103 protein-coding genes (2 of these 103 only partly in view) are annotated in these 115,343 nt (G+C 64.7%); 49 read left to right on the plus strand and 54 right to left on the minus strand.

What is annotated here, in order from left to right:
* Positions 1-118, plus strand: the final stretch of a protein-coding gene (nagE, locus tag LU671_RS13820) for an N-acetylglucosamine-specific PTS transporter subunit IIBC (RefSeq protein WP_232855945.1). Its footprint begins 1,544 nt before the window's first position; 118 of the gene's 1,662 nt are visible here — the last part of the coding sequence; its start codon lies beyond the left edge, outside the window; it ends in the stop codon at positions 116-118.
* A 127-nt stretch (positions 119-245) separates the two neighbouring features.
* Here nagE and LU671_RS13825 read toward each other — a convergent pair whose 3' ends face one another.
* Complete coding sequence (locus LU671_RS13825; RefSeq protein WP_232855946.1) at positions 246-557, minus strand: NGG1p interacting factor NIF3; 312 nt, start codon at positions 555-557, stop codon at positions 246-248.
* A gap of 2 nt (positions 558-559) precedes the next feature.
* Positions 560-4,459, minus strand: coding sequence for a phosphoribosylformylglycinamidine synthase (purL, locus tag LU671_RS13830; protein ID WP_232855947.1), 3,900 nt, complete (start codon positions 4,457-4,459; stop codon positions 560-562).
* Positions 4,460-4,818: 359 nt separating this feature from the next.
* Here purL and mltF point away from each other — a divergent pair, with 359 nt between their 5' ends.
* The gene (gene mltF / locus LU671_RS13835) at positions 4,819-6,276 is read left to right on the plus strand and encodes a membrane-bound lytic murein transglycosylase MltF (RefSeq protein WP_232855948.1); all 1,458 of its coding nucleotides are present in this window, start codon (positions 4,819-4,821) and stop codon (positions 6,274-6,276) included.
* A gap of 144 nt (positions 6,277-6,420) precedes the next feature.
* On the opposite strand, the gene tadA is transcribed toward mltF, so the two are convergent.
* Together tadA and LU671_RS13845 are read right to left on the minus strand one after the other, a co-directional pair.
* On the minus strand, positions 6,421-6,900 hold the full coding sequence (gene tadA, locus LU671_RS13840) for a tRNA adenosine(34) deaminase TadA (RefSeq protein ID WP_050704163.1): 480 nt from the start codon (positions 6,898-6,900) through the stop codon (positions 6,421-6,423).
* The gene (locus LU671_RS13845; protein ID WP_232855949.1) at positions 6,900-8,282 is read right to left on the minus strand and encodes a multicopper oxidase family protein; all 1,383 of its coding nucleotides are present in this window, start codon (positions 8,280-8,282) and stop codon (positions 6,900-6,902) included. The genes tadA and LU671_RS13845 overlap by 1 nt, the downstream gene beginning before the upstream one ends.
* A 367-nt stretch (positions 8,283-8,649) precedes the next feature.
* Here LU671_RS13845 and LU671_RS13850 point away from each other — a divergent pair, with 367 nt between their 5' ends.
* The 3 genes from LU671_RS13850 to LU671_RS13860 all read left to right on the plus strand — a co-directional run bounded on the left by LU671_RS13850 (position 8,650) and on the right by LU671_RS13860 (position 15,092).
* The gene (locus LU671_RS13850) at positions 8,650-9,435 is read left to right on the plus strand and encodes an alpha/beta hydrolase (protein ID WP_232855950.1); all 786 of its coding nucleotides are present in this window, start codon (positions 8,650-8,652) and stop codon (positions 9,433-9,435) included.
* 260 nt (positions 9,436-9,695) lie between these two features.
* Positions 9,696-11,993, plus strand: coding sequence for an autotransporter family protein (locus LU671_RS13855; protein WP_232855951.1), 2,298 nt, complete (start codon positions 9,696-9,698; stop codon positions 11,991-11,993).
* Between the two features lie 147 nt (positions 11,994-12,140).
* Complete coding sequence (locus LU671_RS13860) at positions 12,141-15,092, plus strand: membrane-targeted effector domain-containing toxin (protein WP_232855952.1); 2,952 nt, start codon at positions 12,141-12,143, stop codon at positions 15,090-15,092.
* 50 nt (positions 15,093-15,142) lie between these two features.
* Here the strand turns inward: LU671_RS13860 and guaA are convergent, their stop codons facing one another.
* From guaA to LU671_RS13880, 4 genes are all read right to left on the minus strand, one after another.
* Positions 15,143-16,720: a glutamine-hydrolyzing GMP synthase gene (gene guaA, locus LU671_RS13865; RefSeq protein WP_050704158.1), complete on the minus strand. Its 1,578-nt coding sequence runs from the start codon at positions 16,718-16,720 to the stop codon at positions 15,143-15,145.
* A 75-nt stretch (positions 16,721-16,795) separates the two neighbouring features.
* On the minus strand, positions 16,796-18,265 hold the full coding sequence (guaB, locus tag LU671_RS13870; RefSeq protein WP_050704157.1) for an IMP dehydrogenase: 1,470 nt from the start codon (positions 18,263-18,265) through the stop codon (positions 16,796-16,798).
* A gap of 87 nt (positions 18,266-18,352) precedes the next feature.
* The gene (locus LU671_RS13875) at positions 18,353-18,910 is read right to left on the minus strand and encodes a sugar ABC transporter ATPase (RefSeq protein WP_110738328.1); all 558 of its coding nucleotides are present in this window, start codon (positions 18,908-18,910) and stop codon (positions 18,353-18,355) included.
* Between the two features lie 50 nt (positions 18,911-18,960).
* Complete coding sequence (locus LU671_RS13880) at positions 18,961-19,716, minus strand: sulfite exporter TauE/SafE family protein (protein WP_232855953.1); 756 nt, start codon at positions 19,714-19,716, stop codon at positions 18,961-18,963.
* 97 nt (positions 19,717-19,813) lie between these two features.
* Between LU671_RS13880 and LU671_RS13885 the strand changes: the two genes are divergently transcribed.
* The 4 genes from LU671_RS13885 (at position 19,814) to leuA (ending at position 25,117) form a co-directional block, all read left to right on the plus strand.
* A complete protein-coding gene (locus LU671_RS13885) occupies positions 19,814-20,692 on the plus strand; it encodes a LysR family transcriptional regulator (protein WP_232855954.1) in 879 nt (292 codons plus the stop codon).
* Positions 20,693-20,814: 122 nt separating this feature from the next.
* A complete protein-coding gene (gene xseA / locus LU671_RS13890) occupies positions 20,815-22,194 on the plus strand; it encodes an exodeoxyribonuclease VII large subunit (RefSeq protein WP_232855955.1) in 1,380 nt (459 codons plus the stop codon).
* Positions 22,195-22,197: 3 nt separating this feature from the next.
* On the plus strand, positions 22,198-23,025 hold the full coding sequence (locus LU671_RS13895; protein WP_232855956.1) for a M23 family metallopeptidase: 828 nt from the start codon (positions 22,198-22,200) through the stop codon (positions 23,023-23,025).
* A gap of 418 nt (positions 23,026-23,443) precedes the next feature.
* Entirely contained in the window at positions 23,444-25,117 is a 1,674-nt protein-coding gene (leuA, locus tag LU671_RS13900; protein ID WP_198744080.1) for a 2-isopropylmalate synthase, read from the plus strand.
* Positions 25,118-25,400: 283 nt separating this feature from the next.
* On the opposite strand, the gene LU671_RS13905 is transcribed toward leuA, so the two are convergent.
* The 3 genes from LU671_RS13905 to zwf are packed head-to-tail and all read right to left on the minus strand — an operon-like array spanning position 25,401 to position 28,262.
* Entirely contained in the window at positions 25,401-26,075 is a 675-nt protein-coding gene (locus LU671_RS13905) for a bifunctional 4-hydroxy-2-oxoglutarate aldolase/2-dehydro-3-deoxy-phosphogluconate aldolase (RefSeq protein ID WP_050704151.1), read from the minus strand.
* Between the two features lie 17 nt (positions 26,076-26,092).
* Positions 26,093-26,806: a 6-phosphogluconolactonase gene (gene pgl, locus LU671_RS13910; protein ID WP_232855957.1), complete on the minus strand. Its 714-nt coding sequence runs from the start codon at positions 26,804-26,806 to the stop codon at positions 26,093-26,095.
* Positions 26,793-28,262, minus strand: a complete 1,470-nt coding sequence (gene zwf, locus LU671_RS13915) for a glucose-6-phosphate dehydrogenase (RefSeq protein ID WP_203650944.1) — start codon at positions 28,260-28,262, stop codon at positions 26,793-26,795. Before zwf ends, pgl begins: the two co-directional genes overlap by 14 nt.
* A 191-nt stretch (positions 28,263-28,453) precedes the next feature.
* Between zwf and hexR the strand changes: the two genes are divergently transcribed.
* Complete coding sequence (gene hexR, locus LU671_RS13920) at positions 28,454-29,317, plus strand: DNA-binding transcriptional regulator HexR (protein ID WP_172402443.1); 864 nt, start codon at positions 28,454-28,456, stop codon at positions 29,315-29,317.
* Here the strand turns inward: hexR and LU671_RS13925 are convergent.
* The 11 genes from LU671_RS13925 to edd all read right to left on the minus strand — a co-directional run bounded on the left by LU671_RS13925 (position 29,310) and on the right by edd (position 42,808).
* The gene (locus tag LU671_RS13925) at positions 29,310-30,164 is read right to left on the minus strand and encodes a D-hexose-6-phosphate mutarotase (RefSeq protein WP_203650942.1); all 855 of its coding nucleotides are present in this window, start codon (positions 30,162-30,164) and stop codon (positions 29,310-29,312) included. The genes hexR and LU671_RS13925 overlap by 8 nt on opposite strands.
* A gap of 118 nt (positions 30,165-30,282) precedes the next feature.
* Entirely contained in the window at positions 30,283-31,626 is a 1,344-nt protein-coding gene (locus LU671_RS13930) for a carbohydrate porin (RefSeq protein WP_203650940.1), read from the minus strand.
* Between the two features lie 188 nt (positions 31,627-31,814).
* Positions 31,815-32,963: an ABC transporter ATP-binding protein gene (locus LU671_RS13935; protein ID WP_232855958.1), complete on the minus strand. Its 1,149-nt coding sequence runs from the start codon at positions 32,961-32,963 to the stop codon at positions 31,815-31,817.
* Positions 32,964-32,966: 3 nt separating this feature from the next.
* Positions 32,967-33,812 carry a carbohydrate ABC transporter permease gene (locus LU671_RS13940; RefSeq protein WP_203650935.1) on the minus strand — a complete coding sequence of 282 codons (846 nt, stop codon included), beginning with the start codon at positions 33,810-33,812 and terminating at the stop codon, positions 32,967-32,969.
* Positions 33,805-34,713 (minus strand): carbohydrate ABC transporter permease, encoded by a 909-nt coding sequence (locus LU671_RS13945; protein ID WP_050704143.1) that lies wholly within the window; start codon positions 34,711-34,713, stop codon positions 33,805-33,807. The genes LU671_RS13940 and LU671_RS13945 overlap by 8 nt, the downstream gene beginning before the upstream one ends.
* A 163-nt stretch (positions 34,714-34,876) precedes the next feature.
* Positions 34,877-36,163: an ABC transporter substrate-binding protein gene (locus LU671_RS13950; RefSeq protein ID WP_232855959.1), complete on the minus strand. Its 1,287-nt coding sequence runs from the start codon at positions 36,161-36,163 to the stop codon at positions 34,877-34,879.
* A 115-nt stretch (positions 36,164-36,278) separates the two neighbouring features.
* Entirely contained in the window at positions 36,279-37,496 is a 1,218-nt protein-coding gene (locus LU671_RS13955) for a D-mannose isomerase (RefSeq protein ID WP_232855960.1), read from the minus strand.
* Positions 37,497-37,714: 218 nt separating this feature from the next.
* On the minus strand, positions 37,715-39,169 hold the full coding sequence (locus LU671_RS13960) for an ATP-binding protein (RefSeq protein ID WP_232855961.1): 1,455 nt from the start codon (positions 39,167-39,169) through the stop codon (positions 37,715-37,717).
* Positions 39,153-39,848 carry a response regulator gene (locus tag LU671_RS13965; RefSeq protein ID WP_267967174.1) on the minus strand — a complete coding sequence of 232 codons (696 nt, stop codon included), beginning with the start codon at positions 39,846-39,848 and terminating at the stop codon, positions 39,153-39,155. The genes LU671_RS13960 and LU671_RS13965 overlap by 17 nt, the downstream gene beginning before the upstream one ends.
* A gap of 180 nt (positions 39,849-40,028) precedes the next feature.
* Complete coding sequence (locus LU671_RS13970; RefSeq protein ID WP_232855962.1) at positions 40,029-40,985, minus strand: glucokinase; 957 nt, start codon at positions 40,983-40,985, stop codon at positions 40,029-40,031.
* Positions 40,982-42,808, minus strand: coding sequence for a phosphogluconate dehydratase (gene edd / locus LU671_RS13975; RefSeq protein WP_203650925.1), 1,827 nt, complete (start codon positions 42,806-42,808; stop codon positions 40,982-40,984). Before edd ends, LU671_RS13970 begins: the two co-directional genes overlap by 4 nt.
* 264 nt (positions 42,809-43,072) lie before the next feature.
* On the opposite strand from edd, the gene gap reads away from it, so the two are divergent.
* The 7 genes from gap (at position 43,073) to LU671_RS14010 (ending at position 50,280) form a co-directional block, all read left to right on the plus strand.
* Complete coding sequence (gene gap / locus LU671_RS13980; RefSeq protein ID WP_232855963.1) at positions 43,073-44,074, plus strand: type I glyceraldehyde-3-phosphate dehydrogenase; 1,002 nt, start codon at positions 43,073-43,075, stop codon at positions 44,072-44,074.
* Positions 44,075-44,315: 241 nt separating this feature from the next.
* Entirely contained in the window at positions 44,316-44,828 is a 513-nt protein-coding gene (locus LU671_RS13985; protein ID WP_232855964.1) for an RNA polymerase sigma factor, read from the plus strand.
* A gap of 93 nt (positions 44,829-44,921) precedes the next feature.
* Positions 44,922-45,884 carry a FecR family protein gene (locus LU671_RS13990; protein WP_203650917.1) on the plus strand — a complete coding sequence of 321 codons (963 nt, stop codon included), beginning with the start codon at positions 44,922-44,924 and terminating at the stop codon, positions 45,882-45,884.
* A 125-nt stretch (positions 45,885-46,009) separates the two neighbouring features.
* On the plus strand, positions 46,010-48,616 hold the full coding sequence (locus LU671_RS13995; protein ID WP_232855965.1) for a TonB-dependent receptor: 2,607 nt from the start codon (positions 46,010-46,012) through the stop codon (positions 48,614-48,616).
* Positions 48,617-48,830: 214 nt separating this feature from the next.
* Complete coding sequence (locus tag LU671_RS14000) at positions 48,831-49,436, plus strand: biliverdin-producing heme oxygenase (protein WP_062360424.1); 606 nt, start codon at positions 48,831-48,833, stop codon at positions 49,434-49,436.
* A 49-nt stretch (positions 49,437-49,485) separates the two neighbouring features.
* Positions 49,486-49,899: a YbaN family protein gene (locus tag LU671_RS14005; RefSeq protein ID WP_028691980.1), complete on the plus strand. Its 414-nt coding sequence runs from the start codon at positions 49,486-49,488 to the stop codon at positions 49,897-49,899.
* A gap of 186 nt (positions 49,900-50,085) precedes the next feature.
* A complete protein-coding gene (locus LU671_RS14010; RefSeq protein ID WP_203650908.1) occupies positions 50,086-50,280 on the plus strand; it encodes a hypothetical protein in 195 nt (64 codons plus the stop codon).
* A gap of 148 nt (positions 50,281-50,428) precedes the next feature.
* On the opposite strand, the gene arcD (LU671_RS14015) is transcribed toward LU671_RS14010, so the two are convergent.
* On the minus strand, positions 50,429-51,856 hold the full coding sequence (gene arcD / locus LU671_RS14015; protein ID WP_232855966.1) for an arginine-ornithine antiporter: 1,428 nt from the start codon (positions 51,854-51,856) through the stop codon (positions 50,429-50,431).
* A gap of 425 nt (positions 51,857-52,281) precedes the next feature.
* Between arcD (LU671_RS14015) and arcD (LU671_RS14020) the strand changes: the two genes are divergently transcribed.
* From arcD (LU671_RS14020) to LU671_RS14075, 12 genes are all read left to right on the plus strand, one after another.
* Positions 52,282-53,709, plus strand: coding sequence for an arginine-ornithine antiporter (arcD, locus tag LU671_RS14020; RefSeq protein ID WP_203650898.1), 1,428 nt, complete (start codon positions 52,282-52,284; stop codon positions 53,707-53,709).
* A 33-nt stretch (positions 53,710-53,742) separates the two neighbouring features.
* Positions 53,743-54,999, plus strand: a complete 1,257-nt coding sequence (gene arcA / locus LU671_RS14025; protein WP_232855967.1) for an arginine deiminase — start codon at positions 53,743-53,745, stop codon at positions 54,997-54,999.
* Between the two features lie 69 nt (positions 55,000-55,068).
* Positions 55,069-56,079, plus strand: a complete 1,011-nt coding sequence (locus LU671_RS14030; RefSeq protein ID WP_110738301.1) for an ornithine carbamoyltransferase — start codon at positions 55,069-55,071, stop codon at positions 56,077-56,079.
* A 136-nt stretch (positions 56,080-56,215) separates the two neighbouring features.
* Entirely contained in the window at positions 56,216-57,145 is a 930-nt protein-coding gene (arcC, locus tag LU671_RS14035) for a carbamate kinase (RefSeq protein WP_203650896.1), read from the plus strand.
* A gap of 55 nt (positions 57,146-57,200) precedes the next feature.
* Complete coding sequence (locus tag LU671_RS14040) at positions 57,201-57,569, plus strand: DUF5064 family protein (protein ID WP_203650888.1); 369 nt, start codon at positions 57,201-57,203, stop codon at positions 57,567-57,569.
* Positions 57,570-57,745: 176 nt separating this feature from the next.
* Positions 57,746-59,254, plus strand: coding sequence for a sigma-54-dependent transcriptional regulator (locus LU671_RS14045; protein ID WP_232855968.1), 1,509 nt, complete (start codon positions 57,746-57,748; stop codon positions 59,252-59,254).
* A 283-nt stretch (positions 59,255-59,537) separates the two neighbouring features.
* Positions 59,538-59,921 (plus strand): glycine cleavage system protein GcvH, encoded by a 384-nt coding sequence (gene gcvH, locus LU671_RS14050; RefSeq protein WP_232855969.1) that lies wholly within the window; start codon positions 59,538-59,540, stop codon positions 59,919-59,921.
* Between the two features lie 10 nt (positions 59,922-59,931).
* Entirely contained in the window at positions 59,932-62,787 is a 2,856-nt protein-coding gene (gcvP, locus tag LU671_RS14055; protein ID WP_232855970.1) for an aminomethyl-transferring glycine dehydrogenase, read from the plus strand.
* Positions 62,788-62,936: 149 nt separating this feature from the next.
* Positions 62,937-64,313 (plus strand): L-serine ammonia-lyase, encoded by a 1,377-nt coding sequence (locus LU671_RS14060; protein ID WP_203650879.1) that lies wholly within the window; start codon positions 62,937-62,939, stop codon positions 64,311-64,313.
* A 26-nt stretch (positions 64,314-64,339) separates the two neighbouring features.
* Positions 64,340-65,461: a glycine cleavage system aminomethyltransferase GcvT gene (gene gcvT, locus LU671_RS14065; protein WP_232855971.1), complete on the plus strand. Its 1,122-nt coding sequence runs from the start codon at positions 64,340-64,342 to the stop codon at positions 65,459-65,461.
* Between the two features lie 347 nt (positions 65,462-65,808).
* Positions 65,809-66,021, plus strand: a complete 213-nt coding sequence (locus tag LU671_RS14070) for a cold-shock protein (protein WP_050704121.1) — start codon at positions 65,809-65,811, stop codon at positions 66,019-66,021.
* 90 nt (positions 66,022-66,111) lie between these two features.
* Positions 66,112-66,600, plus strand: coding sequence for an RDD family protein (locus LU671_RS14075; RefSeq protein ID WP_232855972.1), 489 nt, complete (start codon positions 66,112-66,114; stop codon positions 66,598-66,600).
* 214 nt (positions 66,601-66,814) lie between these two features.
* Here the strand turns inward: LU671_RS14075 and lptG are convergent, their stop codons facing one another.
* Positions 66,815-67,876 carry an LPS export ABC transporter permease LptG gene (lptG, locus tag LU671_RS14080; protein ID WP_110738291.1) on the minus strand — a complete coding sequence of 354 codons (1,062 nt, stop codon included), beginning with the start codon at positions 67,874-67,876 and terminating at the stop codon, positions 66,815-66,817.
* A complete protein-coding gene (gene lptF / locus LU671_RS14085) occupies positions 67,869-68,984 on the minus strand; it encodes an LPS export ABC transporter permease LptF (RefSeq protein WP_232855973.1) in 1,116 nt (371 codons plus the stop codon). The genes lptG and lptF overlap by 8 nt, the downstream gene beginning before the upstream one ends.
* Before the next feature lie 294 nt (positions 68,985-69,278).
* Between lptF and LU671_RS14090 the strand changes: the two genes are divergently transcribed.
* The 5 genes from LU671_RS14090 to rlmF all read left to right on the plus strand — a co-directional run bounded on the left by LU671_RS14090 (position 69,279) and on the right by rlmF (position 75,790).
* On the plus strand, positions 69,279-70,772 hold the full coding sequence (locus tag LU671_RS14090; RefSeq protein ID WP_232855974.1) for a leucyl aminopeptidase: 1,494 nt from the start codon (positions 69,279-69,281) through the stop codon (positions 70,770-70,772).
* 50 nt (positions 70,773-70,822) lie between these two features.
* Positions 70,823-71,251, plus strand: coding sequence for a DNA polymerase III subunit chi (locus LU671_RS14095; RefSeq protein ID WP_232855975.1), 429 nt, complete (start codon positions 70,823-70,825; stop codon positions 71,249-71,251).
* Between the two features lie 5 nt (positions 71,252-71,256).
* The gene (locus LU671_RS14100; protein WP_232855976.1) at positions 71,257-71,631 is read left to right on the plus strand and encodes a DNA polymerase III subunit chi; all 375 of its coding nucleotides are present in this window, start codon (positions 71,257-71,259) and stop codon (positions 71,629-71,631) included.
* Between the two features lie 188 nt (positions 71,632-71,819).
* Positions 71,820-74,666 carry a valine--tRNA ligase gene (locus tag LU671_RS14105; protein WP_232855977.1) on the plus strand — a complete coding sequence of 949 codons (2,847 nt, stop codon included), beginning with the start codon at positions 71,820-71,822 and terminating at the stop codon, positions 74,664-74,666.
* Positions 74,667-74,839: 173 nt separating this feature from the next.
* Positions 74,840-75,790 carry a 23S rRNA (adenine(1618)-N(6))-methyltransferase RlmF gene (rlmF, locus tag LU671_RS14110; RefSeq protein WP_232855978.1) on the plus strand — a complete coding sequence of 317 codons (951 nt, stop codon included), beginning with the start codon at positions 74,840-74,842 and terminating at the stop codon, positions 75,788-75,790.
* 50 nt (positions 75,791-75,840) lie between these two features.
* On the opposite strand, the gene LU671_RS14115 is transcribed toward rlmF, so the two are convergent.
* Complete coding sequence (locus tag LU671_RS14115) at positions 75,841-76,122, minus strand: HU family DNA-binding protein (RefSeq protein WP_110738284.1); 282 nt, start codon at positions 76,120-76,122, stop codon at positions 75,841-75,843.
* Between the two features lie 391 nt (positions 76,123-76,513).
* Here LU671_RS14115 and yejK point away from each other — a divergent pair, with 391 nt between their 5' ends.
* Positions 76,514-77,521: a nucleoid-associated protein YejK gene (gene yejK / locus LU671_RS14120; RefSeq protein ID WP_203650860.1), complete on the plus strand. Its 1,008-nt coding sequence runs from the start codon at positions 76,514-76,516 to the stop codon at positions 77,519-77,521.
* Positions 77,522-77,683: 162 nt separating this feature from the next.
* On the opposite strand, the gene LU671_RS14125 is transcribed toward yejK, so the two are convergent.
* From LU671_RS14125 to LU671_RS14140, 4 genes are all read right to left on the minus strand, one after another.
* Positions 77,684-77,974, minus strand: a complete 291-nt coding sequence (locus LU671_RS14125; RefSeq protein ID WP_232855979.1) for a GIY-YIG nuclease family protein — start codon at positions 77,972-77,974, stop codon at positions 77,684-77,686.
* A gap of 43 nt (positions 77,975-78,017) precedes the next feature.
* Positions 78,018-78,476, minus strand: coding sequence for a nuclear transport factor 2 family protein (locus LU671_RS14130; RefSeq protein WP_232855980.1), 459 nt, complete (start codon positions 78,474-78,476; stop codon positions 78,018-78,020).
* 105 nt (positions 78,477-78,581) lie between these two features.
* Positions 78,582-79,862 (minus strand): CynX/NimT family MFS transporter, encoded by a 1,281-nt coding sequence (locus LU671_RS14135; protein ID WP_232855981.1) that lies wholly within the window; start codon positions 79,860-79,862, stop codon positions 78,582-78,584.
* 13 nt (positions 79,863-79,875) lie between these two features.
* Positions 79,876-80,544, minus strand: a complete 669-nt coding sequence (locus LU671_RS14140) for a FadR/GntR family transcriptional regulator (protein WP_232855982.1) — start codon at positions 80,542-80,544, stop codon at positions 79,876-79,878.
* 909 nt (positions 80,545-81,453) lie between these two features.
* On the opposite strand from LU671_RS14140, the gene LU671_RS14145 reads away from it, so the two are divergent.
* Positions 81,454-81,606 (plus strand): hypothetical protein, encoded by a 153-nt coding sequence (locus tag LU671_RS14145; protein ID WP_232855983.1) that lies wholly within the window; start codon positions 81,454-81,456, stop codon positions 81,604-81,606.
* A 2-nt stretch (positions 81,607-81,608) separates the two neighbouring features.
* Here LU671_RS14145 and hisC read toward each other — a convergent pair whose 3' ends face one another.
* From hisC to LU671_RS14195, 10 genes are all read right to left on the minus strand, one after another.
* Positions 81,609-82,658 carry a histidinol-phosphate transaminase gene (gene hisC / locus LU671_RS14150; RefSeq protein ID WP_232855984.1) on the minus strand — a complete coding sequence of 350 codons (1,050 nt, stop codon included), beginning with the start codon at positions 82,656-82,658 and terminating at the stop codon, positions 81,609-81,611.
* Between the two features lie 2 nt (positions 82,659-82,660).
* On the minus strand, positions 82,661-83,983 hold the full coding sequence (gene hisD, locus LU671_RS14155; RefSeq protein ID WP_203650847.1) for a histidinol dehydrogenase: 1,323 nt from the start codon (positions 83,981-83,983) through the stop codon (positions 82,661-82,663).
* 126 nt (positions 83,984-84,109) lie between these two features.
* Positions 84,110-84,745, minus strand: a complete 636-nt coding sequence (hisG, locus tag LU671_RS14160; protein WP_011532429.1) for an ATP phosphoribosyltransferase — start codon at positions 84,743-84,745, stop codon at positions 84,110-84,112.
* A gap of 93 nt (positions 84,746-84,838) precedes the next feature.
* Positions 84,839-86,104 (minus strand): UDP-N-acetylglucosamine 1-carboxyvinyltransferase, encoded by a 1,266-nt coding sequence (gene murA, locus LU671_RS14165; protein WP_050704103.1) that lies wholly within the window; start codon positions 86,102-86,104, stop codon positions 84,839-84,841.
* A gap of 23 nt (positions 86,105-86,127) precedes the next feature.
* Positions 86,128-86,367, minus strand: coding sequence for a BolA family protein (locus LU671_RS14170; protein WP_028689666.1), 240 nt, complete (start codon positions 86,365-86,367; stop codon positions 86,128-86,130).
* A gap of 118 nt (positions 86,368-86,485) precedes the next feature.
* Complete coding sequence (locus LU671_RS14175; protein WP_203650845.1) at positions 86,486-86,788, minus strand: STAS domain-containing protein; 303 nt, start codon at positions 86,786-86,788, stop codon at positions 86,486-86,488.
* Positions 86,785-87,438, minus strand: coding sequence for an MlaC/ttg2D family ABC transporter substrate-binding protein (locus LU671_RS14180; RefSeq protein ID WP_203650843.1), 654 nt, complete (start codon positions 87,436-87,438; stop codon positions 86,785-86,787). The genes LU671_RS14175 and LU671_RS14180 overlap by 4 nt, the downstream gene beginning before the upstream one ends.
* Positions 87,439-87,447: 9 nt before the next feature.
* Positions 87,448-87,933, minus strand: coding sequence for an outer membrane lipid asymmetry maintenance protein MlaD (mlaD, locus tag LU671_RS14185; protein ID WP_028689663.1), 486 nt, complete (start codon positions 87,931-87,933; stop codon positions 87,448-87,450).
* Positions 87,933-88,727 carry a lipid asymmetry maintenance ABC transporter permease subunit MlaE gene (gene mlaE, locus LU671_RS14190; RefSeq protein ID WP_110735650.1) on the minus strand — a complete coding sequence of 265 codons (795 nt, stop codon included), beginning with the start codon at positions 88,725-88,727 and terminating at the stop codon, positions 87,933-87,935. The genes mlaD and mlaE overlap by 1 nt, the downstream gene beginning before the upstream one ends.
* Positions 88,727-89,536: an ATP-binding cassette domain-containing protein gene (locus LU671_RS14195; protein ID WP_028689661.1), complete on the minus strand. Its 810-nt coding sequence runs from the start codon at positions 89,534-89,536 to the stop codon at positions 88,727-88,729. The genes mlaE and LU671_RS14195 overlap by 1 nt, the downstream gene beginning before the upstream one ends.
* A gap of 244 nt (positions 89,537-89,780) precedes the next feature.
* On the opposite strand from LU671_RS14195, the gene LU671_RS14200 reads away from it, so the two are divergent.
* From LU671_RS14200 to LU671_RS14245, 10 genes are all read left to right on the plus strand, one after another.
* Positions 89,781-90,755: a KpsF/GutQ family sugar-phosphate isomerase gene (locus LU671_RS14200; protein ID WP_232855985.1), complete on the plus strand. Its 975-nt coding sequence runs from the start codon at positions 89,781-89,783 to the stop codon at positions 90,753-90,755.
* On the plus strand, positions 90,756-91,280 hold the full coding sequence (locus LU671_RS14205) for a KdsC family phosphatase (protein WP_203650839.1): 525 nt from the start codon (positions 90,756-90,758) through the stop codon (positions 91,278-91,280).
* An 8-nt stretch (positions 91,281-91,288) separates the two neighbouring features.
* Positions 91,289-91,861 (plus strand): LPS export ABC transporter periplasmic protein LptC, encoded by a 573-nt coding sequence (gene lptC, locus LU671_RS14210; protein WP_203650837.1) that lies wholly within the window; start codon positions 91,289-91,291, stop codon positions 91,859-91,861.
* On the plus strand, positions 91,848-92,372 hold the full coding sequence (gene lptA, locus LU671_RS14215) for a lipopolysaccharide transport periplasmic protein LptA (protein ID WP_203650835.1): 525 nt from the start codon (positions 91,848-91,850) through the stop codon (positions 92,370-92,372). Before lptC ends, lptA begins: the two co-directional genes overlap by 14 nt.
* A complete protein-coding gene (gene lptB, locus LU671_RS14220) occupies positions 92,373-93,098 on the plus strand; it encodes an LPS export ABC transporter ATP-binding protein (protein WP_011532417.1) in 726 nt (241 codons plus the stop codon).
* A gap of 173 nt (positions 93,099-93,271) precedes the next feature.
* Positions 93,272-94,771 carry an RNA polymerase factor sigma-54 gene (locus LU671_RS14225; RefSeq protein ID WP_203650827.1) on the plus strand — a complete coding sequence of 500 codons (1,500 nt, stop codon included), beginning with the start codon at positions 93,272-93,274 and terminating at the stop codon, positions 94,769-94,771.
* A 78-nt stretch (positions 94,772-94,849) separates the two neighbouring features.
* Complete coding sequence (gene hpf / locus LU671_RS14230; protein WP_011532415.1) at positions 94,850-95,158, plus strand: ribosome hibernation-promoting factor, HPF/YfiA family; 309 nt, start codon at positions 94,850-94,852, stop codon at positions 95,156-95,158.
* A gap of 12 nt (positions 95,159-95,170) precedes the next feature.
* Positions 95,171-95,635 carry a PTS IIA-like nitrogen regulatory protein PtsN gene (gene ptsN / locus LU671_RS14235; RefSeq protein ID WP_232855986.1) on the plus strand — a complete coding sequence of 155 codons (465 nt, stop codon included), beginning with the start codon at positions 95,171-95,173 and terminating at the stop codon, positions 95,633-95,635.
* Between the two features lie 2 nt (positions 95,636-95,637).
* Positions 95,638-96,492, plus strand: coding sequence for an RNase adapter RapZ (gene rapZ, locus LU671_RS14240; protein WP_203650823.1), 855 nt, complete (start codon positions 95,638-95,640; stop codon positions 96,490-96,492).
* Positions 96,493-96,512: 20 nt separating this feature from the next.
* Positions 96,513-96,785 carry an HPr family phosphocarrier protein gene (locus LU671_RS14245; RefSeq protein WP_203650821.1) on the plus strand — a complete coding sequence of 91 codons (273 nt, stop codon included), beginning with the start codon at positions 96,513-96,515 and terminating at the stop codon, positions 96,783-96,785.
* Between the two features lie 158 nt (positions 96,786-96,943).
* Here LU671_RS14245 and LU671_RS14250 read toward each other — a convergent pair whose 3' ends face one another.
* The 6 genes from LU671_RS14250 to pmbA all read right to left on the minus strand — a co-directional run bounded on the left by LU671_RS14250 (position 96,944) and on the right by pmbA (position 102,285).
* Positions 96,944-97,837 carry a ZIP family metal transporter gene (locus tag LU671_RS14250; protein WP_232855987.1) on the minus strand — a complete coding sequence of 298 codons (894 nt, stop codon included), beginning with the start codon at positions 97,835-97,837 and terminating at the stop codon, positions 96,944-96,946.
* A gap of 5 nt (positions 97,838-97,842) precedes the next feature.
* Complete coding sequence (locus LU671_RS14255) at positions 97,843-98,460, minus strand: superoxide dismutase (protein ID WP_232855988.1); 618 nt, start codon at positions 98,458-98,460, stop codon at positions 97,843-97,845.
* A 1-nt stretch (position 98,461) separates the two neighbouring features.
* Entirely contained in the window at positions 98,462-98,923 is a 462-nt protein-coding gene (locus LU671_RS14260) for a DUF2753 domain-containing protein (protein ID WP_232855989.1), read from the minus strand.
* A gap of 25 nt (positions 98,924-98,948) precedes the next feature.
* Positions 98,949-100,325 (minus strand): class II fumarate hydratase, encoded by a 1,377-nt coding sequence (locus tag LU671_RS14265; RefSeq protein WP_232855990.1) that lies wholly within the window; start codon positions 100,323-100,325, stop codon positions 98,949-98,951.
* On the minus strand, positions 100,318-100,719 hold the full coding sequence (locus LU671_RS14270; protein ID WP_062572905.1) for a hypothetical protein: 402 nt from the start codon (positions 100,717-100,719) through the stop codon (positions 100,318-100,320). The genes LU671_RS14265 and LU671_RS14270 overlap by 8 nt, the downstream gene beginning before the upstream one ends.
* Before the next feature lie 219 nt (positions 100,720-100,938).
* On the minus strand, positions 100,939-102,285 hold the full coding sequence (pmbA, locus tag LU671_RS14275; RefSeq protein WP_203650813.1) for a metalloprotease PmbA: 1,347 nt from the start codon (positions 102,283-102,285) through the stop codon (positions 100,939-100,941).
* 109 nt (positions 102,286-102,394) lie between these two features.
* Between pmbA and yjgA the strand changes: the two genes are divergently transcribed.
* Positions 102,395-102,916, plus strand: coding sequence for a ribosome biogenesis factor YjgA (gene yjgA / locus LU671_RS14280; RefSeq protein ID WP_110735683.1), 522 nt, complete (start codon positions 102,395-102,397; stop codon positions 102,914-102,916).
* Positions 102,917-103,038: 122 nt separating this feature from the next.
* Here yjgA and tldD read toward each other — a convergent pair whose 3' ends face one another.
* From tldD to mreB, 8 genes are all read right to left on the minus strand, one after another.
* Positions 103,039-104,478 (minus strand): metalloprotease TldD, encoded by a 1,440-nt coding sequence (gene tldD / locus LU671_RS14285; protein ID WP_232855991.1) that lies wholly within the window; start codon positions 104,476-104,478, stop codon positions 103,039-103,041.
* A 2-nt stretch (positions 104,479-104,480) separates the two neighbouring features.
* Positions 104,481-105,332, minus strand: coding sequence for a carbon-nitrogen hydrolase family protein (locus tag LU671_RS14290; RefSeq protein ID WP_203650800.1), 852 nt, complete (start codon positions 105,330-105,332; stop codon positions 104,481-104,483).
* Between the two features lie 12 nt (positions 105,333-105,344).
* The gene (locus LU671_RS14295) at positions 105,345-109,160 is read right to left on the minus strand and encodes a YhdP family protein (RefSeq protein ID WP_232855992.1); all 3,816 of its coding nucleotides are present in this window, start codon (positions 109,158-109,160) and stop codon (positions 105,345-105,347) included.
* An 82-nt stretch (positions 109,161-109,242) separates the two neighbouring features.
* Complete coding sequence (gene rng / locus LU671_RS14300) at positions 109,243-110,700, minus strand: ribonuclease G (protein ID WP_050704083.1); 1,458 nt, start codon at positions 110,698-110,700, stop codon at positions 109,243-109,245.
* A gap of 81 nt (positions 110,701-110,781) precedes the next feature.
* On the minus strand, positions 110,782-111,381 hold the full coding sequence (locus tag LU671_RS14305) for a Maf family protein (RefSeq protein WP_028689642.1): 600 nt from the start codon (positions 111,379-111,381) through the stop codon (positions 110,782-110,784).
* 32 nt (positions 111,382-111,413) lie between these two features.
* On the minus strand, positions 111,414-111,902 hold the full coding sequence (gene mreD / locus LU671_RS14310) for a rod shape-determining protein MreD (protein WP_028689641.1): 489 nt from the start codon (positions 111,900-111,902) through the stop codon (positions 111,414-111,416).
* Positions 111,902-112,930, minus strand: coding sequence for a rod shape-determining protein MreC (mreC, locus tag LU671_RS14315; protein WP_203652596.1), 1,029 nt, complete (start codon positions 112,928-112,930; stop codon positions 111,902-111,904). The genes mreD and mreC overlap by 1 nt, the downstream gene beginning before the upstream one ends.
* A gap of 161 nt (positions 112,931-113,091) precedes the next feature.
* Positions 113,092-114,129: a rod shape-determining protein MreB gene (gene mreB / locus LU671_RS14320; RefSeq protein WP_003255163.1), complete on the minus strand. Its 1,038-nt coding sequence runs from the start codon at positions 114,127-114,129 to the stop codon at positions 113,092-113,094.
* 203 nt (positions 114,130-114,332) lie between these two features.
* On the opposite strand from mreB, the gene gatC reads away from it, so the two are divergent.
* Together gatC and gatA are read left to right on the plus strand one after the other, a co-directional pair.
* On the plus strand, positions 114,333-114,620 hold the full coding sequence (gene gatC, locus LU671_RS14325) for an Asp-tRNA(Asn)/Glu-tRNA(Gln) amidotransferase subunit GatC (protein WP_028689639.1): 288 nt from the start codon (positions 114,333-114,335) through the stop codon (positions 114,618-114,620).
* A 15-nt stretch (positions 114,621-114,635) separates the two neighbouring features.
* Positions 114,636-115,343: the start of an Asp-tRNA(Asn)/Glu-tRNA(Gln) amidotransferase subunit GatA gene (gene gatA, locus LU671_RS14330; RefSeq protein ID WP_203650796.1), read on the plus strand. 744 nt of this gene lie beyond the right edge of the window; the window shows 708 of its 1,452 coding nt (coding positions 1-708); its start codon is at positions 114,636-114,638; the stop codon falls past the right edge of the window.

Raw genomic sequence — 115,343 nt, forward strand, 5'->3', positions numbered from 1 at the left:
GCAGGAACGCTTGATCGCGCTGGGGTGCCTGGGGGTGAGTCCGCAGGCGGGTGGGGTGTGGCATCTGTTGGTGGGAGCGCGAGCGCCTGGATTGAGCCAGGCGCTGCAAGACATGTAGGAGCGGCCTTGTGCCGCGAAAGGGCCGCAAAGCGGCCCCAGAATTCCGGCGTTTTCGTCAAGATTGCCGGGGCTGCTGCGCAGCCCTTTCGCGGCACAAGGCCGCTCCTACAGCGATGGCACTAGCCTTAGAAATCGGCCAGCGGCCAGACCTCATAAGCCGGCGTTTCATACGGGTGGCTTTGCTTGAGCGCAGCAACCACCTGGCCGATCAGCGCATCAGCCACCACCAGCTCCACCCTCCACTCCTCGACCACCTCGACCTGGCCGGTCTGCCCGAGGTACGGCTGGCTGCCGTCCAACGGGCGGAACTGGCCCTGGCCGAGGGTCTGCCAGGCGCAGTGGTCGTAGTCGCCGATGCGTCCGCCACCGGCGGCGAACACGGCGGCCTTGACCACCTCGACATGGCTGTCGGGGACGAAGAAGGCGAGCTTGTACACCCTCAGTTCACCCACACCCGCGCATTGCGGAACATGCGCATCAGCGCCGCGTCTTCCTGCCACTCATCCGGGCGCCAGGAGTTCTGCACCGCGCGGAACATACGCTCCGGGTGCGGCATCATGATGGTCACGCGGCCGTCGCGGCTGGTCAGGCCGGTGATGCCACGCGGCGAGCCGTTCGGGTTGGCCGGGTAGGCTTCGGTGACCTTGCCGTGGTTGTCGACGTAGCGCAGGGCCACGCAACCGGACAGGTCGGCTTCCAGCAGTGCTTCCTCGCTGGCGAACTCGGCATGGCCTTCGCCGTGGGCGATGGCGATCGGCATGCGCGAACCGGCCATGCCCTGGAGGAAGATCGAGTTGGATTTCTGCACCTCGACCATGGCCACGCGGGCCTCGAACTGCTCCGAGCGGTTGCGCACGAAGTGCGGCCAGTACTCGGTGCCCGGGATCAGCTCGTGCAGGTTGGACATCATCTGGCAACCGTTGCACACGCCCAGGGCGAAGCTGTCGGTACGCTCGAAGAAGGCCTGGAAGGCATCGCGGGCACGGGCGTTGAACAGCGCCGACTTGGCCCAGCCTTCACCGGCACCCAGCACGTCGCCGTAGGAGAAGCCGCCGCAGGCCACCAGGCCCTTGAACGCTTCAAAGTCGACACGGCCGGCGAGGATGTCGCTCATGTGCACGTCGATGGCAGCAAAGCCTGCGCGGTCGAAGGCCGCAGCCATCTCGACCTGGCCATTGACGCCCTGCTCACGCAGGATCGCCACTTGCGGGCGCACACCCTTCTTGATGTACGGCGCGGCGATGTCTTGGTTGACGTCGTAGCCCAGCTTGACCGACAGGCCCGGGTTGTCTTCTTCGAGCAGGGCGTTGAATTCCTGGTCGGCGCAGTCGGCGTTGTCGCGCAGGCGCTGGACCTGGTAGCTGGTCTCGGCCCACTGGCGCTGCAGCAGGCGACGGTCGCCGTTGAACAGTTCTTCGCCTTCGAAGTTGATCAGGACTTCACCGTTGTTGATCGGCTGGCCGATCACGGCGACGCAATCCTCGCCCAGGCCAGCGGCGCTGAACTGCGCCAGCACATCCGGCGTGGCGTCCTGACGGACCTGGATCACCGCGCCCAGCTCTTCGTTGAAGAGGATGGCCGCGACTTTCTCGCGCTTGCTAGTCAGGTTGCCCAGTTCCAGCTCCAGGCCACAGTGGCCGGCGAAGGCCATTTCCAGCACGGTGGTCAGCAGGCCACCGTCGGAACGGTCGTGGTAGGCCAGCAGGTGGCCGTCTTCGTTCAGCCCCTGGATCACGGCGAAGAACGCCTTGAGGTCTTCGGCGTCATCGACGTCCGGCGCCTGGGCGGCCAGCTTGCCGTGGGTCTGCGCCAGGATCGAGGCGCCCATGCGGTTCTTGCCACGGCCCAGGTCGATCAGGATCAGGTCGGTTTCGCCCTTGTCCATGCGCAGCTGCGGGGTCAGGGTCTTGCGGATGTCGGTGACCGGGGCGAAGCCGGTGATGATCAGCGACATTGGCGAGGTGACGCTCTTCTGCTCGCCCGCTTCGCTCCACTGGGTCTTCATCGACATCGAGTCTTTGCCGACCGGGATGGTGATGCCCAGCTCCGGGCACAGCTCCATGCCGACGGCCTTGACGGTGTCGTACAGGCGGGCGTCTTCACCCGGGTGACCGGCGGCGGACATCCAGTTGGCCGACAGCTTGATGTCGGACAGCTTCTCGATGCGCGAGGCGGCCAGGTTGGTCAGGGTCTCGCCGATCGCCATACGGCCAGAGGCAGGGGCGTCGAGCAGGGCCAGCGGCGTACGCTCACCCATGGCCATGGCTTCACCGGTGTAGACGTCGAAGCTGGTGGCGGTGACGGCGCAGTCGGCCACCGGTACCTGCCACGGGCCGACCATCTGGTCGCGGGCCACGAGGCCGGTGATGGTACGGTCGCCGATGGTGATCAGGAAGCTCTTGCTGGCCACGGCCGGGTGGCGCAGGACGCGCTCGACCGAGTCATTCAGGTCCAGGGTGCTCGGGTCGAACTCATCGCCCAGCTCCGCTTCGCGGGTGACCGAGCGGTGCATGCGCGGCGGCTTGCCCAGCAGCACGTCCAGCGGCATGTCCACCGGCGTGTTGGCGAAGTGGCTGTCGGTAACGGTCAGGTGCGGTTCTTCGGTGGCCTCACCGACCACGGCGAACGGGCAGCGCTCGCGCTCGCAGATAGCCTGGAAGCGCTCGAAATCTTCGGCGCTGACCGCCAGCACGTAGCGCTCCTGCGATTCGTTGGACCAGATTTCGTGCGGGGCCATGCCCGGCTCGTCGTTGGGCACGTTGCGCAGTTCGAAACGGCCACCGCGGCCACCGTCGTTGACCAGTTCCGGGAAGGCGTTGGAAATACCACCGGCGCCGACGTCGTGGATGAAGGCAATCGGGTTCTTGTCGCCCAGCTGCCAGCAGCGGTCGATGACCTCCTGGCAACGGCGCTCCATTTCCGGGTTTTCGCGCTGCACCGAAGCGAAGTCCAGGTCGGCGGAGCTGGCACCGGTGGCCACCGACGAAGCGGCGCCGCCACCCAGGCCGATCAGCATGGCCGGGCCGCCGAGCACGATCAGCTTGGCGCCGACGGTGATCTCGCCCTTCTGCACGTGGTCTTCACGGATGTTGCCCATGCCGCCGGCGAGCATGATCGGCTTGTGGTAGCCACGGACTTCTTCACCGTGCGGGGTGTTGATGCCCTGCTCGAAGGTGCGGAAGTAGCCGGTCAGCGCCGGGCGGCCGAATTCGTTGTTGAACGCGGCGCCGCCCAGTGGGCCTTCGATCATGATGTCGAGGGCGTCGACGATACGCTCAGGCTTGCCGTAAGGCTTCTCCCATGGCTGCTCGAAGCCCGGGATACGCAGGTTGGACACGGTGAAGCCAGTCAGGCCAGCCTTGGGCTTGGCGCCACGGCCGGTGGCGCCTTCGTCGCGGATTTCGCCGCCGGAGCCGGTGGAGGCGCCGGAGAACGGGGCGATGGCGGTCGGGTGGTTGTGCGTCTCGACCTTCATCAGGATATGCACCGGTTCCTGCACCGCGCCGTACTGGCGGGTCTCAGGGTTCGGGAAAAAGCGGCCGGCGACGCTGCCGACGATCACCGAGGCGTTGTCCTTGTACGCAGACAGCACGCCTTCGCTGTGCATCTGGTAGGTGTTCTTGATCATGCCGAACAGGCTCTTCTCCTGCGCCTGGCCGTCGATGTCCCAGCTGGCGTTGAAGATCTTGTGGCGGCAGTGCTCGGAGTTGGCCTGGGCGAACATCATCAGTTCGATGTCGTTCGGGTTGCGCTTGAGCCCCTGGAAAGCATTGACCAGGTAGTCGATCTCGTCTTCGGCCAGGGCCAGGCCCAGGTCGATGTTGGCCTGCGCCAGGGCGGCGCGGCCACCGGCGAGGATGTCCACCGAGGTCATCGGCTTGGGCTGGGCATAACTGAACAGGTCGCCTGCGTCTTCCAGCCTGGCCAGCACGCGCTGGGTCATGCGGTCGTGCAGCTCGGCGGCAAGCACCTGGGCGTCGGCGTCGGAGATGCTACCGGCGACGTAGTAGGCGATGCCGCGCTCCAGGCGCTGGATCGACTGCAGGCCGCAGTTGTGGGCGATGTCGCTGGCCTTGGATGCCCAGGGCGAGATGGTGCCCAGGCGCGGCACGACCAGGAACAGGCGGCCGGCTGGCTCCTGCACCGGCACGCTCGGGCCGTACTTGAGCAGACGGCCCAGCACCTGCTGCTGGTCGGCGGTCAGCTCGCCGTCGACGTCGGCGAAGTGGGCGAATTCGGCATACAAACCAGTAACAGCGGGGACTTTCTGGCTCAGTTGCTCGAGTAATTTACCGTGGCGAAAGGCAGAAAGGGCAGGAGCGCCGCGCAGGATCAACATCGTCGGGACAGCCTCAGGAAGGGGTGTGCTTAGAGGCCGTGCATTCTAGCCTAATTCGCAGGCTTTCGGCACCCGCTCAAAGCCAATGCTGCCGGGCGGTGGAACCGGACCCAGGGGTCAAAAAAACCACCGGCTTCGCGCGATCCCTGTAGGAGCGGCCTTGTGCCGCGATGGGCTGCGCAGCAGCCCCAAATTCACTGCTGTGCTGGGAAAACCCTTGGGGGCCGCTGACGCAGCCCATCGCGGCACAAGGCCGCTCCTACAAAGGAATCGAGCCGCTTCTGCACAGAACCCGCTAGCAGACCTGCCAACCATTGTCGAGATATGGCGCCGCCGGTCCTTTGCGTATACTGCACCCTATGTTCGCCCACACTGCTTTGCGCCAGCGATGCGCCAAATGGCTCCTCGCAACCGGACTCTTCCTGATGCTCGGTGCCTGCGTTGAAAAACCCAGCACCCTCGAACGCGTCAAGGAGGATGGCGTATTGCGCGTGATTACCCGTAACAGCCCGGCCACCTATTTCCAGGACCGCAACGGCGAAACCGGTTTCGAATACGAACTGGTCAAGCGTTTCGCCGACGACCTGGGCGTGAAGCTGGAGATCGAGACCGCCGACAACCTCGACGAGCTGTTCGACCAGTTGGGCAAGCCGTCCGGCCCGGTACTGGCCGCCGCCGGCCTGGTCAGCAGCGAGCGCCGCGCCGCCCAGGCGAAGTTCTCCCACCCCTACCTGGAAGTGACCCCGCAGGTCATCTATCGCAATGGCCGCTCGCGGCCGACCAGCGCCAAAGGGCTGGTGGGCAAGAAGATCATGGTGCTCAAGGGCAGCAGCCACGCCGATCAGCTCGCCGAGATGAAAAAGCAGAACCCGGGGCTGGAGTACGAGGAGTCCGACGCCGTCGAGGTGGTCGACCTGCTACGCATGGTCGACGAGGGCCAGATCGACCTGACCCTGGTCGATTCCAACGAGCTGGCCATGAACCAGGTGTACTTCCCCAATGTGCGCGTGGCCTTCGACCTGGGCGACACCCGCGACCAGCGCTGGGCGGTGGCTGCCGGCGAAGACAACAGCCTGCTCAACGAGATCAACGAGTTTCTCGACAAGTCGCAGAAGAACGGCACCCTGCAGCGCCTGAAGGACCGTTACTACGGCCATGTCGATGTCCTCGGCTACGTCGGCGCCTACACCTTCGCCCAGCACCTGCAGCAGCGCCTGCCCAAGTACGAGAAGCACTTCAAGACCAGCTCCAAGGTCGAGCAGGTCGACTGGCGCCTGCTCGCCGCGATCGGCTACCAGGAATCGATGTGGCAGCCCGAGGTCACCTCCAAGACCGGCGTGCGCGGCCTGATGATGCTGACCCAGCGCACCGCCCAGGCCATGGGCGTGTCCAACCGCCTGGACCCCAAGCAGAGCATCCAGGGTGGCGCCAAGTACTTCATGCTGGTCAAGGACCAGCTCGACGACAGCATCAAGGAGCCGGACCGCACCTGGTTCGCCCTGGCCGCCTACAACGTCGGCAGCGGCCACCTGGAAGACGCCCGCACCCTGGCCAGGCGCGAAGGCCTGAACCCGAACAAGTGGCTGGACGTGAAGAAGATGCTGCCGCGCCTGTCGCAGAAGCAGTGGTACAGCAAGACCAAGTACGGCTACGCCCGCGGCGGCGAGCCGGTGCACTTCGTGGCCAACATCCGCCGCTACTACGACATTCTCACCTGGGTCACGCAGCCGCAGCTCGAAGGCCAGGTGGCCGAGGGCAACCTGCATGTGCCGGCGGTGAACAAGGACAAGCCGGCGGAACAATCGCCGCCGATGTGACACGCCACCGTCCTTTGTAGGAGCGGCCTTGTGCCGCGAAAGGGCTGCGCAGCGGCCCCAGGATTTCAGAGTTGAGCAAAGATCGCTGGGGCCGCTTTGCGGCCCTTTCGCGGCACGAGACCGCTCCTACAGGGATCGTGTCAGCTAGGCTTTCGCCCGCCGCGCCTTGAAGAACTCACTCAAGATCGTTCCGCACTCCTCTGCCAGCACCCCACCCTCGAACATCACCCGATGGTTGAGGAACCCCTGGCTGAAGAACTGCCCCTGGCTCTGCACGATCCCCGCCTTGGGCTCCAGTGCCCCATAGACCACCCGCGCCACCCGCGAATGGACGATCAGCCCCGCGCACATGCTGCATGGCTCCAGGGTCACGTACAGGGTGCTGCCCGGCAGCCGGTAGTTGCTGGCCGACTTGGCCGCGGCGCGAATCGCCACCATTTCGGCGTGGGCGCTGGGGTCGCTGTCGATGATCGGCCGGTTGAAGCCCTGGCCGATCACCTGGCCATGCTGCACCAGCACTGCCCCCACCGGCACCTCGCCCAGGGCCGCGCCCTGGGCCGCCAGATCGAGGGCCAGGCGCATGAACTCCTGGTCGCGGCTGCGATCGATGATCTGCGGTCGCATCAGACCACCGCGATCGCGGCCATCAGGCCGGTTTCCATGTGGTCGATGACGTGGCAGTGGAACATCCAGGTGCCCGGGTTATCCGCCACCAGCGCCACCTGCGCCCGCTCGTTCTTGCCCAGCAGGTAGGTGTCGGTGAACCACGGCTCGACGATCTTGCGCCGATTGGAGGCGATTACCTTGAAACTCATGCCATGCAGGTGGATCGGGTGCTGGTACTGGGTCATGTTCTTCAGCTCGAGGATGTAGCTCTTGCCTTTCTGCAGCGTGGCGATCGGCCGGTCGGCGCAGGTCTTGTCGGTGATGTCCCAGGCCTGGCCGTTGATCTGCCACAGGCTCGGCGGTTTGCCGTTCTCGGTGTTCACCGAGACCTTGCCGACCCATTCGAAATTGAAGTTGAGCTTCTCGGCGTTCTCCAGGTCCGGCTCGGCGACCGGATTCGGCGGCAGGGCCTCGGGCCAGTCGCCGGGCGCCTCGCTGCTGGCCACCGAGCGCAGGGTGCCCAGGCGCACGAATCCATCTCGCAGGGAAACCTCCTCGCCCGCCTCGGGAATGCGGATCGCCAGGCAAATGCGCATGCCCGGCCCGAGCCAATACTCGTCGTCCAGTGGCCGCGGGGTCACCGGGTTGCCATCGAGGGCATAGATCATTGCCTCGCAGTTGCCCTTGAGGTTCAAGCGGTAGGTCCAGGTGTTGTCCAGGTTCAGCAGGCGCACCCGCACCACCTGCCCGGCCGGCAGCTCCGTAACCGACTCGGCCTGGCCGTTGATGGTGATCAGGCGCCCGGCGGTGCCATTGCGGGCCGCCTCGCGGGGGATGCTGAACGGCAGCCAGGCGCCCTGCTCGTCCACGTGCCAGTTCTTCAGGCTCAGGGTGCGTTCATGCTGGAAGCCCGTGGGTTCGCGCTCCTCGACGATCAGCGGCCCGACCAGGCCGCGGCCCAGCTCCTCGGAACTGCTGACGTGCGGGTGATACCAGTAGCTGCCGGCATCCGGCACCTTGAACTTGTAGTCGAAGTATTCGCCCGGTTTGACCGGCAACTGCGAGACATACGGCACGCCGTCCATCTCCAGCGGCAGGCGGATGCCGTGCCAGTGGATGGTGGTCTCCACCGGCAGGCGGTTGATGAAGCGCACCCGCAGCCAGGTGCCCTGACGCACCCGCAGTTCGGTACCCGGCGCCGACGGGCCGAAGGCCCAGGCCTCGGTCTTGAAGCCCGGCACCAGCTCGACGTCCAGGGGCGCGGCGATCAGCTCGTAGTCGTGCCCGGCATTGTCGTCCTCGACCTTGCCCAGCCAGTAGCGTGCCGCGCCTCCGGCGCCCAGGCCTACCACCACCAGGCCGGTCAGGCCCTTGAGCATTTGTCGACGGGTAAAGGACATCGGTGCGGGTACCTCGTGTTTTGCACAATCAGTCTGCCAACTGCGGCTGGCGATGAAGGGCGAATACGATACACCTGCAAATAGGAAAGATTAAGTGAAGTGTTGTCGCAACGGCTGACGGGCAGGACTCCCTGGCCACCGCGGATGTGACGGGACAATGCGCCGAAAATGACTGCTCAGGCTAGTGCGGTGTTTCAGCGGTACTTCCGAGACAGGACACTAGCAATTCAACCAAGGCGCCTGCACTATCACGCACCGTCCCCGTACGCTGCGATACGAGACTTTGCATCATGTGTTGTGACCTTGGGTGAGCAGATACGCTTACTGTCGGTGGATATCGACCAGCCTCCATGGCGTCTGGATGCTAATGCTCAGCGCGCTTTTGATCGCCTGCCAATCGCCGCGCGAGGCGCTGCAACAACTGGCTGAAGAGCACGGCCGACCATTGCAGGTGCTCCCGGGCCACACCTACCCGCTCGTCATGCTAGCGCCGCACCCTGCAGAAAAGATGACCCGCCTGCGTGTCTACCTGGAAGGCGATGGTCACGCCTGGTCGACGGCCACTCAACCCAGCCTGGACCCGAGCCCGCACAATCTGCTGGTGCCACGGCTGGCGCTCAATGACCCAACCCCGAATGTGTATTTGGCACGCCCCTGCCAGTTCATCATGGCCGCAGCCTGCCAATCCTCCCTCTGGACCCATCGACGATTCTCCAGTGAGGTGGTTACCCGCCTGAGCCACGCGCTGGACCAGTTGAAGCAGCGATATGCCAACAGGGAATTCGAACTGGTGGGGTATTCAGGTGGCGCCGCCCTCGCCTTGTTGTTGGCGGCGCAGCGCAACGACGTTACCCAGGTGCAAAGCCTCGCTGGCAACCTCAGTCCACATCTGTGGGCGATGATGAAAGGCCTGTCGCCACTCGAGGGCTCATTGGAGCCTCTGGACTATCGCGATCGGCTCGCCTCGCTACCCCAGCGTCATTTCATTGGAGCAGCAGACCCGATCATCCCTGCCAGCTTGGCCGATAGTTACCAACAGGCGCTTGGCTCACCCCTCTCCCAATGTGTCCTTGTGCCACAAGCAAGCCATGATAGAGGGTGGGAGGCAACATGGAGCCAATGGGCTCAAACGCCGCTGGCACCGGTCCCCTAAGACCTGGCTTGGACGAGGCTCTTCGCCTGATCGTTGAGTTCCCTTAATACTGAAGGGGAAGCTCCAAAAAGCTGCCTCGAAGCATTCGTTGGGCTTATTCGTTCGGATTTGTCTTTTTCATGATGAATTCTCCTGCAGGCATCGTGTAGATTGCACGCGTTTAAAATCAGCACTTCACCGACACGCTGGCTGGGATGCCTATAACAAACGCTGATGCGCAGTGTTCCCTGCCGGTTTCTCCCTGTAAGGATACGACTGTCTTGAGCATCTACCTCTTGCGCCGCTCGCTGTTGGCGCTGTCTGTCGCCGCGGCTACTGCCCATGCCACACCCGCACCCGACCTCAACCATGACCTGGGTACAGGGGCCTACAACAGCTCCGGTGATGTATTCAATAACGTCACCTTCACCGGCACGTCGCAGAACGCAGGTGTAACGTTGGTTAACGTGACCCTGGCGGGCAACCTGGTCAACCAAGGCAAAATCAACCTGGCGGCGGCGAACACCAGCGACGTCCTGTCGGGTATCAGCATGACCCTCAACTCCACCGCCACTGGCGACCTGGTCAACCAGGGCGACATTACGGTAGACAGCAACAGCGCCATGGGGCTGGACCTGTACCTGGCGAAGATCGCGGGTGAAGTGAACAACAACGGCAACATCACTGTGACTGGCGAAGGTGCCAATGGCATGATGATCACCTCGACCCAGGCGAACATCAACAACTCGGGCACCATCACCGCTCGCGGCATCGACTCTGCGGGTATCGAAGTAGAGAACGCCCGCTTCACCGCTCAAGTGTTGGGTGGCGACTTCAAGACCGCTATCAACAATAGCGGGACGATCTCGGCCGATGGGGTGGGCATTCACTTTGTCAGCCTCGACCCCTCGGGCGGTTTCAGCATTTTCGCCATCACGCAGACAGGTGGCCTGATCGAAGGCGGCACTGCGGCAATCCTGGCGGACGACAACACCTCGCCCTCGTATTTCTACTGGCACGCAGGGCAAGTAAAAGGTGACCTGCTGGGCTTGAACGGTGTGCTGGTGAGCGGTGAAGCGATATTCGATGGCTCGACCATCCGTGCCGGTTACGTCGATATCGACGGTGGTCGCCTGACGCTGCTCCGCCCGCAGACGACCATCGTGGGCGGCCTCGACCTGGACAGCGACACTGCGCGCCTGCGTCTGCTGCTGGATAACGACACATTGCCTGAAACGCCGATCCTCAAAGTCACAGGCAACACCTACTTCTCCGAGGGTAGCCAGGTCGAACTGCAAGCTCGCTCCGACGACTTCCGTACACCGGCCCAGGGCACTCGTTACACCCTCATCAACTCAGGCACCTGGGAAGATCCGCAGAACCTGTCCGTGGTCTCCTCCTCGGCACTGCTCGAGGTGAAAAGCTTCGGCATCGAAGGCCAGGATCTCAAAGCACTGGTCGCCACCCGCAGTGACGAGGTGATTGCGCAGGGCCTGCAGGATGCCAGTGGCTCGAACAACGCGGTGAACGCGATCAAGCCGCTCAAGAACACCGTCTTGGGCCTGATGGACGAAAGCGATCCGGTTTTCCAGCGTTTCGCCAACGCCGCCACCAACGAAGAGCTGGCCAAACTTGCCGAAACCCTGACCCCGGATGTCAGCCGTGGGGTGATTCATGCCGCCACCAGCGGCCAGAACCTGGTCACAAGCGCCATCAACCGTCGCGCCAGCAAAGCGCGCAATGGCCAGTCCTCCGGTGACGTCCTGGCAGAACAAGGCGTATGGCTGCAAGCGCTGTCCAGCGATGCCAACCAGGACAGCCGCCACGGCGTCGACGGCTACGACGCAAATACCCACGGCATCGCCGTGGGTGCTGACGGCAAGCTCGACGCCAATACCACCCTGGGCGTGGCATACAGCTACCTCACCAGCGACGTCAAATCCGACCTGGGTAGCAAGACCGACGTCAGCGGCCATGCACTGACCTTGTACGGCAACTGGGCCCGTGACAACTTCTTCGTCGACACCTCGCTGATGTATGGCTGGAACGACAACGAGTCCAAACGTTACATTGCCGGTACCCGCGCCAAGGCCGACTACGACAGTGAAATCTTCGGCGTCAACGCCCTGGCAGGCTACACCTTCCAGCTCGACAAGCAGTGGCTGCTGGAACCACAGGTCGGTGCGCGCTATGCCAAGGTGTCGATTGATTCGTACCGTGAAAAAGGCAGCTCAGCCGCCCTCAACGTCGGCAGCCAGCGCTATGAAATAGGCGAGATGGGCCTGGGCGCTCGCCTGGCGGCCGCTTTCGACGTAGGCGTGGGCACCCTGGAACCGGAAGCCAAGCTGATGGCCTGGCACGACTTCATCGCTGACAAGGCCAGCACCACCTCCACCTTCGTGCTCGGAGGCACCCCGTTCACCACCACGGGCGCGAAACCTGCGCGCGACAGCTACGAGCTGGGGCTGGGTGCAAACTACCGCGTGGGTGCGTGGAGCGTAGGAGGCACGTACAACTACCTGGCCAGCAGCGGCTTCAACGCCGACACCTTCAGTGCGAACGTGCGCTACGACTTCTGATCAACGTCTTCGCCTGAAACGACAAAGCCCGCTGATGCGGGCTTTGTCGTTTCAGGCTGCCGGGCTATGGAATAAGCAATATGCACCTCCACCCAAGCATGCGAGCGCCTGACACTGAGGTTCATTTTTCTGTACCGGACCCTCGTGATGCCCATCTTTACTCGCACCTCCAGTGATCAGCAGACCCTGCTGACAATCGCCCGGCAACTCACCGAAGACTGCCCGGACATGCGCGAGATGGCGCGAACAGTCGCGCAACAGATCCTTGACCGCAATGGCCTGAAAGCGCTGGATCCCGACAGTGTGTACCTGCACCGATTCAATACCGCCGTCAGCAGCCCCAGGACCTTCAACGGCTGGCAGCACTTCGATCAGCCGTACGAGTCGATGACTCTGCCACAACTGGTGATGCACCGTTTCGATGTCCATGACCAGGACAACGCCGACTTGCTCAGCTATCTGGTGGGTTTCTACAGCGATGGGCCAGGCAAGGACAGCTACGACGAACACAATGAAGTACGGCTCGATGCCAAGGATGTGCTGGATGACTTCTGGAAGATCGACTTCGCCGCTGATTTCAAGCGGCGGCTGGGCACCTTCTGGACGAATCATTCGGAAAACTTCCGCACGCTGGCCAAGGCCAACTTCCTGAGCAAAGTACTGGAAACCTGTGCCCATGACCCCAAGTCAGCGCTCGCCCGCCAGTGCAGTGACATCGTGCGGGCACTGGTGGGCGAAATGCCCTGGCCGCCATCAGTGCAAGCGTTGCACCAACGAATGCTGCCGGGTAACGGCGTGCGCATATGCACATTCGATATCGGCGGCCATGTCGCGACGGATATCCTGCGCCTGCAGATGCAAGACGGTAGCCAGGTCATCTACCTGCCCGGGGACATCGAAGGCCTGTATCACTTCCAGGATGTGCAGGCATTGTTCCTGTGGGTGCTCAACCACTGCAATCATGCCGAGAACCGGGCACGCTTCGTAGCGCACTTCGCCCTGAACGATCGCGACGAGGGCGACAGCCAGGTCGGGTTGAATCATTTGATCGACCTGCTCTACCACGGCTGGGGCAGGCAGGATTTCTCCGGCCTCAACACCCTGGACCAGCAGATCGACGAAGATGCCTTCGACTGGCTGCGTAACAAAGCCCACCAGCGGATGCTCGATGATGCGCACTTCGCCCTGCGCTCCAACGCCGACCTGCGCAAACAGCTGTGGATCGGTTACTTGAAGGCCGGCCTGCAAGTGTTCGGCCCCATGGCGGCCGTGGACTGGCCGGTGGCCTTGGCACTGGTGGGCGCCGGCATCGCCGAAACAGGCTTGAACATCGACCAGGCAATAACCGGGCACACGACCCGCGAACGCAAGGCAGGTGTTACGGGCGCGATTTTCGCCGCCATCGAGACCCTGTTCAATGCGACCTTTCTGCTCAGCGCTCCCGGCAACCCCCTTGCCGAGTTAGGTGAAGCAGAAGGAACAACGGATATCGGGGAGCGCCCAACCGAGACAGAGGAGCACGCAGCTTCCGGCGATAGCGAAGTCGAGGATGACTCAGCGACAAGCGTGGCGGATGCCATCAAGACCTGGGTACCCGACCCTTTCCAACCTGCGCAAAGCTGGGAGCTGCTGAACCCTTTCGAAACCAATGTAATGCTCAGCGGCGAACCGGGGTCAGGTACCCTAGAAGGGATCTACACGCAAGGCGGGCAATTCTACGCACTGGTTGAAGATATGCCTTACCAGGTGCGTTTTGTATCAGAGCTGAAAACCTGGACCATCGTCGACCCCGACAACCCGCTCTCTTTCTACAAGAACCAACCGATCCGCCTGGATGCAGAAGGACACTGGCAACCTGTGGATCGCCCAGGCCTCAAAGGGGGCATGCTCGCACGCCTGAAGGCCTGGGGTCGCCCGTCAACGTCCGCTAGCCCGCCTGCACTTGCAGAGACACCTTATGACGTCCCCGCCGACCTGCGCCAATCACTGAACGATGTTTCAGAGCATGAGATTACGGGTACGCGGGAACGATTGGAGGCACCAGAACGCAACGCCGCCCTCAAGCGTTTCCGCCAGCTACGTGATCAATTGGCGACAGACGCCAATGATTTCATGAAGACGGTGCAGCCTCCCCCACGTCCACAGATACCTGAGATCCCTCCTGGCGCCGCCTCCAAACGGGTGCTGCAAAGCATCTACGAGAACAGCAATGGCTTGGTCATCGGAGAAGCGCATAGCAGCCTTGGCAGCAAGCGGCTACTGATCGACAACATGCGCCTGCTGCGCAAGCTGAAGGTCAGGACGCTGTACATGGAGCACTACACGACCGACTTCCAGCAAGCGGACCTGGACACGTTCAATCGCAGCGGCGTGATGCCCAAAGCGCTTGATGCTTATGTCGCGGAACAGGATCTCGGCCACGGCACCGACCCGGCTGGCTGCTACACCTTCCGCCGGGTAATGGTTGAGGCGCAGAAGAACGGCGTACGGATCCAAGCCATCGACTGCATGGCCAGCTATCGCCAGGCATGGGTGAATCCGGTTGCCGATGGGACACGCCAGCAGATGATGAACTTCTATGCGCACCTGATCATCGAGGCCGACCAGGCTGCACGAGGTCCGGGAAAATGGGTTGCACTTGTGGGTAGCAGCCACGCCAACAACTTCCATGGCGTTACTGGTCTGGCTGAAACGGAAGGCGCAATTGGCCTGCGCGTCGAAGACGGCCCGATCGATGGAATCGACACCTACAGCGCCGACCCCGGCAGGGACATCGTTGACCCGAAGGCTGGTGTCAGGCATCTGGAAAGCGACCTGCTCCTGCGTGCGGCAGTGTTGCCCATACGCTCGACATCACCTGACTTCGACAGCATGCTGGTCACGCCAGGCGATTACACCATCGAACGGGTCAATGGCGAGGAATACGTGATCAACCGCAGCCGGAATTCGGCCCTGCGACGCACCCTGATCAAACGGGACGGGCGCTATTGCTACATCGAACGCCCCGACTGGCCAGACGTACATGAACGGCGCTTCGAACACCTTGCCGACCTGCATACCCGCTTGAGTCTGCGCGGCATGCGCTACATCAGCCATTGAGCGAAGCGCAGATACGACAAGGGCGCCTTGCGGCGCCCTTGTGGCTCAACTCATTCCCACTCGATAGTGGCCGGCGGCTTGCTCGACACGTCGTAGGTGACGCGGGAGATACCGTCGATTTCGTTGATGATACGGCCGCTGACGGTTTCCAGCAGCTCGTACGGCAAGTGCGCCCAGCGCGCGGTCATGAAGTCCACGGTCTCGACGGCACGCAGGGCCACGACCCAGGCGTAGCGACGGCCGTCGCCGACGACGCCGACCGACTTGACCGGCTGGAACACCACGAACGCCTGGCTGGTCTTGTGGTACCAGTCGGCCTTGCGCAGTTCTTCGATGAAGATGTGGTCGGCGCGACGCAGGATGTCGGCGTATTCCTTCTTCACTTCACCAAGGATACGCACGCCCAGGCCCGGGCCCGGGAACGGGTGGCGGTAGACCATGTCGTACGGCAGGCCCAGTTCCAGGCCGATCTTGCGCACTTCGTCCTTGAACAGCTCGCGCAGCGGCTCGACCAGCTTGAGGTTCATTTCCTCCGGCAGGCCACCGACGTTGTGGTGCGACTTGATCACGTGGGCCTTGCCGCTCTTGGCGCCAGCCGACTCGATCACGTCGGGGTAGATGGTGCCCTGGGCGAGGAACTGGATGTTGTCCAGCTTGCTGGCTTCGGCATCGAACACGTCGATGAAGGTGCGACCGATGATCTTGCGCTTTTTCTCAGGGTCCGCTTCGCCTTCCAGGTTGTCGAGGAACTGCTTCTCGGCATCGGCGCGGATCACCTTGACGCCCATGTTCTCCTTGAACATGGCCATCACCTGGTCGCCTTCGTGCAGGCGCAGCAGACCGTTGTCGACGAACACGCAGGTCAGCTGGTCGCCGATGGCGCGGTGCAGCAGCGCGGCAACCACGGAGGAGTCGACGCCGCCGGACAGACCCAGCAGGACGTTGGCCGAACCGACCTGTGCGCGCACCTGGGCGATGGCGTCCTCGACGATGTTCGAGGCGGTCCACAGGGCTTCACAGCCGCAGATGTCCTGGACGAAGCGCGACAGGATGCGACCGCCTTGCTTGGTGTGGGTCACTTCCGGGTGGAACTGCACGCCGTAGTAGCCCAGGGCGTCGTCGTACATGCCGGCGATCGGGCAGCTCGGGGTGCTGGCCAGTACGCTGAAGTTGCCCGGCATCTGGGTGACCTTGTCGCCGTGGCTCATCCACACGTCCAGGCCCAGTACGCCGTCGTCATCGACATGGTCTTCGATGCCGTCGAGCAGGCGGCTCTTGCCGACCACGTCGACACGGGCGTAGCCGAACTCGCGCAGGTCGGAACCTTCGACCTTGCCGCCCATCTGCTCGGCCATGGTCTGCATGCCGTAGCAGATGCCCAGCACCGGGACCTTCAGGTCGAACACGGCCTGCGGGGCGCGCGGGCTGTTGGCTTCGTGGACCGACTCGGGGCCACCGGCCAGGATGATGCCGCGCGGGTTGAATTCGCGGATCGCTTCATCGTCCATGTCGAACGGGTGCAGTTCGCAGTACACGCCGATCTCGCGCACGCGGCGGGCGATCAGCTGGGTGTACTGGGAACCGAAATCGAGGATCAGGATGCGGTGAGCGTGAATGTCGAGGGCCATGACTCAATCTCGTCAGTGGAAATCGGAAACGACACGGGGCTGTCATGACAGCCCCGCTTGCTATTGCTGGAAGCCTCAGCCTACGCGGTAGTTAGGGGCTTCTTTGGTGATCTGCACGTCATGCACATGGGACTCGGCCATGCCGGCACCGGTGATGCGCACGAACTCCGGCTTGGTGCGCATCTCTTCGATGGTCGCGCTGCCGGTGTAGCCCATGGACGAACGCAGGCCGCCCATCAGCTGGTGGATGATCGCGGCCAGGGCGCCCTTGTAGGGCACGCGGCCTTCGATGCCTTCCGGTACCAGCTTCTCGGCGCCGGCCGAGGAGTCCTGGAAGTAACGGTCGGACGAGCCTTGCGCCTGTGCCATGGCACCCAGCGAGCCCATGCCGCGGTAGGCCTTGTAGGAACGGCCCTGGAACAGTTCGACTTCACCCGGTGCTTCTTCGGTACCGGCGAACATCGAGCCCATCATCACGCACGAGGCGCCGGCAACGATGGCCTTGGACAGGTCACCCGAGAAACGGATGCCGCCGTCGGCGATCAGCGGCACGCCAGTGCCTTCCAGTGCGGCGGCGACGTTGGCGATGGCGCTGATCTGCGGCACGCCGACACCGGCGACGATGCGGGTGGTGCAGATCGAGCCCGGGCCGATACCGACCTTGACCGCGTCGGCGCCGGCTTCAGCCAGGGCCTTGGCGGCAGCGCCGGTGGCGATGTTGCCGCCGATCACCTGCACTTGCGGGTAGGTTTCCTTGACCCAGCGAACGCGGTCGATCACGCCCTTGGAGTGACCGTGGGCGGTGTCCACCACCACCACGTCAACGCCGGCGGCAACCAGGGCGGCTACGCGCTCGCCGGTGTCCTTGCCGGTGCCGACCGCAGCGCCGACGCGCAGGCGACCCTGGTCGTCCTTGCTGGCCAACGGATAGGCCTTGGCCTTCTCGATGTCCTTGACGGTCATCATGCCCTTGAGGGCGAACTTGTCGTCGACGATCAGGACTTTTTCCAGGCGGTGCTTGTGCAGCAGCTCGCGGACTTCGTTCTTGTCGGCGCCTTCGCGGACGGTGACCAGACGCTCTTTGGGGGTCATCACGTCGCGGACCTTGGCGTCCAGGCGGGTTTCGAAGCGCACGTCACGGGAGGTGACGATGCCGACCAGGTCGCCGTTCGCCAGTACCGGAACGCCGGAGATGTTGTTCAGGCGGGTCAGGTCGAACAGGTCGCGCACGGTGGCGTCGGCGTCGATGGTGATCGGGTCCTTGACCACGCCGGCCTCGAACTTCTTGACCTTGCGTACTTCGCCGGCCTGCTGCTCGATGGTCATGTTCTTGTGGATGATGCCGATGCCGCCTTCCTGGGCCATGGCGATGGCCAGGCGCGCTTCGGTCACGGTATCCATGGCGGCGGAGACCAGGGGAATGTTCAGCTCGATGCCACGAGTCAAACGGGTCTTGAGACTGACTTCATTGGGCAGTACCTCGGAGTAGCCAGGTACAAGGAGGATATCGTCGAAGGTCAGGGCTTCTTGGCTGATACGCAGCATCGCGGGGGCTCCCGGAAGGGGAAAAATGGAAGCGCGCCATTATACCCATCCATGGCGCGCCGCTCAATGCAAAATAAGGGCCTTCGGTCAGCCTTGCGGCAGTTTTACCTGCACCACCGCCACCGGCTGGTCCAGCCAGTCGGCGAAGCTGTCGAGGAAGGCCTGGGTGAACCCGGCCTCGCCCCAGTTGTTGAAGATGAACCCCAGGTTGGAAAAGGCACACGGCTGCAGGTAGAGGAAGCCATTGATGTCGTCCTCGAATCCGCACAGCGGGCAGGTGAAGTTGTCGCTCACCCCCGGCATCCATTCCTCCAGGCTCTCGAACAGCGGCTCGCCCACCTCCCGCCGGCATTCCGGGCAGCCGGCCTCCTCGAGAAATCCGTCGGTAGGGGTATAGATGCAGCGCTTGAGCATCACCTCAAGGCCATTGACCTGTGCGCCGAACGGCAGCTTCTCGGGGTGCAGGGCCACCTTGCGCGCCCCTTCGGCCAGGGCATGGCCCATACGATTGCCGGTGCGACCGCAGGTGCTCAGTTGCTCCTCGACGATCTTCTCGCGCACCAGCCAGCGCAGGATGGCGCGGGCACGGGCTTCGTGAACCGGCACGGTGGACAGCTTGGGGACGATGATGCTTTGGGTGTTCATGCTTGAGGCGGGCCTGCGAACTGCGGTAATCACTCAATTCTACCGTCTGCTCAGGCGCTCAGGTAGCGACCGATCAACGCCAGGCCGCTGGCCAGCACCAGCCAGGTGATCAATCGCACGAAGGCCTCGCGGGATAGCCTCAGGGTCAGCCGCCGTCCCAGCCAGGTACCGGCGAACATCACCGGCAACAGGCAGGCGGCCAGCAGCAACAGGCTGACGTCGGCATATACCCCGGCGATCAGGAACAGCGACAGGCGCACCACCGTGCTGCAACTGATCAGTGCGACCTGGGTCGCCCGCACCTGCTCCTTGGCCTCCAGCCGTGCGCTGAGGTAGATCGCGTACAAAAAACCACCACTGCCGAACAGGGCGCCGAACAACCCGCCCACCGTGCCCATGGGCACCGCCCAGGCGCCCGACAAGCTCGCCGGCCGCACCTTCACCGCCAGGCCATAGACCGCGTAGGCAGTGACGAACAGCCCCATCAGCAACAGCAGCACATCCGACTTCAGGCGCAGCAGGAACACGACGCCCAGGGTACAGCCCACGGCCATGAACGGCAGCAGCCGCAGTAACTCGCCGCGCACCACGTCACGCCGCGACGGCAGCAGGTTGCCGAAGGCGGCGACGAAGTCCAGCAACACCAGCAACGGAATGATCCGCGACAACGGCATGAAGTGGATCAGCACGGGGCCGGCGACCAGCGCGGTGCCGAAGCCGGCGATGCCGAAGACGATATAGGCCACCCCCACACCCAGCAGGATGGGCAGCCAGTCGAGCGTGGAAAACGACAATTGAGCGAGCATCGCGACAGTTCCTCGGGAGACCACTGAAGGTTAGCCAGCGACAAGCCATGCCGACTAATATGCCTTTACGCCATGAGCCATCTGGAAAAGGCATGACATGACTTCGATCCGTCAGCTGCGCTATTTCGTCGAAATTGCCGAGGCCGGCAGCTTCAGTGCCGCCGCAGAGCGGCTGTACATCGCCCAGTCGGCCCTCAGCCGTCAGATCAAGGAGCTGGAGCTGCACCTGGGGTCCGCACTGTTCGAGCGCACCGCTCGCCAGCCACGGCTGACCGCCGCCGGGCTGGCCTTCCTCGACCGCGCCCGACGCCTGCTGGCCGACCTGGACAAGGCCGAACGCCTGGCCCGCGAAGTTGGCCAAGGCCTGCGCGGCAGTTTGCGTCTGAACCACTCCAGCACCGTGCCGCTGACCGGGCAGTTGCTGCAGCGCCTCGGCACCTACCTCGAGGCTAACCCTGGCGTATCCCTAGAAATCGCCCAGCAATCGTCGGAAGCGCAGCTGGAGGACATCGCCGAGGGACGGCTGGAGATCGGCCTGTTGCGCCTGCCAGTACTGCGCCAGCACGAGGGCGTGGAACTGCATGCGCTGTTCGACGAGCCCCTGCTGCTGGCGGTGGCGGCGAGCCACCCACTGGCCACGGCGGCCAGTGTTCGGTTGGGGCAACTGCGCGAGGAACGCTTCATCTCCATCCCCCATCGTCAGCGCGGCGGGCTGAGCTACCTGTCGGCGTCGCTGTGCATGAACGAGGGATTCTATCCCCAGGCGGCGCAGGTGGTGTCGCGCAAGACCACGCAACTGCAGTTGATCCAGGCCGGGTTCGGGGTAGCATTGTTGCCGGCGAGCATGCGCGAGATCGCCCCGCCATTGGTGCGTTTCGTGCCGTTGGTCGAGGCGTGCCAAAGTACCGTGGCGCTGGCTTGCCGGCGGGATGCCGGGGAGTTGGTGCGTCAGTTCGTGGCGATCATGCAAGGCTGAAGGCCTCTATCGCGGGGCAAGCCCGCTCCCACGCCCTAGGTCGTATGTGCGTGGGAGCGGGCTTGCCCCGCGATAGAGGCCGGCACAGACAACCAGGCCTTCGCTCCTTTATGATGCCCGGCATGATCAGAGACCCTTTCGAACGACTCGGCCTGGACCGCGAGGTCCTCACCGTCAGCCAGCTCAACGGCCGCGCCCGCGTGCTGCTCGAGGACGTGTTCCGCAGCGTCTGGGTGGAAGGCGAGATTTCCAACCTCGCCCGCCCGGCCTCCGGCCACATGTACTTCACCCTCAAGGACAGCGGCGCGCAGATCCGCTGCGCGCTGTTCCGGCAGAACGCCGCCCGTGTGCGCCAGGCCCTGCGTGACGGCCTGGCGGTAAAGGTGCGCGGCAAGGTTTCGCTGTTCGAGGGCCGCGGCGACTACCAGCTGATCCTCGACACCGTCGAACCGGCCGGTGACGGCGCCCTGCGCCTGGCCTTCGAGGCACTGAAGGAAAAGCTCGGCGCCGAGGGGCTGTTCAGCACCGAATGCAAGCAGCCGCTACCGGCCCACCCGCAGCGCATCGGCATCGTCACCTCGCCCACCGGCGCGGTGATCCGCGACATCATCAGCGTGTTCCGCCGCCGCGCGCCGCAGGTCGAACTCAATCTGATCCCTACCGCAGTGCAAGGCCGCGAGGCCATCGCACAGATCGTCCGTGCCCTGCAGATGGCCGACCGGCAGGGCTTCGACGCGCTGATCCTGGCCCGTGGCGGCGGCTCGCTGGAAGACCTCTGGTGCTTCAACGAAGAGGCCGTGGCCCGTGCCGTGGCCGCCTGCGTGACGCCGATCGTCAGCGCCGTGGGCCATGAAACCGACGTGTCGATCAGCGACTTCGTCGCCGATGTGCGCGCCCCCACGCCTTCGGCCGCCGCCGAGCTGCTCGCCCCCGACAGCAGCGGCCTGCAACAACGCCTGGACAGCCTGCAGCGGCGCTTGTTGCTGCGCATGCAGAGCCGCCTGGCCCATGACCGCCTGCGCGTGGAGGGCCTGGCCCGGCGCCTGCGCCACCCGGGCGAACGCCTGCGCCAGCAGGCCCAGCGCCTGGACGATCTGGACATGCGCCTGCGCCGCGCCTTCGCGCTGACCATGAGCCAACGCCACGAACGCCTCGGCCGCCTGGACATGCGCCTGGCCGCGCAACACCCGGGACGCAACCTGAAACTGCTCAAGCAACGCCTGGACAGCCTGGCCGAACGCCTGCCACGGGCCATGCGCGAGGTGATCAAGGACCGTCGCCAGCGCTTCCAGGCGCAGTTGCAGACGCTGCAGGTGGTCAGCCCATTGGCCACCCTCGCCCGCGGTTACAGCATCCTCCTCGACGAGCGCGGCCAGGCCATCCGCAGCGCCGCGCAGACCCACAACGGCCAGCGCCTGACCGCCCGCCTAAACGAAGGCGAGCTCAAGGTGCGGGTCGAGGACAACCACCAGACTCCGGTCACCCTCTCCCTACTGGACTGACACATGCCCCGCCTGTTCGCGCCCCTGCTCGCTTTTGCCCTGCTGCTGCCACTTACCGCGGCCCAGGCCAGCTACATCACCCGCACCCTCGACAAGCCGGTGCCCGGCGGCGTGGCAGTGATCGACCTGGGCCCCTCCACCAGCGCCCCCACGGCCCGCTTCGACGGCAAGCCGGTGTTGGTGGTGAAGGAGCAGGACAAATGGCTGGCCATTGTCGGCATCCCGCTCACCCAGAAGCCCGGCAGCGCCGTGCTCAGCCAGGGTGGGCGCGACATCCGCTTCAGCGTGGGCAGCAAGAAATACCCCGAACAGCACATCACCCTGAAGAACAAGCGCCAGGTCAACCCCGAGCCCGAGGACCTCAAGCGCATCGACCGCGAGCTGGCCGAGCAGATCAAGGCCTACCGCAGTTTCAGCCCGACCCTGCCGAGCAACCTGATCCTCGACAAGCCGGTCAACGGCCCGCTGTCGAGCAAGTTCGGCGTGCGCCGCTTCTTCAACGGCGAGGAGCGCAACCCCCATGCCGGCCTGGATTTCGCCGTGCCCGCCGGCACGCCGATCAAGACCCCGGCCAATGGCAAGGTGATCCTGGTGGGCGACTACTTCTTCAATGGCCGCACGGTGTTCGTCGACCATGGCCAGGGCTTCATCAGCATGTTCTGCCACATGTCGAAGATCGACGTGAAGCCGGGGCAGGTGCTGCGCCGTGGCGAGGTGGTCGGCCGCGTGGGCTCCACCGGCCGGGCCACCGGGCCGCACATGCACTGGAACGTCAGCCTCAACGATGCGCGGGTGGATCCTGCGATCTTCATCGGCGCGTTCCAGCCCTGAGACCTGTGCCATCTGGGCCGGCCTCTTCGCGGGTAAACCCGCTCCCACAGGAATTGCGCTGTACCTGTGGGAGCGGGTTTACCCGCGAAGAGGCCGGCACGGCCAACATCAATCCCTTGTAGTTGCGCCATCGAAAAATACTGCGCAAAAACAAATAATCACTCCGTAAATATCAGCAATAAAATCTCGCCTAATAGCATTTTTTAAGCATTCCTCTCAATTTCCCCGCAATACTTGCCATCCCCCAACCCACTGGTTAGGGTTGAGCCTATGAACATCTTCAGCACCCTGCTCCGACAACACCGCAGCCTCTGCCTGGTCAGCGCCCGACTACCAGGGTGAATCGCGTCGCCTCGCCTTTTTCTCTCGTTTTCGTTTGGCAGGCCCGATCACGGCCGCACATAAAAGGATTGCTTTCATGACCATGCTCAAAGACCCATCGAAGAAGTACCGCGCGTTCCCGACCATCGACCTGCCCGACCGTACCTGGCCGTCGAAGACCATCACCCAGGCGCCGATCTGGTGCAGCTCCGACCTGCGTGATGGCAACCAGTCGCTGATCGAGCCGATGGACTCGGAGAAGAAGCTGCGGTTCTGGAAGACCCTGGTGCAGGTGGGCGTGAAGGAAATCGAAGCGTCGTTCCCGTCGGCCTCGCAGACCGACTTCGACTTTGTGCGCACCCTGATCGAAGACGGCCACATCCCGGACGACACCACCATCCAGGTGCTGACCCAGGCCCGTGAAGACCTGATCGCCCGTACCTTCGAGTCCCTGCGTGGGGCCAAGAAGGCCATCGTGCACCTGTACAACGCCACCTGCCCGTCGTTCCGCCGCATCGTCTTCAACCAGGACAAGCAGGGCGTGAAGGACATCGCGGTCAACGCCGCCAAGCTGTTCGTCAAGTACGCCGCGCAGCAGCCAAATACCCAGTGGACCTTCCAGTACTCGCCTGAAACCTTCAGCGCCACCGAACTGGAGTTCGCCAAGGAAGTGTGCGACGCGGTGATCGAGGTGTGGAACCCGACCCCCGAGCACAAGATCATCCTCAACCTGCCGGCCACCGTCGAAGTCGCCACGCCGAACGTCTACGCCGACCAGATCGAATGGTTCTGCCGCAACATCAACCGTCGCGACAGCGTGATCATCAGCCTGCACACCCACAATGACCGTGGCACCGGCATCGCCGCCACCGAGCTGGGCCTGATGGCCGGCGCAGACCGCGCCGAAGGCTGCCTGTTCGGCAACGGCGAGCGCACCGGCAACGTCGACCTGGTGACCCTGGCGCTGAACCTCTACACCCAGGGCATCGACCCGCAACTGGACTTCTCCGACATCGACGGCGTGCGCAAGGTCGTCGAAGAGTGCAACCAGCTGCCGGTACACCCGCGCCACCCGTACGTCGGCGACCTGGTCCACACCGCCTTCTCCGGCTCGCACCAGGACGCCATCCGCAAGGGCTTCGCCAAGCAGCAGGACAGCGAATTGTGGGAGGTACCGTACCTGCCGATCGACCCGGCCGACATCGGCCGCAGCTACGAGGCGGTGATCCGCGTCAACAGCCAGTCGGGCAAGGGCGGCATCACCTACCTGCTCGAGCAGGAGTACGGCATCAGCTTGCCGCGCCGCATGCAGATCGAGTTCAGCCAGGTGGTACAGGGCGAGACCGACCGTCTCGGCCTGGAAATGACCGCCGAGCAGATCTACAAGCTGCTGCAGAAGGAATACCTCCAGGCCAATGCACCGTATGCGCTGGTCAGCCACCGCCTGCAGGAAGAGAACGGCAGCAGCCACGTGCAGGTGGAAGTTTCCGGTGAAGGCGAGACCACCCTGCACTGGCACGGCAAGGGCAACGGCGCCCTGGAAGCGCTGGTGGCCGGCTTGCCGGTCAGCGTGGAGATCATGGACTACAACGAGCACGCCATCGGTGCCGGCACCAACGCCAAGGCGGCGGCCTACATCGAACTGCGCGTGGCCGGTGGGCGTCCGGTGCACGGCGTGGGCATCGACGAGAACATCACCACCGCCAGCTTCAAGGCGCTGTTCAGCGCGCTGAACCGCTCGCTGAGCCAGCAGCAGGCGAAGGCGGCGTAAGCCATCGCCGATGAACGAAGCCCGCACATGATGCGGGCTTTTTCATGCCTGTTGCTTTGGCCTGCGTCCGCCCATGTAGGAGCGGCCTTGTGCCACGAAAGGGCCGCAACGCGGCCCCAGCGATCTTTGCATGAACACTGAAACCAGGGCCGCTGCGCGCCCCTTTCGCGGCACAAGGCCGCTCCTACAGGGCGATCGGCCACCCTGCAAGGCGCAACTGCAGGCGAAAAAAAGGGGCGCCGACCAAGCGCCCCACAAGCCGTGTAGCACACAACGAAATCTGTCAGTCCAGCAGCGCCATCGCCTCGGCGCTGCATGCCTCGATCCGCGCCCAGTCGCCGTTCTTGATCCAACTGCTGTCGAGCATCCAGGTGCCGCCCACGCACATCACATTGGGCAGGGCCATGTAGTTGCGCACGTTGGCCGGGTTCACCCCGCCGGTCGGGCAGAAGCGAATGTCGCCGAACGGGCCGGCAAAGGCCTTGATCGCCGCCACGCCACCACTGATCTCCGCCGGGAACAGCTTGAAGCGACGGTAGCCGAGGGCATAGCCCATCATGATCTCCGACGGCGTGCTGATGCCCGGCAGCAGCGGAATGTCGCTGTCCACGCCCGCCTCGAGAATGTCCTGGGTGATGCCCGGGGTGACGACGAACTGCGCGCCCGCGGCCTCGACGGCGGCGAACATGCCACGGTCGAGCACGGTACCGGCGCCGACGCACAGTTCCGGACGCTGCTCGCGCAGTACCTGGATGGCCTTCAGGCCGTGCTGCGAGCGCAGGGTCACTTCCAGGGTGCGGATGCCGCCGGCGGCCAGGGCGTCGGCCAGGGGCAGGATGTCTTCCTCACGGGCGATGGTGATCACCGGCAGGATGCGCGCCTTGTCGCAGATCGCGTCGATCCGCGCGGCTTTGTCGGCCATCGAGAGCAAAGGCTGTGGGCGTTCGAGGGTGGTCATGACAATGGGTCCTTGGCTCATGGGCACCAGTAGATGTCCAGGGGGTCGTGAAGAAAGGCGCGAATCGGCATTTCGGTTGGGTCTTCCGCCGCCAGGGCGGCACACAGGGTGGCGAGCTTGCCCGCGCCTTGCACGGACAGGGCGATGAAGCCGGCGCTGGCCAGCAGCGCGCGGGTCATGCTCAGGCGCTGGTGCGGCACGCTCGGCGCCAGCATCGGCAGGCAGCGACGCTCGCCGACCTTGGCCAGGCCCTGGCGCAGGTTGGGGCTGGCCGGGAACAGCGAGGCCGTGTGGCCGTCGTCGCCCATGCCCAGCACCAGCACATCGATCGGCGGCAGGTCGGCGAGCACCTGGTCGGCCTGCTCGGCGGCGGCTTCCAGGGTCGCGGCACTCTGGTACAGGCCGATGAAACGCGCCTTGGCCGCCGGGCCCTTGAACAGGTGACGAGCCAGCAGGCCGGCGTTGCTGTCGTCGTGCGCCACCGGCACCCAGCGCTCGTCCGCCAGGCTCACGGTGACTTTCGACCAGTCCAGCACCTCTGCCGCCAGTTTCTCGAGAAACGGCACCGGGCTGCGGCCGCCGGACAGCACCACGCAGGCCTGGCCCTTGCTGGCGATGGCCTGGCGCAGGCGCTCGGCCACATCATGGGCCAGGGTCGCCGCCAGGGTTTTCGCATCAGCCAGCTGATGCGCCCTCACCGTCGCCGGCAGTTGCAGTTCAGATATCGCCATACCAGGCCCTCCCATCGCGAGTGATCAATGCAATCGAGCTCATCGGCCCCCAGGAACCGGCCGCATAGGGCTTGGGCGCGTCGCCGCTGGTCTTCCAGCCGGCGATCAGCTGATCGCACCATTTCCAGGCGTATTCGATCTCGTCCTTGCGCACGAACAGGTTCTGGTTGCCGCGCATCACTTCCAGCAGCAGACGCTCGTAGGCGTCGGGAATCCGCGCGCTGCGCCAGGTGTCGGAGAAGTTCAGCTGCAGCGGGCCGCTGCGCAGCTGCATGCCCTTGTCCAGGCCCTGCTCCTTGGTCATCACCCGCAGCGAAATGCCTTCGTCCGGTTGCAGGCGGATGATCAGCTTGTTGCCGATCTGCAAACGCTGTTCCGGGGCGAAGATGTAGTGCGGGGTTTCCTTGAAGTGGATGACGATCTGCGACAGCTTCTGCGGCATGCGCTTGCCGGTGCGCAGGTAGAACGGCACGCCCGACCAGCGCCAGTTGCGGATATCGGCGCGCAGGGCGACGAAGGTCTCGGTGTCGCTCTGGGCGTTGGCGTTGTCCTCTTCCAGGTAGCCCGGCACCGGCTTGCCGTCGCTGAAACCAGCGATGTACTGGCCGCGCACCACATGGGTGCTCAGGCCTTCGCCGGTGATCGGTGCCAGTGCCTTGAGCACCTTGACCTTCTCGTCGCGGATGCTGTCGGCCGACAGGTCGCTGGGCGGGTCCATGGCGATCAGGCAGAGCAGCTGCAACAGGTGGTTCTGGATCATGTCGCGCAGCTGGCCGGCCTTGTCGAAGTAGCCCCAGCGGCCCTCGATGCCGACCTTCTCGGCCACGGTGATCTCCACATGGGAGATGGAATTCTGGTTCCACTGGGTTTCGAACAGGCTGTTGGCAAAGCGCAGGGCGATCAGGTTCTGCACCGTTTCCTTGCCCAGGTAGTGGTCGATGCGGTAGACCCGGCTCTCGGGGAAGAACCGCGCCACGGCGTCGTTGACCCGACGCGACGACTCCAGGTCATGGCCGATGGGCTTTTCCAGCACCACCCGGGTGCGCGAGGCCAGGCCGGCCTTGTCGAGGTTCTCGCAGATCGCGCCGTAGACTGCCGCCGCCGTGGCGAAGTAGGCGATCAGCGGCTGCCCGCTCGGCGCCTGTTCGGCCAGGGCCTGGTAGCCCTCGGGCTCGACGAAGTCCAGGTGCAGGTAGCTCAGGCGCCCGAGGAAGCGCCCCAGGGAAGCGGCATCGATCTCCGCCTCCGGCACATGCCGACGCAGATGGGCTTCGATGTTGTCCAGGTGTTCCTGCACGCTGCCCGGCTCGCGGGCCAGGGCCAGCAGGCGGGTGTCCGGGTGCAGGAGGTCGGCGCGGTCGAGCTGGTAGAGCGCGGGAAACAGCTTGCGCAACGCCAGGTCGCCGAGGGCGCCAAAGAGGGCGAAGGTGCAGGGTTCGACACTGATCGCGGCCATGATGTTGGTTCTTTTATAAATGTTGGACTAGGAATACCGGTTTCAACCCTGCTTTTCAAGGGTTAATGTAGTAAAAACCACAACATCGAATACATCCATTACAGACAAGTGGTGTGACAATCTTACCGACAGTACGATACACGCCAGCGCAAAAAGCCTGCTTCCCGACCCAAGGACACACCATGGACCGCGTGCGTAACCTCCTGGAACAGATCCAGGGCCGCCTCGACGAGCTGAACAAGGCCGAACGCAAAGTCGCCGAAGTCATCCTGCTCAACCCGCAACAGGCCACCCGCTTCAGCATCGCCGCCCTGGCCCAGGCGGCCAAGGTCAGCGAACCGACGGTCAACCGCTTCTGCCGCTCGTTCGGCGTCAGCGGCTACCCCGAGCTCAAGCTGCAGCTGGCGCAGAGCCTGGCCAGCGGCGCCGCCTATGTCAGCCGCGCGGTGGAGGCCGACGATGATCCGGCCGCCTACACCCAGAAGATCTTCGGCAGCGCCATCGCCTCGCTGGACAGCGCCTGCCAGGCGCTCGACCCGCAGCAGGTCAGCCGCGCCGTGGACATGATGATCCAGGCCCGGCAGATCCACTTCTTCGGCCTTGGCGCCTCGGCCCCCGTGGCCCTCGACGCCCAGCACAAGTTCTTCCGCTTCAACCTTGCCGTGTCGGCCCACGCCGATGTGCTGATGCAGCGCATGCTGGCCTCGGTGGCCCACACCGGCGATCTGTTCGTGATCATTTCCTACACCGGGCGTACCCGCGAACTGGTCGAGGTGGCGCGCCTGGCCCGGGAAAACGGCGCCTCGGTGCTCGGCCTGACCGCCGCCGGCTCGCCCCTGGCCCAGGCTTGCAGCCTGAGCCTGCACATTCCGCTGCCGGAAGACACCGACATCTACATGCCGATGACCTCGCGGATCATCCAGCTCACCGTGCTCGACGTGCTCGCCACCGGCATGACCCTGCGCCGCGGCGTGGACTTCCAGCCGCACCTGCGCAAGATCAAGGAAAGCCTCAACGCCAGTCGCTACCCGATCGAGGACGACGACCTCAACTGAGCCGGTGCGCCTGCAGCCGCAGGTGCGCCCGCTCGCCCGGCGCCAGGCTCAAGCCCTCGCCACTGCCGCTGGCCGCCTCGACACAGACAAAGCCCTGGCATTCGCGCCCGGTCACGCCCATCAACGGGCGATTGCCTGGGTGCCAGACCACGGTGTCGTCGCTGTCGCCGGTGTCGATGCACAGCTCGCGCTGCCAGGCCGGATCCTGCAACTGCACCTTGGGTGTACCGGGGTAGACCTTCTGGCAGCCACCCTTGAGGGTCAGCGCGCCATCCTCGCGGCAGGCCTGACGATTGAGGCGATCGTAGCCTTGGATATCCTCGAGTCCGGACAGCGCTATCTTCGACACGTCGCTGATTCGCCAGTAGGCCAGCAGCGCATGGCTCAACTGGCAGGGCTCGCTGTCCTGGTGCTCGGTACTCAGGCTCAGCTCCATGCTCGCGCCGAGCCGGGCGTGCAGGTCGACCTGCCAGTCGCACAGGTCAAGGCGCCACTTCAGGGTCACGCCTTGCTCGTCCTCACGACTGTCCACCAGCTTCCAGTCAAGCAGGCGCGCCCAGCCGTGGGCCGGCCACAGGTCCTCGCTGGGATGACGGCCATACCACGGCCAACACACCGGCACGCCACCGCGGATGGCGCCCACCTGCGGCCACTGCTCGGCGCACCACAGCCAGGGCTTCTCGCCGGCCGGCTGGAAATGCAGCAGTTGCGCGCCCTGGCGGCTGAACACCGCCTGGCAGCACGGGTGGTCGATGATCAGCACATCGCGCTGCTGGTAACGCTCCCACTCGAAGGTTGGCCTGGGCCGTTGCGAAGTGAAGAAGCGATGTAGCGGATGTTCAGGCATGGTTCCAAGCTCTTTTGTTGTTCGAGATAGCGCTGTCTCGGCCCGTGCCCGCTAACCACTGCTGGCCAGTGGTTAGCGGGAGGTCGAGATGGATGGCGTAAATTTACAACAATTTTTCTCAGAATGACGACTGAATCTTCAACCCCGCGACCAGCGCGTTATCCACCTGGTCGACACCGCCCGGGCTCTTGATGTACTGCAGGTTCGGGCGCACGGTCAGCCAGTTGGTGACGTGGAAGCCGTAGTAGAGCTCGGCGTTGTACTCGGTGCGCTGCAGCGGCTTGAAGCCCGGGTTGTCGTAGTCATTGATACCGCTCTGGGCATTGAGCAGCTCGGCGCGCTTCTTCACGTCGTCGTTGACGTGGATGCGGGCGATGCCGAAGCCGATGTCGTCCTTGGGCCGAGCGTCGAAGGCGCCCTTGTAGACCAGACCGACCTGCTGGTAGTTGTCGACAACGTTGGTGGCCTTGTCATGCACGGTGAAGTTGGCGAACAGGCTCAGGCCGCGATTGACGTCGCCGGCATGGGCGGTGACCTGCTGCTGCGCCACCACCCACCAGCCGTGCTTGCTGGAGTGCGACTTGAACGCCGCGCCGGTCAGCGCCTGCGGGTTGCCGTTGATGTCGTCATACACATCGTCGGCCTTGGCGGTGCTGTAGTAGTAGCCCAGGCGGTACTCGCCCGGCAGGCCGTTGACCTTCGGCGACCACACCGCCTCGACCGGCAGGATCGCGCCCTTGGTGCCGCTGCCGCTGAGCTTGAAGCCGTTGCCGGTCTCCAGGTTCGACGGGTTCTGCTCGTAGGCGCCGACCTGGACGAAGAATTCCGGGGTGATGTTGTACTTGACCCGCAGCGCCCACTGGCTGACCGGCCAGTTGTACCAGATGCCGCCGACCCAGTTGCCCACCTGCGAGCCACAGAAGGCCAGGTTCTGGAAGTCGCAAGGGAAGCTGTTGAAGTCCTCGCCCTCGCCGAAGCGGCCGAATTTCACGTCCAATGCGCCGTCGAAGTACTTCTGCTTGATCCACATCTGGGTCAGGCGCCAGGTCTGGCCCCGGCCCCAGACTTCCTGCACCGAGCTGAACTGCCCGGCGCGCGGGTCGCTGATGCGGTCGTTGGACAGGTTGCGGCCGCTACGCTCGGTGATCGCCAGTTTGAACTCGGTGTCCTTCCAGCCGAAGATCTTCTCCAGGTCCAGGTGCGCGCCGAGGGCGAACTGGTCGCTGTAGCGCGCGGTCTTGTCGTCGTTGTAACCGCCGTTAAGGTTGCCGGCCACCTCGCCGACGTAGTCGAGGGTGAAGTCGTAGCCCTTCTCCAGCAACTCGGTGCGGGTGCCGCCCCAGTCGCCGGTCATCCATTTCGATTCCGACGAGAAAGCCTCGGCGGCCTGGGCCCCGCTGCTGCCGACCACGGCCAGCAGTGCCAGTGAACCCAGCGTCCTGATGCGATTGCGATGTTCCATCCCTTTGCGTCCTCTTTTCTTGTTATTAACAGAACGAATTAACGGCCAGGTCTTTTCTGTAGGAGCGGCCTTGTGCCGCGAAAGGGCTGCGAAGCAGCTCCAGGTCTTGGCATCCTTCAGCATTGCTGGGGCTGCTGTGCAGCCCTTTCGCGGCACAAGGCCGCTCCTACAGGGTACGACCGCCGTCCTTAACGGCCTTTGAAACGCGTCACGTTGTCCTTTACTGCGGTGGCAGATAGGTCCAGGCGTTCGCCGCTGCTGGCGTCGAACAGCAGCACCCGCGCCGGGTCGAACTGCAGGTTGAGGCTGTCGCCGACCCGGCACGCCACATCCGGCGCCAGGCGGCAGCAGACCTTGGTCTGGTTGAGGGTGACGAACACCAGCAGGTCCGGCCCGGTGGGCTCGGTGACCTGCACTTCGGCGCGGATGCCCGGCAGGCCATTGCCCTGCTCCGCCCCCAGGGTGATCTGCTCCGGGCGCACGCCGAGGATGATCTCGCGGCCTTCCAGTTCGTCCGCCGCCACGCCCAGCGGCAGCTCGCAGCGCGCCTGGCCGCTGTCAAGCAGGGCCAGCACGCGGCCGTCCTGCCGGGTCAGGCGCACCGGGATGAAGTTCATCGGCGGCGAACCGATGAAACTGGCGACGAACAGGTTGGCCGGATCGTTGTAGATCTGCTGTGGCGTGCCGAACTGCTGGATGATGCCGTCCTTCATCACCGCCACCTTGTCACCGAGCGTCATCGCCTCGATCTGGTCGTGGGTGACGTACACCGTGGTGGTCTTCAGGCGCTGGTGCATCAGCTTGATCTCGGTGCGCATCTCCACCCGCAGCTTGGCGTCGAGGTTCGACAGCGGCTCGTCGAACAGGTAGATCTTCGGCCGGCGCGCCAGCGCCCGGCCCATGGCCACGCGCTGTTGCTGGCCGCCGGACAGCTGCCCGGGCTTGCGCTCGAGCAGGTGCTCGATCTGCAGCAACTTGGCGACCCGCGCCACCTCCTCGTCGATGGCGGCCTGGGGCATCTTGCGGATCTTCAGGCCGAAGGCGATGTTGTCGCGCACGTTCATGGTCGGGTACAGCGCGTAGGACTGGAACACCATGGCGATGTCGCGGTCCTTGGGGCTCATGCCGCTGACGTCCTCGTCGTCGATGAGGATCGCCCCGCCGCTGATGCTTTCCAGGCCGGCGATGCAGTTCATCAGCGTCGACTTGCCGCAGCCCGAGGGGCCGACCAGGATCAGGAACTCGCCGTCCTTGATCGCCAGCTGGATGTCCTTGAGCGTGTCCGGCAGGCCCACGCCGTAGGTCTTGTGCACATTGCGAAGTTCGAGTGTTGCCATGACTTACCCCTTGACCGCGCCGGCAGTCAGCCCGCGCACGAAATACTTGCCCGCGACCACATAGACCAGCAGCGTCGGCAGCCCGGCGATCATCGCCGCGGCCATGTCGACGTTGTATTCCTTGGCCCCGGTGCTGGTGTTGACCAGGTTGTTGAGGGCCACGGTGATCGGTTGCGAGTCGCCGCTGGAGAACACCACGCCGAACAGGAAGTCGTTCCAGATCTGGGTGAACTGCCAGATCAGGCAGACCATGATGATCGGCGTCGACATCGGCAGGATGATCCGCCCGAAGATGGTGAAGAACCCGGCGCCGTCCAGGCGCGCCGCCTTGACCAGCGCCTCGGGAATGCTCACGTAATAGTTGCGGAAGAACAGCGTGGTGAAGGCCAGGCCGTACACCACGTGCACCAGCACCAGCCCGCTGGTGGTGCTGGCCAGGCCCAGCTTGCCGAGGGTGAACGAGGCCGGCAGCAGCACGGTCTGGAACGGCAGGAAGCAGCCGAACAGCAGCAGGCCGAAGAACAGCTGCGAGCCACGGAAGCGCCACATCGACAGCACATAGCCGTTGAGCGCGCCGATGGCGGTGGAGATCAGCACCGCCGGCACGGTGATCAGGATCGAGTTGACGAAGTAGCCGCTGACCGTGGCCCAGGCCTTGCTCCAGCCGATGGCGGTGAATTCGGTCGGCCAGCTCAGCAGGTTGCCGCTGCCGATGTCCTCGGGGGTCTTGAAGCTGGTCAGCAGCATCACCACCAGCGGCACCAGGTACAGCAGCACGGCCAGCAGCAGCACGGCATGAATGGCGATACGGCTGAGGTTCAGTGCGGGTTTGTCGGTCAGGCTAGTCATGGCGTTTGCCCCGCAATTCGGAATACAGGTACGGCACCAGGATCGCCAGGATGGCGCCGAGCATCAGGATCGCGCTGGCCGAGCCCATGCCCATCTGCCCGCGGCTGAAGGTGAACGAGTACATGAACATGGCTGGCAGGTCCGAGGAGTAGCCAGGGCCGCCGGCGGTCATCGCCGCCACCAGGTCGAAGCTCTTGATGGCAATGTGCGAAAGGATCATCAGCGAGCTGAAGAACACCGGGCGCAGGCTGGGCAGCACCACGGTCCAGTAGATGCGCGGCAGGCTGGCGCCATCGAGCTGGGCGGCGCGGATGATCGACTGGTCGACACCGCGCAGGCCGGCGAGGAACATCGCCATGATGAAGCCCGAGGCCTGCCACACGGCGGCGATCACCAGGCAGTAGACCACGCGGTCGGGGTCGATCAGCCAGTCCAGGCGAAAGCCTTCCCAGCCCCAGTCGCGCAGCAGCTTGTCCAGGCCCATGCCAGGGTTGAGCAGCCACTTCCAGGCGGTACCGGTAACGATCATCGACAGGGCCATGGGGTAAAGATAAATGGTGCGGATGAATCCTTCGCGGCGGATGCGCTGGTCGAGCAACACGGCGAGGAACACGCCGATGGCCAGGGTGATGCCGATGAACAGGCCGCCGAACAGCAGCAGGTTCTTGCTCGCTACCCACCAGCGGTCGTTGTCGAACAGCCGGGCGTACTGCGCCAGGCCCGCCCACTTGTAGGTGGGCAGGAAGGTCGAGGTGGTGAACGAGAGGACGAAGGTCCACAGGATGTAGCCGTAGAAGCCCACCAGGACGATGAACATGCTCGGCGCCAGCACCAGCTTCGGTAGCCAGCGCTGCAGCGCATCCAGGGGGGAGGCCCGCAGGCGGGCGGTTGCTGTGGTCATGGTTCAGATCTCGTTTCGAGAAAGGCAGATAACCGTGTAGGAGCGGCCTTGTGCCGCGAAAGGGCCGCAGCGCGGCCCGTGTGCATCAGCACAGATACTGAAATTGCCGGGGCCGCTTTGCGGCCCTTTCGCGGCGCAAGGCCGCTCCTACACAGGCGCCTGACTACTTGGCGGCGTTGACTGCTGCGGCCAGCTTCTTCGCCGCATCCGCAGGATCGGCCTTCGGATCGTTGATGTAGTTGGTCACCACATCGAAGAACGCCCCCTGCACCGCCAGCGTGGTGGCCATGTTGTGCGCCATGCTCGGTTGCAGGCCGCCGGACTTGGCGTCGGCCAGGAAGTCCTTGGCCGCGGTCTGGGCGCAGCTGTCGAAGCCATGCTTGCCCATGTCGGCGAGCATGTCGTTACGCACCGGGATCGAGCCCTTGTTGATGCTGAAGACCTTCTGGAAATCTTCGCCCAGCACCTTGCGGGCGATGTCCTGCTGGCCCGCCGCCGTGCCCTTGTCCTTCTGCTTGAACACCACCAGCGAGTCGATGTTGTAGAGGAAGGCCTGGTCGGTGCCGGGGAAGGCCACGCACTGGTAGTCCTTGCCGGCGGTCTTCTTGGCCAGGGTCCATTCGCTCTTGGCCCAGTCGCCCATGATCTGCATGCCGGCCTTGCCGTTGATGACCTTGGCCGCCTCCAGGTTCCAGTCCTGGCCCTTGCCGTCAGGATCCATGTAGGTGGCGACTTTCTTCAGCTCGGTGAGCGCCTTGACCATCTCGGGGCCGGTCAGGGCCTTTTCGTCCAGCTCGACCAAGGCCTTCTTGTAGCCTTCGACGCCCATCACCGAGAGCACCACGCTTTCGAACACGGTGCTGTCCTGCCACGGCTGGCCGCCGTGGGCCAGCGGGATGAAGCCGGCGGCCTTGAGCTTGTCGCCAGCGGCATAGAACTCTTCGAGGGTGGTCGGCGCCTTGTCGATGCCGGCCTTCTTGAACACCTCGGGGTTGATCCACAACCAGTTGATGCGGTGGATGTTCACCGGCACGGCCACGTAGTCGCCTTCGTACTTCACGGTGTCGGCGACCTTCTTGTCGAGCAGGCTGTCCCACTTCTCTTCCTTGGCCACGTCCTTGAGCACATCGGGATCGAGCAGGCCGGTGGCGGCCCAATCCTGGATATCCGGCCCTTTGATCTGCGCGACTCCAGGCGGGTTACCGGCCACGGCGCGGCTCTTGAGCACGGTCATGGCGGTGGCGCCACCACCGCCGGCCACGGCGCCGTCCTTCCAGATGAAACCGTCCTTCTCGACCTGGGCCTTGAGCACATCGACCGCGGCCTTTTCGCCGCCGGAGGTCCACCAATGGACGACTTCCACGCTGCCTTTGGAGTCGGCGGCCTGGGCACTGAGGGAGAACAGGGAGGCGAAGGAGATCGCGGCGGCGAGACGAAGCGTCGAATGCATGGGAATACCTTTCTTGTTGTTATGCGAGGCAAGACTGTCGCTTGCATGGCATGGAGTGTAAGGAGCCCGCGCCAGCCTTCAGGTAACGAACGGATGCGCGAATGTCATCATCTGGTTACATGGCCAGGGCCGTGGCCAGGCTCGGCGCCAACGGCAGGCGCGGCAGCAGCAGGGCCTGGTAGGCGTGGTAGAGATCGGGCTTGCCGCCCCAGATGCGCGCACTGGGCAGCAGCGCCGGGTCCAGCTCGTGGTGCCAGCTGCCATGGCCGCGGTCGATGAAGTGGCTGGCGATGAAGTCCCAGAAGCAGCGGTACCAGTGTTCGTATTGCGCCTCGCCGGTACGCCGCAACAGGGCCGCGGCGGCGGCGCTGGCCTCGGCATGCACCCAGTGCAGGCGCTCGCGCACCACCGGGCGGTTGCGCCAGTCCAGGGTGTAGACCAGCCCCGGTGCGCCATCGGCCTGCCAGGCATGCTTGCAGGCGTTGTCGAACAGTCCCCTGGCGGCAGGCAGCAAGGACTCCGGCGCGGGCAGTTGCGCCCGTTGCAGGGCCGCTTCCAGGTGCAGTATCAGGCGTGCCCATTCGAAGGCATGACCGGGCGTGGTGCCGTAGGGGCGGAAGCCGTCGGCGGGGTTGTCGCGGTTGTAGTCGGGCAATGCCTGCCAGTGCTCGTCGAAATGCTCGGTGACCCGGAAACCATCGGCAGCCACCTGGGCCAGGATCAAGCGTTCGACGATCCGCAGGGCACGGCTTAGCCACAGCGTGTCGCCGGTCACGTCGGCCAGGGCGAGAAACGCCTCGACGCCGTGCATGTTGCTGTTGGCGCCACGGTAGGCTTCTGCCTGCTGCCAGTCACGGGAGAACGACTCGCGCAGGACGCCCTCCTCCTCGCACCAGAAGCGCTGCTCGATGACCCGGACCACGGCCTCCAGCAGTGCCTGGGCCGGTGTGACACCCGCCACCACCGCCGAACAGGCGGCAAGGGCGACGAAGGCATGCAGGTAGGCTGCCTTGCCGGTGTCGCCGTGGCCTTCGGGCTGCGCGTACCAGCCGTCGTCCTCCTGGTCGCGCAACGGACCGAGCAGGGCCTCGACGCCATGCTCGACCAGCTCGCGGCACCCCGGAACGCCCTGGATATGCGCCAGGGCGAAGCTGTGGGTCATGCGCGCGGTGTTCATGGTCTCGGCCAGGGCACAACGGGGCAGCCGGCCTTCGTCGTCGAGGTTGCCGAAACCCTGGGGCAGCCGCGAAGCCCTGGCGAAGGCGAGCAGGCGCAGGGCCTCGGCGTCGAGCCAGGCATGGTGTGTCGGGGAGTCGATCCAGCGGTTGGCCATGGGTGCACCCTCCTTGTTGTTGTCAGCCGATTCTAGTCAGCCGTCCTGGCTGGCATGTCACGAAGGCCTGCCGAATTGTCACCATGTAGTGACATCAGTCCCCTGTAGGAGCGGCCTTGTGCCGCGAAAGGGTTGCGAAGCAGCCCCAGCAATTTCAGATCCCTGGGGCCGCTTTGCGGCCCTTTCGCGGTACAAGGCCGCTCCTACAGGGGATCGTGTCATTCGGCTGTACGGGGTAGGTACAAAGTCACCCGCAACCCACCCTCACGCAGGTTGAACAGACTCACCTCGCCGCCATGGCTGTGGGCGATGTTGCGCGCGATTCCCAGCCCCAGCCCATACCCCTGCTGCTGCCCGGCCAGGCGGAAGTGCGGCTCGAACACCTGCTCCAGACGCTGCTCCGGCACCCCCGGGCCCTGGTCGTCCACCTGCAGGACGAAGCTCTCGGCACTGTCGAGGATCCGCAGGTGCGCCCGCTCGCCGTACTTGATGGCATTGTCGATCAGGTTGCCGATGCAGCGGCGCAGGGCCAGTGACTTGCCAGGGTACGGCGCCAGCGCCTGTCCTTCGAGGGTGATGCGGCCGTCGCCGATATAAGGTTCGGCGAGCATCTCCAGCACCTGGTTGAGGTCGATCGGCTCGATGTTCTCGTGAATGTCGGTGTCCTTCACGCACTGCAGCGCGCCCTTGACCAGCAGCTCCAGCTCGTCGAGGTCGCGGCTGAACTTCGCTTGCAGCTTCTCGTCCTCGAGCAGCTCGACCCGCAGGCGCAGGCGCGTGATCGGCGTACGCAGGTCATGGGAAATGGCGCTGAACAACTGGGAGCGCTCGGTGAGGTAACGGCTGATCCGCTCGCGCATGCTGTTGAACGCCCGCCCCACCTCGACCACTTCACTGCCGCCGCCCTCGGCCACCGGGGCCACGTCGGCGCCCAGCGACATTTCCCGCGCCGCCCGCGCCAGGCGCTTGAGCGGCCGGCTCTGCCAGTGCACCAACAGGCCGATGAACAGCAACAGCAGGGCGGTGGTCATGGCGATAAAGCCGATCTGCTGGCGAGGCAGACGCTCGGCCTCGAGGCTGGTGTAGGGCTCGGGCAGCAGCGAGGCGATATACAGCCACTCACCCTCGCCCAGGCGGATCTGGGTCACCAACACCGGTGGGTTGAGTGGCTCCAGGGTCAACGAGTAGTGCGCCCAGGAGCGGGGCAGCTCATCGAGTTTCAGGCCGCTGTTGAAGATCCGCAGGTCATCGGGGCTGACGAATTCGACGGAGATCTCCAGCTGCTGACCCAGGCGCTCGTGCAACACCTGCTGGAACACGTCGATTACCGCCTGCTTGCGCGGGGTGATCGGCAGCACCGGCATCTCCAGCGGCTTGACGTTGAGCGAGACGAAGAAGCGCGTTCCGCCCATGCTACGCAACTGGTCAAGGACCATCGGCCGGTAGGCCACCGGCAGCGAACGGAAGTAGCTGACGCTGGCACTCATCGAATGGGCCAGGCTGCCGGCACTGGCACGCAGGCCCTGCAGCTGGCTGGCGCGCAGTTGCGCCACCCAGATCAGGCTCGACAGCCCCTGGGCCAGCAACACCACCAACAAGGTCAGCAGCAGCATGCGCCCCAGCAGCGAGCGCGGCAGCAGGCGCCAGCGGCGCTCGCTAGGCCGGGCAGACATTGGCCGCCAGCAGGTAGCCGCTGCCGCGCACGGTGCGGATCAGCCGAGGGGGTTTTTCCGTGTCGCGCAGGCGCTGGCGCAGGCGGCTGACCGCCATGTCGACGATACGGTCCAGCGGCATCGGCTCGCGCCCGCGGGTGGCGTTGCCGATGGTGTCGCGGTCGAGGATCTGCTGCGGGTGGTCGAGGAACAGCTTGAGCAGGGCGAAGTCGGCGCCGGAGAGGATCACCTCCTCGCCATCGCGGTGGAACAGGCGATGGCTGATCGTGTCCAGCCGCCAGTCGTCGAAGGCCAGCACCGCGCTGGCCGGCGCCGCCTGGCCGAAATCGGCGCGGCGCAACAGGGCCTTGATGCGGGCCTGTAGTTCACGTGGGCTGAAGGGTTTGCCGAGGTAATCGTCGGCGCCCAGCTCCAGGCCGATGACCCGGTCGGCCTCGTCGGAACTGGCGGTGAGCATGATGATCGGCACCCGCGCCTGGCGCGGGTGCTGGCGGACCCAGCGGCACAGGCTGAAGCCGTCCTCGTCGGGCAGCATCACGTCGAGGATCACCAGGTCGTAGGGGTTGGCGTCCAGGGCGCGGCGAAAGCCCTGGCCGTCGGGTTCGGCATGGACCTGCAGGCCGCAACGGGCCAGGTAGGTCTGCAACAGTTCGCGGATGTCCTGGTCGTCGTCGACCATCAGGATCGATTTGCCGGCAGTGGTCACAATGGTCAGTCCTCTTGTAAACGCAGATCTTGATGTCTGCTGTGGGGCTGCTTCGCAGCCCTTTCGCGGCGCAAGGCCGCTCCTACAAAGGCTACGCAATCAACTGTAGGAGCGGCCTTGCGCCGCGAAAGGGCCGCGAAGCGGCCCCAGCGATCAATGATCCAACGCCTGTTGCAAGGCCACCCCGGCCCCCAGCAACCCGGAAAACTCCGCCGTCACCAGCCATACCGGCACCCCGGCGAAGTAGCCGCTCATACAGCCCTTGTCGGCGAAACTCGCAGCGAATCCGCTGCCCAGGAACAACTCGGCGAAACGCGGAATCACCCCGCCGACAATGTAGACCCCACCCCGTGCGCCCAGGGTGAGCACGTTGTTGCCCGCCACCCGCCCGAGGAAGCGGCAGAACTGCTCGATCACCGCCAGCGCCCGGGGCTCGCCGGCCAGGGCCGCGTCGGTGATCTGCGCCGGGGTCTTGTGCGTCGGCGTGGCGCCATCGAGCGCGCAGATCGCCTGGTACAAGCGCACCAGCCCACCGCCGCTGAGCACCGTCTCGGCGCTGACATGGCCGATCTGCCGGTGAATCTCCTGATGGATCGCCGCCTCGCGGGCATTGCCCACCGGCAGGTCGACATGCCCGCCCTCCCCCGGCAGCGCCAGCCAGTGCTCGCCCAGGCGCAGCAGGCTGCCCACGCCCAGGCCGGTGCCGGGGCCGATCACCAGCGCCGGACGCGACGGGTCGGCGAGGCCTGCGCAGACCTCGCGGAACTCACCGTCGCGCAGCCGGGTCATGCCCAGGGCCATGGCGGAAAAATCGTTGATCAGCAACAGGCGCTCGACCTGCAGCGTCTGGCAGAACGCGCTGCGGCTCAGGCGCCAGTGGTTGTTGGTGAAGCGGAATTCGTCGCCGTCCACGGGACCGGCCACCGCCAGGCACACCGCCGCCAGGCCGCCACGGGCGATGCCCTGGTCGACGAGGTAGGCCTCGATGGCCTGCTCGGGGCTGGTGTAGTCGGCGGTGGCCAGCACCTGGACCGCCTGCAGCTCGTTGTCGCGCCACAAGGCGAAACGTGCGTTGGTGCCGCCGATGTCGCCGACCAGCAAGGCCTTCATTTGAGATTCTCCAGGGCCGAGGTGAAGGCGCTCGCGCCCTGTTCGGCGGAACTGAACGCCACGCGCATGAAGCCGAACAGCTCGCGCCCGCAGCCCAGGTCGTTGCCGGTGGGCGGCTCGGGCAGCTCACGGCTGGCCAGTTCCTCGGCCGAGACCATGATCCGCAGCGTGCCTTCGGCACCATCGACGCGCACGATATCACCATCGCGCACTCGCGCCAGCGGGCCGCCGTCGAAAGCCTCCGGGCACACGTGGATGGCCGCCGGGATCTTGCCCGAGGCCCCGGACATGCGCCCGTCGGTGACCAGCGCCACCTTGAAGCCGCGGTCCTGCAGCACGCCGAGGAAGGGTGTCAGCTTGTGCAACTCGGGCATGCCGTTGCAGCGCGGCCCCTGGAAGCGCACCACGGCGACGAAGTCGCGCTCCAGTTCGCCGGCCTTGAACGCATCGGCCAGCGCCTGCTGGTCGTGGAACACCCGGGCGGGCGCCTCGACCACGCGATGCTCCGGCGCCACCGCCGACACCTTCATCACGCCGCGCCCCAGGTTGCCCTCCATGACCCGCAGGCCGCCCTCGGCGGAGAACGGCCGCGCCACCGGGCGCAGGATGCTTTCGTCGAGGCTGTCCTTCGGACCTTCGCGCCACACCAGTCGGCCATCCTCGAGGAACGGCTCCTGGGTGTAGCGGCGCAGGCCATGCCCGGCCACGGTGTTGACGTCCTCGTGCAGCAGGCCCGCGTCGAGCAGCTCGCGAATGAGGAACGCCATGCCGCCGGAGGCCTGGAAGTGGTTGATGTCGGCTTTGCCGTTCGGATAGACGTGGGACAGCGTCGGCACCACCTCGGACAGGTCAGCCATGTCCTGCCAGGTCAGCTGGATGCCGGCGGCCTGGGCGATGGCCGGGATGTGCAGGGTGTGGTTGGTCGAGCCGCCGGTGGCGTGCAGGGCGACGATCGAGTTGACCAGCGCCTTCTCGTCGACAATCTCGCCAATCGGCATGAAGTTGCCGCTGGCCTTGGTCATCCGCGTGACCTGGCGCGCGGCCTCGGCGGTAAGGGCGTCGCGCAGCGGCGTGTAGGGATTGACGAACGAGGCGCCCGGCAGGTGCAGGCCCATCACCTCCATCACCAGCTGGTTGGTGTTGGCGGTGCCGTAGAAGGTGCAGGTGCCCGGGCCGTGGTAGCTCTTCATTTCCGATTCGAGCAGTTGCTCGCGGGTGGCCTTGCCCTCGGCGTAGCGCTGGCGCACATCGGCCTTCTCCTTGTTGGAGATGCCCGAGACCATCGGCCCGCCTGGCACGAAGACGGTCGGCAGGTGACCGAAGCGCAACGCGCCCATCATCAGGCCGGGGACGATCTTGTCGCAGATGCCCAGCATCAGGGCGGCGTCGAACATGTTGTGCGACAGGGCGATGGCGGTGGACATGGCGATCACTTCGCGGCTGGCGATAGCCAACTCCATGCCCGGCTCGCCCTGGGTGACGCCATCGCACATGGCCGGCACGCCGCCGGCGAACTGGCCGACCGAGCCGACTTCGCGCAGGGCCTGCTTGATCTGCTCGGGAAAGTGCTGGTACGGCTGGTGCGCCGAGAGCATGTCGTTGTAGGCGGAGACGATGGCCACGTTGGCGGCGTTCATCAGGCGCAGGGTCTGCTTGTCCTCGCCGCCACATCCGGCCACGCCATGGGCGAAGTTGGCGCACTGCAGGCTGGCGCGCATGGGTCCGTCACTGGCTGCCCCACGGATCAGCTCAAGGTAGCGTTCACGGGTACGGCGGCTGCGGGCGATCAGCCGTTCGGTGACCTCAAGGATGCGCGGATGCATGTACTGGACTCCAGGCTAACGGTAAGGGCGGTTTTACCAGGGACTGTCCCTCCAAACGATTGCGACCTAGGCTCTGGATAGAGGCTTCTGGTCCGTTTGCGACGGCACTGCCAACCACTCGTTGTATGTTTAAACAAAATACTGCCAGCAAAAAGGCTTGTTTTCTATCTCTCGGTGAATAATCTTGTAATTCCAACAACAAAACCGTTTCAGTGAAGCTGCTCTTTGTGCCACAGGCTTCACCCGACTGCCAGAGGTAACGCCATGACCCTACGCATCGCCATCAACGGATTCGGCCGCATCGGACGCAACGTCCTGCGCGCACTGTACACGCAGGGCTACCGCCAGGACCTGCAGGTCGTCGCCATCAACGACCTGGGCGACAGCGCGATGAACGCCCATCTGCTCAAGTACGACAGCGTCCACGGTATTTTCGACGCCAGCGTCGAGGCCGATCATGAAAGCCTCACCGTCAATGGCGACCGCATCGCCGTCAGCGCCATCCGCAATCCCGCCGAACTGCCCTGGAAGACCCTGGCCATCGACGTGGTGTTCGAATGCACCGGGCTGTTCACCGAACGCGCCAAGGCTGCCGCGCACCTGACGGCCGGTGCCGGTAAGGTGATCGTCAGCGCGCCGGCCAAGGGCGCCGACGCCACTGTGGTATACGGGGTCAACCACGACGTGCTGCGCGCCTCGCACCAGATCATCTCCAACGCCTCGTGTACCACCAACTGCCTGGCGCCGATCGCCCAGGTGCTGCACCGCGAGTTCGGCATCGAGCAAGGTCTGATGACCACCATCCACGCCTACACCAACGACCAGGTGCTCACCGACGTCTACCACGGCGATCCATACCGCGCCCGCTCGGCCACCCAGTCGATGATCCCGAGCAAGACCGGCGCCGCCGAGGCGGTGGGCCTGGTGTTGCCGGAACTGGCCGGCAAGCTCACCGGCATGGCCGTGCGGGTGCCGGTGATCAACGTGTCGCTGGTCGACCTCACGGTCAACCTCAAGCGCGAGGCCAGCGCCGACGAAGTCAACCAGCTGTTCCTCGAGGCCAGCCGCCACTCCCGCGTGCTGGGCTACAACGCCCTGCCGCTGGTGTCGTGCGACTTCAACCACAACCCGCTGTCGTCGATCTTCGACGCCAACCACACCCGCGCCAATGGGCGCATGCTCAAGGTGCTGGCCTGGTACGACAACGAATGGGGCTTCTCCAACCGCATGCTGGACAACTGCCTGGCGTTGTTCAACGCCAGGTGAAGTTTTGCACGATCTCCTGTAGGAGCGGCCTTGTGCCGCGAAAGGGCCGCAAAGCGGCCCCAGCTCTTGTTGCATCGACTCTGAAATCCTGGGGCCGCTTCGCGGCCCTTTCGCGGCACAAGGCCGCTCCTACACGGGCCGCGCTAGCCGCAATATTTACCTGATCGTGACATTTCTGCGCTTGACCTCGAGCATGGATGATAAGCATTATCATTCACCCGAAAAGCGACCAGGTTTCCCCGTGAGTCAGTCCCGGTTCAACTCAGTGTTCCTCAACCAGCGCCTCACCCTGCTGCGCACCTTGCAGCGCATGGTGGGCAACCCCAGCACCGCCGAGGACCTGCTGCAGGAAACCTACCTGCGGGTCACCCGCGCCCTGGGCGAGCGGCCGATCGAACACCTGGAGCCCTTCGTTTTCCAGACCGCCCGCAACCTGGCCCTGGACCACCTGCGCGCACGTCGGGTGCAGGCGCGCACGCTGGTGGACGATGTACCCGAACAGGTCCTGCACAATGTCGCCGCCCCCGCGGCCAGCAGCGAGGACGCCGCCCACGCCGAGCAATTGCTCAAGCACCTGAGCGTCAGCCTCGGCCAGCTCAGCGAGCGCCAACAGCGCATCTTCATCCTCAGCCGCCTGCACGGCGCCAGCTACCTGGAAATCGCCGAGCAGTTGAGCGTCTCGGCCAGCACGGTGCAGAAGGAACTGAAACTGATCATGGCCATCTGCATGGGCGTGGCCGATCGTCACCAGTGACGCGACCGCTCGCCGCTGGCCAGAGCAAAGCCCTTGCCATGGGCGGGGTCTGCATTGATCATGCGCAAAAAATGCCCGAAGCAAGGATCCCCCGTGACCGACCGCCCCACGCCTCGCCCGTCACCCGCCGAGCCTGATGCCCGCGCCCGTGCCCGCGAGGAGGCGCTGGACTGGTTGATCCGCCTGCAGTGCGCCAGCGAAGACGATACCCGCGCCTTCGAGCACTGGCTGGGGGCCGAGCCGGAGAACGCCGAGGCCTATGTCGAGGCCGAAGCGCTGTGGAACGGCGCCTCGCTGCGCCAGGCCGCCGGCCAGCTGCAGCACAGCCGCAAGCGCTCGCTCGCCGGGCGCCTGCGCAGCCACTGGAAGCCGCTGGCCACCGCTGCCGTGCTGCTGGTCGGGCTGTTCACCTTCGGCAACCTGCCGGTGCGCCTGCAGGCCGACCACCTGACTGTGGTCGGCGAGCGACAGCGCCTGGAGTTGGACCCGGGTGCCAAGGTGCTGCTCAATACCAATTCGGCCTTCGCCAGCGACGAGCGCGAAGGCCGCAAGGTCGCCCGCCTGCTTCAGGGCGAGGCGTACTTCCAGGTATCCAACACCAGCCAGCCGCCCCTGGAAGTCCAGGCCGGCCCGCTGCGCGCCAGCGTGCGCGACACCGACTTCGCCGTGCGCTACCTCGATGGCGAGGCCCAGGTGCGGGTGCAACGCGGCGATGTCGACCTGCAGGCCGCGAGCGACCAGCGCATCCGCCTGAGCGCCGGCGACAGCATCAGCGTCGGCCCCAAGGGCTTCGGCCAGCGCCAGCGCCCCGACATGAGCAAGGACCTGGCCTGGATCGAAGGCCGCCTGGTGTTCGAGAACTGCCCGCTGAGCCAGGTGCTCGCCGAAGTCCGCCGCTACTACCCGGGCTTTATCATCAACCGCAACGCTCACCTGGAGCAGGTCGCGGTCACCGGCAACTACCGCCTCGACCAGCCGCTGGAAACCCTGCGCGCCCTCGCCCATATCACCTCGGCGCAACTGCACGAGTACCCAGCCGTGGTGATTCTCAACTGACCCGGTAAGTTTTTTTACGCGATCGCCCTGCCTCGCCCGTCTCGTTATAGCCAATACGATTGATTCTCGTTCGAAAACGAGAACAAGCACCGCCTATAACTCACGCGCGACAGGGAGCGCTTTCAATGCCCACAGGTCAGACCCGCCCGTCCACTTCTACCCGCCGTCGCGGGCAATTGTCCCTGCTGACCCTGGCCCTGCTCGCCAGCGGCGCCTGCAGCCTGCCGGCGCTGGCCGTGGAACCAGCCCAGGCGAGCAGCCCGCGCATGGGCGACTACCGCTTCGCCATCACCCAGCAGCCGCTGGTCGAGGCCATCAACGCCTTCAGCAAGGTGACCGGCTGGCAGGTCGGCTTCAGCGCCGAGCTGGCCGACGGCGTGGCCTCGCCGGGCGTGCAGGGCTCGCTGCCCCCGGAGATGGCGCTGCAACGCCTGCTGCGCGGCACCGGCCTTAGCTTCCGCAAGATCGGCAACGGCAACGTGGTGCTTGAGCGCCAGTCCGCCGGCAACGCCATCGCCCTGCAACAGGTGACCGTCAGCGCCACCCGCAGCGCCCAGGATGTCAGCCAGGTGCCGAGCACCGTCAGCGTGCAGACCCGCGAGCAGCTGGATCGGCAGAACGTCAACGACATCAAGCAACTGGTGCGCTACGAACCCGGTGTATCGGTGTCCGGCACCGGCCAGCGCAGCGGCCTGAACGGCTACAACATCCGCGGTATCGATGGCGACCGGGTGCTGACCCAGGTGGACGGCGTGTCGATTCCCGACAGCTTCTTCAACGGCCCCTACGCCCAGACCCAGCGCAACTATGTCGACCCCGAGATCGTCAAACGCGTGGAGATCCTGCGCGGCCCGGCCTCCGTGCTGTACGGCAGCAACGCCATTGGCGGCGCGGTGAGCTACTACACCCTCGACCCGGAAGACATCATCAAGCCAGGCAAGGATGTCGGCGCACGCCTGAAGACCGGCTACAGCTCCGCCGACGAAAGCTGGCTGACCTCGGCCACCGTAGCGGGCCGCCAGGGTGACTTCGACGGCCTGCTGCACCTGAGCCAGCGCAATGGCCACGAGACCGAGTCCTATGGCGGGCATGGCGGTGCCGGCATCAACCGGACCAAAGCCAACCCCGAAGACGTTCGCACCACCAACGTGCTGGCCAAGCTGGGCTGGAACTACGCCGACGACGCGCGGTTCGGGCTGACCTACGAGCACTACAAGGATGATCGCGACCAGAACATCCTCAGCGCAGTGGGCGGACCGTTCAACGGCGGCTCGCCCCTGGGCATGTACCGCAGCCGCACCGGCAACGATACCGTCACCCGCGAGCGTTTCGGCATCAATCATGAATTCGGCCTGGATTCGCTGGTCGCCGACCACGTCAAGTGGAGCCTGAACTACCAGATCGCCAAGACCGACCAGGCAACCTCGGAAATCTACTTCCCGTTCAGCCGCACGGTGCTGCGCGAACGCGACACCACCTACAAGGACCGCCAATGGGTGCTTGATGCCCAGCTGGACAAGGCGTTCCGCATCGGTGAAACCGACCACCTGCTCACTTACGGCACCACGCTCAAGCACGAAAAGATCACCGGCCTGCGCACCGGCAAGGGCACCTGCCTGGTGGTGGGCGGCGCCTGCCGATTCATCGGCCAGATCAGCCCGGCCGACACCCCGGCACCGGTCAGCGACTTCCCGGATCCGACCGTCAATACCTACAGCCTGTTCGCCCAGGACGAGATCCGCTGGAACAACTGGACCTTCCTGCCGGGCGCTCGCTACGACTACACCCGCATCGATCCGAAGATGACCGCCGAATACCTGCGCGGTGTGCAGAGCACCAGCCCCACCGGGCAAAGCCGTCTGAACGACGACGACAAGAAATGGCACCGCGTATCGCCCAAGCTGGGCGTGACCTATGCCTTCAACGACAACTACACCTGGTACGGGCAGTACGCCGAAGGTTTCCGCACGCCGAGCGCCAAGGCGATCTGGGGCCGCTTCGAAAACCTCGCCGGCGGCTATGTGGTCGAGCCCAACCCGGGGCTGGAGCCGGAGAAGAGCAAGAGCTACGAAACCGGCCTGCGTGGCAACTTCGACGCCGGCAACTTCGATGTCGCGGTGTTCTACAACAAGTACCGCGATTTCATCAACGAAGAGGCCGTGCAGTCGACCAACCTGGGGACCTCCTTCCAGGCCAACAACATCAAGCACGCCACCATCAAGGGCGCCGAAGTCAAGGGCCGCCTCAACCTGGACCGCTTCGGCGCGCCTGAAGGCCTGTACACCGTCGGCTCCATCGCCTATGCCTACGGGCGCAACGACGACACCGGCCAACCGCTGAACAGCGTCAACCCGCTGACCGGCGTGTTCGGCCTGGGCTACGAGCAGATCGACTATGGCACCCAGCTCAGCTGGACCGTGGTCAAGCGCAAGAACCGCGTGGACGATACCAAGTTCTTCGCCCCCGACGGTTCCAGCTCGAACTTCCGCACGCCCGGCTACGGCGTGCTGGACCTGACCGGCTTCTACCGGATCACCGACGACCTGACCATCAACGGCGGCGTGTACAACCTGGCCGACAAGAAGTACTGGCAGTGGGACGACGTGCGCAAGTACGCCATGGTCGGTGACCAGAACGGTGTGGGCGAAGCTGCCGTCACCCAGCCGGCCAACCTGGACCGCCTGACCGCGCCGGGGCGCAACTTCGCCATCAACCTGGTGTGGGATATCTGAGGCCTGGACCCAACACCGTCGCTGTTTTCTTCGCGGGTAAACCCGCTCCCACAGGTTCCGCGTCGCTCGCAAGACCTGTGGGAGCGGGTTTACCCGCGAATAGCAGCAAACACGTTTTGCGAATGATTTCACTTCGCAGGTGAGGTTTTTTTACTGTCCCGCGTCTTCCTTTTCGTCTTGTCACTAGACAGCCCCATTTTCCAAGGATGCCCCCATGACCGCCCCTTCCACCGAACGCGCCGCCCTGCGCTCCCAGCGCCTGAACCAGGTCACCCACGCCCCGCACACCGAGCTGGACGCCCTGGTCAAATCGCACAAGCCGTTCGACAGCCGTGAAAGCTTCGCCCGCTTCGTGGTTGCCCAGTACCTGTTCCAGTCCGAGCTGCAGGCGCTGTACACCGACCCGCAACTGATCGCCATCGTGCCCGACCTCGCCGCGCGCTGCCGCGCCGAACAGGCCCGCCTGGACCTGGCCGACCTCGACACCGAAGTGCCCGCGCCCTTCGCCGGCGCCCTGGGCAAGCCAAGCCTGGGCGAGGCCCTGGGCTGGATCTTCGTCTCCGAAGGCTCCAAACTGGGCGCCGCGTTCCTGATCAAGCGCGCCGTGGCCCTGGAGCTGTCCGAGACCTTCGGTGCCCGTCACCTGGGCGAACCGGCCGGTGGCCGTGCCGAAGGCTGGAAGCAGTTCACCCGCATCCTCGACAGCCTGGACCTGTCGCCCGAGGAAGACGCCGCCGCCGAGCGTGGCGCGGTCGCCGCCTTCGAGCGCTTCACCGAGCTGCTCAAGCATGCCTACGCCGCCGACGCCGCGCTGGCCTGACACGCTTTACCCGGCCGCCTGCGGGCGGCCACACCGTTGCAGTGAGACCATGACCCGAATCGCCCGCTCGAAACTGTCCCGCCTGCTCTACGCGATCCTGGCCTATGTCAGCCTGGGCATCGGCCTGGTGGCCATCGTCATTCCCGGGCTGCCCACCACCGAGTTCATCCTCCTCGCCGCCTGGGCCGCGACCCGCAGCTCGCCGCGCCTGTCCGCCTGGCTGGAGAACCACCGGCTGTTCGGCCCGATCCTCTACAATTGGCGCAACGGCAAGGTGATCCAGCGCCGCGCCAAGGTCAGCGCGACCATCAGCATGCTGCTGTGCGCCGGCCTGATGCTGACCGTGCTCGAACACCACTGGCCGGTGTTCCTCGCCATCGCCGGCATGACCCTGGGCAACCTGTGGATCTGGTCGCGCCCGGAACGTCCGACGCCACCCGGCGCTGTCGAACTGCAAGGTTGATTCATTTGCGCTGCGGCGCCGGATGTACTGCAACGGGCTCGCTGGCGCCAGGCGGATCGGCCCGTACCACTACCGGTGCAGGCGCTGGATCACACCACCGGATACCTGACGGCGGCCGAAGTGATACGGGCGTTGGGACGAGGCGAGGGATGCCGGTCCAGGCTGTCACTGGCACGCACGGCGGCATTGCTGATCGAACGAGGCACCGTGGAAGAGGACCTGGCATTGGCCGCGGAGTCGGCGCTGGACATCGATCCGCACATCGAACACACACCTTGGGGCGAAGCACAGCGGATCAGGGCGCCGTTGAAGGTGGGTGAGGCCACCATGAGCTGGGCGCGGGGAGCCTGCGAGCTTGGCTCCGCACCTGCCCAGTGGTGACTGCCGGATACCCGGTAGGAGCGGCCTTGTGCCGCGAAAGGGCTGCGTAGCAGCCCCGGCAATCCTGAGGCATTCCTGAGATCCAGGGGCCGCTGCGCGTCCCTTTCGCGGCACAAGGCCGCTCCTACAGGGCCGACGCCCGGCCTGATCACAGGCTCAACAACCCCGAATACAGGGCATACGCCGCCAGCCCCGCCCCCGCCAGTACCGCCGCGAAGATCAGTTTCTCCCACGCGGTAAACAGCACTTGCCCCTGCTCGCGCTTGGCCCGGGCGAACAGGATCACCCCGGGCGCATACAGCAGCGCCGACAGCAACACGTACTTGAGCCCACCGGCATACAGCAGCCAGACCGCGTACAGCAGCGCGACCGCCGCCACCAGCAGGTCCTTGCGCCGCAGCCCCGCCTGTCCCTGGTAGCCTTCGCCACGCCAGGCCAGCAGCACGGCGTAGGCTGCCGACCAGAAATACGGCACCAGGATCATCGACGACGCCAGGTAGATCAGGCTGGTGTAGGTCCCCGCCGAGAACAGCGTGATCAGCAGGAAGCCCTGGATCATCACATTGGTCAGCCATAGCGCGTTGGCCGGTACCTGGTTGGCGTTCTCCCGCGCCAGGAAGCGCGGCATGGTCTTGTCCCGGGCGGTGGCATAGAGGATCTCGGCGCACAGCAGCGCCCACGACAGCAATGCCCCCAGCAGCGACACCGCCAGGCCGATGCTGATCAACAGCGCCCCCCAGGGCCCGACGATATGCTCCAGCACCGAGGCCAGCGAGGGGTTCTGCAAGCCAGCCAGCTCCGGCTGGGTCATCACCCCCAGCGACAGCACGTTGACCAACACCAGCAGCGCCAGCACGCCGAGAAAACCGACCACGGTGGCCTTGCCCACGTCCGAGCGGTGCAGCGCCCGCCCCGAATAGACACTCGCGCCCTCGATACCGATAAACACGAACACTGTCACCAGCATCATGTTGCGCACCTGCTCCAGCACGCTGCCGAACTGCGGATTGCTCAGCCCCCAGATGTCGCGGGTGAAGATGTCGGCGCGAAAGGCGAAGGCGGCGATGACGATGAACATCAGCAGCGGCACGACCTTGGCCACGGTGGTCACCTGGTTGATGAAGGCGGCTTCCTTGATGCCGCGCAGCACCAGGAAATGCACCGCCCACAGCAGCAGCGAGGCGCAGCCGATGGCCACCGGCGTGTTGCCTTCGCCGAACACTGGAAAGTAAAAGCCGAGGGTGCTGAACAGCAGCACGAAGTAGCCGACGTTGCCCAGCCAGGCGCTGATCCAGTAGCCCCAAGCCGAGGAGAAACCCATGTAATCACCAAAGCCGGCCTTGGCGTAGGCATACACCCCGGAGTCCAGCTCCGGCTTGCGGTTAGCCAGGGTCTGGAACACGAAGGCCAGCGCCAGCATCCCCACCGCGGTGATGCCCCAGCCGATCAGCACCGCCCCGACATCGGCACGGGCGGCCATGTTCTGCGGCAACGAGAAGATCCCGCCACCGATCATCGAGCCGACCACCAGCGCGATCAGCGCCCCTAGACGCAGTTTCTGTCCCGGTTCGCTCATGGGGCTCCTCGTGCGCGGGCGCGCGTGAACGTATTGGCCGACATTATTGTTACAAGTTTTTTATCAAATAAAGCCATTAAACCTATAGCACTCATAACCATGTTGTCTATAGCGACACCTTAATAAAAATCACATTAGTCGACTACTTTGCGGATCGTCTAAACCCGTCGCTATTTGCTGTGAAAAATTTGCGAAAACCGCAAAACGGACTAACTTCTCAGTTCGCAGGCGAAACGGAGCGTTTGCTCTAGAAGGACATGGAGGTGCCAGCGCACAAGGCCTGCGTCAGAGCTGTCGGCATCCTCCAGGAGGCGCGTGAAGGATTTTTCTGATCTTCATGCGGGCATGAACTGATCTAAGTCAGCGAATGATCCAGGCGTCAGATTTATTCTGAGGTCAACTTTCTCCTGGTACGGAGTCGTTAAATGTCTGATTCTCCCGGAAAACTAAAACTAGGTGCACTTGTTGCACTTGTCGTCGGCTCGATGATCGGTGGCGGGATCTTCTCGTTGCCGCAGAACATGGCCGCCAGCGCCGGCGTCGGCGCCGTGCTGATCGGCTGGGCCATCACCGCGGTGGGCATGCTCACCCTCGCCTTCGTCTTCCAGACCCTGGCCAACCGCAAGCCAAACCTTGACGGCGGGGTATACGCCTACGCCAAGGCCGGCTTCGGCGACTACATGGGTTTCTCCTCGGCCTGGGGCTACTGGATCAGTGCCTGGCTGGGCAACGTCGGCTACTTCGTGCTGCTGTTCAGCACCTTGGGGTATTTCTTCCCGGTATTCGGTGAAGGCAACACTCCCGCGGCGGTGATCGGTGCTTCCGTTCTGCTGTGGGCGGTGCACTTCCTGGTGCTGCGCGGCATCAAGGAAGCCGCCTTCATCAACCTGGTCACCACCGTGGCCAAGGTCGTGCCGCTGGCGCTGTTCGCGCTGATCTGCCTGTTCGCCTTCAAGCTCGATGTGTTTACCGCGGACATCTGGGCCGTCGGCACGCCGGACCTGGGCAGCGTGATGAACCAGGTGCGCAACATGATGCTGGTCACCGTGTGGGTGTTCATCGGCATCGAAGGCGCGAGCATCTTCTCTTCCCGTGCGGAAAAACGCTCCGACGTCGGCAAGGCCACGGTCATCGGCTTCGTCACCGTGCTGCTGTTCCTGGTGCTGGTCAACGTACTGTCGCTCGGCGTGATGACCCAGCCGGAGCTGGCCAAGCTGCAGAACCCGTCGATGGCCGCCGTGCTGGAACACGTGGTCGGCCACTGGGGCGCGGTGCTGATCAGCGTCGGCCTGATCATCTCGCTGCTGGGCGCCCTGCTGTCGTGGGTGCTGCTGTGCGCCGAGATCATGTTCGCCGCCGCCAAGGACCACACCATGCCGGAGTTCCTGCGCCGCGAGAACGCCAACCATGTGCCGGCCAACGCCCTGTGGCTGACCAACGCCATGGTGCAGATCTTCCTGGTCATCACCCTGTTCTCCAACAGCACCTACCTGTCGCTGATCTACCTCGCCACCTCGATGATCCTGGTGCCTTACCTATGGTCGGCGGCCTACGCCTTCCTGCTGGCCTGGCGCAACGAGACCTACGAACAGGCCCTGGCCGAACGCAAGAAAGACCTGATCATCGGCGGCATCGCCCTGCTCTACGCAATCTGGCTGCTGTACGCCGGCGGCGTGAAATACCTGCTGCTCTCGGCCCTGCTCTACGCCCCTGGCGCGATCCTGTTCGCCAAGGCCAAGCGCGAGGTCGGCCAACCGATCTTCACCAGCGTGGAAAAACTGATCTTCGCCGCCGTGGTCGCGGGCGCCCTGGTGGCGGCCTACGGCCTGTACGACGGTTTCCTGACTCTCTGAACCCCACGTCTTCGCTTTACAGGAGGATTCACCATGTCCACTGAGAAACAGAAATACGGCGTTCACTCCGAAGCCGGCAAACTGCGCAAAGTGATGGTCTGCAGCCCAGGCCTTGCGCACCAGCGCCTGACCCCGAGCAACTGCGACGAGTTGCTGTTCGATGACGTCATCTGGGTCAACCAGGCCAAGCGCGACCACTTCGATTTTGTCACCAAGATGCGCGAGCGCGGCATCGAAGTGCTGGAAATGCACAATCTGCTGACCGAGACCATCCAGAATCCCGAAGCACTGAAGTGGATTCTCGATCGCAAGATCACCGACGACACTGTCGGTATCGGCCTGAAAAACGAAGTGCGCAGCTGGCTCGAAGACCTCGAGCCGCGCAAGTTGGCCGAGTTCCTGATCGGCGGCGTGGCAGGTGAAGACCTGCCCGACAGCGAAGGCGCGAGCGTGATCAAGATGTATCGCGATTACCTCGGCCACTCCAGTTTCCTGCTCGACCCGCTGCCCAATACCCAGTTCACCCGTGACACCACTTGCTGGATTTACGGTGGCGTTACACTCAACCCAATGTACTGGCCGGCGCGACGCCAAGAGACTCTGTTGACCAGCGCCATCTACAAGTTCCACCCCGAATTTACCAATGCCGACTTTGAAGTCTGGTACGGCGACCCGGACAAGGACCACGGCAAAGCTACCCTTGAAGGCGGCGATGTGATGCCGATCGGCAATGGTGTCGTGCTGATCGGCATGGGAGAGCGCAGCTCGCGCCAGGCCATCGGCCAACTGGCGCAATCGCTGTTCGCCAAGGGTGCGGTAGAGAAGGTGGTGGTCGCCGGGCTGCCGAAGTCCCGCGCAGCGATTCACCTGGACACCGTGTTCAGCTTCTGCGACCGCGATCTGGTCACCGTCTTCCCCGAAGTGGTCAAGGAAATCGTGCCGTTCGTGATCCGTCCTGATAGCAGCAAGCCTTATGGCATGGATGTGCGCCGCGAGAACAAATCATTCATCGAGGTGGTCGCCGAATCGCTCAACCTCAAGAAATTGCGCGTGGTCGAGACCGGCGGCAACAGCTTCGCCGCCGAACGCGAACAATGGGATGACGGCAACAACGTGGTGGCCGTGGAACCCGGCGTGGTCATTGGCTACGACCGCAACACCTACACCAACACCCTGCTGCGCAAGGCCGGGATCGAGGTCATCACCATCAGCGCCGGCGAGCTGGGCCGGGGCCGCGGCGGCGGCCACTGCATGACCTGCCCGATCGTGCGCGACCCTATCGACTACTAACGCCCATCGAAACCGGCCGCGCCCACGAGGCAGCGGCCGGGCACCTCACCGAATCCAAGGAGAACCGTCATGGCGTTCAATATCCACAACCGCAACCTGCTCAGCCTCGAACACCACAGCACCCGCGAACTGCGCTACCTGCTGGACCTGTCCCGCGACCTCAAGCGCGCCAAGTACACCGGCACCGAGCAGCAGCACCTGAAGGGCAACAACATCGCCCTGATCTTCGAGAAGACCTCGACCCGCACCCGCTGCGCCTTCGAAGTCGCCGCCTACGACCAGGGCGCCAACGTCACCTACATCGACCCCAACTCCTCGCAGATCGGCCACAAGGAGAGCATGAAGGACACTGCGCGCGTGCTCGGGCGCATGTACGACGCCATCGAGTACCGTGGCTTCAAGCAGGAGATCGTCGAGGAACTGGCCAAGTTCGCCGGCGTGCCGGTGTTCAACGGCCTGACCGACGAATACCACCCGACCCAGATGATCGCCGACGTGCTGACCATGCGCGAGCACAGCGACAAGCCGCTGCACGACATCAGCTACGCCTACCTGGGCGACGCCCGCAACAACATGGGCAACTCGCTGCTGCTGATCGGCGCCAAACTCGGCATGGACGTGCGCATCGCCGCGCCCAAGGCCCTGTGGCCCCATGACGACCTGGTCGAGCGCTGCCACAAGTACGCCGAGGAAAGCGGCGCGCGCATCACCCTGACCGAAGACCCGAAAGCCGCGGTCAAGGGCGTTGACTTCGTCCACACCGACGTCTGGGTGTCGATGGGCGAGCCGATCGAAGCCTGGGGCGAGCGCATCAAACAGCTCAAGCCCTATCAGGTGAACAAGGAACTGATGAAGGCCACCGGCAACCCACGGACCAAGTTCATGCACTGCCTGCCGGCGTTCCACAACTCCGAGACCAAGGTCGGCAAGCAGATCGCCGAGCAGTACCCGGACCTGGCCAACGGCATCGAAGTGACCGATGACGTGTTCGAGTCGCCGGCGTGCATCGCCTTCGAGCAGGCGGAGAATCGCATGCACACGATCAAGGCGATCCTGGTGTCGACCCTGGCTGACCTCTAAGGCCATCCTCGATCCCTGTGGGAGCGGGTTCACCCGCGAAAGGGCCAGCCCAGACGACATCGCTGGCCCTGCTGACGCATTCGCGGGTAAACCCGCTCCCACAGGATCGTCACTCCCCGTTTAAAGGACATTCCCCATGCGTATCGTTGTTGCATTGGGCGGCAACGCCCTGCTGCGCCGCGGCGAACCGATGACCGCCGACAACCAGCGCGCCAATATCCGCACCGCCACCGAGCAGATCGCCAAGATCCACCCCGGCAACGAACTGGTCATCGCCCACGGCAACGGCCCGCAGGTCGGCCTGCTGTCGCTGCAGGGGCTGTCGTACAAGCCGGATGAAGCCTATCCGCTGGACGTGCTCGGCGCCGAGACCGAAGGCATGATCGGCTACATGATCGAACAGGAGCTGGGCAACCTGCTGGCCTTCGAGGTGCCGTTCGCCACCCTGCTCACCCAGGTGGAAGTGGACGCCAACGACCCGGCGTTCAAGGACCCGACCAAGTTCATCGGCCCGGTCTACGCCAAGGACGAGGCCGAACGCCTGGCCAAGGAAAAAGGCTGGGTGGTCAAGCCCGACGGCGACAAGTACCGCCGCGTGGTGGCCAGCCCGAAACCCAAGCGCATCTTCGAGATCCGCCCGATCAAGTGGCTGCTGGAGAAGAGCAGCATCGTGATCTGCGCCGGCGGCGGCGGCATCCCCACCATGTATGACGAGAACCGCAAGCTCAAGGGCATCGAGGCGGTGATCGACAAGGACCTGTGCTCGGCGCTGCTCGCCGAACAACTGGAAGCCGACCTGCTGATCATCGCCACCGACGTCGACGCGGCGTACATTGATTTCGGTAAACCGACGAAAAAAGCCATCGCCCAGGCTCATCCGGACGAGCTCGAAAAACTGGGCTTTGCCGCCGGCTCCATGGGGCCGAAGGTCCAGGCCGCCTGCGACTTTGCGCGCAACACCGGCAAGGTGGCGGTGATCAGCTCGCTGGAGAACATCGAGGACATCGTCAAGGGCACCGCCGGCACGCGGGTTTCCACCGCCAAGCCCGGTATCAGCTACCGTTGAATGCAGTTGGCGGGTGCCTGGCACCCGCCGTTTTCAACCTTCCGGAGGACTCGCCATGGCCCAGTATCAACCTGGTCACGTGCATATCGAGCGCACCGCGCTGAACACCAACGACCACAGCTACGACCTGTGCATCGACTACGAGGCCGTGTCGGACCCGAGTGAAGGCCGCGGCATCCAGTTCCGCATGCATGGCAAGATCGAAGGCAAGGCGGTGGACGAAAAGTTCTTCCTGGCCAAGGACCAGGTGCTGCCGAGCTTTCTGATGCAGTTGAGCCGCAAGGCCCAGTCGTTCCTGCCGCCACCGAAGAAGTTCGAGAACCTCGGTTCGCCGCACAAGCTGTATGACTACATGTTCGAAGACATTCGCACCAAGCTGGATGTGAAATCGGGTGACCCGATCAAGCCAGAGCATCTGGAGTGATCCTCGGGGCCGCTGCGCGGCCCTTTCGCGGCACAAGGCCGTTCCTACAGGGATCGAACGCACCTGTAGGAGCGGCCTTGTGCCGCGGAAGGGCTGCGCAGCAGCCCCGGCAATAGTGGGCTAGAACGACATCGCAAGGCATACTGACGCCCATCCCGGCCAAAGCCTCGCTCATCATGCGCATCCACGTCAGCTTCATCGACCGCGTCGGCATCACCCAGGAAGTCCTGGCCCTGCTCGGTGCCCGCAACCTCAACCTCGATGCCGTGGAGATGGTCCCGCCGAACGTCTACATCGATGCCCCGACCCTGAGCCCCGCCGTGCTCGAAGAGCTGCACGACGCCCTGTTCGAGGTGCGCGGCGTACAGTCGGTGCAAGTGGTCGACATCCTCCCCGGCCAGCGCCGCCACCTGCAACTCGACGCCCTGCTCGCCGCCATGAGCGACCCGGTGCTGGCGGTGGACAGCGCAGGCAAGGTGCTGCTGGCCAACCCGGCGCTGATCGCCCTGTGCGGGCGCGAGTCAGCCGGGCGCTCGGTGGGCGAGCTGTTCGGCGATCCCGACCTGCTCCAGGCCCTGCTGGACAACAACTTCCACCTGCCCATGCGCGAGATGCAGCTCAACGGCCAGAGCCTGCTGCTCGATGCCACACCGATCACCCACGCCGGCGGCCTGCTGACCCTGTACCCGCCCAACCGCATGGGTGAGCGCCTGTCGGCCCTGCACCACGACCATGCCGAAGGTTTCGACGCCATGCTCGGCGACTCCCCGGCCATCCGTACCCTCAAGGCCCGCGCCCTGCGCGTGGCCACCCTCGACGCACCACTGCTGGTGCACGGCGAGACCGGTACCGGCAAGGAGCTGGTGGCCCGAGCCTGCCATGCCATCAGCAGCCGCCATGCCGCACCGTTCCTGGCGCTCAACTGCGCGGCGCTGCCCGAGAGCCTGGCCGAGAGCGAACTGTTCGGCTATGCCCCCGGCGCTTTCACCGGCGCGCAACGTGGCGGCAAGCCCGGGCTGATGGAACTGGCCAACCAGGGCACGGTGTTCCTCGACGAGATCGGCGAAATGTCGCCGTACCTGCAGGCCAAACTGCTGCGTTTTCTGAGCGATGGCAGCTTCCGCCGGGTAGGCGGCGACCGCGAGGTGAAAGTGGACGTGCGCATCATCAGCGCCACCCACCGCGACCTTGAGCGCATGGTCGGCGAAGGCACTTTCCGCGAAGACCTGTTCTACCGCCTCAACGTGCTCAACCTGCAGGTCCCGCCGCTGCGCGATCGCGGCCAGGACATCCTGTCGCTGGCGCAGTTCTTCATGCAGCAGGCCTGCACCCAGATCCAGCGCCCAGCCTGCCGGCTGGCGCCTGCCACGCATCCGGCACTGCTGGCCAATCCCTGGCCGGGCAACGTGCGCCAGCTACAGAACGTGATCTTCCGCGCCGCGGCCATCTGTGAAAGCAACGTGGTGGATATCGATGACCTGGACATCGCTGGCACCTCGGTGGCACGCGGGCAGGATGGCGAGGTGGCCAGCCTGGAACAGGCGGTGGGGGATTTCGAGCGCGAACTGTTGCAGCGGCTGTACGCCAGCTACCCCTCGACCCGGCAGTTGGCCGGACGCTTGCAGACTTCGCACACGGCCATTGCCCAGCGCTTGCGAAAATATGGAATTCCAACCCGAGGCTGAATCGCGCGACGTCGTCATGTAACGAATTCATTCCTATGTATCGATATCGATACACACCCATTTGCATGCGCCTTTGCAAGGGTTTGATCCCACAACGCTTTTGATTCCCAGCCCATCTGTATCGTTTTCATTCCACAAGAATGACAGAGCGCCTACAGATTAATTTTAAATTATTGATTTATAAGGACTTTTAATAACTGGCCACATTATTGCTAAGGGAATTCCAACCTTAAGAGCGCGGAGCCTACCGCGCCCAACGCCCCCTGCTTCCCGAGGAATTCCCATGAGCGAGTTGCGTTTCACCGAAGATCACGAATGGCTGCGCGTCGAAGCCGACGGCAGCGTCACCGTAGGCATCACCGCCTACGCCCAGAACGCCCTCGGCGACGTGGTCTATGTGCAACTGCCGGAACTGCAGCAGTACGACAAGGGCGCCGAAGCCTCCACCGTGGAATCGGTAAAGGCCGCCAGTGGCGTGTACATGCCGCTGACCGGCGAAGTGGTCGCGGTCAACGAAGGCCTGAACGACAGCCCCGAGCTGGTCAACGAAGACCCTTTGGGCGAAGGCTGGTTCTTCCGCTTCATCCCCGCCGACATGAACGAAGTGAACGCCCTGCTCGACCAGGACGCCTACGACCGCCTGATCAAAGCCAACGACGACGCCTGAGGTATCCACCATGACCATCAACCTCGGCACCGCCAACGAATTCGTCGCCCGTCACATCGGCCCGCGCGCCGCTGACGAGCAGGCCATGCTCACCACTCTGGGCTTCGACTCACTGGAAGCGATGACCGCCGCGGTCATTCCCGACAGCATCAAGGGCACCAGCGTGCTCGGCAGCGAAGACGGCCAGAGCGAGGCCGACGCCCTCGCCGCGCTGAAAGCCATCGCCGGCAAGAACCAGCTGTTCAAGAGCTACATCGGCCAGGGCTACTACAACACCCACACCCCGGCGCCGATCCTGCGCAACCTGCTGGAAAACCCGGCCTGGTACACCGCTTACACCCCGTACCAGCCAGAGATCTCCCAAGGCCGCCTGGAAGCGCTGCTGAACTTCCAGACCCTGATCAGCGACCTCAGCGGCCTGCCGATCGCCAACGCCTCCCTGCTCGACGAGGCCACCGCCGCCGCCGAAGCCATGACCTTCTGCAAGCGCCTGTCGAAGAACAAGGCCAGCCATGCCTTCTTCGCCTCCGCGCACTGCCACCCGCAGACCCTCGACGTGCTGCGCACCCGTGCCGAGCCGCTGGGCATCGAGGTGGTGGTGGGCGACGAGCGTGAGCTGGGCGATGTCAGCGCCTTCTTCGGCGCTCTGCTGCAGTACCCGGCCAGCAACGGTGACGTGTTCGACTACCGCGAAGTGGTGCAGCGCTTCCACGCCGCAGGCGCCCTGGTGGCCGTGGCCGCCGACCTGCTGGCCCTGACCCTGCTCACCCCGCCGGGCGAATTCGACGCCGACGTGGCCATCGGCAGCGCCCAGCGCTTCGGTGTGCCGCTGGGCTTCGGTGGCCCGCACGCGGCCTACTTCGCCACCCGCGACGCGTTCAAGCGTGACATGCCGGGGCGCCTGGTCGGCGTATCGATCGACCGCTTCGGCAAGAGCGCCCTGCGCCTGGCCATGCAGACCCGCGAACAGCACATCCGCCGCGAGAAGGCCACCAGCAACATCTGCACCGCCCAGGTGCTGCTGGCCAACATCGCCAGCATGTACGCCGTGTACCACGGCCCGGCCGGCCTCAAGCGCATCGCCGAGCGTACCCATGCGCTGACCGCGATCCTGGCCACCGGCCTGACCAAGCTGGGCGTGAAAGTGGTCACCAGCGACTTCTTCGATACCCTGACCCTGGCCACCGGCAGCGCCACCAGCGCCTTGCACGACAAGGCCCGCGCCAAGGGCATCAACCTGCGCCAGGTCGACACCGCCCACCTGGGCCTGTCGCTGGACGAAACCAGCAGCCAGGCCGATGTCGAGGCCCTGTGGCAACTGTTCGCCGACGGCCAGGCCACCCCGGACTTTGCCGCCCTGGCCAACAGCGTCGCCGTACGCCTGCCGGCCGGCCTGCTGCGCCAGTCGGCCATCCTCGAGCACCCGGTGTTCAACCGCTACCACAGCGAAACCGAGCTGATGCGCTACCTGCGCCGCCTGGCCGACAAGGACCTGGCGCTGGACCGCAGCATGATCCCGCTGGGCTCGTGCACCATGAAGCTCAACGCCGCCAGCGAGATGATCCCGGTGACCTGGGCCGAGTTCGGCAACCTGCACCCGTTCGCCCCGGCCGAGCAGAGCCAGGGCTACCTGCAGATGACCACCGAGCTGGAGGCCATGCTCTGCGCCGCCACCGGCTATGACGCCGTGTCGCTGCAGCCCAACGCCGGTTCCCAGGGCGAGTACGCAGGCCTCCTGGCGATCCGTGCCTACCACCGCAGCCGTGGCGACAGCCACCGCGACATCTGCCTGATCCCGTCCTCGGCCCACGGCACCAACCCCGCCACCGCGCACATGGCCGGCATGCGCGTGGTGGTCACCGCCTGCGACGCCCGCGGCAACGTCGACATCGACGACCTGCGCGCCAAGGCCATCGAGCACCGCGAGCGCCTGGCGGCGATCATGATCACCTACCCGTCGACCCACGGCGTGTTCGAGGAAGCCATCGGCGAGATCTGCGCGATCATCCACGACAATGGCGGCCAGGTGTACATCGACGGCGCCAACATGAACGCCATGGTCGGCCTGTGCGCACCGGGCAAGTTCGGCGGCGACGTCTCGCACCTGAACCTGCACAAGACCTTCTGCATCCCCCACGGCGGTGGCGGCCCGGGCGTCGGCCCGATCGGCGTCAAGTCGCACCTGGCGCCGTTCCTGCCCGGCCACGCGACGCTGGAGAACACCGCGGGCGCCGTGTGCGCCGCACCGTTCGGCAGCGCGAGTATCCTGCCGATCACCTGGATGTACATTCGAATGATGGGTGGCGCCGGCCTCAAGCGCGCCTCGCAGATGGCGATCCTCAACGCCAACTACATCGCCCGTCGCCTGGAAGAGCACTATCCTGTGCTGTACACCGGCGGCAACGGCCTGGTGGCGCATGAGTGCATCCTCGACCTGCGTCCGCTCAAGGACACCAGCGGCATCAGCGTCGACGACGTCGCCAAGCGCCTGATCGACTTCGGCTTCCACGCCCCGACCATGTCCTTCCCGGTGGCCGGCACGCTGATGATCGAACCGACCGAAAGCGAGTCCAAAGAAGAGCTGGACCGCTTCTGCAACGCGATGATCCAGATCCGCGAGGAAATTCGCGCCGTCGAGAACGGCAGCCTGGACAAGGACGACAACCCGCTGAAGAACGCCCCGCACACCGCAGCGGAGCTGGCCGGCGAATGGACCCACGGCTACAGCCGCGAGCAGGCGGTGTACCCGCTGCCGAGCCTGGTGGAAGGCAAGTACTGGCCGCCGGTGGGCCGGGTCGACAACGTGTTCGGCGACCGCAACCTGGTCTGCGCCTGCCCGTCGATCGAGAGCTATCAGGACGTCTGATAGCTCTTCCATGTAGGAGTGAGCCTGTGGGAGCAGGCTTTGTGGGAGCGGGCTTGCCCCGCGATTTGCGGTATCGGCCCTATCGCGGGGCAAGCCCGCTCCCACGCAGTCCACGCCCGCGCATGCCGACTCACCCAGGAGGTTGCACCATGTCCCTGAGCGTCTTCGACCTGTTCAAGATCGGCATCGGCCCCTCCAGCTCGCACACGGTCGGCCCGATGCGCGCCGCCGCGCGCTTCGCCGAAGGCCTGCGCCGTGACGGCCTGCTGGCCGGCACGGTCAGCGTCAAGGCCGAGCTGTACGGCTCGCTCGGCGCCACCGGCAAGGGCCACGGCAGCGACAAGGCCGTGTTGCTAGGGCTCGAGGGCGAGCATCCCGACACCGTCGACACCGAAACCATCCCCGCCCGCCTGCAGGCGATTCGCGACAGCGGCCGCCTGCGCCTGCTCGGCGAGCACGAAATCGCCTTCGTCGAGAAGCAGCACCTGGCGATGATCCGCAAGCCGCTGGAATACCACCCCAACGGCATGATCTTTCGCGCCTTCGACGCCGCCGGCCTGCAGATCCGCAGCCGCGAGTACTACTCGGTGGGCGGCGGCTTTGTGGTCGATGAAGACGCGGCAGGCCACGACCGCATCGTCGAGGACAGCACCGTGCTGGCCTATCCGTTCAAGACCGGCAAGGAACTGCTGGCCCATTGCACCACCGAGCAGCTGTCGTTCAGCCAGGTGATGCTGGCCAACGAAGCCGCCTGGCGCCCGGAGGCCGAAACCCGCGCCGGCCTGCTGCGCATCTGGCAGGTGATGCAGGACTGCGTCGAGGCGGGTTGCAGGCATGAGGGCATCCTGCCGGGTGGCCTGAAGGTCAAGCGCCGCGCACCAGCGCTGTACCGCCAGCTCAGCCGTCATCCAGAGGCCAGCCTGCGCGATGCGCTGTCGGTACTCGACTGGGTCAACCTCTATGCCCTGGCGGTGAACGAGGAAAACGCCTACGGCGGGCGCGTGGTCACCGCGCCGACCAACGGCGCCGCCGGCATCGTTCCGGCGGTGTTGCACTACTACATGCGCTTCGTCCCTGGCGCCAACGAGGACGGCGTGGTGCGCTTCCTGCTCACCGCCGCGGCAATCGGCATCCTCTACAAGGAAAACGCCTCGATCTCCGGTGCCGAGGTCGGCTGCCAGGGCGAGGTCGGCGTGGCCTGCTCGATGGCCGCCGGCGCCCTGTGCGAAGTGATGGGCGGCAGCCCGCAGCAAGTGGAAAACGCCGCCGAGATCGGCATGGAACACAACCTGGGCCTGACCTGCGACCCCATCGGCGGGCTGGTCCAGGTGCCCTGCATCGAGCGCAACGCCATGGGCTCGGTGAAGGCGATCAACGCGGTGCGCATGGCCCTGCGCGGCGACGGGCAGCACTACGTCTCGCTCGACAAGGTCATCCGCACCATGCGCCAGACCGGCGCCGACATGAAAAGCAAATACAAGGAGACCGCCCGCGGCGGTCTGGCCGTCAACATCATCGAATGTTGACCCGAACAAAAAACGAGGAGTCACCGATGTCCGAAACACTGCACAAGACCCCGCTGCACGCCCTGCACCTGGAACTGGGCGCGCGCATGGTGCCCTTCGCCGGCTACGACATGCCGGTGCAGTACCCGCTGGGCGTGCTCAAGGAGCACCTGCACACCCGCGAGCAGGCCGGCCTGTTCGACGTCTCGCACATGGGCCAGATCATCCTGCGCGGCAGCGACGCCGCCCAGGCCCTGGAAAGCCTGGTACCGGTGGACATCATCGACCTGCCGGTGGGCATGCAGCGCTACGCCATGTTCACCAACGCCGAGGGCGGCATCCTCGACGACCTGATGGTCGCCAACCTCGGTGACGACACCCTGTTCCTGGTGGTCAACGCCGCCTGCAAGGACCAGGACCTGGCGCACCTGCGCAAGCATATCGGCAATCGCTGCGAGATCCAGCCGCTGTTCGAGGAACGCGCCCTGCTCGCCCTGCAAGGCCCGGCGGCGGTCAAGGTGCTGGAGCGCCTGGCCCCGGAAGTGGCGAAGATGACGTTCATGCAGTTCCAGCCCGTTCAACTGCTCGGCGCCGACTGCTATGTCAGCCGCTCGGGCTACACCGGTGAGGACGGTTTCGAGATTTCCGTGCCGGCCGACAAGGCCGAAGCCCTGGCCCGCCGTCTGCTGGCCGAGCCGGAGGTACAGCCAATCGGCCTGGGGGCACGCGACTCGCTGCGCCTGGAAGCTGGCCTGTGCCTGTATGGCCACGACATGAATACGGCCACCACGCCGATCGCGGCCAGCCTGCTGTGGGCGATCTCCAAGGTGCGCCGTGCCGACGGCGCACGTGCCGGTGGTTTCCCCGGCGCCGCAGCCGTATTCGCCCAGCAGCAACAAGGAGTTGCACGCAAGCGCGTAGGCCTGCTGCCGCAGGAACGCACCCCGGTGCGCGAGGGTGCCGAGATTGTCGACGGCACCGGCAAAATTGTCGGCCAGGTGTGCAGCGGTGGATTTGGTCCGACGCTCGGCGCCCCGGTGGCAATGGGGTATGTCGATAGCGAACATGCCGCACTGGATACCGCTCTGTTTGCTGTGGTCCGCGGCAAGCAAGTTGCCCTTAAGGTCAGCAAAATGCCTTTCGTGGCACAACGTTACTACCGTGGCTGAATGAGTGGTTTGGACGGGTTCGACATATTCGTTTTCGAACCTGTCCAATAACTTCTGAACATAGCGCCAGCCCAGGCGCCACGCCGTTTCCGACAAATCGTTCGGTTATCGGGAAAACCCTGATTTTCACCCCCCGCAAGGGCTTGTTTTTCGCTCGGCAGTTGGCGTAGAGTCATCGCACTGTGTTTGCATGGGTCGCAACAGTTCGTGACCTGGGCCAGTAGCCGCAATCTGCTACAACCCGTTCGACGTCTCTTACTTTCCTGCAACCCAGCCCAGTAGTCTTTCACTTACAAAAGCGTGAAAGAAACTGTCATCAAAATTCAAGTTTCATAGGAAATAAGACAATGGCTGAGCGTCAGAACGGTACCGTCAAGTGGTTCAATGACGAGAAAGGTTACGGCTTCATCACCCCTGAGAGCGGTGCTGATCTGTTTGTTCACTTCCGTGCCATCGAAGGCAACGGCTTCAAGAGCCTGAAAGAAGGCCAGAAAGTCACCTTCGAAGCCGTGCAAGGCCAGAAAGGCCTGCAGGCTGACAAAGTTCAGGTTGTCGCCTAAGCGATTACCCGAATTCAAAAAGCCCCTGCCAAGTGCAGGGGCTTTTTTTTACCCGTAGAATAGCGGCTTCGCCATTCGGAGCCGTCCTGCATGTCCAAGCCCCTGCTCTCACCCCAGGGTGACTTCCCCCCCGTCGGCCTGGGTCGCCGGCTGGCGGCGATGTTCTATGACTTCCTGCTGTGCACCGCCCTGCTGATCGTCACCGCCGGCGCCTACAAGATGATCCAGATGGCGATCATCGGCGAGGCGCGCATGCGTGAGCTGACCGAGGCCGGCGCGCTGGATGGCGATCCGTTGCTGTCGACGATCCTGCTGTTCGCCCTGTTCGGCTTCTTCGCCAAATTCTGGACCCATGGCGGCCAGACCCTGGGCATGCAAGTGTGGGGCATGCGCGTGCAGAACGCCGACGGCAGCGCCATCAGCCTGTGGCAGGCGCTGCTGCGCTTTTTGGTGTCGATCGCGTCCTGGCTGTGCCTGGGGCTGGGGTTCTTCTGGTCGTTGATCGACAAGCGCCAGCGCAGCTGGCACGACATCTATTCCGAGACGCAGCTGGTGCGCGTGCCCAAACGCAAGAAATAGCCCGAGCGACGACCACCCTGTAGGAGCGGCCTTGTGCCGCGAAAGGGCTGCGAAGCGGCCCCGGCAATCTGACTTGTGGCGCAGACCCTGGGGCCGCTTCGCGCCCCTTTCGCGGCACAAGGCCGCTCCTACAATAGGATGAGTTAATCCTGATCATCCCGTTACGCACAAAAAAGCCGACCCCAGGGTCGGCTTCTTTGTGCAGCTCAGGCCATCAACCCGCCCGGCGCATCAACCACAAGCCCGCCAGCGCACAGATCCCCGCTGGGATCACCACCGCCAGCAACGGCGGGAAGCCGAACACCTGGCTCGATGGCCCCAGCAGGTCCCCGGCGATGCGGAACACGAAGCCCACCAGCACGCCGGTGAACACGCGCTGCCCCAGGGTCACGGAACGCAGCGGGCCGAAGATGAACGAGATCGCCATCAATACCAGCGCTGCGGTGACCGCCGGTTGCAGGACCTTGGTCCAGAACGCCAGCCAGTAGCGCGAGTTGTTCAGTCCCTGGTCGGCCAGGTAGTGGATGTAGTCCCACAGCCCGGTGATCGACAGCGACTCCGGCGCCAGCACCACGGTGTTGAGCAGCTCCGGCGTCACCGAGACGTCCCACACCTCTTCAGGGCTCTTGACCACTTCGGTGTGGTCGCCGCGGAAGTAGGTCGTGGAGACATCGTTGAGCATCCACTTGCCTTCCACATACTGCGCCCGGCGGGCAAAGCTGGAGGTCTGGATCTTGCGCTCGGCGTCGAAGCGGTAGCGGGTCACGCCCAGCAGCAGGCCATTGGGCTGCACCGAGTTGATATGCACGAACTCCTCGCCCTGGCGGTGCCACATGCCGCGCTTGGAGCTTTGCGCCTCGCCGCCACCCTGGGCCAGCGATCGGTCGGCCTGGGCCTTGTTCTCGGTCACCGGGGCCACGTACTCGCCGATCAGCAGGCCGACCAGCATCAGCACCAGCATCGGCTTCATCACCGCCCAGACGATGCGCCCGATGGACACGCCGGCGGCGCGCATGATGGTCAGTTCGCTGCTGCTGGCCAGGCTGCCCAGGCCGATCAGGCAGCCGATCAGGGCCGCCATCGGCAGCATGTCGTAGAGACGGCGCGGCGCGGTCAGCAGGACGAAGCTGCCAGCATCCATGAAGGTATAGGTGGCACTCAGGTCGTTCAGTTCGTCGATCAGGGCGAACAGCGAGGCCAGGCCAAGGATGATGCCCAGCACGGCGGCGATCGCCAGCAGCACGCTCTTGCCGATGTAGCGGTCCAGTTTAACCACGGGCCACCTCCGCACGACGGGCGGCGCGTTTGAGGCGCAACGGCTCCCAATACATCAGCGCCAGGCCGATCAGCAGGAACAGGCCATGGACCCACCACATACCCAGCGAGATGGGCAGCTTGCCCTTCTCCAGGGCGCTACGCACGGAAATCAGCATCGTCAGATAGGCCATGTACAAAAGGATCGCCGGCAGCAGCTTGAGGAAGCGGCCCTGGCGTGGGTTGACGCGCGACAGCGGCACCGCCAGCAGCGTCACGACGAACACCAGCAGTGGCAGCGACAGGCGCCATTGCAGCTCGGCTCGCTCGCGAATGCCTTCATGCCCGAACAGTTCGGACGTCGGGATCGCTTCGCGGTCGGTGACTTCCTCGGCGACTTCCGGCTTGGGCAGCAGCACGCCATAGGTGTCGTACTTGATCGCCCGGTAGTCGGCCTGGCCCGGATTGCCGTCGTAGCGGTAGCCGTTCTCCAGCACCAGGTAGCGGTTGCCGTCGGCCTGCACTTCCTGGTGGCCCTTCTCGGCGACCAGCACCGAAGGCGCGCGGTCCTTGGTCTTGTCCTGGTTGAAGCGCTTCTCGGAGATGAACACCCCGCCGAGCTTGATGCGGTCATCGGACAGCTGTTCGGTGTAGGTCACCCGGGAGCCGTCGCGCAGGGTCTGGAAACGGCCCGGCACCAGGGTGTCGAACTCGGTCAGGGCATCCTGCTGGGCGATGATCTTCTGCACCTGGGCAACGCCCAGAGGCGCCAGGCTCAGGCTCAGCCAGGCGACCAGCAGGGCGACCAGCGCCGCCGGCACCATGGTCACGGTCAGCAGGCGCTGCTGGCTCATGCCGGTGGCCGACAGCACGGTCATCTCGCTTTCGAGATACAACCGGCCATAGGCGAGCAGGATGCCGAGGAACAGCCCCAGCGGCAGGATCAGTTGCAGGAAGCCCGGCAGGCGAAACCCCATGATCATGAACAGCACGCTTGGATCGAGCGCGCCCTGGGCCGCCTGGGCCAGGTATTTGATGAAGCGCCCGCTCATGATGATCACCAGCAGCACGGCGCTGACGGCGCTCAAGGTCACCAGGACCTCGCGGGACAGATAACGAAAGACGATCAAACCAGACACTCCTGGGTTGTCAGGGGCGGAAAGCCAAACGAACGATTCGGACAGCCAAGACCAATGCCGGTTCGCCAAGGCGAACCTCCATGTAAAAGTGCGCGCATTATCCTGTGATTGACGGCGCCTGTCACTTGGCCGCGCAGCATGGCGCATATCGGGGTTGTCATCGTGGTCGCGGCAGGCTCAAACTGGCAGCTTTTCCGCTGGCAGGCATCGCCCGCCAGCCGCGTGTTCCGAGCGCTTGCGAAAGACAGCGCCCACTGACAGACAGATCATTCGGGGACCCCAGACATGGAATTGGTTGTAAAGAGCGTAGCCGCTGTATCCGTCAAGACCGCGACCTTGGTCGTACCCGTGGGTGAAGGGCGCAAGCTTGGCGCCACGGCCAAGGCCGTCGACCAGGCCAGCGAAGGCGCGATCAGCGCGCTGCTCAAGCGTGGCGACCTGGCCGGCAAGCCAGGCCAGACCCTGCTGCTGCACAACCTGCCGGGCCTGAAGGCCGAGCGCGTGCTGCTGGTCGGCAGCGGCAAGGACGAAGCCCTCGGCGATCGCGCCTGGCGCAAGCTGGTCGCCAGCGTCGCCGGCGTGCTCAAGGGTCTGGGCGGCGGCGACGCCGTGCTGGCCCTGGACGACATCGCCGTCACCGGCCGCGACGGCCACTACGGCAAGTACCGCCTGCTGGCCGAGACCCTGCTGGACGGCAACTACGTGTTCGACCGCTACAAGAGCCAGAAGGCCGAACCCCGCGCCCTGAAGAAAGTCACCCTGCTCACCGCCAAGGCCGGCCAGGCCGAGGCCGAGCGCGCCGTGAAGCACGCCAGCGCCATCGCCACCGGCATGGCCTTCACCCGCGACCTGGGCAACCTGCCACCGAACGTCTGCCACCCAAGCTTCCTCGCCGAGCAGGCCAAGGACCTGGGCAAGGCGCACAAAGGCCTCAAGGTCGAGGTGCTGGACGAGAAGAAGATCAAGGACCTGGGCATGGGCGCGTTCTATGCCGTGGGCCAGGGCAGCGACCAGCCGCCGCGGCTGATCGTGCTCAACTATCAGGGCGGCAAGAAGAGCGAAAAACCGTTCGTGCTGGTCGGCAAGGGCATCACCTTCGACACCGGCGGCATCAGCCTCAAGCCCGGCGCCGGCATGGACGAGATGAAGTACGACATGTGCGGCGCCGCCAGCGTGTTCGGCACCCTGCGCGCCGTGCTCGAGCTGCAGCTGCCGATCAACCTGGTGTGCCTGCTGGCCTGCGCCGAGAACATGCCGAGCGGCGGCGCCACCCGTCCGGGCGACATCGTCACCACCATGAGCGGGCAGACCGTCGAGATCCTCAACACCGACGCCGAAGGCCGCCTGGTGCTGTGCGACACCCTCACCTACGCCGAGCGTTTCAAGCCGCAGGCGGTGATCGACATCGCCACCCTGACCGGCGCCTGCATCGTCGCCCTGGGCAGCCATACCTCGGGCCTGATGGGCAACGACGACGCGCTGGTCGGCCAACTGCTGGACGCCGGCAAGCGCGCCGACGACCGCGCCTGGCAGCTGCCGCTGTTCGATGAGTACCAGGAGCAACTGGACAGCCCGTTCGCCGACATCGCCAACATCGGTGGCCCGAAGGCCGGCACCATCACCGCCGGCTGCTTCCTGTCGCGCTTCGCCAAGGCCTACCACTGGGCGCACCTGGACATCGCCGGCACCGCCTGGATCAGCGGCGGCAAGGACAAGGGCGCCTCGGGCCGTCCGGTACCGCTGCTCACCCAGTACCTGCTGGACCGCGCCGGCGCCTGATGGCGCATGGCCGGTGGCGCCCACGCGCCACCGGCCGGCACTGAACGATCATGAGCAAAGTCGATTTCTACATCCTGCCCAGCGACTCGCTGTCGGTGCGGCTGGATTTCGCCTGCAAGCTGTGTGAAAAGGCCTGGCGCCTCGGCCACCGGGTCTACCTGCATTGCCAGGACGAGGCGCAACGCAACGAGCTCGACCTGCGCCTGTGGCAGTTCAAGGGCGAGGCCTTCGTGCCCCACGACCACGCCGAACAGCACCCGGACGCCTTTGTCGCGCTGGGTGTCGGCAGCGATGCCGGCGAACACCGTGACCTGCTGATCAACCTGGGCGGCGATGTCCCCGCCTTCGTCGGCCAGTTCGAACGGGTCGCCGAAATCGTCGTCGAGGAACCGGCCATCCGCCTGGCCGCACGCGAGCGATTCCGTTTCTACCGCGAACAGGGCTATGCTCTGCAAGACCACCGCTTACAGCGACTCTGACGACGATGGACAAGCAGCTGAACTCCCTGACCCATTCCGCCCACCTGCTCGACGATCTTGAATCGATCCGCGAGCTGCTGGGCGACGCCGACCTGCAACCGCCGCTGCTGACCGAGACGGTGGAGCAGATTCCCCTGCTGCTCGACGAACCGGCCCCCGCGCAGCCCGTCGCCGAGGCAGCGCCGGTAGCGGCCCCGGCACCTGAAGAGGATGCCCAGACCCTCCGCCAGGACACCCTGCTGCACCTGGACGCCGAACTGCGCGCCGCCGCGCAACTGATCATGCAGGACGTGATCAACGACTTCACCCCGCATATCGAGACCGAGATCAAACGTCGCCTCGATGCGCGGCTGGAGCGCTTGCTCAAGCGTTCCGAGTGACTCTCTGGGGCCGCTTCGCGGCCCTTTCGCGGCACAAGGCCGCTCCTACAGGGGAACGCGATCTCCTGTAGGAGCGGCCTTGTGCCGCGAAAGGGCTGCAAAGCAGCCCCAGCGCCTGTCGCCTCAACCCCCCACGTTGGTTATACTTCCCGGCTTTCCCGAATTAATGCCTAAGGGTCCCGCCGCGCATGGATAAGACCTACCAGCCGCACGCCATCGAAACTTCCTGGTACAACACCTGGGAGTCCGAGAACTATTTCGCTCCACAAGGTGCAGGCGAGTCCTACACCATCATGATCCCGCCGCCGAACGTGACCGGCAGCCTGCACATGGGCCACGGCTTCAACAACGCGATCATGGACGCGCTGATCCGCTTCCGCCGCATGCAGGGTCGCGACACCCTGTGGCAGCCGGGCACCGACCACGCCGGTATCGCCACCCAGATGCTGGTGGAGCGCCAGCTCGAGGCCAAGGGCCAGAATCGCCATGACCTGGGCCGCGACAAGTTCCTGGAGAAGGTCTGGGAGTGGAAGGATCAATCGGGCGGCAACATCAGCCGCCAGATCCGCCGCCTGGGCTCGTCGGTGGACTGGAGCCGCGAGCGCTTCACCATGGACGACGGCCTGTCGGAAGCGGTCAAAGAGGCTTTCGTGCGCCTGCACGAAGACGGCCTGATCTACCGCGGCAAGCGCCTGGTCAACTGGGACACCAAGCTGCACACGGCGATTTCCGACCTCGAAGTGGAGAACCACGACGAGAAGGGCCACCTGTGGAACCTGCGCTATCCGCTGGCCGACGGCGCCAAGACCGCCGAAGGCAAGGACCACCTGGTGGTCGCCACCACCCGTCCGGAAACCCTGCTCGGTGACGTCGCCGTCGCCGTCAACCCGGCCGACGAGCGCTACCAGGCACTGATCGGCAAGTTCGTCGAACTGCCGCTGGTCGGCCGTCGTATCCCGATCGTCGCCGACGACTACTGCGACCCCGAGTTCGGCACCGGCTGCGTGAAGATCACCCCGGCCCACGACTTCAACGACTACGAAGTCGGCAAGCGCCACAACCTGCCGCTGCTGAACATCTTCGACAAGAACGCCACCGTGCTGGCCGCCGTGCAGGCGTTCAACCTCGACGGCAGCGTCAACGATAGCCTCGACACCTCGCTGCCGACCCAGTACGCCGGCCTCGACCGCTTCGTCGCGCGCAAGCAGATGGTTGCCGACCTCGACGCCCAAGGCCTGCTGGTCAGCATCGACGATCACGCCCTGAAAGTCCCGAAAGGCGACCGTTCCGGCACCGTCATCGAGCCGTGGCTGACCGACCAGTGGTACGTCTCTACCAAGCCACTGGCGGAACCTGCCATCGCCGCCGTGGAAGACGGCCGCATCCAGTTCGTGCCCAAGCAGTACGAGAACATGTACTTCTCCTGGATGCGCGACATCCAGGACTGGTGCATCAGCCGCCAGCTGTGGTGGGGCCACCGCATCCCGGCCTGGTACGACGAGGCCGGCCAGGTCTACGTCGGCCGCGACGAGGCCGAAGTGCGCGCCAAGCACAACCTCGGCGCCGATATGAAACTGCGCCAGGATGACGACGTGCTCGACACCTGGTTCAGCTCGGGCCTGTGGACCTTCTCCACCCTCGGCTGGCCGGAGCAGACCGAGTTCCTGAAGAAATTCCACTCCACCGACGTGCTGGTCACCGGCTTCGACATCATCTTCTTCTGGGTCGCCCGGATGATCATGCTGACGATGCACCTGATCAAGAACGAGGACGGCACCCCGCAGGTACCGTTCAAGACCGTCTACGTGCACGGTCTGGTCCGCGACGGCCAGGGCCAGAAGATGTCCAAGTCCAAGGGCAACGTCCTCGACCCGCTGGACATCGTCGACGGCATCACCCTCGACGCCCTGCTGGAAAAACGCACCAGCGGCATGATGCAGCCCAAGCTTGCCGAGAAGATCGCCAAGCAGACCAAGGCCGAGTTCCCCGAAGGCATCGCCAGCTACGGCACCGACGCCCTGCGCTTCACCTTCTGCTCGCTGGCCTCCACCGGTCGTGACATCAAGTTCGACATGGGCCGCGTCGAAGGCTACCGCAACTTCTGCAACAAGATCTGGAACGCCGCCCGCTACGTGCTGGACAAGGGCGAGGATTGTGGCCAGAACGGCGAGGCCTACGAGCTGTCGCTGGCCGACCGCTGGATCATCTCGCAGCTGCAGCGCACTGAAGCCGAAGTGACCCGTCAGCTCGAGCAGTTCCGCTTCGACTTGGCCAGCCAGGCCCTGTACGAGTTCATCTGGAACCAGTACTGCGACTGGTACCTGGAGCTGTCCAAGCCGGTGCTGTGGGACGAGAACGCCCCGGTCGAGCGCGCCCGCGGCACCCGTCGCACCCTGGTGCGCGTGCTGGAAGTCGCCCTGCGCCTGGCGCACCCGTTCATGCCGTTCATCACCGAAGAGATCTGGCAGCGCATCGCGCCGCTGGCCGGCATCGAAGGCAAGACCATCATGCTGCAGCCGTGGCCTGAAGCGAACGAAAGCCGCATCGACGCCGCCGCCGAAGGCGACATCGAGTGGCTCAAGGAGCTGATGGTGGGCCTGCGCAACATCCGCGCCGAGATGAACATCGGCCCGGGCAAGCCGCTGCCGCTGTTCCTGAAGAACGCCAACGCCGACGACCAGCGTCGCCTGCAGGAAAACGAAGCCCTGCTGAAGAAACTGGCCAAGGTCGAGTCGTTCACCGTGCTGGGCGAGCAGGACGAAGCGCCGCTGTCGGCCACCGCGCTGGTGGGTGATCTGCAGGTGCTGGTGCCGATGGCCGGCCTGATCGACAAGGACGCCGAACTTGCGCGCCTAAGCAAAGAGATCCAGCGTTTGCAGGGTGAAGTCCAGCGCGTCGGTGGCAAGCTGTCCAACGCCGCCTTCGTCGACAAGGCACCGCCTGCGGTGATCGAGAAGGAACGCGCCAAGCTGGCCGAGTCGGAGCAGGCCCTGGCCAACTTCACCGAGCAGCATGCGCGGATTGCTGCGCTGTAATCATCTACATCGCTGACTGACCGGCGAGGGCTTCGCCCTCGTTCGCGGCACAAGGCCGCTCCTACAGGGAATTGCATGGCTCACAGGCCTGCGCTTTCCTGTAGGAGCGGCCTTGTGCCGCGAAAGGGCCGCAAAGCGGCCCCTGGACCAGCAAGGCAACACCGGATCCGACAATGACCGAAAAACCCACCCTGCACCCACGCAACCGCCACCAGGGCCGCTACGACTTCCCCGCCCTGATCAAGGCGCACCCGGACCTGGCCCGCTTCACCATCACCAACCCCTACGGCAAGCCCAGCATCGACTTTGCCAACCCCGAGGCCGTGCGGGTATTCAACCGCGCCCTGCTCAAGGCCCAGTACGGCATCCAGCACTGGGATATTCCGGCCGACTACCTGTGCCCGCCGATCCCCGGCAGGGCCGACTACATCCACGTGCTGGCCGACCTGCTGGCCGAGGACAATGCCGGCGAGATCCCCCGCGGCGCCCAGGTACGCGCCCTGGATATCGGCGTCGGCGCCAACTGCATCTACCCCTTGCTTGGCCACAGCGACTACCGCTGGCGCTTCACCGGCTCCGACATCGACGGCGTGGCCCTGGGCTCGGCCAAGGCCATCGTCCAGGCCAACAAGCTCGACAAGGCCATCAGCCTGCGCCAGCAAGCTCAGCCCAGGCATATCCTCAGTGGCCTGCTGCAGACCGACGAACGCTTCGACGTCACCCTGTGCAACCCGCCGTTCCATGCCTCCCGCGAGGAAGCCACCCGCGGCAGCCAGCGCAAGTGGAAGAACCTCGGCAAACAGGACCCCAAGCGCAAATTGCCGGTACTGAACTTCGGCGGGCAGAACAACGAACTGTGGTGCGAAGGCGGCGAGATCCGCTTCGTCAGCCAACTGGTCGCCGAAAGCGCCCAGTACGCGACCCAGGTGCTGTGGTTCACCAGCCTGGTGTCCAAGGCCAGCAACCTGCCGGGTATCGAGGCGGCCTTGAAGAAGGCCGGGGTGAAGGCCCTGCGCATCGTCGAAATGGGCCAGGGGCAGAAGCAGAGTCGCATGGTCGCCTGGAGTTTCCAGGACGACAGCGCACGCCAGCAATGGCATGCCGCGCGCAAATCACAGGCATGAAAAAACCGCGCCCGGGCAAGCCGAGCGCGGTTTCGTCAACGCATCAACAATTACTTGTTGATCGAGTCGGTCAGCACTTTGGCTGGAACGAACTTGACGACTTTCTTGGCAGCGATTTCGATGGCGGCGCCAGTCGAAGGGTTGCGGCCGGTACGGGCAGGACGCTCGGAGACTTTCAGCTTGCCGATGCCTGGCAGGGTGATTTCGGCGCCGTTTTCCAGTTGGTCGGCAACGATCTGGCCCAGTTGCTCCAGTGCATTACGCGCGGTGGTTTTCGGCGCGTCGATAGCTTCAGCGATGTCGGCAATCAGTTGGTCTTTGGTCAGTGCCATGGTGGTGTTCCTTCCCTATCAAATCAGAGGTTGTGCAGCATGCTTGGTCGGTGGTCGGGCCAGCCCGGGACAATCCAGAGGCCGCGTCGATCGCGTATGTAGATACGCAAATCGGCGTTTGGTTCGACACCGCGCAAGCGATCTGCCAGCAATGCGCCACCCAAGGGGCGCAAGACCGCGCAAAGCTACCACAGGAATCGAGAAATATCCGCTGTCGACATTGATTTTGTGCAGGTTTTTCGGGGGTTTTCGGAAAAATCGCAAAAAAATGAGCAAAAAACGAACAACCGGCATTTGTGCCAATATCTGGCCACTGCATCACCCCTACCCTGAGGTAAACTGAGCGACTTTTGCAGCGCGGCTTTTCACCGCTCAGACCACCGAGAATTCCATGCCAATCCGTCATTGCATCGTTCACCTGATCGACAAGAAGCCCGATGGCAGCCCCGCCGTGCTCCATGCGCGCGACAGCGAACTGGTAGCCTCCGACGCCATCGAGAACCTGCTGGCCGACCTCAACGACAGCTACAACGCCAAGCAAGGCAAAGCCTGGGGCTTTTTCCACGGCGAGTCCGGCGCCTACCCGTTCAGTGGCTGGCTCAAGCAGTATCTGGATGAGGAAAAGGACTTCGCCGCCTTCAGCCGCATCGCGGTCGAGCACCTGCAGAAGCTGATGGAAGAGTCCAACCTGTCCACCGGCGGCCACGTGCTGTTCGCCCATTACCAGCAGGGCATGACCGAGTACCTGGCCATCGCCCTGCTGCACCACAGCGAAGGCGTGGCGGTCAACGCCGAACTCGACGTCACCCCGTCGCGCCACTTGGACCTGGGCCAGCTGCACCTGGCGGCGCGGGTCAACCTGTCCGAGTGGAAGAACAACCAGAATTCCAAGCAGTACATCTCGTTCATCAAGGGCAAGAACGGCAAGAAGGTCTCGGATTATTTCCGCGACTTCATCGGCTGCCAGGAAGGCGTCGACGGCCCGGGCGAAACCCGCACCCTGCTCAAGGCCTTCAGCGACTTCGTCGAGAAAGAAGACCTGCCGGAAGAGTCCGCCCGGGAGAAGACCCAGACCCTGGTCGACTACGCCACCACCCAGACCAAGCTGGGCGAGCCGGTGACGCTGGAAGAGCTCTCCAGCCTGATCGACGAGGATCGGCCCGAGGCGTTCTACGACCATATCCGCAACAGCGACTACGGGCTGTCGCCGGAGATCCCCGCCGACAAACGTACCCTCAACCAGTTCCGCCGCTTTACTGGGCGTGCCGAGGGGTTGTCGATCAGTTTCGAGGCGCATTTGCTGGGCTCGAAGGTGGAGTATGACGAAGAAGCGGGGACGCTGGTGATCAAGGGCTTGCCGACGCAACTGATCGACCAGTTGAAGCGACGCAAGGACTGAAATCGCCGGGGGCGCGTTGCGCCCCTTTCGCGGCACAAGGCCGCTCCTACAGGGAAACGCGGTCATCTGTAGGAGCGGCCTTGCGTCGCGAAAGGGCTGCAAAGCAGCCCCAGCGATCTATCAGGACCACAGACGACACCCGGTCCACCGTCGGCTAGACCACTAACCCCCGACACCGGCATAAGACGCCACCAACGCCTCCTTCGCCGCCTTGCGCAGCTTCTTCACCAACCGCTCCTGGCGCAAGGCCTCGCCCTTGTCCGGCCACTGCTCCACATACACCAGCGCCTGCGCCGGGCTGGTCTTGAAATAGCGCGCGCCCTGCCCTTTCTGGTGCTTGATGAAACGCCGCTGCGGATCGTCGCTGATACCGCAGTACAACGAGCCATTGGCGGCACGCACCAGGTAGACGTACCAGGGTTTGCAGTCGGGGGAAGTCGCTGTTTCGCTCACGGCTCGGTTCGGTGCAACGGAAGAAGGCCGCCAGCTTAACGCCTCAGCGCGCCTGCTGGAATGCGCGAAGCCCCTTGAACGCCTGCTGGCGCACCTTGTTCTGCAGCATCGGCGTCCAGCCCAGCAGCACACCCGGCGTGCCCAGCGCCTGACGCGCCCAGCGCCACAGGTCGAAGGTATCGTCGTGCTGGCAGATCAGCCCGTCGCGGATCACGAAGCACGCCTGGATATCGTTGACCACCACCCGCCCGGTCTGGCTGAACAGGTAGGTCGCCACCCAGTGCGCGCCATCGCTGCGCACGTCGTCGAAAGTCAGGGTGAAGTCCTTGGCGCGGGCGGTGAGCATCCGCCACATGTCACCCGCGTCACGCCCGCGCAGGGTGCCGAAGACCGGGTCGCTGAAGACGATGTCCTCGCTGTAGCAGGCCACCATGGCCTCGGCGTCCAAACGCTGGAAGGCCTGGTAGAAACGGGTGATCAGGGCGCTGTTGGCATCACTCATGGACTGTTCCTGCGCAAGGTGCGAAACCCGCAAGATACTGCCTGGATGCCAGCAACACCATGCCCATTCGCGTCGTGAATGACGATCGCGGGTCAAGTCAGCGCCTTAAACGTGCTCGCTGCTGACCTGCACATGCAGCGCCCGCCCGGCGCCGAGACCGAACAGGATCGCCCCGACGCCCAGCACCGCGAAGATCCAGCCCACCGCGCTCCAGCCTCCGGTCAGATCATGCACCAGGCCAACCGCGAACGGCCCCATGGAGGCCAGCGTGTAGCCCACACCCTGAGCCATGCTCGACAGGTTCGCCGCCACATGGGCGTCCTTGGAGCGCAGCACGATCAGGGTCAGTGCCAGGGAGAAGGTACCGCCCTGCCCCAGGCCGAGCAGGATCGCCCAGCCCCACAGCCCTTCGATCGGCGCATACAGGCAACCGAACAACCCGCCCAGGGTCACCAGCATCACCACCACGATGGCCAGGCGCTGGTCCTTGCCGCGCGTGGCCAGCCAGGGCGCGCTCAGGGAACTGATCAGTTGCACGATCACCGAACCGGACAGCACCAGCCCCGCCTCGGTCGGGCTCAGCCCGCGGCCGATCAGGATCGAAGGCAACCAGCCGAACACGATGTAGGCCAGCGACGACTGCAGGCCCATGTACAGGGTCACCTGCCAGGCCAGCGGGTCGCGCCACAGGCCACGTACCCGGTAGGCCACCTTGTGCACGCCATGGCCCTGACGGGACTGGGGCAGCCAGACCAGCATCGCCAGCAAGGCAGGCAGCAGCCAGAAACCCAGCCCCAGCGCCCAGCTGTCATCGAAGTGCCGGGTCAAGGGCACCGTGGCCCCGGCGGCCATCGCGGCGCCCAGGCACAGCGCCATGGTGTAGACGCCGGTCAGGGTACCGGCGTGCTGGGGGAAGTCGCGCTTGACGATACCTGGCAGCAGCACGCCGATGATGCCGATGCTCGCCCCCGCCATCAGGCTGCCGAGGAACACGCCAGTGGCGCCCAGTGTGCTGCGCACCAGGATGCCCAGCGCCAGGGTCAGCAGAATGCCGAAGATCACCCGCTCGCTACCGAAGCGTCGCGCCAGGATCGGCGCCAGTGGCGCGAACAGCCCCAGACACAGTACCGGCAAGGTGGTCAACAGGCCGGCTTGCGATGCGCTGAGCCCCAGCCCTTCGGACACCTGCCCGAGCACCGGCGACATGCTCGACAGCGCCGGGCGCAGGTTCAGCGCCACCAGCACCAGGCCCAGCAGCAACAGCCAGGGCCTGCGCAGCACGACAGGTTGTTGCTGGACCTGCTCGTCGTCGGCTTCGGCGTCGATCAGCAGTTCTTCGAGCTCCGCCTCGCGGGGAGCGGTATTGCGGGTCAGTTGTTCGGCCATGGCCTTCTCGTTATCAGGATTCGATGAGGGTCCGGCTCAGGTGCTTGGCCCGCTCCGGATCGCGTTGTTCGAGGGCGTCGAGGATCTGCCCGTGCAGGTCGAACACGGCCTGGCAACGGGGGATGGTAGTCATGTTGTGCTGCAGGGCGGCGCGTACCACGCTGGAGAAATAACGGTACAGCTCGCTCAGGGCGGGGTTGTGGGCGGCGTCCACCAGGCGCTGGTGGAACACCAGGTCGCATTCGACGTAGGCGTCGACATCGCCATGGAAGTGCTGCTCGCTGTGCTCCAGGGCCTCGCGCAGGGCCTTGAGGTCGGCGTCGGTGCGGCGCACGGCGGCCAGGCCAATGGCTTCTGCTTCAAGGATATGGCGGGTTTCGCGGGCGTGTTCGACTGCGCAGCGGGACATGACCTGCACGGCCTGCAAGGGGTCGACGGCGGTACGCAGGTAGCTGCCGTCGCCCTGGCGGATTTCTACCAGGCCGCTGAAGGACAGGACGCGCATGGCCTCACGGACGGTGTTGCGGCTGATGCCCAGGTCGCTGGCCAGCTCCGGTTCGGTGGGCAGGCGTTGGCCTATGGACCAGGTGCCCTTGGCGATGCGGTCGCGGAGCTGGTCTACGGCTTGTTCTACCAGGGAGCGTTTGATGAGCGGGGTCACGGGGTGGGTACGTCCAGTCATCGGATGAATTTTCTTGGGGTTGGACGATAGCGGTTGGTGGGGGATTGGGCAAGGGTTCGGGTTCGGGGATGATTGTTTTTATTTTTTTATGCGCATTCATTGGCGATGGTGACGCATAGTCACCTTTCCGCCCTTACGGCGGGTCCCTTTTTGAAGGATCAAAAAGGAACCAAAAAATCCTCGCTCCATTCATCCGGCCCCTACGCTTCGCTTCGGGGTTCCCTCGCTCCGTTCTTGCTCCCGGGAGGACCGCGCTGAACGCCCCATCCTGGGGCGCAGCGCTTGACGGCCATCCATGGCCGTCACCTCCCTCCGCAAGAACTCCGCTCGGCCTCCTGAAGTCGCAATTGGTGTTGCCTGAGCTACCGCGCACTTAGAAGCAAGAGCAAGAGCAAGAGCAAGAGCAAGAGCAAGAGCAAGAGCAAGAGCAAGAGCAAGAGCAAGAGCAAGAGCAAGAAATGCGAAGTTAGTTGTTTTACAGTTAGTTATGTATTGGCTGTTCCGGCCCATTCGCGGGGCAAGCCCGCTCCTACAGGGATTTATATAACGGCGACTGTCGTGTAGGAGCGGGCTTGCCCCGCGATGCGATCGAGAGATTAATTAAACTTTCAACTAGCGACAGCTGCGCCACCCCAGGCGCCGCCCGTAACTTGCGCGACTTCAGGAGGCCGAACGCAGGACTTGCGGAGGGAGGTGACGGGCATGGATGCCCGTCAAGCGCTGGGGCCCAGGATGGGCCCTGCAGCGCGGTCCTCCCGGGAGCAAGGCCGGAGTGAGGGAACCCGGAGCGAAGCGTAGGGCCGGATGAATGGAGCGCAGCGGCTTTGGTTACTTTGGCCGCGGACGGCGAGTCAAGACCAAAGTAACCCGCCGTAAGGGTGGAAAGGTGAATAAGCGTCGACATCACAAATGAATGCGCATACAACTTCCAAAACCACCCAACAACAACAACAACAACAACAACAACAACAACAACAACAACAACAACAACAACAACAACAACAAGGGGCAAATCAGAAGTCAGAACAACCACTTCCAATCCGCCCCCAGCCAAACCCCTGAAATCAATTCAAAGCATCAAGCAAAGCCTCGTTCATCTCCGGCGTCCCAATGGTAATCCTCAGGAACTGCGCAATCCGCTCCTGCTTGAAGTGCCGAACAATCACCCCCTGCTCACGCAACCGCGCCGCGATCCCCGCAGCATCCTCCCCGGGATGCCGGGCAAAGATGAAGTTCGCCGCCGAAGGCAACACCTCGAACCCACGCGCCACCAATTCGGCAACCAGCACCTCTCGGCTATCGATAACCTTGCGACAGGTCTCATCGAAATACGCACGGTCCTCGAACGCCGCCGCCGCCCCGACAATCGCCATGCGATCCAACGGATACGAGTTGAAGCTGTTCTTGATCCGCTCCAATGCCTCGATCAGATCAGGATGACCAACCGCCAACCCAACCCGAAGCCCCGCCAGCGAACGCGACTTGGACAAGGTCTGGGTCACCAGCAGGTTGTCATAGCGATCGACCAGGCTGATGGCCGTCTCGCCACCGAAATCGATGTAGGCCTCATCGACCACCACCACCGAATCCCGGTTGGCCTGCAGCAGCTGCTCGACCGCCTCAAGCGGCAACAGGCAACCGGTCGGCGCGTTGGGGTTGGGGAAGATGACCCCGGCATTGGGCTTGCTGTAGTCCGAAACCCGGATCTGGAACTGCTCATCCAGCGCCACCTGCTCGAACGCGATACCGTACAGACCGCAATACACCGGGTAGAAGCTGTAGCTCACGTCCGGGAACAGCAGCGGCCCACAGTCATGCTGGAACAGGCCGTGGAAGATGTGCGCCAGCACCTCGTCCGAGCCGTTGCCGACGAACACCTGCGCCGGCGTCACGCCGTAATACTCGGCCACCGCCTGCTTGAGCCGGTCACCGTTCGGGTCCGGATACAACCGCAGGTTGTCGTTGAGCTCGCCACGCATGGCTTCCAGCGCCTTGGGCGACGGGCCATAGGGGTTCTCGTTGGTGTTCAGCTTGACCAGCCGCGCAAGCTTGGGCTGCTCGCCCGGCACGTAAGGCACCAGGTCCTTGACGAAGGGACTCCAGAATCGACTCATGCTCAGTTCCCCTTCTCGTTGAGGATGCGGTATTCGGCGCTGCGCGCGTGAGCGGTCAGCGATTCGCCCCGGGCCAGCACGGAAGCGGTGTGACCCAGCTCTGACGCGCCCTGCTCGGAGCAGAAGATGATCGACGAACGCTTCTGGAAGTCATACACGCCCAAGGGCGAAGAGAAGCGCGCGGTGCCGGAAGTCGGCAGCACGTGGTTGGGACCGGCGCAGTAGTCGCCCAGCGCCTCGCTGGTGTGGCGACCCATGAAGATCGCGCCGGCGTGGCGGATCTGCGGCAACCAGGCCTGCGGGTCGGCCACCGACAGTTCCAGGTGCTCGGGAGCGATGCGGTTGGCCACCTCGATGGCCTGCTGCATGTCACGCACCTGGATCAGCGCGCCACGGCCGTTGATCGACTTCTCGATGATCTCGGCACGCTCCATGGTCGGCAGCAGCTTGTCGATGCTGGCGGCCACGCGATCGAGGAACTCGGCGTCCGGACTGACCAGGATGGCCTGGGCGTCTTCGTCGTGCTCGGCCTGGGAGAACAGGTCCATGGCGATCCAGTCCGGATCGGTCTGGCCGTCGCACACCACAAGGATCTCAGACGGGCCGGCAATCATGTCGATACCGACCTGGCCGAATACATGACGCTTGGCGGTGGCCACGTAGATGTTGCCCGGGCCGACGATCTTGTCCACCTGCGGCACGCTTTCGGTGCCATAGGCCAGGGCCGCGACTGCCTGGGCGCCACCGACGGTGAATACCCGGTCGACCCCGGCGATGCAGGCCGCGGCCAGCACCAGCTCGTTGACCTCGCCACGCGGGGTCGGCACGACCATTACCACTTCGGCCACGCCGGCCACTTTCGCCGGAATCGCATTCATCAGCACCGACGATGGGTACGATGCCTTGCCACCCGGCACGTACAGGCCGGCGCGGTCCAGCGGAGTGACCTTCTGGCCGAGCACGGTGCCGTCGGCCTCGGTGTACTGCCAGGAGTCCTGCTTCTGCCGCTCGTGGTAGATACGCACACGGCTGGCAGCTTTCTCCAGGGCCTCGCGCTGCACCGGGGTGATGCGGGTCAGGGCCAGCTCAAGGCGGGCACGGTCGAGGATCAGATCATTGATCGATGTGGCATCGACACCGTCGAAACGCTGGGTGAACTCCACCAACGCCGCATCACCGCGCTCGCGCACAGCCTTGATGATGTCGAGCACGCGCTGGTTGACCGCGTCATCGGACACGCTTTCCCAGCTCAGCAGATGATCCAGATGTCGGGCGAAATCCTGGTCAGCGGCGTTGAGACGGGCAATTGCAGTGGACACGGTCATGGCGAGGGCCTCGTTATTAGCGGATGTTCAGGCGCCCTAAAGCTACCACTCCATCCGCGCGGGCACCTGAGAAAATTGGCTATGACGCGGATAGACGGGCGCGACAGCGGAGGTCGCGCGCAGAGGTCAGCCGCGGTGTCGCGATTCGACGGCGTTGCGCAGGGTGTCGATCAGGCTCTGGATACGGGCGTGCTGCATTTTCATGGAGGCCTTGTTGACCACCAGGCGCGAGCTGATCGTGGCGATCAGTTCCTGGGGTTCGAGGCCGTTGGCGCGCAGGGTGTTGCCGGTGTCGACCACGTCGATGATCTTGTCGGCGAGGTTGATCAGCGGGGCCAGCTCCATGGAACCGTACAGCTTGATGATGTCGACCTGACGACCCTGTTCGGCGTAATAGCGCTTGGCTACGTTGACGAACTTGGTGGCCACGCGCAGGCGGCCCTTGGGCTCGGGCGCGCCGGTTACGCCGGCGGTCATCAGCTTGCATTGGGCGATCTGCAGGTCCAGGGGCTCGTACAGGCCCTGGCCGCCGTATTCCATCAGCACGTCCTTGCCGGCCACTCCGAGGTCGGCGGCGCCATGCTCGACATAGGTCGGCACGTCGGTGGCACGCACGATGAGCAGGCGGACATCATCCTGGGTGGTCGGGATGATCAGCTTGCGACTCTTGTCCGGATTCTCGGTCGGCACGATGCCGGCTTCGGCCAGCAGTGGCAGGGTATCGTCGAGAATACGGCCTTTGGATAGCGCGATGGTCAACATTGGAACGTCGGTCCTTAAGCGTCTACTGCCGGCCGGGCCCGTGAGCCCGACCGCATACGATTCGGCTGGCGCGTCCCTGCGCCGTGATGACTGCTAGCCCGGTACGCGACGGATCTTCGCGCCCAGCATCTGCAGTTTTTCCTCGATGCACTCGTAGCCACGGTCAATGTGGTAGATGCGATCGATCAGGGTATCGCCTTCGGCGACCAGCGCCGACAGCACCAGGCTGGCGGAAGCGCGCAGGTCGGTGGCCATTACCGGAGCACCTTTGAGCGCCTTGACGCCAGTGACGATGGCGGTGTTGCCCTCGACCTGGATCTGCGCGCCCATGCGGTGCATCTCGTAAACGTGCATGAAGCGGTTTTCGAAGATGGTCTCGATCACTGCTCCCGTGCCTTCGGCGATGGCGTTGAGCGAGATGAACTGCGCCTGCATGTCGGTCGGGAACGCCGGGTACGGGGCGGTACGCAGGTTCACGGCCTTCGGACGCTTGCCGTGCATGTCCAGCTCGATCCAGTCTTCACCGGTGGTGATGTCGGCGCCGGCTTCCTTGAGCTTCTCGAGGACGGCTTCGAGGATGGTCGGATCGGTGTCCTTGACCTTGACGCGGCCACCGGTCACGGCAGCGGCGACCAGGTAGGTGCCGGTCTCGATACGGTCGGGCATGACGCGATAGGTGGTCGGCTGCAGACGCTCGACGCCATCGATGGTGATGGTGTCGGTGCCGGCGCCCTGGATCTTCGCACCCATGGCGATCAGGAAGTTGGCCAGGTCGACCACCTCCGGCTCGCGGGCGGCGTTCTGCAGCACGCTGCGGCCCTTGGCCAGGGCGGCGGCCATCATGATGTTCTCGGTACCGGTCACGCTGACGGTATCAAAGAAGAAGTGCGCGCCGCGCAGGCCGCCTTCGGGCGCCTTGGCCTTGATGTAGCCGCCCTCGACGTCGATTTTTGCACCCATGGCCTCCAGGCCGCGGATGTGCAGGTCGACTGGACGCGAACCGATGGCACAACCGCCCGGCAGGGCCACTTCGGCCTCACCGAAACGGGCGACCATTGGGCCGAGCACCAGGATCGAGGCGCGCATGGTCTTGACCAGCTCGTAGGGGGCGACCAGGGTCTTGATGGTGCGCGGATCGATTTCCACCGAGAGCTTCTCGTCGATCACAGGCTCGATGCCCATGCGACCGAACAGCTCGATCATGGTGGTGATGTCGTGCAGGTGCGGCAGGTTGCCGACCGTGACCGGACCATCGCACAGCAGGGTGGCCGAGAGAATCGGCAGCGCCGAGTTCTTCGCGCCGGAAATGCGGATCTCGCCGTCGAGGCGCGCGCCGCCAGTAATAATCAGTTTGTCCATACGTATCTCGCCGCCAAGTTGGCTCAGGTGCGCTCAGCCCAGGCTGCGCTGCTGAAGAATTTCATGGTTACCGCGTGAATGCTGCCGTTGGCGATCCACGGATTGAGGTGAGCATAGATCGCCTGCTGACGCTTGACCGGGCTCTGGCCGGCCAGCTCGTCGCTGATCACGTTCAACTGGAAGTTGCAGCCTTCGCCTTCAACTTCGACCCGGGTTCCCGGCAATTTCTCTTCCAGAAAGCTTTTGACTTCTACGGCCTGCATGCTCAACCTCGATCGGCGCCCAACGCGCGCGGGTCGGCCATCATACAAAAAAGCCCCTCGCCTGCGAAGCCCATGACAAGGCGCGCTGACCGAGGGGCCTTTCCCGAACGGCAGGGCATCAGCCTGCCAACACTTCATCGAGGTCATAGACCCCGGCAATTTCCCGCATATCCTCGGGGATACCGCGCAGTTCCCAGGTCTTGCCGGCCGCCTGGGCATCGCGCATGAAGCCCAGCAACAACGACAGGCCGACACTGCTCGACTTCACCACCGCGGTGCAGTCGAGCACCAGGCGCTGCTCGCGGCACGCCGCGACCAACGCCTTGCCCTGCTTGCGCAGGGCCGGACCGCTGCGGTAGTCCAGCACGCCGGCCAGGGCGAGGACGCCCGGCTCGGCCATGCTCACGGCGGCGTCGCTCATTTGACTTCCTTATCCGGCGAAGTATCGGCGGTCGCCTTGGCCTTGGCCACTTCGCCAGCCCAGCCGTCGATGGTCTTGTCCAGGTTGTTGCCGTTGCGCTGCATGGCGTCCTGGAACTGGTCGCGGAACAGCTTGCCGATGTTGATGCCATTGACGATGACGTTACGCACCTTCCACTCGCCATCAAGCTTCTGCATGGTGTACTGCACCGGATAGACCGCGCCGTTGGTGCCGGTGATCTTCATGCCGACGCTGGTGCGGTCGCCGTCCTCGGCCTTGGCCGGGTCTACGGTGATGCCCTGGTTGTTGTACTCCAGCAGGGCGTTGCCGTAGAACTGCATCAGGCTGCGCTTGAAGTTCTCCTGGAAGCGCTGCATCTGCTCGGGCGTCGCCTTGCGCGAGTACTTGACGGTCATGATGCTCCTGGAGATGCCATCGGCATCGACCACCGGGCCGAGGTTGCTGTTGAGCGCGTTGTAGAACGCCTCGGGGTTGGCCTTGTACTGCTCCTTGTTGGCCTTCAGGTCGCTGAGCAGCTGCGTGGTGGTGCCCTGGATCACATCACGGGCGGATTGCCCCGGCGCCGCCAGGGCCAGCAGGGGGAAGGCCGCCAGCAGAACCAGCAGGCCACGTCGCAGGATCGAAATCATGGAAACTCCTTAATTAGCCGGTTGCGCTTCTTTCGGTTCCTTGCCCACCGAGTTGAGCAGGAACTTGCCGATCAGGTCTTCCAGCACCAGCGCCGACTGGGTGTCGTGGATGGTGCTGCCGTCCTTGAGTACCGCGTCCTCGCCGCCCACGCTGATGCCGATGTACTTCTCGCCCAGGAGGCCTGCGGTCAGGATCGAGGCAGTGGAGTCGGTCGGCAGGTTGTCGACATGCTTGTCCAGCTGCAGCGTGACCCGACCGGTGTAGGAATCGCGGTCCAGATCGATGGCCGTGACCTTGCCGATGGTCACACCGGCCATGGTCACTTTAGCTCTGACCGTCAAACCGGCGATATTGTCGAAGTACGCATAAACTTTGTACGTGTCGCTGCTCGGGCTGGCCGACAGCCCGCTGACACGCAGGGCCAGCAGCAGCAGCGCCAGGATCCCGGCCAGGAGGAACAGGCCGACACCGATTTCCAGGGTGCGGTTTTGCATCAGAAATCTCCAAACATCAAGGCGGTCAGAATAAAGTCCAGACCCAGGACTGCCAACGAGGCATAGACCACGGTCTTGGTGGTGGCACGGCTGATCCCTTCTGAAGTGGGCTCACAGTCGTACCCCTGGAATACGGCGATCCAGGTGACGACGAAGGCGAACACCAGGCTCTTGATCAGCCCGTTGATCACGTCGTCGCTGAACGAAACGCTGTTCTGCATGTTGGCCCAGAACGAACCCTCATAGACGCCCAGCCAGTCCACGGCGACCCACGAGCCGCCCCAGATGCCGACCACGCTGAAAATCAGCGCCAGTAGCGGCAGCGAGATGAAGCCGGCCCACAGGCGCGGGGCGACGATGTACTTGAGCGGGTCGACGCCGATCATCTCCAGGCTCGACAGCTGCTCGGTGGACTTCATGTTGCCGATCTCGGCGGTCAGCGCGGAGCCCGCGCGGCCGGCGAACAGCAAACCGGTGACCACCGGCCCCAGCTCGCGCAGCAGGGTCAGGGCGACCATCTGCCCCACGGCCTGCTCCGAGCCGTACCTGGCGAGGATGCTGTAGCCCTGCAGGGCCAGCACCATGCCGATGAACACGCCGGACACGACGATGATCGCCAGCGACAGCACGCCCACCGAATACAGTTGCTTGACCAGCAGCTGGAAGCCACCGATGCCGCTGCGCCCGCCCAGCGAATGGCCGAGGAACAGGCACGAGCGTCCCAGCACGGCCAGCACATCGATGGCCGAACGGCCGAACAGACGGATACGTTCGAGTAAGGATTTTCTGCGCATCAACGCGTCCCCAGCAGATCGGCGCGGTAGTCAGGCGCAGGGAAGTGGAAGGGTACAGGGCCGTCCGGGTCGCCTTTCATGAACTGGCGGATGCGCGGATTGTCCGAGCCCATCAGTTCGTCCGGCGTGCCCTGCCCCAGCACCTGGCCGTCGCCGACCACATAGATGTAGTCGGCGATGCTCGCGGTTTCCGCGAGATCGTGGGACACCACGATGCTGGTGATGCCCAGGGCATCGTTGAGCAGGCGGATCAGGCGCACCAGCACACCCATGGCGATCGGGTCCTGGCCGACGAACGGTTCGTCGTACATGAGGATCTGCGGGTCGAGGGCGATCGCCCGGGCCAGTGCCACGCGGCGCTTCATGCCGCCGGACAGCTCGTCGGGCATCAGGTCGATGGCGCCGCGCAGGCCCACGGCCTGCAGCTTCATCAGCACGATGTCACGGATCATCTCGTCCGATAGCTGCGTATGCACCCGCAGCGGGAAGGCCACGTTCTCGAACACATCCAGGTCGGTGAACAGAGCGCCGCTCTGGAACAGCACGCCCATCTGCTTGCGCGCATCGAACAGGTCGCTGCGCGACAACGCGGGCAGGTTCTGCCCGTTGACCCAGACCTCGCCACCGGACGGGCGCAACTGCGCGCCCATCAGGCGCAGCAAGGTGGTCTTGCCGCACCCCGAAGGCCCCATGATGCCGGTGACCTTGCCGCGGGGAATGCGTATGTCCACGTTGCTGAAAATGCTGCGCGAACCGCGCTTGAAGGTGACGCCCTTCAACTCGACCGCGTAGGCGCTATCCACACTCATCTAGACTCCTTGCTAGTGCAGCCTCGTCATGTGGACGCCTGCCTTCATGTTGAAGGCACACAGGTCCCCGGCGGGCCGAATAGCGGCGAACTATAGCACCGCTGATAGGCCCGCCCCAAGGGCGTCCCCGCACTCGTTCAGGGCACAGACAGGCTGGCGCGGCATCCATATGACATTCGAAGGATGAGCCTTTCACACATTGCGGCTATAATCGCCGCCTTTTCATCAGGCATTGCGTTTCGACATGACCCAATCCAGCGAGCTGATCCAATCCGCCCAGCGCACCCTGCGCCTCGAACTCGAGGCCGTGGAAGCCCTGCTGGCCCGCATCGACGGTGACTTCGTCAAGGCCTGCGAACTGATCCTGGCCAGCAAGGGACGGGTCGTGGTGGTGGGCATGGGCAAGTCGGGGCACATCGGCAACAAGATCGCCGCCACCCTGGCCAGCACCGGCACTCCGGCGTTCTTCGTGCACCCGGCCGAAGCCAGCCATGGCGACATGGGCATGATCACCCGGGACGATGTCATTCTTGCCCTGTCCAACTCCGGCAGCACCGCCGAGATCGTCACCCTGCTGCCACTGATCAAGCGCCTGGGCATCCAGCTGATCAGCCTGACCGGCAACCCCGACTCGCCCCTGGCCCAGGCCGCCGAGGTCAACCTCGACGCCAGCGTCGCCCAGGAAGCCTGTCCGCTCAACCTGGCGCCGACCTCCTCCACCACTGCGGCGCTGGCGCTGGGCGACGCCCTGGCCATCGCCCTGCTGGAGGCCCGCGGCTTCACCGCCGAGGATTTCGCCTTCTCCCACCCCGGTGGCGCACTGGGCCGCCGCCTGTTGCTGAAGGTCGAGAACGTCATGCATGCCGGCGAAGAACTCCCGGTGGTCAAGAGCGGCACCCTGCTCAAGGACGCGCTGTTTGAAATGTCTCGCAAAGGTCTGGGCATGACCGTGGTCCTGGGTGACGACGGCAAGCTTGCCGGCGTATTCACCGACGGCGACCTGCGCCGCAGCCTGGACCGCAACATCGACGTGCACAAGACCCTCATCGACGAGGTCATGACCGTGCACGGCAAGACCGCCCGCGCCGAGATGCTCGCCGCCGAGGCACTGAAGATCATGGAAGACCACAAGATCAGCGCGCTGGTGGTGGTCGATCAGGAAGACCGCCCGACCGGCGCCCTGAACATGCACGACCTGCTGCGCGCCGGAGTGATGTAAATGAACCAGGACCTGATGCAACGCGCCAAGGCCATCAAGCTGGCGGTGTTCGACGTCGACGGCGTGCTCACCGACGGCCGCCTGTATTTCCTCGAGGACGGCAGCGAGTTCAAGACCTTCAACACCCTCGACGGCCACGGCATCAAGATGCTCATGGCCGCGGGCGTGACCACCGCGATCATCAGCGGGCGCAAGACCCCGGTGGTCGAGCGCCGGGCGAAGAACCTCGGCATCCCGCACCTGTTCCAGGGCCGCGAGGACAAACTGGTGGTGCTCGACGGCCTGCTCGCCGAACTCAATCTAAGCTATGAACAGGTCGCCTACCTCGGCGACGACCTGCCCGACCTGCCGGTGATCCGCCGCGTGGGCCTGGGCATGGCGGTGCACAACGCCGCGGCATTCGTTCGCCAGCACGCCCACGGCGTCACCCTGGCTCGCGGCGGCGAAGGCGCCGCCCGCGAGTTCTGCGAACTGATCATGCAGGCCCAGGGCACCCTGGACGCTGCCAACGCCCATTACCTGTAAGGCTGCCCATGCTCAGCAAGAAGATCAGAAATGTCGCGCTGCTAGGCGGGATCGCCGCCGTGCTGGTTGCGGTAGGCTATTGGAACATCAGCCCGGAGACCTTCCTCGACCAGCCGCAGGCCCAGGTCGACCAGAGTGCCATCGACTACTACGCGATCAACGCCCACAGCCTGCAGTTCTTGCCCGACGGCAAGCTGCAGTACGAGATGACCGCCGCCAAGGTCGAGCACCTCAAGGCCAGCGAGGTCACCCTGGTAACCACGCCCGACCTGCACATGTACCGCGGCACCGAGTACCCCTGGCACGTGCAGAGCAAGCGCGCCGAGGTCAACCCGGACGGCACCGAGGTCGAACTGATCGACGATGTGCGCGTGGCGCGCACCGACGACAAGCAACGTGAAACCATCATCACCAGCACACGCATGACCGTGTTCCCGCAGAAGCAATATGCGCAGACCGAGCAAGCCGTTAGAATCGACGGCGCCGGTGGCACGACTACGGGCAAAGGAATGAAAGCGTATTTGAAAGAAGGCAGGATGGACCTGCTCTCTAACGTAAGAGGACAGTATGAGGCTCGTTAAAACCATCCCCCTTCTGCTCAGCCTGGGCGTAGCACTGGGAAGCGCGAGCGCCTTCGCCCTGCCGAACGACCGTGACCAGCCGATCCGCATCCAGGCGGACAACGCCCACCTGGACGACAAGCAGGGCGTTGCCACCTACACCGGCGACGTGATCATCACCCAAGGTTCGATGATGATCAAAGGCAACACCGTGACCATGACCCGCTCCGCCTCCGGCGACATTGACGTGGTCACCTCGGTGGGCAACCTGGCCTACTTCGAGCAGCAGCAGAGCGCCGCCAAGCCCGACAAGATGAAAGGCTGGGCCGTGACCATCCAATACCAGGCGCAGAAAGACACGGTGATCCTTACCGACCGCGCCAAGGTCGAGAACGAAGGCAACACCACCGAAGGCGAGAAGATCGTCTACAACACCAAGACCCAGGTGGCTACCGCCGGTCGCGGTGGCAACGTGACTGCACCACGTCAGCGCATCGACATGGTCATTCAACCGAAGAAAAAGGCCGAGTAAATGGCAACCCTCAAAGCCCAGCACCTGGCCAAGAGCTACAAGGGCAGGCAGGTCGTTCGCGACGTCAGCCTGTCCATCGACAGCGGCCAGATCGTCGGCCTGCTCGGCCCCAACGGCGCCGGCAAGACCACCTGTTTCTACATGATCGTCGGCCTGGTCCAGGCCGACCAGGGTCGCGTGCTGATCGACAGCCTCGACGTCAGCCACCAGCCCATGCACGGCCGCGCCCAGGCCGGTATCGGCTACCTGCCGCAGGAAGCCTCGATCTTCCGCAAGCTGTCGGTGGCCGACAACATCATGGCCATCCTCGAGACCCGCAAGGACCTCGACCGCGACGGCCGGCGCAAGGAGCTGGAAAGCCTGCTGCAGGAATTCCACATCAGCCACATCCGCGACAACCTCGGCATGAGCCTCTCCGGCGGTGAACGCCGCCGCGTCGAGATCGCCCGCGCCCTGGCCACCGCGCCCAAGTTCATCCTGCTGGACGAACCCTTTGCCGGTGTCGACCCGATCTCCGTGGGCGACATCAAGCAGATCATCCACCACCTCAAGAACAAGGGCATCGGCGTACTGATCACCGACCACAACGTTCGCGAGACCCTGGACATCTGCGAGACCGCCTACATCGTCAACGATGGCCAGCTGATCGCCGAAGGCGACGCCGAGACCATCCTGGCCAACCAGCTGGTCAAGGAAGTGTACCTGGGGCACGAGTTCCGACTCTGACCCCGGCCTGCCCGGAGCACTGGCGCAAGCGCCTGTTCGAGGCTTAAGTTGTTACAGTGCTCTAGGCAAACGCTGCAATTTCAGGCATACAACTTGCTTAAAATCGGCGCCCAGGCGCCCTCCGTGTAGTGGATGGCGCATGCGCGCCGGCAACAAGGTATCAAGCCCCAGCCATGAAACCATCGCTCGTCCTAAAAATGGGCCAGCAACTGACGATGACCCCGCAGTTGCAACAGGCCATCCGTCTGCTTCAGCTCTCCACCCTGGACCTCCAGCAGGAAATCCAGGAAGCGCTGGAGTCCAATCCGATGCTCGAACGTCAGGAAGACGGCGAGGACTTCGACAACAGCGATCCGATGGCGGACAACGCCGAGAACAAGCCGACCGCCGAAGTCCAGGACAACAGTTTCCAGGAAACCAGTACCAGCAGCACCGCGGAAAACCTCGAAGACGGCGAATGGGCCGAGCGCATCCCCAACGAACTGCCGGTCGACACCGCCTGGGAAGACATCTACCAGACCAGCGCCAGCAGCCTGCCGAGCAACGATGACGACGAGTGGGACTTCACCACCCGCACCTCGGTCGGCGAGAGTCTGCAGAGCCACCTGCTGTGGCAGCTCAACCTGGCGCCGATGTCCGACACCGACCGCCTGATCGCCGTCACCCTGATCGACAGCATCAACAGCCAGGGCTACCTGGAAGACACCCTCGAGGAGATCTGCGCAGGCTTCGATCCGGAGCTCGACATCGAGCTGGACGAGGTCGAGGCGGTGCTGCACCGCATCCAGCAGTTCGAACCTGCTGGCATTGGCGCCCGTTCCCTGGGCGAATGCCTGCTGCTGCAACTGCGCCAGCTGCCGGCCTCGACACCGTGGATGAGCGAGGCCCAGCGCCTGGTCACCGACTTCATCGACCTGCTCGGCAGCCGCGACTACAGCCAGCTGATGCGCCGCATGAAGCTCAAGGAAGACGAACTGCGCCAGGTCATCGAACTGGTGCAGACCCTCAACCCGCGCCCCGGCTCGCAGATCGAGTCCAGCGAGCCCGAGTACGTCGTGCCTGACGTCATCGTGCGCAAGGACAGCGAGCGCTGGCTGGTCGAGCTCAACCAGGAAGCGGTACCGCGCCTGCGGGTCAACCCGCAGTACGCCGGCTTCGTCCGCCGCGCCGACACCAGCGCCGACAACACCTTCATGCGCAACCAGTTGCAGGAAGCGCGCTGGTTCATCAAGAGCCTGCAGAGCCGCAACGAGACGCTGATGAAGGTGGCGACGCAGATCGTCGAGCACCAGCGCGGCTTCCTCGACCACGGCGACGAGGCCATGAAGCCACTGGTGCTGCACGATATCGCCGAGGCGGTGGGCATGCACGAGTCGACCATTTCCCGGGTGACCACGCAAAAATACATGCACACCCCGCGCGGCATCTACGAACTGAAATACTTTTTCTCCAGCCACGTGAGCACCGCCGAAGGCGGCGAATGCTCGTCCACGGCGATCCGCGCGATCATCAAGAAACTGGTGGCGGCGGAAAATCAGAAAAAGCCATTGAGTGACAGCAAGATCGCTGGTTTACTGGAGGCACAAGGCATCCAGGTAGCCCGTCGCACCGTCGCCAAGTACCGCGAATCGTTGGGCATCGCCCCGTCGAGCGAGCGCAAGCGACTGATGTAGCCCCGGGATGTGCCACAGCGTTTCAGTGGCAGGTGCAATACCTGCCTCTTTATGCACGGGCAACAAAGGAGAAGCTGTATGCAAGTCAACATCAGTGGACAGCATGTAGAAGTCACCCAACCACTGCGCGATTACGTGCTTGAGAAGCTCGCCCGCGTGGAGGGTCATTTCGACAAGATCACCAATGCGACGGTGATCATGAAGGTCGAGAAGCTGCAGCAGAAGGTGGAAGCCACACTCCAGATTCCCGGTGGCGAAGTCGTCGCCAACGCCGAACATCAAGACATGTATGCGGCGATCGACGCCTTGGCAGACAAACTTGATCGCCAACTGAAAAAACACAAGGAAAAACAGCAAAGCCTGCTGCAAGGCGCAGCCGCCCGCTGATCCCCCTCATCCATGATCCGACTTGAAACCATCCTGACCCCCGGCCGTTCCCTCGTGAACGTGCCGGGCGGCAGCAAGAAGCGCGCCCTGGAAAAGGTCGCCAACCTGATCGCCGAGCAAGTACCCGAGCTGGAGATGCAAGACGTCTTCGACAAGCTCATCGCTCGGGAAAAGCTGGGCTCCACCGGTTTTGGCAATGGCATCGCCATTCCCCATTGCCGGCTCGAAGGCTGCACCGCGCCAGTGAGCGCCCTGCTGCACCTGGATGCCCCCATCGATTACGATGCCATCGATGGCGCCCCGGTCGACCTGCTGTTCGTCCTGCTGGTCCCGGAAGCCGCCACCGATGCCCACCTTGAACTGCTGCGCCAGATCGCCAGCATGCTCGATCGCAAGGAGGTCCGCGATCGCCTGCGTGCCGCCGACAGCAGCGAGACCCTTTACCAGGTCGTCCTGGACGTACAGAACGAGCACTGAACATGCGCCTGATCATCGTCAGCGGCCGCTCCGGCTCCGGTAAGAGTACCGCCCTCGACGTGCTGGAAGACAACGGCTACTACTGCATCGACAACCTGCCTGCCGGGTTGTTGCCGCAGTTGGCGGAAAACGCGCTGATCAACACCGAGTTGCTGCAACCGAAGGTCGCGGTATCCATCGATGCGCGCAACCTCCCCAGCCACCTGTCGCGCTTCCCCGAACTGCTGGATGAGGCACGTTCGCGGCATATCCAGTGCGACGTGCTGTACCTGGACGCCGACGAAGACACCCTGCTCAAGCGCTTCTCGGAAACCCGCCGCCGCCATCCGCTGACCAACGACAGCCGCTCGCTGGCCGAGGCGATCCGCGTGGAAAGCGAGCTGCTCGGGCCGATCGCCGACCTCGCCGACCTGAAGATCGACACCACCAATCTGAACCTCTACCAGCTGCGCGATTCGATCAAGCTGCGCCTGCTCAACCAGCCCGAGCCAGGCACCGCGTTCCTGGTCGAGTCGTTCGGCTTCAAGCGCGGCATGCCGGTGGACGCCGATGTGGTGTTCGATGTGCGCTGCCTGCCCAATCCATACTGGAAGCCGGAACTTCGCGAGCATTCCGGCCTCGAACAGCCGGTGATCGATTACCTGGCCGCCCAGCCGGACGTCGAGGAAATGTTCCAGGACATCTCCGGTTACCTGCTCAAGTGGCTGCCGCGCTTCGCCGCCAGCAACCGCGCCTATGTCACCATCGCCATCGGCTGTACCGGCGGCCACCACCGCTCGGTGTACATCACTGAACGGCTTGGCCAACTGCTCCAGCAATCCCTGAAAAACGTCCAGGTCCGCCACCGCGACCTATAGCCCACAGGATCCGCCCCACGATGCCCGCCCGCGAAATCACCATCATCAACAAGCTGGGCCTGCATGCGCGGGCGGCCGCCAAGTTCGTCGGCGTGGCCGGTCGCTTCCCTTGCCAGGTACGGGTCGGTCGCGCGCCGGACAAGCTGGTGGACGGCAAGAGCATCATGGCGGTGATGATGCTCGCCGCGGGCAAGGGCACGCCGGTGCACCTGCACACCGAGGGCGAGCAGGACGGTGAGGCCATGGATGCACTGGTCGCGTTGATCAACAATTTCTTCGACGAAGGCGAGTAAGCGCCGCTAGCGACTGCGCACGCTTCGTGTAGGAGCGGCCTTGTGCCGCGAAAGGGCTGCGTAGCAGCCCCGGCAATGCAGCAATGTTGCTGAAAACCAGGGGCTACCATGCAGCCCTTTCGCGGCACAAGGCCGCTCCTACAGGGACCGTGCCGGGCTCAGGACAGCGCCGTGTCCATCACCATCATCAGGCAGAACCCGACACACAGCCCCAGGCTCGCCAGGCGGTGATGCCCGTTGCTGCGCGATTCGGGAATGATCTCCTGGGTCACCACCAGCAGCATTGCCCCCGCCGCGCAGGCCAGGCCCAGCGGCAGCAGCAGTTCGGCGATGTTCACCAGCCAGGCGCAGATCACCGCGGCCAGTGGCTCGACCAGCCCGGACGCCGCGCCGATCAGGAACGCCTTGAACCGCGACATGCCCGCCCCAGCCAGCACCAGGGCGATCACCAGGCCCTCCGGCACATCCTGCAGCGCGATGCCCATGGCCAGGCTGTCGGCATCGGGCATGCCACCGCCGGCGGACACGCCGATGGCCATGCCTTCGGGAATGTTGTGGGCAATGATGGCGATGACAAACAACCAGATCCGTGCAGCGATCACCGGTTGCTGATCGCTGCCGACCAGGGCCTCTGGCGAAGCGCCGGAGACCTTGAGATCGACCAGGAACAGGCACAACGCGCCGAACAGCAGGCCGCTGCTGATCACCCCACCGGCGCCCCATGGGCTGAAGCCGATGGATTGTGCCGCATCCAGCCCGGGAATGATCAGCGAGAACGCGGTGGCCGCCAGCATCACCCCGGCGCCGAAGCCGAGCAAGGTGTCGGCCACGGCCACCGGCATGTTGCGGATCACCAATACCGGTACCGCGCCCAACGCCGTCCCCAGCGCGCACAATGCGCCGCCCTCAAGGGCACGCAACATGCGCGGTTCCAGGTCCAGCCAGGCGATGCCCCGCGCCACCAGCAACGCGGTGCCGACCAGCAACAGCAAGGTCCCAAGCGCCAGGCGGAACAGGCGCACACTGCTGACAGACATCACCTCGGAGCGCATACCGGTCAGACTCGTTTCAGGGCTTCAAGGTAGCGACGTTCCACTTCGGCCCAGTCGACCACGTTGTAGAAGGCGCCAATGTATTCCGGACGACGGTTCTGGTACTTCAGGTAGTAGGCGTGCTCCCACACGTCCAGGCCGAGGATCGGCGTGTTGCCGTGCATCAGCGGGCTGTCCTGGTTGCCGCTGCTCTCCACTACCAGCGTTTTCTGCGGGGTCACGCTCAGCCAGGCCCAGCCGCTGCCGAAACGGGTCAGTGCGGCCTTGGTGAAAGCCTCCTTGAACGCCTCGAAGCCGCCGAGCTGCGCATCGATGGCCTTGGCCAGCTCACCCTGTGGCTGGCCGCCCCCCTTGGGTGACATCACGGTCCAGAACAGGGTGTGGTTGGCATGCCCGCCACCGTGATTGGTCACTGGCCCGCGCAGGCTCTCGGGCAGCGACTGCACTGCACCGACCAGCTTCTCGACCGGCCACTCGGCCCACTCGGTGCCCTCGATGGCTGTGTTCAGGCCATTGACGTAGGTCTGGTGATGCTTGCTGTGGTGGATCTCCATGGTCTGGGTGTCGATGTGCGGTTCCAGCGCATCGTAGGCATAGGGCAACGCAGGCAAGGTATGCGGCATGTCAGTGGATTCCGTAGGCAGGTGTGCGATCAGTGATATCCGTATGCGCGACCAGCTCGCTGGCCACCGGGGCCTGTCGGCTGAGCAGGCGCTCGGTACGCGGGTATTGGCCGTATTCGGCGATGAAACTCAGCAACTCGGTGTAGGTGCGCCCGCTGTGGCGCAACGCGGCGTCGCGCAGGGCCTGGGGCAGGCGCTGATCCTGGCTGGCCTGGAGCAGCCGCTGGTGTGCCGCGCACAGGTAGTCGGCGCTTTCGTGCGGCTGGTTCAAGCGCAAGTGCAGATCGGCCAGGTTGTGATGGGCGATGACCATTGCGGCCACCGCCTCGTCGACGTCATGCCAGCGCTCAAACAGCACCTGGGCCAAGGCCAGGGCTTGCAGGTAGTGTTCCCGGGCATCGACCAACTCGCCCTGCTCGAACAGGCGGTTGGCGTCTTGCGTGGTGCGTTTCCAGTGCTGCATGACGTGTCTCCTGGGCGGCCCGGGCTCAGATGCCGCCGGCGGTGAGTTTTTCCGGATCCAGCAGCGCCTCGAGCTGATCACGCGACAGGTCGGAGTGCTCCAGCGCCACGTCGATGATCGGGCGGCCCTCTTTGTAGGCGGTCTTGGCGATCTCGGCGGCCTTGAGGTAGCCGATGATCGGGTTCAACGCGGTAACCAGGATCGGGTTGCGCGACAGCGCTTCCTTGAGCTTGGTTTCGTTGACCTTGAAGCTGGCGATGGCCTTGTCGGCCAGCAGGCGGCTGACGTTGGCCATCAGCTCGATGCTTTCCAGCAGGTTGCGGGCAATCACCGGCAGCATCACGTTGAGCTCGAAGTTGCCCGACTGCCCGGCCACGGCGATGGTGGCATCGTTGCCGATCACCTGGGCGGCGACCATGGCGGTGGCTTCCGGGATCACCGGATTGACTTTGCCCGGCATGATCGATGAGCCCGGCTGCAGGCCCTGCAGCTCGATTTCACCGAGGCCGGCGAGCGGGCCCGAGTTCATCCAGCGCAGGTCGTTGGCGATCTTCATCAGCGCCACGGCGGCGGTCTTGAGCTGCCCGGACAAGGCCACGGCGGTGTCCTGGGAGCCGATCAGGGCGAACAGGTTCTCGCCAGGAGTGAATTCGACCTGGGTCAGGCCACTCAACTGGCGGGCAAAGCCTGCGGCGAACTGCGGATGGGCGTTGATGCCGGTGCCCACGGCGGTACCGCCCTGGGCCAGCGCCTGCAGGCTCGGCAGGGTGGCTTCGATATGCGCCTGGGCGCCCTTGACCTGCGCGGCCCAGCCACCGAGCACCTGGCTCATGCGCACCGGCATGGCATCCATCAGGTGGGTGCGGCCGGTCTTCACATGCTTGTGCACTTCGAGCGCCTTGGCCTCGATCACCTGGGTGAGGTGACGCAGGGCCGGCAGCAGCTGCTCGTGCAGAGCCAGGGCGGCGCTGACGTGGATGGTGGTGGGGATGATGTCGTTGCTGCTCTGGCCACAGTTGACATGGTCGTTGGCATTGACCGGCTCGCCCAGCACGCGGCTGGCCAGGGTGGCGATGACCTCGTTGGCGTTCATGTTCGAGCTGGTGCCGGAACCGGTCTGGAACACATCCACCGGGAAATGCTGGATAAAGTCGCCGGACAGCAGTTGCTCGACCGCCTTGACGATGGCCTCGCCCTGCCCCGCGCTCAGCTGGGACAGCTCGACGTTGGCCTTGGCCGCCGCCGCCTTGGCCAGCAGCAGGGCACGGATGAACTGGGCCGGCATCGGCTTGCCGCTGACCGGGAAGTTGTCGACCGCGCGCTGGGTCTGGGCACCGTACAGGGCCTGGGCCGGCACCTGCAGTTCGCCCATGCTGTCACGCTCGATACGGGTATCACTCATCTTCAAGTCCTTGCATCAGTTCTTCGGGAGAAATCGACGGCAGCAGCACGCTGTTGGCGAGCTGCATCGCGTAGGGCTGCCAGCGCAGGTTTTGTTCGCGGCGATCAAGGTTGCGCAGGTCGAGCAAGGGCCGCCAGGCCTGGTCCAGGCACAGGCAGCGCCAATGCCACGGCAGCATGCGATCGTTGGCGGTATCCAGCAGCAGGCGGAAGGCGGTCAGCGCCACGGTCCAGGGCGAGGTTTCGGTGCAGCACACCAGGTAGCGCCCTTCGGCCAGGTAATGCTCGATCAGACGCGGCTCGTCGGGTTCGAGCGCGCAGCGGATGCGCCGGCTGAGCCAGCGCCAGTTTTCCAGGTAGGGCAGTTCGTGGAGGACGGGTTTCATGAACATCATCGCCGGGTTGCTGGATAATGATATTCATTATTATGTGAGAAATAGAATCAGTTCAAGCTAGACGATGGGCAAAAGAAACCCGGCGCGATGGCCGGGTCCTTTGCAAGGCATGAGCAGGGCAGCGTGGGAGCGAGCTTGCCTCGCGATTGCAGGTAAGAATATCGCGGGGCAAGCCCGCTCCCACGCTCCCCTACTCCCCTGCTGATGACAGAGCGCCGATCAGCTGCCAGCCAGCGTCATCCGCTCGATCAGCACCGAGCCACTGTGGATATTGCTGCGGGTCTCGATATCGCTGCCGATCGCCACGATCTGCTGGAACATGTCCTTCATGTTGCCGGCGATGGTCACTTCCTGGACCGGGAACTGGATCTCGCCGTTTTCGACCCAGAAGCCCGCAGCGCCACGGGAATAGTCACCGGTCACCATGTTCAGGCCATGCCCCATCAGCTCGGTTACCAGCAGGCCGCGGCCCATGCGGCGAATCAGTGCCGCCTGGTCCTCCACGCCATGGCTGACGTACAGGTTGTGCACGCCCCCGGCGTTGGCGGTGCTCGGCAGGCTCAGCTTGCGCCCGGAATAGGTGCCGAGGATGTAGGACACCAGCTCGCCCTTGTCGACGAACGGCTTGGCGTAGGTGGCCAGGCCGTCGCCGTCGAATGCCGCGCTGCCCAGCGCGCGCGGGATGTGCGGCCGCTCGTCGAGGGTCAGCCAGGTGGGGAACAGGCGCTGGCCGAGAGTGCCTTCGAGGAACGACGACTTGCGGTACAGGTTGCCGCCGGAAATCGCCGACAGGAAGCTGCCGAACAGGCCGCCGGCAAGCTCCGCCGAGAACAGTACCGGCACCTCGCAGGTCGGCACCGGACGCGCGCCGAGGCGGCTGGCGGCGCGTTGCGCGGCGCGCTGGCCGATGCTGCGCGGGTCGGCCAGCAGGTTGCCCTGGCGATTGACGTCGTACCAGTAGTCGCGCTGCATCTGCCCGTCGGCCTCGGCGATCATCACGCAGCTCAGGCTGTGCCGGGTGGACGCGTAGCCGCCGATGAAGCCGTGGCTGTTGCCATAGACCCGCACGCCCTGGTGGGTATTGAGGGTGGTGCCATCGGCGTTGAGGATGCGCTTGTCGGCGTCGAACGCCGCCGCCTCGCAGGCCAGCGCCATCTCGATGGCCTTCTCCGGCTCGATGTCCCAGTCGTGGTACAGGTCTAGGTCAGGGATCTCGCGGGCCATCAGGGCGGCATCGGCCAGCCCCGAACACGCGTCCTCGGAGGTGTGCTTGGCGATTGCCAGGGCTGCCGCGACGGTCTCGCGGATCGCCTCAGGACCACTGGCCGAGGTGCTGGCCGAACCCTTGCGCTGGCCAACGTAGAGGGTGATGCCGAAGCCCTGGTCGCGGTTGAACTCGACCGTCTCGACTTCGCGCTGACGCACCGTGGTGGACAGGCCCTGCTCCAGCGACACCGCCACTTCGCAGGCGCTGGCGCCCTGACGGCGCGCCTCGGCGACGATCGCCTCGACCTGTTCCTGCAACGCCGGCAGGTCCTTGGGGCCTACGCTCTGGACTGCACTCATGGTTCTCTCCACTGAAAATTCTGCGTACGGCTTGGGTCATTCTACGACCGGGCCGGACAAGCGGCCCCCGACTAGTTATCATGGCGGCGATTTCCTGCGGACTGCCCCCATGGTTGATTCTTACGACGACGCCTTCGATGGCGAAAAAAGCAAAACCCAGATCAAGCGCGAGCTGCATGCGCTGGTCGAGCTCGGTGAGCGCCTCACCACCCTCAAGGCCGACACCCTGGCCCGCCTGCCGTTGACCGACGAGCTGCGCAAGGCGCTGGCCGAGGCCTGCAAGCACGTTGCACACGGTGCCCGCAAACGCCACATGTCGTTCGTCGGCAAGCTGATGCGCGACCAGGACCTGGACGCCATTCATGCCGTGCTCGATCAGATCGACAGCTCCAGCCGCCAGTACAACGAGCGCTTCCACGGCCTCGAGCGCTGGCGCGACCGCCTGATCGACGGTAACGACGAGGACCTCGAACGCTTCGTCAACGAGTTTCCCGACACCGACCGCCAGCACCTGCGCTCGCTGATCCGTCATGCCCAGCACGAGAAGGCGCGGAACAAGCCGCCTGCGGCTGCGCGTAAAGTGTTCAAGTACATCCGCGACCTCGACGAGGTCCAGCGCGGTCTGCGTTAAACCCGACATCCTGGGGCTGCTACGCAGCCCATCGCGGCACAAGGCCGCTCCTACAGGGAACGCGCACACCTGTAGGAGCGGCCTTGCGCCGCGAAAGGACCGCAAAGCGGTCCCTGCCGGCATCAAGCCCCTGTACCGCCCACGGTAATCGCATCCAGCTTCAGGGTCGGCTGGCCAACGCCTACCGGCACCGACTGCCCATCCTTCCCGCACGTGCCCACGCCGCTGTCCAGCGCCAGGTCATTGCCGACCATCGACACACCCCGCATCGCCTCCGGACCATTGCCGATCAAGGTCGCGCCCTTCACTGGCGCGGTGATCTTGCCGTCCTCGATCAGGTAGGCCTCGCTGGTGGAGAACACGAACTTGCCGCTGGTGATGTCCACCTGTCCACCACCGAGGTTGGCGCAGTAGATGCCCTTCTTCACCGAGCGGATGATTTCCTCGGGGTCGCTGTCGCCGGCACGCATGTAGGTGTTGGTCATGCGCGGCATCGGCAGGTGAGCGTAGGATTCACGCCGGCCGTTGCCGGTGACCGCCATGCCCATCAGACGGGCGTTGAGCTTGTCCTGCATGTAGCCCTTGAGGATGCCGTTCTCGATCAGTGTGGTGCACTCGGTCGGGGTGCCTTCGTCGTCGATGCTGAGCGAGCCGCGGCGGCCCTCCAGGGTCCCGTCGTCGACGATGGTGCACAGGCTCGAGGCCACTTTCTCGCCGATACGCCCGCTGAACGCCGAACTGCCCTTGCGGTTGAAGTCGCCCTCCAGGCCGTGACCGACCGCCTCGTGCAGCAGCACGCCGGACCAGCCCGGGCCAAGCACCACCGGCAGCGTGCCAGCAGGTGCCGGAATAGCCTCGAGGTTGACCAAGGCCTGGCGCAGCGCCTCGCGGGCATAGCCCATCACCCGCTCCTCGGTGAAGAAGCGGTAGTCGGTACGCCCACCACCGCCCTGCCCGCCACGCTCGCGACGACCATTCTGCTCGACGATCACGCTGACATTGAAACGCACCAGCGGACGCACATCGGCGGCCAGGCTGCCATCGGCGGCGGCGACCAGGATCCGCTCCCAGACCCCGGCCATGCTTACGCTGACCTGCTGGATGCGCGGATCGAGGGCGCGGGTGGCGGCATCGACGCGCTTGAGCAGGTCGACCTTCTCGGCGCGGCTCAGCACATCCAGGGGGTTATCAGACGCGTACAGGGCGGTCACATCCTGGCTGCGGAACGCCTGCACCTTGCCGTCCTGCCCGGCGCGGGAAATCGAGCGGGCGGCGCGGGCCGCCGAGGTCAGGGCTTCGAGGTTGATCGCATTGCTGTAGGCGAAGCCGGTCTTCTCGCCGGACTGGGCGCGCACGCCCACGCCCTGGTCGAGGTTGAAGCTGCCCTCTTTGACGATGCCGTCCTCCAGCGCCCAGGTTTCCGAGATCTGACCCTGGAAATACAGGTCGGCGGCATCGATGCCGGGGCCGGCCAGCTCGCCCAGCACCGTCTGCAGACTGTCGAGGGTCAGACCGCCCGGGGCCAGGAGCTGCTCGCTGACGGTGGATAAAATCTCGCTCATAGTCACTCCGAGGTGTGCGCAGGCCGCAAGGCGTCCTGCGAGAAAAAGCGCCGGTGCGTGACCACCGGCATGCGCGCCCGGATGGACGCCTGTTCTTCACTGTCGCGCGTGGCGAGCAATACCGCTTCGCCCCGCGCCTGTTGCGCGACGATCCGCCCCCAGGGGTCGACGATCGCCGCCTGGCCGTGGGTTTCCCGCGGCCCTGGATGCACGCCGCCCTGGGCGGCCGCCAATACATAGCACTGGGTCTCGATGGCCCGTGCGCGAATCAGTACTTCCCAATGCGCCGCTCCGGTCACCGCGGTGAACGCCGCCGGCGCGCTGATCAGCTCGGCCCCGGCGGCGCGCAAGGCGCTGTACAGCTCGGGGAAGCGCAGGTCGTAGCACACCGACAGGCCCAGGCGGCCAACGGGTGTGTCAGCCACCACCACCTGGCTGCCGTGGGCGTAGTCGTCCGACTCGCGGTAGCGGCCACGGTTGTCGGCCACGTCCACATCGAACAGGTGCAGCTTGTCGTAGCGGGCGGCGATCTCGCCGTGCTCATCGACCAGCAACGAGCAGGCGTGGGCCTTGGCATGCGGCTGGCCGACCGGCGGCAGCGGCAAGGTACCCGCGACTATCCATAACCTGAGGTCGCGGGCAGTGCGTTTCAACCAGGGCAGGATTGGCCCCTCGCCCAGCGCCTCGGCCCGACCGATGGCCGCGGCATCGCGTCGGCCCATGGCGGCGAAGTTCTCCGGCAGCACCGCCAGGCGCGCGCCACCGGCGGCGGCCTGTTCGAGCAGTGCCGTGGCACGTTGCAGGTTGGCCAGCACATCGTCCTGGCTGACCATCTGGATCACAGCTGACGTCATGACCACCCCGGGTTATTTGTCGAAAGGTTTCACAAAGGTGATTTTAGGCTCTTTGACCGGACCTTCGACGCGATAGTGCACACTGGCGAAACGCGCGACCCGGTCACCGATCAGGCGGTCGACCAGGAACAACGCGCCGCCGATCGCCGGCGCGCCGACGATCAGCGCGGCCAGCGGCAGGTTGTTGGTCACCGGCAGCGTCACCAGCAGCTTGGCATCGACCCGGTCACGAACGAAGTCCATGGTGCCGTCGAGCTCGAAGTTGCTCGACGGCCCGGTGACGGTGATCGGCTCACGGGTCACGTAGACCCCTTCGCTGGCCACCAGCAGGCCCTTGACCCGGTCATAGGCCAGGCCCTTGCTGAACAGGTCGGAGAAGTCCAGGCGCAGGCGCCGGCCGATGGAGTTGAAGTTGAGCAGCCCGAACACCCGCAAGGCCTGGGCGCTGCCCTCGACCTCGACGAACTGGCCGCTGCGCAGGGCCGCGTCGAGGCTACCGGAATAACGGTTGAGGCTGACCCAGGCTGGCGAACCCGGCCAGCGGCCGTCCACGTCCATGCGGAAGTCGCGGCTGGTGACGGTGGGCGCGAAGCCCCAGGCCTTGAGCACATCGCCCAGGTTCTTGCCGTCCAGCCGCCCCTTGTACCAGCTCGAACTGCTGCCCGGCTCGCCTTCCCAGCCACCGCTGCCATCAATGTGCAGCCCCTTGAGGTCCAGGTCGACATCGCTCATGGCCATGCCTTTGGCGGTCTGGCGCAGTTTCAGGTTGACACTGCCGAACAGGTCGTCGCCGCGGTACAGCTTGTCGATGGTCAGGTCCAGCGGCGGCACCTTGCGCGGGTCGACCCCGACCAATGGGTCCGGCGCGTTCTCGTCCTGGGCTTCATTCGGGTCGGCCGGCGGCAGGCGCAGGCTCTGCAGGCGGACGGTCATGGGCGTGGCCTTGGCATCGGGAATACGGGCGTTGCCGATGATTTCCTGGCTGTCCAGGCGCAGGTCCCAGGCCGGGCCGCCGCGCATCAGGCGGATCACCGCCTGGTTGAGGTCCATGCCGAAGGCCTTGAGCTGACCGATGCTCAGGTCCACGCTCTGCAGGTTCTGCCGGGCGCTGCCACCCGGATCCTTGCCGGCCAAGCGCTCCATCTGCTGCTGCCAGGGTGCCAGGTCCAAGGCCTCGAGCCGGCCACGCACGCGCAGGCCCTGGCCGCTTGGGAGGCTGGCTTCGCCCGTGCCCAACAGCAGCTCGCCACGCCCCTGGGCCAGCTTGTCGGCCGGCGCGGCGTAGGCAAAGCGGGCAAGGTCTGTGTAGCTGGCATCGACGCGCCGCTCGGGGCCTTGCAGGGTCAGGCCGAAACGACTGTCGCGGGTTTCCCCGGCAGCCTTGCCGAAAGGCGCCGGCAAGTCGATGGCCAATCCTTTGAGCGAAGAACTGACGCTCAAGCGGTTGTCGCGACTGCCGAGTGTCACCTGCAACTGATAGGGCAGCTCACCGGAGGCCGGCAGCGGTTGCTGGTACTGCAACCAGTCGGTCAGGGCCTTGAGGCCGACCTGGCCATTGGCGTTGATGCGGGTCTGAATCTGCCCACCCTGCCCTTCGGCGGTGATCTGCGCGGTCACCGGCTTGCCGAAGGCGTGCAGGCTGATGTCCTTGCCGCTCAGCCCTTTGTCGAAATCGAAGGTGAAGTCGCCTTTGAGCTGGGTCAGTTCCAGGCTGGGCGGCGCCACTTTCAGGGTCGCGTCGCGGGTCGCGAAGTCCACCAGCACCTTGGGCCGCTGCCCATGGGCCAGGGGTATATCGAGCTTGACCTTGCCCTCAAGCGGGCCTTCACCTTCCCAACCGGCGAAGATCTCGCCCGTACCGATGGGCGCTTCCTTGAGGATCTTCAGGCCATCGCCGAGGCTGCCGTCGAAGTCGCCATCGAGGAACAGGTGGCTGTGCTGATCGCCCTCGACATGGGGAATGTTGACGCTGACATCGCTGACCTGGGTATCCAGCAGCAGCCCTTTGCGGGCCTGGATGCGCACGCCGGTGTCCTCGATGTAGACATTGCCGTCGACCTGCTGCACCTGCGGCCAGCCCGGCTGGAAATCCAGCGCGGCGTCGTGGACCTTGAAGAACAGGCTGATATCGCGGGCATGGGGCAGCGCGTTGTGATGCAGCGAGCCCTGGTACTGGAAGTAGCCCTCGTCGACATTGCCCTTGACGATGGCACTGCGCAGCCATTCGTCCAGGGCCGGGCTGAGCACCTCGGGCAGGTATTTGGCGGTGTAGCGACCGTCGCCCTCGGTAAGGCCTACGCGCAGGTCCATGTAGTCTTCGTGGCCCGGTTGCAGGTGGATGCGGATGAGGAAGTCCGCGGCGATCTTGCCCTCGTCGCCCAGCACCTTGATATAAGGGGCGACCAGGGTGAAGGCTTCCTTGTCCAGGGTCCAGGTCAGCCGTGCGTTGGCTTTCGGGTAATGCCAGGGTTTGCCGAAGATCGGATACAGATGCAGCATGAAGGCCTGGGTATCCAGGCGCAGCTCGCCGTGCCCGAGGTCACCGCTGATGGCGCCGCTGACGTTGCCGGCGGCCGGCGCCCCGTGATAGGCGTCGAAGCCGACTTTCTCCAGGTTGGCGGCAAACTGCAGGCGCTGGTCGCCCTCGGCCTTGGGGCGGATATCCAGGCGTACGTTGCGCAGGGCGCCGGTCACCTTGAGCGCGTCGACCACCGTCATCAGCTTGTCCGGCAACGGCGCCAAGGCGTCGATCACCGGAGTCAGCGGGGTCAGGTCGAGGCGATCGGCCTGCACCTGCCAGCTTTCCTCGGCCGGGCTCTGACCAGGGCGCTGTGCCAGTTGCAGATGGGACTCCCAACGGGTCTTGCCAAGGCTCATGCCCAGGGAGTCGACAACGACGTCGAAACCTTGGTCCTGGCGCTGGAACCAGGCCGACAGGGCCAGGTTGTCCAGGGTGATGGCCTTGCGTCCGGTGTAGGCACCCTTGAGCTGCGGGGCGTTGAGGCGAACCATCGCCTGCTGCAACTGCCCCTTGTTCCAGTCGATCCAGAACTCGCCACCGGCGCGCAGGGTGTCGGCCTGCCACTGGCCCAGCAGCCGCGGCGTCAGCCAGCGCGCCCAATCGCTTTGCGGCAGGCTCAGGTAGGCCTGCACGCGACCGTCGCGCCAGGCCTTGGCGGTGGCGCGGCTGTTCAGGCTCAGGGCCAGGGGCTGGCCATCGGGCAGCGTGGCGCGCAGGTCGACGCTCTGGCGCGACGCGCCGGCCTGCAATCCCAGGCTGACATAGGTGAGGGTCAGCGGGTCACGCTGCCAGGGATGCAGGGTGACCTGGCTGTCGAACACATCGATCCGCCCCAGTTGGCGCAGGCGCTTGAGCGCATCGGCTGGGTCGAGCGGCGCATCATCCTTCTGCGGCAGGCCTTCGAGGGTCCAGGCACCCTGCTCGCTCTCGCGCAGGATCAGTTGCAAACCACTGAGCTGGATGCGCGCCAGGCGCACTTCGCGGGCCTTGAGGCTGGCCCACAGGTCGGGCACCAGCTTGACGTCGTCCAGGCGCAAGGCCGCCTTGCCTTCGCCCAGCTGCAAGTCGCGTACGCGCAACACCGGCGCCAGGCCACTCCAGCGCCCCTCCAGGGCACCGACGTGCACGGGCATGCCCAAGGCCTGTTCGGCCTTGAGTTCGGCGTCGGCTCGGTATTCGGCGACCAGGGGTACCAGTTGCCGACCGAGGCTGACATACAGCGCCACCAGCACCGCCAGCAGGGCGCAGATTCCCAGCCCCCAGCGGGTCAAGGCGCCCAGAACGCGGGTCAGACGTTCCATGGCCATGGCCCTCCAAGTCGTCCCTTAACTATGGCCGGTGAATAGCGCTTTGCCAGCCCGTCCATGGGGCGACCGCCATTAGCGCGGGTCAGAGCAGCACCACATCGTATTGTTCCTGGGAGTACATGGACTCCACCTGGAAGCGGATGGTTCGCCCGATGAACGTCTCCAGTTCGGCGACGTTGCCCGACTCTTCATCGAGCAGGCGGTCCACCACCTTCTGGTTGGCCAGTACCCGATAGCCCTCGGCCTGGTAGGCACGGGCCTCGCGCAGGATCTCGCGGAAAATTTCGTAACAGATCGTCTCGGGGGTCTTCAGCTTGCCGCGCCCCTGGCACGCCGCGCAGGGTTCGCACAGTACCTGCTCAAGGCTTTCGCGGGTGCGCTTGCGGGTCATCTGCACCAGGCCCAGCTCGGTGATGCCGATGATGTTGGTCTTGGCATGGTCACGTTCGAGCTGCTTCTCCAGGGTACGCAGGACCTGGCGCTGATGCTCCTCGTCCTCCATGTCGATGAAGTCGATGATGATGATCCCGCCGATGTTGCGCAGGCGCAGTTGCCGGGCAATGGCGGTGGCGGCCTCGAGATTGGTCTTGAAGATGGTTTCCTCGAGGTTGCGATGGCCGACGAACGCCCCTGTATTGACGTCGATGGTGGTCATCGCCTCGGCCGGGTCGACCACCAGGTAGCCGCCGGACTTGAGCGGCACCTTGCGCTCGAGGGCGCGCTGGATCTCGTCTTCCACGCCATACAGGTCGAAGATCGGCCGCTCGCCAGGGTAATGCTCCAGGCGATCGGCGATCTCCGGCATCAGCTCGGCAACGAACTGCGTGGTCTTCTGGAAGGTTTCCCGCGAGTCGATGCGGATCTTCTCGATCTTGGGGTTGACCAGGTCGCGCAAGGTGCGCAGGGCCAGGCCAAGGTCCTCGTAGATGACCACCGGCGCCCCGCAGGTCTTGATCTGCGAGCCGATCTGCTCCCACAGGCGGCGCAGGTAGCGAATGTCCTGAAGGATGTCCTCGGCACGGGCGCCCTCGGCGGCGGTGCGCAGGATGAATCCGCCGGCGTCCTTCATGTCTTCCTGGGCCATGCAGTCGGTGACCACCTGCTTGAGGCGCTCACGCTCGGCTTCTTCCTCGATCTTCAGGGAAATGCCGACATGGCTGCTGCGCGGCATGTACACCAGGTAGCGCGACGGAATCGACAGCTGGGTGGTCAGGCGCGCGCCCTTGCTGCCGATGGGGTCCTTGGTGACCTGCACCACCAGCGCCTGGCCTTCGTGCACCAGCGCGGTGATGTTCTCCACCGCCGAACCTTCGCGCTGGGAGATCTCCGAGGCGTGGATGAACGCCGCCCGCTCCAGGCCGATGTCGACGAATGCCGCCTGCATGCCCGGCAGGACCCGCACCACCTTGCCCTTGTAGATATTGCCGACGATGCCACGGCGTTGGGTGCGCTCAACGTGCACCTCCTGCAGGACGCCGTTCTCCACCACCGCCACGCGTGACTCCATCGGGGTGATGTTGATCAGGATCTCTTCACTCATGGCAGGCTCTCGTCAAAGGTCTCGGGTAATGATGGATCGCTGCGGGATGGCTGGCTAGGCACTATACGAAATGTAAAGGCCCTAGCGCGGTGTCGTGTCCTCTTGCTGTTGCCAACAGGGGATGGCGAACTGCTCGAGCAGTTCGGCGGTCTCGCTCAAAGGTAGACCGACCACCGCCGAGTAGCTGCCCTCGATAGCGCTGACGAACACCGCGCCCAGGCCCTGGATGGCATAGCCGCCGGCCTTGTCGACCGGTTCGCCGCTGTCCCAGTAGCGCAGCGCTTCCTCGAAGGAGATGGTGCGAAAACGCACAGTGGTGCTGACGCAGCGGCTGATGCTGCGCTGGCCGTCGGTCAACGCGACGGCGGTGAGCACCTGGTGCTCGCGCTTGGACAGGTCGCCAAGCATGGCCAGCGCCTGCTCGCGGTTCTCCGGTTTGCCGAGGATCTGGCCATCGAGCACCACGGTGGTGTCGGCGCCCAGTACCACTCCGGCGCCGTCGGTGTGGGCGAAGCCCGCCACGGCCTTGGCTTGTGCCAGACGTTCGACATAGGCCGCCGGGGCTTCGCCCGGCAGCGGGGTTTCATCGATGGGCGCGCTGACGACGGTGAACGGCACGCCGATCTGGGTCAGCAGTTCACGCCGGCGCGGCGAGCCGGAGGCCAGGTACAGCTGAGTCATGTGGACATCTCCCTGTCAGTGGCGGCGGGTCGTCAGTGAATGTGCAGGCGAACGCGCAGGCCGCGCAGGGCGAAGCTGACCCAGGGCCAGAGCAAGGCGCTGATCACCGCCGACCAGACCAGGGCCAGGGTCGGCAGGCGATTGCCGGTGAGCGCGCTTAGCCACAGCTGGATCAACTGGGCGATGCCGAAGATCACCAAGATCACCAGGCTCTGCTGCCACATGGGGAACATGCGCAGGCGCTGCTGCAACGACAGCACCAGGAAGGTGATCAGGGTGAGAATCAGGGCATTCTGGCCAAGCAAGGTACCGTACAGCACATCCTCGGCCAGGCCGAGCAGGAATGCCGTGGTCATGCCGACCTTGCCGGGCACGGCGAGGGTCCAGAAGGCCAGCAGCAGGGCCAGCCACATGGGCCGGAACACTTCCATGAACTGCGGCATGGGCGAGACGCTGAGCAACAGGCCGATGGCGAACGTCAGCCAGATGGCCCAGCCGTTTCTGCTACGGGTGCTGGCCATTATTGTCTCCGGGGTTGAGCGGGCGCGGCAGCCGGTTGGACCGGCGCCGGGCTGGTCGTCGTAGGCGCAGCCGCAGGAGCGGTGCCAGGCGCAGGCTGCGCGGCATGGGCCGGTGCGGGCGTGGCCGCCGGCGGAGTGTGGCCGGCGCCCTGGCGGTCGGCCTCTTCCTGGGCAATCGCCGCCTCGGTGGCGCGCTCTTCCGGCGTGCGCCGGTCGCTGAACACCAGCAGCATGTAGCGGCTGCGGTTGAGCGCGGCGGTCGGGATGGCGCGGACGATGGCGAACGGCTGGCCGGAGTCGTGGATCACTTCATTGACCGTGGCCACCGGATAACCAGCCGGGAACCGCTGGCCCATGCCGGAGCTGACCAGCAGGTCGCCTTCCTTGATGTCCGCGGTGTCGGCCACATGGCGCAGTTCGAGGCGCTCCGGGTTGCCGGTGCCGCTGGCGATGGCGCGCAGGCCGTTGCGGTTGACCTGCACCGGAATGCTGTGGGTGGTGTCGGTGAGCAGTAGCACCCGCGAGGTGTACGGCATCAGTTCGACCACCTGGCCCATCAGGCCGCGGGCATCGAGCACTGGCTGGCCGAGGAACACGCCGTCGCGCTCGCCCTTGTTGATCAGGATGCGGTGGGTGAAGGGATTGGGGTCGACACCGATCAGCTCGGCGACCTCGACCTTCTCGTTGACCAGCGCCGAGGAGTTGAGCAACTCGCGCAGGCGCACGTTCTGCTCGGTCAGGGCCGCCAGCTTCTGCAGGCGCCCCTGCAACAGCAGGGCCTCGGTCTTGAGTTTCTCGTTCTCGGCGATCAGCTCGGTGCGGCTGCCGAACTGGCCGGCCACACCTTGCCACATGCGCTGCGGCAGGTCGGTGATCCAGTAGGATTCCATCAGCACCAGGCCCATCTGGCTGCGCACCGGCTTGAGCAGGTCGAAGCGCGAATCGACCACCATCAGCGCGACCGACATCACTACCAGCACGAGCAGGCGAACGCCCAGCGAGGGGCCCTTGGAGAAAAGCGGTTTAATGGGCCGTTCCTCGTGGACGACTCAGGAGGTCATGGGACATGGGGCAATGCACCGGCCTGCTGCGGGTTGACGGAAACGGCGCCCGGGCGGGCGCCAGCACAGCGCATACAGGTAGCACTGTGCGTGCCACCTGTAAACCTGAGGATGCTACTGCACAGCGATCACTCGCTGGAGAGCAGGTCCATGGCGTGCTTGTCCATCATCTCCAGCGCACGACCACCGCCGCGGGCGACACAGGTCAGCGGGTCTTCGGCGACGATCACCGGCAGACCGGTTTCCTGGGCCAGCAGCTTGTCGAGGTCGCGCAGCAGCGCGCCACCGCCGGTCAGCACCAGGCCGCGCTCGGCGATGTCCGAGGCCAGCTCGGGCGGCGACTGCTCCAGGGCGCTCTTGACCGCCTGGACGATGGTCGCCAGGGATTCCTGCAGCGCTTCGAGCACTTCGTTGGAGTTCAGGGTGAAGGCACGCGGCACGCCTTCGGCCAGGTTGCGGCCACGGACGTCGACTTCGCGCACTTCGCCGCCCGGGTAGGCGGTACCGATTTCCTGCTTGATGCGCTCGGCGGTGGACTCGCCGATCAGGCTGCCGTAGTTGCGGCGCACGTAGGTGACGATGGCTTCGTCGAAGCGGTCGCCGCCGACGCGAACGGACTCGGCGTAGACCACGCCGTTGAGCGAGATCAGGGCGATTTCGGTGGTACCGCCACCGATGTCGACGACCATCGAGCCGCGGGCTTCTTCAACCGGCAGGCCGGCACCGATGGCGGCGGCCATTGGTTCTTCGATCAGAAATACTTCGCGGGCACCGGCACCAAGGGCCGACTCACGGATGGCACGGCGCTCGACCTGGGTCGACTTGCACGGCACGCAGATCAGCACGCGAGGGCTGGGCTGCAGGAAGCTGTTTTCGTGCACCTTGTTGATGAAGTACTGCAACATTTTTTCACAAACGCTGAAGTCGGCGATCACGCCATCTTTCATCGGGCGAATGGCCGCGATGTTGCCAGGCGTACGGCCCAGCATGCGCTTGGCTTCGGTCCCGACTGCGACGACGCTTTTCTGGTTGCCGTGGGTACGGATGGCAACCACCGAGGGCTCATTCAGGACGATACCGCGCTCACGCACGTAAATAAGGGTGTTGGCAGTACCCAGGTCGATGGACAGATCGCTGGAAAACATGCCACGCAGTTTCTTGAACATGGGAAAGTGACCCTGGGGAAAGCGTGGGTAAAAAAGTGCGGCAAACTCTAACAATGGCAGGGATTTTGGGCAAGGAGCCAATATGTTAAATTGGCTGTTTTTCCGAGCATGCCTGCCGATGATCGCGGCCCTTTGACCGCCAGAATCCCAGCATGTTCCTCATTTGCGGACTCATTCCGTCTGTCGTTTTCCTGGAGATCCCCATGGCGCTTCAACGCTCCGACGTGGAAAAGATCGCCCATCTGGCCCGCCTGGGCCTGAATGAAGGCGAATTGCCACGCACCACCGATGCCTTGAACAGTATTCTCGGGCTGGTCGACCAGATGCAAGCCGTCGACACCACCGGCGTGGAACCCCTCGCCCACCCGCTGGAGACCACCCAGCGCCTGCGTCCCGACCAGGTCACCGAAAGCAACCAGCGCGACCGCTACCAGGCCGTCGCCCCGTCGACCGAGAACGGTCTGTACCTGGTTCCGAAAGTCATCGATTAAGGGATAGCGCCTGCCATGCATCAACTCACTCTGGCCGAGATCGCCCGTGGCCTCGCCGACAAGTCGTTCTCCTCGCAAGAACTGACCGGCGCCCTGCTGTCGCGCATCAAGCAGCTCGACCCGCAGCTCAACAGCTTCATCACCGTCACCGAAACCCAGGCCCTGGAGCAGGCGCGCGCCGCCGACGCCCGTCGCGCCGCCGGCGAGACCGGCGCGCTGCTGGGCGCGCCGATCGCGCACAAGGACCTGTTCTGCACCAACGGCGTACGCACCAGCTGCGGCTCGAAGATGCTCGACAACTTCACCGCCCCGTATGACGCCACCGTGGTCGCCAAGCTCGCCGAGGCCGGCATGGTCAGCCTGGGCAAGACCAACATGGACGAGTTCGCCATGGGCTCGGCCAACGAGTCCAGCCACTACGGCGCGGTGAAGAACCCGTGGAACCTCGAGCACGTGCCGGGCGGCTCGTCCGGCGGTTCGGCCGCCGCCGTGGCCGCGCGCCTGCTGCCGGTCACCACCGGCACCGACACCGGCGGCTCGATCCGCCAGCCGGCGGCGCTGACCAACCTCACCGGCCTCAAGCCGACCTACGGCCGCGTGTCGCGCTGGGGCATGATCGCCTACGCCTCGAGCCTCGACCAGGGCGGCCCGCTGGCCCGCACCGCCGAGGACTGCGCCCTGCTGCTGCAAGGCATGGCCGGCTTCGACGCCAAGGACTCGACC

Origin of the sequence: Pseudomonas sp. NMI760_13, assembly GCF_021283245.1 — a bacterium.
Lineage (GTDB): Bacteria > Pseudomonadota > Gammaproteobacteria > Pseudomonadales > Pseudomonadaceae > Aquipseudomonas > Aquipseudomonas peradeniyensis.

Bases quoted from the DNA above. Each gene is read 5' to 3' on its own strand.
- purL (WP_232855947.1), bottom strand. From the start codon at position 4,459: ATGTTGATCCTGCGCGGCGCTCCTGCCCTTTCTGCCTTTCGCCACGGT.
- mltF (WP_232855948.1), top strand. From the start codon at position 4,819: ATGTTCGCCCACACTGCTTTGCGCCAGCGATGCGCCAAATGGCTCCTC.
- tadA (WP_050704163.1), bottom strand. From the start codon at position 6,900: ATGCGACCGCAGATCATCGATCGCAGCCGCGACCAGGAGTTCATGCGC.
- LU671_RS13845 (WP_232855949.1), bottom strand. From the start codon at position 8,282: ATGTCCTTTACCCGTCGACAAATGCTCAAGGGCCTGACCGGCCTGGTG.
- LU671_RS13850 (WP_232855950.1), top strand. From the start codon at position 8,650: ATGCTCAGCGCGCTTTTGATCGCCTGCCAATCGCCGCGCGAGGCGCTG.
- LU671_RS13860 (WP_232855952.1), top strand. From the start codon at position 12,141: ATGCCCATCTTTACTCGCACCTCCAGTGATCAGCAGACCCTGCTGACA.
- guaA (WP_050704158.1), bottom strand. From the start codon at position 16,720: ATGGCCCTCGACATTCACGCTCACCGCATCCTGATCCTCGATTTCGGT.
- guaB (WP_050704157.1), bottom strand. From the start codon at position 18,265: ATGCTGCGTATCAGCCAAGAAGCCCTGACCTTCGACGATATCCTCCTT.
- LU671_RS13875 (WP_110738328.1), bottom strand. From the start codon at position 18,910: ATGAACACCCAAAGCATCATCGTCCCCAAGCTGTCCACCGTGCCGGTT.
- LU671_RS13880 (WP_232855953.1), bottom strand. From the start codon at position 19,716: ATGCTCGCTCAATTGTCGTTTTCCACGCTCGACTGGCTGCCCATCCTG.
- LU671_RS13885 (WP_232855954.1), top strand. From the start codon at position 19,814: ATGACTTCGATCCGTCAGCTGCGCTATTTCGTCGAAATTGCCGAGGCC.
- xseA (WP_232855955.1), top strand. From the start codon at position 20,815: ATGATCAGAGACCCTTTCGAACGACTCGGCCTGGACCGCGAGGTCCTC.
- LU671_RS13895 (WP_232855956.1), top strand. From the start codon at position 22,198: ATGCCCCGCCTGTTCGCGCCCCTGCTCGCTTTTGCCCTGCTGCTGCCA.
- leuA (WP_198744080.1), top strand. From the start codon at position 23,444: ATGACCATGCTCAAAGACCCATCGAAGAAGTACCGCGCGTTCCCGACC.
- LU671_RS13905 (WP_050704151.1), bottom strand. From the start codon at position 26,075: ATGACCACCCTCGAACGCCCACAGCCTTTGCTCTCGATGGCCGACAAA.
- pgl (WP_232855957.1), bottom strand. From the start codon at position 26,806: ATGGCGATATCTGAACTGCAACTGCCGGCGACGGTGAGGGCGCATCAG.
- zwf (WP_203650944.1), bottom strand. From the start codon at position 28,262: ATGGCCGCGATCAGTGTCGAACCCTGCACCTTCGCCCTCTTTGGCGCC.
- LU671_RS13925 (WP_203650942.1), bottom strand. From the start codon at position 30,164: ATGCCTGAACATCCGCTACATCGCTTCTTCACTTCGCAACGGCCCAGG.
- LU671_RS13930 (WP_203650940.1), bottom strand. From the start codon at position 31,626: ATGGAACATCGCAATCGCATCAGGACGCTGGGTTCACTGGCACTGCTG.
- LU671_RS13935 (WP_232855958.1), bottom strand. From the start codon at position 32,963: ATGGCAACACTCGAACTTCGCAATGTGCACAAGACCTACGGCGTGGGC.
- LU671_RS13940 (WP_203650935.1), bottom strand. From the start codon at position 33,812: ATGACTAGCCTGACCGACAAACCCGCACTGAACCTCAGCCGTATCGCC.
- LU671_RS13945 (WP_050704143.1), bottom strand. From the start codon at position 34,713: ATGACCACAGCAACCGCCCGCCTGCGGGCCTCCCCCCTGGATGCGCTG.
- LU671_RS13950 (WP_232855959.1), bottom strand. From the start codon at position 36,163: ATGCATTCGACGCTTCGTCTCGCCGCCGCGATCTCCTTCGCCTCCCTG.
- LU671_RS13955 (WP_232855960.1), bottom strand. From the start codon at position 37,496: ATGGCCAACCGCTGGATCGACTCCCCGACACACCATGCCTGGCTCGAC.
- LU671_RS13960 (WP_232855961.1), bottom strand. From the start codon at position 39,169: ATGTCTGCCCGGCCTAGCGAGCGCCGCTGGCGCCTGCTGCCGCGCTCG.
- LU671_RS13965 (WP_267967174.1), bottom strand. From the start codon at position 39,848: ATGGTCGACGACGACCAGGACATCCGCGAACTGTTGCAGACCTACCTG.
- LU671_RS13970 (WP_232855962.1), bottom strand. From the start codon at position 40,985: ATGAAGGCCTTGCTGGTCGGCGACATCGGCGGCACCAACGCACGTTTC.
- edd (WP_203650925.1), bottom strand. From the start codon at position 42,808: ATGCATCCGCGCATCCTTGAGGTCACCGAACGGCTGATCGCCCGCAGC.
- gap (WP_232855963.1), top strand. From the start codon at position 43,073: ATGACCCTACGCATCGCCATCAACGGATTCGGCCGCATCGGACGCAAC.
- LU671_RS13995 (WP_232855965.1), top strand. From the start codon at position 46,010: ATGCCCACAGGTCAGACCCGCCCGTCCACTTCTACCCGCCGTCGCGGG.
- LU671_RS14000 (WP_062360424.1), top strand. From the start codon at position 48,831: ATGACCGCCCCTTCCACCGAACGCGCCGCCCTGCGCTCCCAGCGCCTG.
- LU671_RS14005 (WP_028691980.1), top strand. From the start codon at position 49,486: ATGACCCGAATCGCCCGCTCGAAACTGTCCCGCCTGCTCTACGCGATC.
- arcD (WP_232855966.1), bottom strand. From the start codon at position 51,856: ATGAGCGAACCGGGACAGAAACTGCGTCTAGGGGCGCTGATCGCGCTG.
- arcD (WP_203650898.1), top strand. From the start codon at position 52,282: ATGTCTGATTCTCCCGGAAAACTAAAACTAGGTGCACTTGTTGCACTT.
- arcA (WP_232855967.1), top strand. From the start codon at position 53,743: ATGTCCACTGAGAAACAGAAATACGGCGTTCACTCCGAAGCCGGCAAA.
- LU671_RS14030 (WP_110738301.1), top strand. From the start codon at position 55,069: ATGGCGTTCAATATCCACAACCGCAACCTGCTCAGCCTCGAACACCAC.
- arcC (WP_203650896.1), top strand. From the start codon at position 56,216: ATGCGTATCGTTGTTGCATTGGGCGGCAACGCCCTGCTGCGCCGCGGC.
- LU671_RS14040 (WP_203650888.1), top strand. From the start codon at position 57,201: ATGGCCCAGTATCAACCTGGTCACGTGCATATCGAGCGCACCGCGCTG.
- LU671_RS14045 (WP_232855968.1), top strand. From the start codon at position 57,746: ATGCGCATCCACGTCAGCTTCATCGACCGCGTCGGCATCACCCAGGAA.
- gcvH (WP_232855969.1), top strand. From the start codon at position 59,538: ATGAGCGAGTTGCGTTTCACCGAAGATCACGAATGGCTGCGCGTCGAA.
- gcvP (WP_232855970.1), top strand. From the start codon at position 59,932: ATGACCATCAACCTCGGCACCGCCAACGAATTCGTCGCCCGTCACATC.
- LU671_RS14060 (WP_203650879.1), top strand. From the start codon at position 62,937: ATGTCCCTGAGCGTCTTCGACCTGTTCAAGATCGGCATCGGCCCCTCC.
- gcvT (WP_232855971.1), top strand. From the start codon at position 64,340: ATGTCCGAAACACTGCACAAGACCCCGCTGCACGCCCTGCACCTGGAA.
- LU671_RS14070 (WP_050704121.1), top strand. From the start codon at position 65,809: ATGGCTGAGCGTCAGAACGGTACCGTCAAGTGGTTCAATGACGAGAAA.
- LU671_RS14075 (WP_232855972.1), top strand. From the start codon at position 66,112: ATGTCCAAGCCCCTGCTCTCACCCCAGGGTGACTTCCCCCCCGTCGGC.
- LU671_RS14090 (WP_232855974.1), top strand. From the start codon at position 69,279: ATGGAATTGGTTGTAAAGAGCGTAGCCGCTGTATCCGTCAAGACCGCG.
- LU671_RS14095 (WP_232855975.1), top strand. From the start codon at position 70,823: ATGAGCAAAGTCGATTTCTACATCCTGCCCAGCGACTCGCTGTCGGTG.
- LU671_RS14100 (WP_232855976.1), top strand. From the start codon at position 71,257: ATGGACAAGCAGCTGAACTCCCTGACCCATTCCGCCCACCTGCTCGAC.
- LU671_RS14105 (WP_232855977.1), top strand. From the start codon at position 71,820: ATGGATAAGACCTACCAGCCGCACGCCATCGAAACTTCCTGGTACAAC.
- rlmF (WP_232855978.1), top strand. From the start codon at position 74,840: ATGACCGAAAAACCCACCCTGCACCCACGCAACCGCCACCAGGGCCGC.
- LU671_RS14115 (WP_110738284.1), bottom strand. From the start codon at position 76,122: ATGGCACTGACCAAAGACCAACTGATTGCCGACATCGCTGAAGCTATC.
- yejK (WP_203650860.1), top strand. From the start codon at position 76,514: ATGCCAATCCGTCATTGCATCGTTCACCTGATCGACAAGAAGCCCGAT.
- LU671_RS14130 (WP_232855980.1), bottom strand. From the start codon at position 78,476: ATGAGTGATGCCAACAGCGCCCTGATCACCCGTTTCTACCAGGCCTTC.
- LU671_RS14135 (WP_232855981.1), bottom strand. From the start codon at position 79,862: ATGGCCGAACAACTGACCCGCAATACCGCTCCCCGCGAGGCGGAGCTC.
- LU671_RS14140 (WP_232855982.1), bottom strand. From the start codon at position 80,544: ATGACTGGACGTACCCACCCCGTGACCCCGCTCATCAAACGCTCCCTG.
- LU671_RS14145 (WP_232855983.1), top strand. From the start codon at position 81,454: ATGAATGCGCATACAACTTCCAAAACCACCCAACAACAACAACAACAA.
- hisC (WP_232855984.1), bottom strand. From the start codon at position 82,658: ATGAGTCGATTCTGGAGTCCCTTCGTCAAGGACCTGGTGCCTTACGTG.
- hisD (WP_203650847.1), bottom strand. From the start codon at position 83,983: ATGACCGTGTCCACTGCAATTGCCCGTCTCAACGCCGCTGACCAGGAT.
- hisG (WP_011532429.1), bottom strand. From the start codon at position 84,745: ATGTTGACCATCGCGCTATCCAAAGGCCGTATTCTCGACGATACCCTG.
- murA (WP_050704103.1), bottom strand. From the start codon at position 86,104: ATGGACAAACTGATTATTACTGGCGGCGCGCGCCTCGACGGCGAGATC.
- LU671_RS14170 (WP_028689666.1), bottom strand. From the start codon at position 86,367: ATGCAGGCCGTAGAAGTCAAAAGCTTTCTGGAAGAGAAATTGCCGGGA.
- LU671_RS14175 (WP_203650845.1), bottom strand. From the start codon at position 86,788: ATGAGCGACGCCGCCGTGAGCATGGCCGAGCCGGGCGTCCTCGCCCTG.
- LU671_RS14180 (WP_203650843.1), bottom strand. From the start codon at position 87,438: ATGATTTCGATCCTGCGACGTGGCCTGCTGGTTCTGCTGGCGGCCTTC.
- mlaD (WP_028689663.1), bottom strand. From the start codon at position 87,933: ATGCAAAACCGCACCCTGGAAATCGGTGTCGGCCTGTTCCTCCTGGCC.
- mlaE (WP_110735650.1), bottom strand. From the start codon at position 88,727: ATGCGCAGAAAATCCTTACTCGAACGTATCCGTCTGTTCGGCCGTTCG.
- LU671_RS14195 (WP_028689661.1), bottom strand. From the start codon at position 89,536: ATGAGTGTGGATAGCGCCTACGCGGTCGAGTTGAAGGGCGTCACCTTC.
- LU671_RS14200 (WP_232855985.1), top strand. From the start codon at position 89,781: ATGACCCAATCCAGCGAGCTGATCCAATCCGCCCAGCGCACCCTGCGC.
- LU671_RS14205 (WP_203650839.1), top strand. From the start codon at position 90,756: ATGAACCAGGACCTGATGCAACGCGCCAAGGCCATCAAGCTGGCGGTG.
- lptC (WP_203650837.1), top strand. From the start codon at position 91,289: ATGCTCAGCAAGAAGATCAGAAATGTCGCGCTGCTAGGCGGGATCGCC.
- lptA (WP_203650835.1), top strand. From the start codon at position 91,848: ATGAGGCTCGTTAAAACCATCCCCCTTCTGCTCAGCCTGGGCGTAGCA.
- lptB (WP_011532417.1), top strand. From the start codon at position 92,373: ATGGCAACCCTCAAAGCCCAGCACCTGGCCAAGAGCTACAAGGGCAGG.
- LU671_RS14225 (WP_203650827.1), top strand. From the start codon at position 93,272: ATGAAACCATCGCTCGTCCTAAAAATGGGCCAGCAACTGACGATGACC.
- hpf (WP_011532415.1), top strand. From the start codon at position 94,850: ATGCAAGTCAACATCAGTGGACAGCATGTAGAAGTCACCCAACCACTG.
- ptsN (WP_232855986.1), top strand. From the start codon at position 95,171: ATGATCCGACTTGAAACCATCCTGACCCCCGGCCGTTCCCTCGTGAAC.
- rapZ (WP_203650823.1), top strand. From the start codon at position 95,638: ATGCGCCTGATCATCGTCAGCGGCCGCTCCGGCTCCGGTAAGAGTACC.
- LU671_RS14245 (WP_203650821.1), top strand. From the start codon at position 96,513: ATGCCCGCCCGCGAAATCACCATCATCAACAAGCTGGGCCTGCATGCG.
- LU671_RS14250 (WP_232855987.1), bottom strand. From the start codon at position 97,837: ATGCGCTCCGAGGTGATGTCTGTCAGCAGTGTGCGCCTGTTCCGCCTG.
- LU671_RS14255 (WP_232855988.1), bottom strand. From the start codon at position 98,460: ATGCCGCATACCTTGCCTGCGTTGCCCTATGCCTACGATGCGCTGGAA.
- LU671_RS14260 (WP_232855989.1), bottom strand. From the start codon at position 98,923: ATGCAGCACTGGAAACGCACCACGCAAGACGCCAACCGCCTGTTCGAG.
- LU671_RS14265 (WP_232855990.1), bottom strand. From the start codon at position 100,325: ATGAGTGATACCCGTATCGAGCGTGACAGCATGGGCGAACTGCAGGTG.
- LU671_RS14270 (WP_062572905.1), bottom strand. From the start codon at position 100,719: ATGATGTTCATGAAACCCGTCCTCCACGAACTGCCCTACCTGGAAAAC.
- pmbA (WP_203650813.1), bottom strand. From the start codon at position 102,285: ATGAGTGCAGTCCAGAGCGTAGGCCCCAAGGACCTGCCGGCGTTGCAG.
- yjgA (WP_110735683.1), top strand. From the start codon at position 102,395: ATGGTTGATTCTTACGACGACGCCTTCGATGGCGAAAAAAGCAAAACC.
- tldD (WP_232855991.1), bottom strand. From the start codon at position 104,478: ATGAGCGAGATTTTATCCACCGTCAGCGAGCAGCTCCTGGCCCCGGGC.
- LU671_RS14290 (WP_203650800.1), bottom strand. From the start codon at position 105,332: ATGACGTCAGCTGTGATCCAGATGGTCAGCCAGGACGATGTGCTGGCC.
- LU671_RS14295 (WP_232855992.1), bottom strand. From the start codon at position 109,160: ATGGCCATGGAACGTCTGACCCGCGTTCTGGGCGCCTTGACCCGCTGG.
- rng (WP_050704083.1), bottom strand. From the start codon at position 110,700: ATGAGTGAAGAGATCCTGATCAACATCACCCCGATGGAGTCACGCGTG.
- LU671_RS14305 (WP_028689642.1), bottom strand. From the start codon at position 111,381: ATGACTCAGCTGTACCTGGCCTCCGGCTCGCCGCGCCGGCGTGAACTG.
- mreD (WP_028689641.1), bottom strand. From the start codon at position 111,902: ATGGCCAGCACCCGTAGCAGAAACGGCTGGGCCATCTGGCTGACGTTC.
- mreB (WP_003255163.1), bottom strand. From the start codon at position 114,129: ATGTTCAAGAAACTGCGTGGCATGTTTTCCAGCGATCTGTCCATCGAC.
- gatC (WP_028689639.1), top strand. From the start codon at position 114,333: ATGGCGCTTCAACGCTCCGACGTGGAAAAGATCGCCCATCTGGCCCGC.